The sequence below is a fragment of the Lysinibacillus boronitolerans JCM 21713 = 10a = NBRC 103108 genome (assembly GCF_000772935.1).
In the GTDB taxonomy this organism is placed as follows: Bacteria; Bacillota; Bacilli; order Bacillales_A; family Planococcaceae; genus Lysinibacillus; species Lysinibacillus boronitolerans.
In genome coordinates this window covers 1-115,343 of sequence record NZ_JPVR01000072.1, presented here as the reverse complement: position 1 = coordinate 115,343, position 115,343 = coordinate 1, and the positions used below count along the sequence as shown (strand labels likewise).

111 protein-coding genes and 1 riboswitch (1 of these 112 running past the window's edge) are annotated in these 115,343 nt (G+C 38.7%); of the genes, 72 read left to right on the top strand and 39 right to left on the bottom strand.

Features of this window, described 5'->3' with window-relative positions; translation table 11 throughout:
• The 5 genes from CD31_RS10265 to CD31_RS10250 all read left to right on the top strand — a co-directional run.
• Window positions 1-303, top strand: partial view of a hypothetical protein gene (locus CD31_RS10265; RefSeq protein WP_016992880.1) — the final stretch only. 885 nt of this gene lie to the left of the window's left edge; only the last 303 of its 1,188 coding nucleotides appear in the window; its start codon lies beyond the left edge, outside the window; the stop codon is at window positions 301-303.
• Window positions 304-320: 17 nt separating this feature from the next.
• Window positions 321-1,496 (top strand): amidohydrolase, encoded by a 1,176-nt coding sequence (locus CD31_RS10260; protein ID WP_036077381.1) that lies wholly within the window; start codon window positions 321-323, stop codon window positions 1,494-1,496.
• Window positions 1,497-1,601: 105 nt separating this feature from the next.
• Complete coding sequence (locus CD31_RS22975) at window positions 1,602-1,754, top strand: YpzG family protein (protein WP_004231380.1); 153 nt, start codon at window positions 1,602-1,604, stop codon at window positions 1,752-1,754.
• Between the two features lie 117 nt (window positions 1,755-1,871).
• Entirely contained in the window at window positions 1,872-2,408 is a 537-nt protein-coding gene (locus CD31_RS10255) for a hypothetical protein (protein ID WP_036077379.1), read from the top strand.
• Between the two features lie 20 nt (window positions 2,409-2,428).
• Window positions 2,429-2,767, top strand: coding sequence for a cupin domain-containing protein (locus CD31_RS10250; protein ID WP_036077377.1), 339 nt, complete (start codon window positions 2,429-2,431; stop codon window positions 2,765-2,767).
• A gap of 30 nt (window positions 2,768-2,797) precedes the next feature.
• Here the strand turns inward: CD31_RS10250 and CD31_RS10245 are convergent, their stop codons facing one another.
• Window positions 2,798-3,289 carry a GNAT family N-acetyltransferase gene (locus tag CD31_RS10245; RefSeq protein WP_036077375.1) on the bottom strand — a complete coding sequence of 164 codons (492 nt, stop codon included), beginning with the start codon at window positions 3,287-3,289 and terminating at the stop codon, window positions 2,798-2,800.
• 69 nt (window positions 3,290-3,358) lie between these two features.
• Here CD31_RS10245 and CD31_RS10240 point away from each other — a divergent pair, with 69 nt between their 5' ends.
• A complete protein-coding gene (locus CD31_RS10240; protein ID WP_036077373.1) occupies window positions 3,359-3,787 on the top strand; it encodes an NUDIX hydrolase in 429 nt (142 codons plus the stop codon).
• 52 nt (window positions 3,788-3,839) lie between these two features.
• On the opposite strand, the gene CD31_RS10235 is transcribed toward CD31_RS10240, so the two are convergent.
• From CD31_RS10235 to mscL, 3 genes are all read right to left on the bottom strand, one after another.
• A complete protein-coding gene (locus tag CD31_RS10235) occupies window positions 3,840-5,000 on the bottom strand; it encodes an aminotransferase class I/II-fold pyridoxal phosphate-dependent enzyme (protein WP_036077371.1) in 1,161 nt (386 codons plus the stop codon).
• A 3-nt stretch (window positions 5,001-5,003) separates the two neighbouring features.
• On the bottom strand, window positions 5,004-6,119 hold the full coding sequence (locus tag CD31_RS10230; RefSeq protein WP_036077465.1) for a methionine biosynthesis PLP-dependent protein: 1,116 nt from the start codon (window positions 6,117-6,119) through the stop codon (window positions 5,004-5,006).
• Window positions 6,120-7,413: 1,294 nt separating this feature from the next.
• Window positions 7,414-7,803, bottom strand: a complete 390-nt coding sequence (gene mscL / locus CD31_RS10225; protein WP_036077369.1) for a large conductance mechanosensitive channel protein MscL — start codon at window positions 7,801-7,803, stop codon at window positions 7,414-7,416.
• A gap of 205 nt (window positions 7,804-8,008) precedes the next feature.
• Here mscL and CD31_RS10220 point away from each other — a divergent pair, with 205 nt between their 5' ends.
• Window positions 8,009-8,707 (top strand): lytic transglycosylase domain-containing protein, encoded by a 699-nt coding sequence (locus tag CD31_RS10220; RefSeq protein ID WP_036077367.1) that lies wholly within the window; start codon window positions 8,009-8,011, stop codon window positions 8,705-8,707.
• A 35-nt stretch (window positions 8,708-8,742) separates the two neighbouring features.
• Here CD31_RS10220 and CD31_RS10215 read toward each other — a convergent pair whose 3' ends face one another.
• A complete protein-coding gene (locus CD31_RS10215) occupies window positions 8,743-9,000 on the bottom strand; it encodes a GlsB/YeaQ/YmgE family stress response membrane protein (RefSeq protein ID WP_004231402.1) in 258 nt (85 codons plus the stop codon).
• Window positions 9,001-9,803: 803 nt separating this feature from the next.
• Here CD31_RS10215 and CD31_RS10205 point away from each other — a divergent pair.
• The 13 genes from CD31_RS10205 to CD31_RS10145 all read left to right on the top strand — a co-directional run bounded on the left by CD31_RS10205 (window position 9,804) and on the right by CD31_RS10145 (window position 27,778).
• On the top strand, window positions 9,804-10,979 hold the full coding sequence (locus CD31_RS10205) for an amino acid deaminase/aldolase (RefSeq protein WP_036077362.1): 1,176 nt from the start codon (window positions 9,804-9,806) through the stop codon (window positions 10,977-10,979).
• Entirely contained in the window at window positions 10,967-12,289 is a 1,323-nt protein-coding gene (locus CD31_RS10200) for a D-arabinono-1,4-lactone oxidase (protein ID WP_036077360.1), read from the top strand. The genes CD31_RS10205 and CD31_RS10200 overlap by 13 nt, the downstream gene beginning before the upstream one ends.
• A gap of 370 nt (window positions 12,290-12,659) precedes the next feature.
• Window positions 12,660-14,330: a dihydroxy-acid dehydratase gene (gene ilvD / locus CD31_RS10195; protein ID WP_036077358.1), complete on the top strand. Its 1,671-nt coding sequence runs from the start codon at window positions 12,660-12,662 to the stop codon at window positions 14,328-14,330.
• Window positions 14,331-14,815: 485 nt separating this feature from the next.
• Complete coding sequence (ilvB, locus tag CD31_RS10190) at window positions 14,816-16,582, top strand: biosynthetic-type acetolactate synthase large subunit (protein ID WP_036077356.1); 1,767 nt, start codon at window positions 14,816-14,818, stop codon at window positions 16,580-16,582.
• On the top strand, window positions 16,579-17,094 hold the full coding sequence (ilvN, locus tag CD31_RS10185) for an acetolactate synthase small subunit (RefSeq protein WP_016991907.1): 516 nt from the start codon (window positions 16,579-16,581) through the stop codon (window positions 17,092-17,094). Before ilvB ends, ilvN begins: the two co-directional genes overlap by 4 nt.
• 85 nt (window positions 17,095-17,179) lie before the next feature.
• On the top strand, window positions 17,180-18,214 hold the full coding sequence (ilvC, locus tag CD31_RS10180) for a ketol-acid reductoisomerase (protein ID WP_016991908.1): 1,035 nt from the start codon (window positions 17,180-17,182) through the stop codon (window positions 18,212-18,214).
• Complete coding sequence (locus tag CD31_RS10175) at window positions 18,201-19,736, top strand: 2-isopropylmalate synthase (RefSeq protein ID WP_036077354.1); 1,536 nt, start codon at window positions 18,201-18,203, stop codon at window positions 19,734-19,736. Before ilvC ends, CD31_RS10175 begins: the two co-directional genes overlap by 14 nt.
• 184 nt (window positions 19,737-19,920) lie before the next feature.
• On the top strand, window positions 19,921-21,021 hold the full coding sequence (leuB, locus tag CD31_RS10170; RefSeq protein ID WP_004231422.1) for a 3-isopropylmalate dehydrogenase: 1,101 nt from the start codon (window positions 19,921-19,923) through the stop codon (window positions 21,019-21,021).
• A gap of 17 nt (window positions 21,022-21,038) precedes the next feature.
• Window positions 21,039-22,448, top strand: coding sequence for a 3-isopropylmalate dehydratase large subunit (leuC, locus tag CD31_RS10165; RefSeq protein WP_036077352.1), 1,410 nt, complete (start codon window positions 21,039-21,041; stop codon window positions 22,446-22,448).
• A gap of 32 nt (window positions 22,449-22,480) precedes the next feature.
• Complete coding sequence (leuD, locus tag CD31_RS10160; protein WP_016994681.1) at window positions 22,481-23,071, top strand: 3-isopropylmalate dehydratase small subunit; 591 nt, start codon at window positions 22,481-22,483, stop codon at window positions 23,069-23,071.
• Between the two features lie 389 nt (window positions 23,072-23,460).
• Window positions 23,461-24,345 (top strand): ribokinase, encoded by an 885-nt coding sequence (gene rbsK, locus CD31_RS10155; protein WP_036077350.1) that lies wholly within the window; start codon window positions 23,461-23,463, stop codon window positions 24,343-24,345.
• A 256-nt stretch (window positions 24,346-24,601) separates the two neighbouring features.
• On the top strand, window positions 24,602-26,452 hold the full coding sequence (locus CD31_RS10150) for a dynamin family protein (protein WP_036077348.1): 1,851 nt from the start codon (window positions 24,602-24,604) through the stop codon (window positions 26,450-26,452).
• 105 nt (window positions 26,453-26,557) lie between these two features.
• Window positions 26,558-27,778, top strand: a complete 1,221-nt coding sequence (locus CD31_RS10145) for an RtcB family protein (RefSeq protein WP_036077345.1) — start codon at window positions 26,558-26,560, stop codon at window positions 27,776-27,778.
• Window positions 27,779-27,967: 189 nt separating this feature from the next.
• Here CD31_RS10145 and CD31_RS10140 read toward each other — a convergent pair whose 3' ends face one another.
• The 4 genes from CD31_RS10140 to CD31_RS10125 all read right to left on the bottom strand — a co-directional run bounded on the left by CD31_RS10140 (window position 27,968) and on the right by CD31_RS10125 (window position 31,747).
• Window positions 27,968-28,978, bottom strand: a complete 1,011-nt coding sequence (locus CD31_RS10140; RefSeq protein ID WP_036077343.1) for an LCP family protein — start codon at window positions 28,976-28,978, stop codon at window positions 27,968-27,970.
• A complete protein-coding gene (locus CD31_RS10135) occupies window positions 28,968-29,495 on the bottom strand; it encodes a sigma-70 family RNA polymerase sigma factor (protein WP_016994675.1) in 528 nt (175 codons plus the stop codon). The genes CD31_RS10140 and CD31_RS10135 overlap by 11 nt, the downstream gene beginning before the upstream one ends.
• Before the next feature lie 777 nt (window positions 29,496-30,272).
• Window positions 30,273-30,782 (bottom strand): ferritin, encoded by a 510-nt coding sequence (locus CD31_RS10130; protein WP_009370301.1) that lies wholly within the window; start codon window positions 30,780-30,782, stop codon window positions 30,273-30,275.
• A gap of 203 nt (window positions 30,783-30,985) precedes the next feature.
• Window positions 30,986-31,747 carry a TerC family protein gene (locus tag CD31_RS10125; RefSeq protein WP_016994674.1) on the bottom strand — a complete coding sequence of 254 codons (762 nt, stop codon included), beginning with the start codon at window positions 31,745-31,747 and terminating at the stop codon, window positions 30,986-30,988.
• 417 nt (window positions 31,748-32,164) lie between these two features.
• Here CD31_RS10125 and CD31_RS10120 point away from each other — a divergent pair, with 417 nt between their 5' ends.
• A complete protein-coding gene (locus CD31_RS10120; protein ID WP_036077339.1) occupies window positions 32,165-33,925 on the top strand; it encodes an ABC transporter ATP-binding protein in 1,761 nt (586 codons plus the stop codon).
• A gap of 296 nt (window positions 33,926-34,221) precedes the next feature.
• Window positions 34,222-34,641 (top strand): SRPBCC family protein, encoded by a 420-nt coding sequence (locus CD31_RS10115; protein WP_081977490.1) that lies wholly within the window; start codon window positions 34,222-34,224, stop codon window positions 34,639-34,641.
• Window positions 34,642-34,680: 39 nt separating this feature from the next.
• On the opposite strand, the gene CD31_RS10110 is transcribed toward CD31_RS10115, so the two are convergent.
• From CD31_RS10110 to CD31_RS10090, 5 genes are all read right to left on the bottom strand, one after another.
• Complete coding sequence (locus CD31_RS10110) at window positions 34,681-36,156, bottom strand: spore germination protein (RefSeq protein WP_036077335.1); 1,476 nt, start codon at window positions 36,154-36,156, stop codon at window positions 34,681-34,683.
• A complete protein-coding gene (locus CD31_RS10105) occupies window positions 36,156-37,280 on the bottom strand; it encodes a GerAB/ArcD/ProY family transporter (protein WP_036077333.1) in 1,125 nt (374 codons plus the stop codon). The genes CD31_RS10110 and CD31_RS10105 overlap by 1 nt, the downstream gene beginning before the upstream one ends.
• Window positions 37,281-37,428: 148 nt before the next feature.
• Window positions 37,429-38,319: an anti-sigma-V factor RsiV gene (gene rsiV / locus CD31_RS10100; RefSeq protein WP_036077330.1), complete on the bottom strand. Its 891-nt coding sequence runs from the start codon at window positions 38,317-38,319 to the stop codon at window positions 37,429-37,431.
• Window positions 38,312-38,830 carry an RNA polymerase sigma factor SigV gene (locus tag CD31_RS10095; protein WP_004230723.1) on the bottom strand — a complete coding sequence of 173 codons (519 nt, stop codon included), beginning with the start codon at window positions 38,828-38,830 and terminating at the stop codon, window positions 38,312-38,314. The genes rsiV and CD31_RS10095 overlap by 8 nt, the downstream gene beginning before the upstream one ends.
• Before the next feature lie 154 nt (window positions 38,831-38,984).
• Window positions 38,985-39,752 carry a sulfite exporter TauE/SafE family protein gene (locus tag CD31_RS10090; RefSeq protein ID WP_016994669.1) on the bottom strand — a complete coding sequence of 256 codons (768 nt, stop codon included), beginning with the start codon at window positions 39,750-39,752 and terminating at the stop codon, window positions 38,985-38,987.
• A gap of 215 nt (window positions 39,753-39,967) precedes the next feature.
• On the opposite strand from CD31_RS10090, the gene CD31_RS10085 reads away from it, so the two are divergent.
• The 3 genes from CD31_RS10085 to CD31_RS24020 all read left to right on the top strand — a co-directional run bounded on the left by CD31_RS10085 (window position 39,968) and on the right by CD31_RS24020 (window position 41,954).
• Window positions 39,968-40,393 carry a hypothetical protein gene (locus CD31_RS10085; protein WP_036077327.1) on the top strand — a complete coding sequence of 142 codons (426 nt, stop codon included), beginning with the start codon at window positions 39,968-39,970 and terminating at the stop codon, window positions 40,391-40,393.
• Between the two features lie 74 nt (window positions 40,394-40,467).
• Entirely contained in the window at window positions 40,468-41,463 is a 996-nt protein-coding gene (locus tag CD31_RS10080) for an LLM class flavin-dependent oxidoreductase (protein WP_036077325.1), read from the top strand.
• 368 nt (window positions 41,464-41,831) lie between these two features.
• The gene (locus CD31_RS24020) at window positions 41,832-41,954 is read left to right on the top strand and encodes a hypothetical protein (RefSeq protein WP_280522769.1); all 123 of its coding nucleotides are present in this window, start codon (window positions 41,832-41,834) and stop codon (window positions 41,952-41,954) included.
• Window positions 41,955-42,042: 88 nt separating this feature from the next.
• Here CD31_RS24020 and yfkAB read toward each other — a convergent pair whose 3' ends face one another.
• The gene (yfkAB, locus tag CD31_RS10075) at window positions 42,043-43,155 is read right to left on the bottom strand and encodes a radical SAM/CxCxxxxC motif protein YfkAB (protein ID WP_036077323.1); all 1,113 of its coding nucleotides are present in this window, start codon (window positions 43,153-43,155) and stop codon (window positions 42,043-42,045) included.
• Window positions 43,156-43,429: 274 nt separating this feature from the next.
• Here yfkAB and CD31_RS10070 point away from each other — a divergent pair, with 274 nt between their 5' ends.
• The 4 genes from CD31_RS10070 (at window position 43,430) to CD31_RS10055 (ending at window position 51,795) form a co-directional block, all read left to right on the top strand.
• Window positions 43,430-44,128, top strand: coding sequence for a YjjG family noncanonical pyrimidine nucleotidase (locus CD31_RS10070; protein ID WP_036077321.1), 699 nt, complete (start codon window positions 43,430-43,432; stop codon window positions 44,126-44,128).
• A 1,103-nt stretch (window positions 44,129-45,231) separates the two neighbouring features.
• A complete protein-coding gene (locus tag CD31_RS10065) occupies window positions 45,232-50,067 on the top strand; it encodes a DNRLRE domain-containing protein (protein ID WP_036077319.1) in 4,836 nt (1,611 codons plus the stop codon).
• A gap of 93 nt (window positions 50,068-50,160) precedes the next feature.
• Window positions 50,161-50,499 carry a tetratricopeptide repeat protein gene (locus CD31_RS10060; RefSeq protein WP_052125365.1) on the top strand — a complete coding sequence of 113 codons (339 nt, stop codon included), beginning with the start codon at window positions 50,161-50,163 and terminating at the stop codon, window positions 50,497-50,499.
• A gap of 660 nt (window positions 50,500-51,159) precedes the next feature.
• Window positions 51,160-51,795, top strand: a complete 636-nt coding sequence (locus tag CD31_RS10055; protein WP_016991678.1) for a 50S ribosomal protein L25/general stress protein Ctc — start codon at window positions 51,160-51,162, stop codon at window positions 51,793-51,795.
• A 45-nt stretch (window positions 51,796-51,840) separates the two neighbouring features.
• On the opposite strand, the gene CD31_RS10050 is transcribed toward CD31_RS10055, so the two are convergent.
• From CD31_RS10050 to CD31_RS10040, 3 genes are all read right to left on the bottom strand, one after another.
• Entirely contained in the window at window positions 51,841-52,449 is a 609-nt protein-coding gene (locus tag CD31_RS10050) for a DUF2812 domain-containing protein (RefSeq protein ID WP_036077318.1), read from the bottom strand.
• Window positions 52,436-52,723, bottom strand: coding sequence for a PadR family transcriptional regulator (locus tag CD31_RS10045; RefSeq protein ID WP_036077461.1), 288 nt, complete (start codon window positions 52,721-52,723; stop codon window positions 52,436-52,438). Before CD31_RS10045 ends, CD31_RS10050 begins: the two co-directional genes overlap by 14 nt.
• 144 nt (window positions 52,724-52,867) lie before the next feature.
• The gene (locus CD31_RS10040) at window positions 52,868-53,494 is read right to left on the bottom strand and encodes a YczE/YyaS/YitT family protein (protein WP_016991675.1); all 627 of its coding nucleotides are present in this window, start codon (window positions 53,492-53,494) and stop codon (window positions 52,868-52,870) included.
• 162 nt (window positions 53,495-53,656) lie between these two features.
• On the opposite strand from CD31_RS10040, the gene CD31_RS10035 reads away from it, so the two are divergent.
• Complete coding sequence (locus CD31_RS10035; RefSeq protein ID WP_016991674.1) at window positions 53,657-54,079, top strand: pyridoxamine 5'-phosphate oxidase family protein; 423 nt, start codon at window positions 53,657-53,659, stop codon at window positions 54,077-54,079.
• A 95-nt stretch (window positions 54,080-54,174) separates the two neighbouring features.
• Window positions 54,175-55,920 carry an adenine deaminase gene (gene ade / locus CD31_RS10030; protein WP_036077315.1) on the top strand — a complete coding sequence of 582 codons (1,746 nt, stop codon included), beginning with the start codon at window positions 54,175-54,177 and terminating at the stop codon, window positions 55,918-55,920.
• 173 nt (window positions 55,921-56,093) lie between these two features.
• Here ade and CD31_RS10025 read toward each other — a convergent pair whose 3' ends face one another.
• Both CD31_RS10025 and CD31_RS10020 read right to left on the bottom strand, forming a co-directional pair.
• Window positions 56,094-56,888, bottom strand: coding sequence for an SDR family NAD(P)-dependent oxidoreductase (locus tag CD31_RS10025; protein ID WP_036077312.1), 795 nt, complete (start codon window positions 56,886-56,888; stop codon window positions 56,094-56,096).
• 107 nt (window positions 56,889-56,995) lie between these two features.
• On the bottom strand, window positions 56,996-57,973 hold the full coding sequence (locus tag CD31_RS10020) for an AraC family transcriptional regulator (RefSeq protein ID WP_036077310.1): 978 nt from the start codon (window positions 57,971-57,973) through the stop codon (window positions 56,996-56,998).
• Window positions 57,974-58,502: 529 nt separating this feature from the next.
• Here CD31_RS10020 and CD31_RS10015 point away from each other — a divergent pair.
• Window positions 58,503-59,042 (top strand): flavodoxin family protein, encoded by a 540-nt coding sequence (locus CD31_RS10015; protein ID WP_036077308.1) that lies wholly within the window; start codon window positions 58,503-58,505, stop codon window positions 59,040-59,042.
• A gap of 274 nt (window positions 59,043-59,316) precedes the next feature.
• Window positions 59,317-60,204, top strand: coding sequence for a LysR family transcriptional regulator (locus CD31_RS10010; protein ID WP_036077458.1), 888 nt, complete (start codon window positions 59,317-59,319; stop codon window positions 60,202-60,204).
• A 36-nt stretch (window positions 60,205-60,240) separates the two neighbouring features.
• On the opposite strand, the gene CD31_RS10005 is transcribed toward CD31_RS10010, so the two are convergent.
• Window positions 60,241-61,269 (bottom strand): S-layer homology domain-containing protein, encoded by a 1,029-nt coding sequence (locus tag CD31_RS10005; RefSeq protein ID WP_036077306.1) that lies wholly within the window; start codon window positions 61,267-61,269, stop codon window positions 60,241-60,243.
• Window positions 61,270-61,394: 125 nt separating this feature from the next.
• Window positions 61,395-62,132, bottom strand: coding sequence for an SDR family NAD(P)-dependent oxidoreductase (locus tag CD31_RS10000; protein ID WP_036077304.1), 738 nt, complete (start codon window positions 62,130-62,132; stop codon window positions 61,395-61,397).
• A gap of 160 nt (window positions 62,133-62,292) precedes the next feature.
• Here CD31_RS10000 and CD31_RS09995 point away from each other — a divergent pair, with 160 nt between their 5' ends.
• From CD31_RS09995 to CD31_RS09955, 10 genes are all read left to right on the top strand, one after another.
• Window positions 62,293-62,901: a TetR/AcrR family transcriptional regulator gene (locus CD31_RS09995; RefSeq protein ID WP_036077302.1), complete on the top strand. Its 609-nt coding sequence runs from the start codon at window positions 62,293-62,295 to the stop codon at window positions 62,899-62,901.
• Between the two features lie 199 nt (window positions 62,902-63,100).
• Complete coding sequence (locus CD31_RS23525) at window positions 63,101-63,262, top strand: hypothetical protein (protein WP_167334366.1); 162 nt, start codon at window positions 63,101-63,103, stop codon at window positions 63,260-63,262.
• 154 nt (window positions 63,263-63,416) lie between these two features.
• Window positions 63,417-64,331, top strand: coding sequence for a metal ABC transporter solute-binding protein, Zn/Mn family (locus CD31_RS09990; protein ID WP_036077299.1), 915 nt, complete (start codon window positions 63,417-63,419; stop codon window positions 64,329-64,331).
• A 9-nt stretch (window positions 64,332-64,340) separates the two neighbouring features.
• On the top strand, window positions 64,341-65,069 hold the full coding sequence (locus CD31_RS09985) for a metal ABC transporter ATP-binding protein (RefSeq protein ID WP_036077297.1): 729 nt from the start codon (window positions 64,341-64,343) through the stop codon (window positions 65,067-65,069).
• 11 nt (window positions 65,070-65,080) lie between these two features.
• Window positions 65,081-65,953 carry a metal ABC transporter permease gene (locus CD31_RS09980; RefSeq protein ID WP_036077295.1) on the top strand — a complete coding sequence of 291 codons (873 nt, stop codon included), beginning with the start codon at window positions 65,081-65,083 and terminating at the stop codon, window positions 65,951-65,953.
• Window positions 65,950-66,819, top strand: a complete 870-nt coding sequence (locus CD31_RS09975; protein WP_036077293.1) for a metal ABC transporter permease — start codon at window positions 65,950-65,952, stop codon at window positions 66,817-66,819. The genes CD31_RS09980 and CD31_RS09975 overlap by 4 nt, the downstream gene beginning before the upstream one ends.
• Window positions 66,820-67,041: 222 nt before the next feature.
• Entirely contained in the window at window positions 67,042-68,229 is a 1,188-nt protein-coding gene (locus tag CD31_RS09970) for an MFS transporter (protein ID WP_036077291.1), read from the top strand.
• Between the two features lie 153 nt (window positions 68,230-68,382).
• On the top strand, window positions 68,383-69,651 hold the full coding sequence (locus CD31_RS09965; RefSeq protein ID WP_036077288.1) for an MFS transporter: 1,269 nt from the start codon (window positions 68,383-68,385) through the stop codon (window positions 69,649-69,651).
• Between the two features lie 576 nt (window positions 69,652-70,227).
• A complete protein-coding gene (locus tag CD31_RS09960) occupies window positions 70,228-71,016 on the top strand; it encodes a lipid II flippase Amj family protein (protein WP_036077453.1) in 789 nt (262 codons plus the stop codon).
• 311 nt (window positions 71,017-71,327) lie between these two features.
• Window positions 71,328-72,200 carry a DMT family transporter gene (locus CD31_RS09955; protein ID WP_036077286.1) on the top strand — a complete coding sequence of 291 codons (873 nt, stop codon included), beginning with the start codon at window positions 71,328-71,330 and terminating at the stop codon, window positions 72,198-72,200.
• A 19-nt stretch (window positions 72,201-72,219) separates the two neighbouring features.
• Here the strand turns inward: CD31_RS09955 and CD31_RS09950 are convergent, their stop codons facing one another.
• Window positions 72,220-72,906, bottom strand: a complete 687-nt coding sequence (locus CD31_RS09950) for an ArsR/SmtB family transcription factor (RefSeq protein ID WP_016991658.1) — start codon at window positions 72,904-72,906, stop codon at window positions 72,220-72,222.
• 88 nt (window positions 72,907-72,994) lie between these two features.
• On the opposite strand from CD31_RS09950, the gene CD31_RS09945 reads away from it, so the two are divergent.
• The 4 genes from CD31_RS09945 to CD31_RS09930 all read left to right on the top strand — a co-directional run bounded on the left by CD31_RS09945 (window position 72,995) and on the right by CD31_RS09930 (window position 75,676).
• Window positions 72,995-73,303: an antibiotic biosynthesis monooxygenase family protein gene (locus tag CD31_RS09945; protein ID WP_016991657.1), complete on the top strand. Its 309-nt coding sequence runs from the start codon at window positions 72,995-72,997 to the stop codon at window positions 73,301-73,303.
• Between the two features lie 25 nt (window positions 73,304-73,328).
• The gene (locus CD31_RS09940) at window positions 73,329-74,159 is read left to right on the top strand and encodes a CbrC family protein (protein WP_036077283.1); all 831 of its coding nucleotides are present in this window, start codon (window positions 73,329-73,331) and stop codon (window positions 74,157-74,159) included.
• A gap of 23 nt (window positions 74,160-74,182) precedes the next feature.
• A complete protein-coding gene (locus tag CD31_RS09935; protein ID WP_036077281.1) occupies window positions 74,183-75,292 on the top strand; it encodes a PA2928 family protein in 1,110 nt (369 codons plus the stop codon).
• A 93-nt stretch (window positions 75,293-75,385) separates the two neighbouring features.
• The gene (locus CD31_RS09930) at window positions 75,386-75,676 is read left to right on the top strand and encodes a hypothetical protein (protein ID WP_036077279.1); all 291 of its coding nucleotides are present in this window, start codon (window positions 75,386-75,388) and stop codon (window positions 75,674-75,676) included.
• 46 nt (window positions 75,677-75,722) lie between these two features.
• Here the strand turns inward: CD31_RS09930 and CD31_RS09925 are convergent, their stop codons facing one another.
• From CD31_RS09925 to fdhF, 3 genes are read right to left on the bottom strand one after another with little or no spacing between them, the layout of a single operon-like run.
• Entirely contained in the window at window positions 75,723-76,766 is a 1,044-nt protein-coding gene (locus tag CD31_RS09925) for an Mrp/NBP35 family ATP-binding protein (RefSeq protein WP_036077277.1), read from the bottom strand.
• 12 nt (window positions 76,767-76,778) lie between these two features.
• Window positions 76,779-77,258 (bottom strand): helical membrane plugin domain-containing protein, encoded by a 480-nt coding sequence (locus CD31_RS09920; protein ID WP_016991653.1) that lies wholly within the window; start codon window positions 77,256-77,258, stop codon window positions 76,779-76,781.
• Between the two features lie 4 nt (window positions 77,259-77,262).
• Entirely contained in the window at window positions 77,263-80,199 is a 2,937-nt protein-coding gene (fdhF, locus tag CD31_RS09915; protein ID WP_081977487.1) for a formate dehydrogenase subunit alpha, read from the bottom strand.
• Window positions 80,200-80,771: 572 nt separating this feature from the next.
• On the opposite strand from fdhF, the gene CD31_RS09910 reads away from it, so the two are divergent.
• From CD31_RS09910 to moaA, 3 genes are read left to right on the top strand one after another with little or no spacing between them, the layout of a single operon-like run.
• Window positions 80,772-81,119 (top strand): Na-translocating system protein MpsC family protein, encoded by a 348-nt coding sequence (locus CD31_RS09910; RefSeq protein ID WP_004230595.1) that lies wholly within the window; start codon window positions 80,772-80,774, stop codon window positions 81,117-81,119.
• A 12-nt stretch (window positions 81,120-81,131) separates the two neighbouring features.
• Window positions 81,132-81,947, top strand: a complete 816-nt coding sequence (fdhD, locus tag CD31_RS09905; protein WP_036077271.1) for a formate dehydrogenase accessory sulfurtransferase FdhD — start codon at window positions 81,132-81,134, stop codon at window positions 81,945-81,947.
• Window positions 81,948-82,964, top strand: coding sequence for a GTP 3',8-cyclase MoaA (gene moaA, locus CD31_RS09900; protein ID WP_036077269.1), 1,017 nt, complete (start codon window positions 81,948-81,950; stop codon window positions 82,962-82,964).
• Between the two features lie 51 nt (window positions 82,965-83,015).
• Here moaA and moaC read toward each other — a convergent pair whose 3' ends face one another.
• From moaC to CD31_RS09885, 3 genes are read right to left on the bottom strand one after another with little or no spacing between them, the layout of a single operon-like run.
• Window positions 83,016-83,498, bottom strand: coding sequence for a cyclic pyranopterin monophosphate synthase MoaC (gene moaC / locus CD31_RS09895; RefSeq protein ID WP_016991651.1), 483 nt, complete (start codon window positions 83,496-83,498; stop codon window positions 83,016-83,018).
• Window positions 83,491-84,081, bottom strand: a complete 591-nt coding sequence (mobA, locus tag CD31_RS09890) for a molybdenum cofactor guanylyltransferase (RefSeq protein WP_036077266.1) — start codon at window positions 84,079-84,081, stop codon at window positions 83,491-83,493. The genes moaC and mobA overlap by 8 nt, the downstream gene beginning before the upstream one ends.
• A complete protein-coding gene (locus tag CD31_RS09885; protein ID WP_036077264.1) occupies window positions 84,078-84,572 on the bottom strand; it encodes a MogA/MoaB family molybdenum cofactor biosynthesis protein in 495 nt (164 codons plus the stop codon). The genes mobA and CD31_RS09885 overlap by 4 nt, the downstream gene beginning before the upstream one ends.
• Before the next feature lie 107 nt (window positions 84,573-84,679).
• Between CD31_RS09885 and CD31_RS09880 the strand changes: the two genes are divergently transcribed.
• Genes CD31_RS09880 through moaD form a run of 5 tightly spaced genes read left to right on the top strand, consistent with a single transcriptional unit; the run spans window position 84,680 to window position 88,190 of the window.
• Window positions 84,680-85,696, top strand: a complete 1,017-nt coding sequence (locus CD31_RS09880) for a thiazole biosynthesis adenylyltransferase ThiF (RefSeq protein WP_036077262.1) — start codon at window positions 84,680-84,682, stop codon at window positions 85,694-85,696.
• Window positions 85,697-85,709: 13 nt separating this feature from the next.
• Complete coding sequence (locus tag CD31_RS09875; protein ID WP_036077261.1) at window positions 85,710-86,999, top strand: molybdopterin molybdotransferase MoeA; 1,290 nt, start codon at window positions 85,710-85,712, stop codon at window positions 86,997-86,999.
• Entirely contained in the window at window positions 86,969-87,487 is a 519-nt protein-coding gene (gene mobB / locus CD31_RS09870) for a molybdopterin-guanine dinucleotide biosynthesis protein B (RefSeq protein ID WP_036077259.1), read from the top strand. The genes CD31_RS09875 and mobB overlap by 31 nt, the downstream gene beginning before the upstream one ends.
• Window positions 87,484-87,960: a molybdenum cofactor biosynthesis protein MoaE gene (locus tag CD31_RS09865; RefSeq protein WP_036077257.1), complete on the top strand. Its 477-nt coding sequence runs from the start codon at window positions 87,484-87,486 to the stop codon at window positions 87,958-87,960. The genes mobB and CD31_RS09865 overlap by 4 nt, the downstream gene beginning before the upstream one ends.
• Window positions 87,957-88,190 (top strand): molybdopterin converting factor subunit 1, encoded by a 234-nt coding sequence (gene moaD / locus CD31_RS09860; protein ID WP_016991645.1) that lies wholly within the window; start codon window positions 87,957-87,959, stop codon window positions 88,188-88,190. The genes CD31_RS09865 and moaD overlap by 4 nt, the downstream gene beginning before the upstream one ends.
• Window positions 88,191-88,227: 37 nt before the next feature.
• Here the strand turns inward: moaD and modB are convergent, their stop codons facing one another.
• Both modB and modA read right to left on the bottom strand, forming a co-directional pair.
• Window positions 88,228-88,884 (bottom strand): molybdate ABC transporter permease subunit, encoded by a 657-nt coding sequence (modB, locus tag CD31_RS09855; RefSeq protein WP_036077255.1) that lies wholly within the window; start codon window positions 88,882-88,884, stop codon window positions 88,228-88,230.
• Between the two features lie 3 nt (window positions 88,885-88,887).
• Window positions 88,888-89,673 carry a molybdate ABC transporter substrate-binding protein gene (gene modA, locus CD31_RS09850; RefSeq protein ID WP_036077252.1) on the bottom strand — a complete coding sequence of 262 codons (786 nt, stop codon included), beginning with the start codon at window positions 89,671-89,673 and terminating at the stop codon, window positions 88,888-88,890.
• Between the two features lie 162 nt (window positions 89,674-89,835).
• Between modA and CD31_RS09845 the strand changes: the two genes are divergently transcribed.
• The 3 genes from CD31_RS09845 (at window position 89,836) to CD31_RS09835 (ending at window position 92,375) form a co-directional block, all read left to right on the top strand.
• Window positions 89,836-90,762 (top strand): helix-turn-helix transcriptional regulator, encoded by a 927-nt coding sequence (locus tag CD31_RS09845; RefSeq protein ID WP_036077250.1) that lies wholly within the window; start codon window positions 89,836-89,838, stop codon window positions 90,760-90,762.
• A gap of 210 nt (window positions 90,763-90,972) precedes the next feature.
• The gene (locus tag CD31_RS09840) at window positions 90,973-91,617 is read left to right on the top strand and encodes a trimeric intracellular cation channel family protein (RefSeq protein WP_016994592.1); all 645 of its coding nucleotides are present in this window, start codon (window positions 90,973-90,975) and stop codon (window positions 91,615-91,617) included.
• 56 nt (window positions 91,618-91,673) lie between these two features.
• Window positions 91,674-92,375 carry an SIR2 family NAD-dependent protein deacylase gene (locus CD31_RS09835; protein WP_036077248.1) on the top strand — a complete coding sequence of 234 codons (702 nt, stop codon included), beginning with the start codon at window positions 91,674-91,676 and terminating at the stop codon, window positions 92,373-92,375.
• Between the two features lie 30 nt (window positions 92,376-92,405).
• On the opposite strand, the gene CD31_RS09830 is transcribed toward CD31_RS09835, so the two are convergent.
• From CD31_RS09830 to crcB (CD31_RS09820), 3 genes are read right to left on the bottom strand one after another with little or no spacing between them, the layout of a single operon-like run.
• A complete protein-coding gene (locus tag CD31_RS09830; RefSeq protein ID WP_016994590.1) occupies window positions 92,406-92,753 on the bottom strand; it encodes a hypothetical protein in 348 nt (115 codons plus the stop codon).
• A gap of 14 nt (window positions 92,754-92,767) precedes the next feature.
• Window positions 92,768-93,097, bottom strand: a complete 330-nt coding sequence (gene crcB, locus CD31_RS09825) for a fluoride efflux transporter CrcB (protein WP_036077247.1) — start codon at window positions 93,095-93,097, stop codon at window positions 92,768-92,770.
• Window positions 93,094-93,459: a fluoride efflux transporter CrcB gene (gene crcB / locus CD31_RS09820; RefSeq protein ID WP_036077245.1), complete on the bottom strand. Its 366-nt coding sequence runs from the start codon at window positions 93,457-93,459 to the stop codon at window positions 93,094-93,096. Before crcB (CD31_RS09820) ends, crcB (CD31_RS09825) begins: the two co-directional genes overlap by 4 nt.
• A gap of 903 nt (window positions 93,460-94,362) precedes the next feature.
• Here crcB (CD31_RS09820) and CD31_RS09815 point away from each other — a divergent pair.
• The gene (locus CD31_RS09815; RefSeq protein ID WP_036077244.1) at window positions 94,363-96,105 is read left to right on the top strand and encodes an ABC transporter ATP-binding protein; all 1,743 of its coding nucleotides are present in this window, start codon (window positions 94,363-94,365) and stop codon (window positions 96,103-96,105) included.
• Complete coding sequence (locus CD31_RS09810) at window positions 96,102-97,838, top strand: ABC transporter ATP-binding protein (RefSeq protein WP_036077243.1); 1,737 nt, start codon at window positions 96,102-96,104, stop codon at window positions 97,836-97,838. Before CD31_RS09815 ends, CD31_RS09810 begins: the two co-directional genes overlap by 4 nt.
• A 46-nt stretch (window positions 97,839-97,884) precedes the next feature.
• On the opposite strand, the gene CD31_RS09805 is transcribed toward CD31_RS09810, so the two are convergent.
• Window positions 97,885-98,253, bottom strand: a complete 369-nt coding sequence (locus CD31_RS09805) for a hypothetical protein (protein ID WP_016994585.1) — start codon at window positions 98,251-98,253, stop codon at window positions 97,885-97,887.
• A gap of 195 nt (window positions 98,254-98,448) precedes the next feature.
• On the opposite strand from CD31_RS09805, the gene CD31_RS09800 reads away from it, so the two are divergent.
• The 5 genes from CD31_RS09800 (at window position 98,449) to CD31_RS09780 (ending at window position 102,911) form a co-directional block, all read left to right on the top strand.
• Window positions 98,449-98,952 (top strand): RNA polymerase sigma factor, encoded by a 504-nt coding sequence (locus CD31_RS09800; RefSeq protein ID WP_016994584.1) that lies wholly within the window; start codon window positions 98,449-98,451, stop codon window positions 98,950-98,952.
• Window positions 98,942-99,946 carry an anti sigma factor C-terminal domain-containing protein gene (locus tag CD31_RS09795; protein WP_244905051.1) on the top strand — a complete coding sequence of 335 codons (1,005 nt, stop codon included), beginning with the start codon at window positions 98,942-98,944 and terminating at the stop codon, window positions 99,944-99,946. Before CD31_RS09800 ends, CD31_RS09795 begins: the two co-directional genes overlap by 11 nt.
• Before the next feature lie 175 nt (window positions 99,947-100,121).
• Window positions 100,122-100,877 carry an SDR family NAD(P)-dependent oxidoreductase gene (locus CD31_RS09790; RefSeq protein WP_036077242.1) on the top strand — a complete coding sequence of 252 codons (756 nt, stop codon included), beginning with the start codon at window positions 100,122-100,124 and terminating at the stop codon, window positions 100,875-100,877.
• Window positions 100,878-100,902: 25 nt separating this feature from the next.
• Window positions 100,903-101,331: a MarR family winged helix-turn-helix transcriptional regulator gene (locus CD31_RS09785; protein WP_036077238.1), complete on the top strand. Its 429-nt coding sequence runs from the start codon at window positions 100,903-100,905 to the stop codon at window positions 101,329-101,331.
• Between the two features lie 806 nt (window positions 101,332-102,137).
• A complete protein-coding gene (locus tag CD31_RS09780; RefSeq protein WP_036077236.1) occupies window positions 102,138-102,911 on the top strand; it encodes an IclR family transcriptional regulator in 774 nt (257 codons plus the stop codon).
• Between the two features lie 24 nt (window positions 102,912-102,935).
• Here CD31_RS09780 and CD31_RS09775 read toward each other — a convergent pair whose 3' ends face one another.
• Window positions 102,936-104,138 (bottom strand): aminotransferase class V-fold PLP-dependent enzyme, encoded by a 1,203-nt coding sequence (locus CD31_RS09775; protein WP_036077233.1) that lies wholly within the window; start codon window positions 104,136-104,138, stop codon window positions 102,936-102,938.
• A 14-nt stretch (window positions 104,139-104,152) separates the two neighbouring features.
• Window positions 104,153-105,241, bottom strand: a complete 1,089-nt coding sequence (locus CD31_RS09770) for a M24 family metallopeptidase (RefSeq protein WP_036077231.1) — start codon at window positions 105,239-105,241, stop codon at window positions 104,153-104,155.
• 292 nt (window positions 105,242-105,533) lie between these two features.
• On the opposite strand from CD31_RS09770, the gene CD31_RS09765 reads away from it, so the two are divergent.
• The 5 genes from CD31_RS09765 (at window position 105,534) to CD31_RS09745 (ending at window position 112,264) form a co-directional block, all read left to right on the top strand.
• A complete protein-coding gene (locus CD31_RS09765) occupies window positions 105,534-106,469 on the top strand; it encodes an LCP family glycopolymer transferase (protein WP_036077229.1) in 936 nt (311 codons plus the stop codon).
• Between the two features lie 351 nt (window positions 106,470-106,820).
• Window positions 106,821-106,931, top strand: a complete 111-nt coding sequence (locus CD31_RS09760; protein ID WP_016995537.1) for a hypothetical protein — start codon at window positions 106,821-106,823, stop codon at window positions 106,929-106,931.
• 149 nt (window positions 106,932-107,080) lie between these two features.
• A complete protein-coding gene (gene lepB, locus CD31_RS09755) occupies window positions 107,081-107,641 on the top strand; it encodes a signal peptidase I (RefSeq protein ID WP_016995536.1) in 561 nt (186 codons plus the stop codon).
• 400 nt (window positions 107,642-108,041) lie between these two features.
• Window positions 108,042-108,141: riboswitch (purine riboswitch) on the top strand.
• A 73-nt stretch (window positions 108,142-108,214) separates the two neighbouring features.
• Window positions 108,215-109,405 (top strand): MFS transporter, encoded by a 1,191-nt coding sequence (locus CD31_RS09750; RefSeq protein ID WP_036077226.1) that lies wholly within the window; start codon window positions 108,215-108,217, stop codon window positions 109,403-109,405.
• A gap of 252 nt (window positions 109,406-109,657) precedes the next feature.
• Entirely contained in the window at window positions 109,658-112,264 is a 2,607-nt protein-coding gene (locus tag CD31_RS09745) for a cation-translocating P-type ATPase (protein ID WP_036077223.1), read from the top strand.
• Between the two features lie 46 nt (window positions 112,265-112,310).
• Here CD31_RS09745 and CD31_RS09740 read toward each other — a convergent pair whose 3' ends face one another.
• Together CD31_RS09740 and CD31_RS09735 are read right to left on the bottom strand one after the other, a co-directional pair.
• Window positions 112,311-112,793 (bottom strand): DUF3231 family protein, encoded by a 483-nt coding sequence (locus CD31_RS09740; protein ID WP_036077220.1) that lies wholly within the window; start codon window positions 112,791-112,793, stop codon window positions 112,311-112,313.
• 97 nt (window positions 112,794-112,890) lie between these two features.
• The gene (locus CD31_RS09735) at window positions 112,891-113,547 is read right to left on the bottom strand and encodes a cupin domain-containing protein (RefSeq protein ID WP_088364078.1); all 657 of its coding nucleotides are present in this window, start codon (window positions 113,545-113,547) and stop codon (window positions 112,891-112,893) included.
• A gap of 237 nt (window positions 113,548-113,784) precedes the next feature.
• Between CD31_RS09735 and CD31_RS09730 the strand changes: the two genes are divergently transcribed.
• Both CD31_RS09730 and CD31_RS09725 read left to right on the top strand, forming a co-directional pair.
• On the top strand, window positions 113,785-114,006 hold the full coding sequence (locus tag CD31_RS09730) for a transcriptional regulator (protein WP_036077216.1): 222 nt from the start codon (window positions 113,785-113,787) through the stop codon (window positions 114,004-114,006).
• Complete coding sequence (locus CD31_RS09725; RefSeq protein WP_036077214.1) at window positions 114,003-115,262, top strand: Y-family DNA polymerase; 1,260 nt, start codon at window positions 114,003-114,005, stop codon at window positions 115,260-115,262. Before CD31_RS09730 ends, CD31_RS09725 begins: the two co-directional genes overlap by 4 nt.
• Window positions 115,263-115,343 lie beyond the last annotated feature (81 nt).

Below are 115,343 nucleotides of genomic sequence, written 5' to 3'. Positions count from 1 at the left end.
ATTATCGTGCCATTAGTTGTGTCAATTGTCTTAGCGGTCATTGGTATGTATATTTTCTCTTTCATCGCAGGGAAAGTTTTAAAGGTCAGCCCAAATTTAGCATTTGCTGTATCCTTAACAGCGCTCTATGGGTTCCCGGCAGATTATATATTAACGAATGAAGTAGTAAAATCGTCCACAATCGATCAAAAAGAACGAGATATGCTGTTAAGTCATATGTTGCCACCGATGCTTGTGGGAGGTTTCATTAGTGTAACGATAACATCTGTTATACTAGCAGGTATTTTTGTCAATTGGCTATAAAGAAGGAGAGAGTCAGCATGAATAAAATGAAAGAAATTATTGCAGAATTAAATAGTGAGCTTGTGACGATTCGTCAAAAATTGCACAGCGAGCCAGAGCTTTCTTGGGAAGAGTATGAAACAACGAATTATGTAGCAGCGTATTTAGAGAACCTTGGTATTCCGTATAGACGAACAGAGCCAACAGGCATTATTGCGGAGTTAAAAGGGGGCAAGGAAGGAAAAACCGTTGCCTTACGTGCGGATATGGATGCATTGTCAGTTTATGAAATACGAGAAGATATCCCGTATCGCTCTAAAACGGATGGTAAGATGCATGCCTGTGGTCATGATGCACATACGGCCATGTTGCTGATTGCAGCTAAGACTTTACATACGGTACAAGAAGAAATTGAGGGAACAGTTCGATTTATTTTCCAGCCAGCTGAAGAAGTAGCTACAGGCGCAAAAGCGATGGTAGAGCAAGGAGCAATGAAAGGTGTAGATAACGTCTTTGGTATTCATATTTGGTCACAAATTGACACAGGGAAAATTCAGTGCAATAAAGGTCCTGCCTTTGCCTCTGCCGATATTTTCAAAGTGCGCTTTAAAGGGCAGGGCGGGCATGCCGCAGTACCACATGATGCCATTGATGCCGTGATGATTGCTTCAACGTTTGCTTTGAATGTTCAAACAGTTGTGGCACGTACAGTCAATCCACTTCGACCCGCCGTTCTTACAATTGGAAAAATGGAGGTTGGTACACGCTTTAATGTAATTGCGGAAGATGCCATTTTAGAAGGGACAGTGCGTTGCTTCGATAAAGAGGTTCGTTCACATATCGAAGCGCAAATCCGTCATTATGCTGAGCAGATTGCGTCACTTTATGGTGGCACAGCAGAGGTTGTTTATGAATATGGTACACAAGCCGTCAACAATGATGTGACGAGTGCCAGCTTAGTCGAGCGCCTTGCAGCTGAACATTTTGGCGCAGAAGCTTATCATGTTGATGATCCGACAATGGGTGGAGAAGACTTTAGCTTTTACTTAGATGAAGTCCCTGGCTGCTTTGCCCTAGTAGGCTCAGGCAATACAGAAAAGGATACACGCTGGGCACATCATAACGGCCATTTTAATATCGATGAAGATGGTTTGCGCGTTGGAGCCGAATTATATGTACAATATGCGTTAACTTGGTTAAGCGAAAACAAATAAAGAGAAGTGGACAAGCTTCTTAGGAAATTAGTATAAATTCACCTTAGCTGGTCATAATAAAGAAGATTTCACTTATGAAATCTATAATGATGAGGAGGATGAAAAATGAGTAGGTTCGAACAACTAGACCCCAAATCTCAAAAAATCCACCGCAACTGGTCAAGGATTAAGCGATCAAAATCGCAAGTAAATGGTGAAACGGAGATTACCCTCCATAACCGTCTCTTGCGAAGTGAAGCAAAGGCCCGTCAGTTTTAATCATGCTAGAAAAGTAAGTGTCATCAAGCCCAGAAAAAATTCTGGGTTTTTCTTTATGAGTAAAATGAGAAAGATGTATAATATAAGTAATTTCTAACAGAAAAGGAGAGGAATGCTATGATTACGCCTATTCCAATTTATCTACAGCCATTTGCAGAAAACGTGCAGTTTATAGATGGCGTTGAATCACAGTTTCAGCTCCAATCTAGCGCAGGCAATAAACAATTTGAAATTTGGTATCACGGTGATTTGCTAATGATTGAAGGAGAGGAAATGCCTTTTATTACAGGCTCAACCGCTAAAATCGTTGCCAAAGATCCTTTAACAGCGGAGGAAATTTTGCTCTTTGATGCCACGCTACATGGTTATAATGCGCTATTTTGTGAGGCGTATACCGAGGCACATCATGACAACCGTACACTGGAGAAATATATTCTGCCTGTAACAGAAGTGGTATTATCATTTTTCTATAATATCGACTATGACGAAGAAATAGACGACTATGAGGTAGATGAACAAGAAAATGTACGGCTCATAAATGGAGAAACCGCTAACTGGGAAACGATTAAAAGAAATGGCTATGATGCATTTGCTTTTTATTTCAAAAAAGAAGATGGAACACTTTTAGCATTTGCTGAAGAAGAGCTAGCCTAATAGGAAAGGATTTTCGCGAAATGCAAATCATACAATTTACACAAGATTTAGCAAATCCAATACATCAATACAAATCCGTCGATACATTTTATAGAAAAATCACGAAAACGGAAATGCCTACGACGATCGGTTTCATCTATATTGAGCCAGGTGGAGTGGTTGGTATGCATGAAGCCCCCGTTCCACAGCTCTTTATCGTTATTAATGGAGAAGGATGGATTAGTGGTGTAGATGCTGAAAAAATCACGCTAAAAACAGGGCAAGGCGTGCTATGGCAACAAGGACAGGCACATGAATCTGGTAGTATAACTGGCCTAACAGCACTTGTTATCCAAGCGGAGCAGATAAATCTTACATAAATAAAAGTGTAACGGTAGTTGCAAGAACCGTTACACTTTTTCGTATTGCTTCACCCATTTAACTGTCTTAAGTAGATGACCATCAAATTGTTCATCAAATTCTTCTATCGATACAAATCCCTTTGCTTGATAAAAATGCATACCAAGTTTATTTTCTTTCTCTACACAAACAAATAAAGACGATAGATTTGGGAGCATACGTAAGCCTTCCTGTAAGAGTGCAGTACCAATGCCCTTACCATGCATATCAGGATGTAAATAAATCGCATATAGCTCCGCCTCACCTTGTGTTACATTTGAAAAATTAGCAAAGCCTACTAGCTTTTCATCAAAAATTGCAACAAGAAAGGGACTATTGATAAGACGTTCGATTAAACGTTCTCGACTATAGGCTTGTTGTATAAAACGATCTTGAATGTCATGAGGAATGATTCCCTCATATGTATAGTGCCAGCTTATTCTAGCAATTTCTTGTACAAAAGTAATGTCATTTTCTTGCATCTGTCGTATAATAAGTGTCAACACTTTTCACCTGCTATTCCAATTTTTTTCTTTATTGTAACATTTAATCATTCAAAGGGGGTCACTTTCATGCAAGTAGTTGAAAAAGCATTTGGCTATATCACGAGAACGCATGAGGATCAATTACAGGTACTCGTATTTGAACAGAATTCAGTTGGGGCAGGTATCCAGGTGCCCAAAGGTACGGTAGAGGAAGGGGAGACACCTTTAGATGCTGTGAAACGTGAAATGCTAGAAGAAACAGGTCTAACCACACTTGTCGTTCAAGCGTTAATAGCACAGGACTATTTTAATCATCCATCAGGTGTTTTACAGAAACGGTATTTTTATCATTTAACATCCGATGAAACACGAAATACATGGCAGCATCATCCAACTGGCTTAAACGAAGGGGATTTACTCTTTTCGTTCTATTGGATTTCAGCTGAGCAAGATGCCTTGCTAGCAAAGGGGCATGGGGATTATTTATACCGATTGTTAGCAAAGGTGAAAAATTGAACCTATCACAATTAAACCGCGTCTAGTTGACGCGGTTTTTATGTTGATTCAACTAAGCCTTGGCAGCAATCTCTAGGGCTTGTGCAAAATCAGCAATTAAATCATCCACATGTTCAAGTCCTACAGAAAAACGTAGAAGGCCATCAGTGATGCCACGTTTAGCACGCTCCTCAGGCTCCATAGCAGCGTGACTCATTTTTGCAGGGTAAGACAGAATAGATTCTACTCCTCCAAGAGAGACCGCAAATACTGGAATTGTCATCGCCTCAACCAATGCTTTTGCAGCAGCATAGCTTGGTAGTCGGAAGGATAAAACAGCCCCAGGACTCGTGCTTTGACGCTGATGAATAGCGTAGCCAGGGTGTGAAGCAAGTCCTGGATAGTAGACCTGCTCAACTAGTGGATTGCTAGCTAAATAGGCAGCAATTTTTTGTGCAGATTCAGCAGAACGACTAAAACGTACATCTGTTGTTTTAATGTTTTGGAGAAGTGTAAATGAATCCTGCACACCTAAAATATTACCGAATGAATTTTGGATAAAGTAGAGATCCTGTCCAAGCTTCTCATCTGCAGTAACCGTTAAGCCAGCAATAATATCAGAGTGTCCAGATAAAAATTTCGTTGCACTATGAATAACGACATCCACACCAAGTTCTAGTGGGCGTTGATGTAACGGTGTCATAAAGGTATTATCCAAGAATGTAAGGCAGTGGTGTTGCTTGGCAAGCGCCACTACACCACGAATATCTGTAATACCTAATGTTGGATTTGATGGTGTTTCCATATAAAGTAGTTTTGTAGCAGGCGTAATTGCCGCTTCTACAGCTTGTAGATCCGTAAAATCTACAAATGTATGGGAAATCCCAAAGCGAGGCAACACCTTTGTGACAAAACGATAGGTTCCACCATAAACATCCTCAGTCATGACGATATGATCTCCCTGCGATAACAGCATTAACGCTGCTGACACGGCAGCGATACCAGATGAAAATGCATGGGCACGAACGCCACCCTCAAGCTCTGCTACAGCTTTTTCTAACGCATCTCTTGTAGGGTTGCCTGAACGAGCATAATCATATTCTCCAAATTCATCTATACTTTCTTGATGGAAGGTAGAGGACAGATACATCGGGACGTTAACAGCCCCTTTTTTATTACCATAGCCATCACGAACACCTGCGTGAATGAGGCTTGTTTCAATACGTTGCTTCATCAATTACGCCTCTTTTCTTAGGATATCAAACACTTGTCGTAAGTCTGCAATTAAATCTTCAGCTTCCTCAATGCCAACAGAGAAGCGTAATAAACGATCACAAACGCCACGCTCCACACGCTCTTCATACGGCATATCTGCATGTGTTTGTGTAGCAGGATACGTAATAAAGCTTTCGACACCGCCAAGACTTTCTGCAAAAGTAATTAACTTTAAGTTACGAAGGAATGGGTCAATCCACTCAGGTTTTTGCAAGCGGAATGACAGCATGCCACCTTTTCCAGTATAAAGGACATCTGTCACTAACTCTTCTTCCTCTAAGTAAGCAGCAATCGCCTTCGCATTGGCATCATGTTGTTTTAGACGAAGATGCATTGTTTTTAAACCGCGAATAAGTAACCATGAATCCATAGCTCCTAGCACCATACCACTGCCATTATGAATAAAGCCAATGCGTTCGGCTAATTCTGTGCCTTTAGCAACCACTAGCCCAGCTAAAACATCATTATGACCACCAATATACTTCGTTGCAGAATGAAGCACAATATCTGCGCCTAATTCAATAGGGCGTTGGAAGTATGGCGTATAAAATGTATTATCCACAATTAGCCATGCCCCATGCTTATGTGCTAACTCCGCATACACTTGTAAATCAAATTCCTGCATAAGTGGATTTGTTGGTGTTTCAATAAATATTGCACGTGTATTTTCATTCATTAATGTCTCTACCTGTTCAACCGATTCAAATTTAGAATAAACAGGTTTGATATTATAAGTATCTTGGAAGAAATTAAATAGTCTATATGTACCGCCGTATAAATCATCTGGCACGACTAATTCATCGCCTGGTTTAAATAGGGATAACACCAATTGAATGGCAGCCATCCCGGAACTACAGGCAAAGCCCATATCGCCACCCTCTAAATCAGCAATTCCTGCTTCTAAAAGAGCACGTGTTGGATTTTTTGTACGTGTATAGTCAAAACCTGTAGATTCACCAATCCCAGTATGTTTATAAGCAGTCGATAAATGAATGGGCGGGCTCACAGCTCCTGTTGCTGGGTCACTTAAATTACCAAGTTGTACAAGCTTTGTTTCAATACTTCTGTTTAATGTCATGACGTCACTCTTTTCTTCAATATTATTAAAAGCAACTAATTTTGCTTTCAATTTAATAGTATTCTCAATAATTGTTACCAATTTAACATGGATACTAAAGAAGAACAAGTTGATTTCTGAAAATTAGCTAGATTATTTAAAGTTAATCACCTAGGAATAGTAGGAGATTAATTTACTTCCTGTTATTTTCTAATGGAGTGATCTTAGCAAGAATGAGCAGTTTCAAATAGAGCTAGAAGAAGTGGAGGATAGTTTCTAGTTAGCGGATACAAGATAGAAAGTAGAGGTTAAAACATGAAAAGTAGCGGATAGAACGTGAAAAGTGATGGATAGAGCAGGCAAAGTGAGGGATAGATTCTAAAGTAGCGGTTAAAACGTGAAAAGTAGCGGATACAACGTGAAAAGTGATGGATAGGTTCTGAACTAGCGGATAGAACATGAAAAGTAGCGGATACAACGTGAAAAGTGATGGATAGAGCAGGCAAAGTGAGGGATAGGTTCTAAAGTAGCGGTTAAAACGTAAAAAGTAGCGGATACAACGTGAAAAGTGATGGATAGAGCAGGCAAAGTGAGGGATAGGTTCTAAAGTAGCGGTTATAACGTGAAAAGCAGCGGATAGAACGTGAAAAGTGATGGATAGAGCAGGCAAAGTGAGGGATAGGTTCTGAAGTAGCGGTTAAAACGCGAAAAGTAGCGGATACAACGTGAAGGGTGATGGATAGAGCAGGCAAAGTGAGGGATAGGTTCTGAAGTAGCGGTTAAAACGTGAAAAGCAGCGGATAGAACGTAAAAAGTGATGGATAGAGCAGGCAAAGTGAGGGATAGGTTCTGAAGTAGCGGTTAAAACGTGAAAAGCAGCGGATAGAACGTGAAAAGTGATGGATAGAGCAGGCAAAGTGAGGGATAGGTTCTGAAGTAGCGGTTAAAACGCGAAAAGTAGCGGATACAACGTGAAGGGTGATGGATAGAGCAGGCAAAGTGAGGGATAGGTTCTGAAGTAGCGGTTAAAACGTGAAAAGCAGCGGATAGAACGTAAAAAGTGATGGATAGAGCAGGCAAAGTGAGGGATAGGTTCTGAAGTAGCGGTTAAAACGTGAAAAGCAGCGGATACAACATGAAAAGTGATGGATAGAGCAGGCAAAGTGAGGGATAGGTTCTGAACTAGCGGATAGAACATGAAAAGTAGCGGATAGAGCAGCCAAAGTGAGGGATAGGTTCTGAAGCAGCGCATAGAACGAAACAAAATAAAAACATCTGTCTCCTTCAGATGAGAGACAGATGCTTTAACAATAGGTTAGGCTTGTTCTTTTTTAAGCAAGTCGCGAATTTCTTTGAGAAGCTCTTCTTTGGCATCGAGTTCAGGTGTTGGTTCTTCCACGACTGCCTCTTCTTTTTTACGTGTGAGCTTCGTCATAATTCGTAAGGCCATAAAAATGGCAAATGCTATAATTAAAAAATCAATGATGGATTGTAGAAATACACCAAAATTGATTTGGGCTTCACCTGAGCCAAAAACAAAACTCTTTGTTAAATCAATACCACCCGTTAAAACACCGACCAATGGCATGATGATATTTTCTACTAAGGAGGTAACAATTTTACCGAAAGCACCACCAATAACTACTGCTACTGCTAGATCGACAATATTGCCTTTCATCGCAAATTCTTTAAAGTCTTTCCACAAAATAAATTCCTCCCTATTATTATCCAAATAAATGAATCAATCTGTATTTTACTATATTTTTACCAAACCTTTCAACTGCTTTCATGGTGGAAATGATGTGTTTCTTCTAAGAGGATGACTTCAATCTTTCAAAATTGAAAAGATCTACTGTATATTACGGAAAATTTGGTAATATAGAAAAAGAATACTAGATTAGGTGTGACGTATGGCTAAGAAAAAGAATAAGAAACCCATGTTATCACCCGCGACAAAATTGGGTATGATAGCATTATTGATTCCCATTGCAATTACCGTGTATGTTCTCACATTTTTTGCGTGGAAGGAGCTTCAAACATTACCGATTTTTGAAAAGCTTGTACAGCAAAAGGCAATCGAGGAGATTCAACAGCACTTCGATATGAATATTCCTGAGCAATACATTCCCGTTTATGTAGCTGCAGAAGAAAAATATGGTGTACCATGGACATTACTTGCTGCGCATCATCGTATTGAAACGCGGTTTTCTACGGTAAAATCAATGGTATCATCTGCGGGGGCAGAGGGGCATATGCAATTCATGCCCTGTACATTCGTTGGCTGGCAGCATCCCACATGCTCAGGTTTAGGAAAAGGAAGCATAACGAAAACTGAATTGATGAGTCCTGAGACAATTGCTAAATACGGAGGATATGGCGTTGACGCAAATGGCGATGGCATAGCCGACCCCTATGATATTGAGGATGCAGTATTTAGTGCTGCGAATTACTTATCTAAATACGGTGCTGCGACAGGGGATATTAAGAAAGCTGTTTATCAATACAACCATAGCAAGAAATATGTAGATGATGTGTTATATTACTACCAATTATATAATGATTTTCACGATGAACTCCAAGCAGCAGTTCTTTTAAATGAAAAAAAATAAAGAGCCATCACAATGGATGGCTCTTCATTACATATTTAAGTTGCTTTACGCATACCTTTTAAAATAAGGCTGACGATAAAGATCAACACGATGGCACCGATTAGTGCTGGGAACACATAGAAATCACTTACTCTCCAGCCCCAGTTCCCTAAAACCATACTACCAATCCAAGAACCGACAATCCCTGCAATAATATTCCCGATGATGCCACCAGGTACATCTTTACCTAAAATGACGCCAGCTAACCATCCAAGAATTCCTCCGATAATTAAATACCAAATGAAACTAATCATTACTTTCATCTCCTTAAATTTAAGATATAATGGCGATTACTTAGTTATACCCTGAATGGAGTAGATTAAACACTGTGATGTTGTTTAGTAATTATTACATGTTGTAAATGAGACTGTAGACAAGTGAATGCAGGCTCTTTTGCTGTCCTCACTTTATAGCTAATCCAACTGCATAAATTACTGTGAAAATGTCCACATTAACTACAATTACTTCTATTTTGTACATAGACCAATTATCGCTTACTTCTATAGTATGTTCATGCATTTAATTCGTACCAGAAATGCTTGCAATGCCCAATCTCCATCAGCAATAAAATAATTAGCCATTTAACTAAATTATTTACTACAATCATCTTTTCATTCATAAAAAAGTCCACTATTTGTTGAAGCAGAATTTCAATCCCCCGTGCAGTCACATATTTCTGAGGGTGAAATTTTTTTTTGCGAAAAAGAAAAATGGGTAAATTTCCACTTTTTAATAGTTTGAAAATTCTGTATAAAGGGATTATAATGTAGAAAAGGAGCGTGGTCATATGAATATGGCTGTTATGAAACGTTTAAATCGTCAAGGCTTTTTAATTGCGGGTTTGCATTTATTAGTGATGCTAAATCTTGCAGCTGATTTTTTATACGCATCGTAACCAATTAAATAGAAAGGTGAATGAAATGTTTATCCCATATTAAAACAACCGTGTAGTCTTATTGAATAACAGGCTCACGGTTGTTTTATTTTGCTCAAGTGATTAAAAAAGGAATTATTCTGTTAAATGTCAAATACATAGTACAGACAAGGGAGTGATTAAATGACGACAAGATTGGATCAAGCATTTTGTGATTTGGAAAGGCCATTTGCATGGTTGGACCTAGATGCACTAGATAAAAATATACAAATGGTTCAAGAGGCCTGTGGTGGAAAACAAATTCGTATTGCAACAAAATCGATTCGTTCTGTTGAAGTCCTTCGTTATATCCAGAAAAAGCTTGAGAATGTTGTTGGGTTTATGACATTCACTGCAGCAGAAACCCTTTTTTTATTAGAGCAGCAGTTTGATGATTTATTGCTTGGCTATCCAGTAATGGAGGAAGCACCAATTCGTCAATTGTTGCATTTTGTGAAAGAAGGAAAAATCGTCACCTTTATGGTAGATCGGCCAGAGCATATCGAACTATTGGCAAAATTAGGACAAGAGATTGGTGTACGTGTACAGGTTTGTATTGATATTAATGTTTCGAATGATTTTAAAGTATTGTATTTTGGAACAAAACGTTCTTCATTGTCTTCTCTTGAAACGTTGACACCTTTTTTAAAAACCATTCAAAACACTCCTTCGATTGAAGTGGTAGGAGCGATGGGCTATGAGGCTCAAATAGCAGGTGTTGGCAATCGTCCAGCGAATGCTTTAAAAGGTAGAGTCATAGAAGCCATGCAGGTACAAGCCAAAAAGCAAGTAACACAATTTCGTCGATTAGCAATCGCCCATATCAAGGCTTATTTTCCAAATCTGCGCTTTGTTAATGGCGGTGGGTCAGGAAGTATGACATACACCAATCAACAAAAGGAAGTAACGGAAATGACAGTTGGCTCGGCTTTTTATGCGCCAGCATTGTTCGATCAATTTACACATTTACAGCTAGAAAAGGCTGCTGGATTTGCCTTACGTGTAACAAGAATGCCTGAAAAAAATATCGTTGTTTGTCATGGGGGAGGCTATACGGCTTCTGGAGCCATTGGGATGGATCGTTTGCCTGTATTCTATGACCCTACCACTTTTGCATATCTTAGCCTAGAAGGCGCAGGAGAGGTGCAAACACCAATTAAGGTCAAAGGGAAAAGTATCCATATTGGCGATACCATTTATTTTCGACATGCAAAGGCTGGAGAGCTTTGTGAGCGTTTTCAGGTACTGCATGCTATTCGTGGGGACAAGTATGCTGGCCCTTACACAACATATAGGGGGGATGGACAATGTTTTCTATAGAAAATTGGCGGAATGGTGAAAAGTGGACAAATTGGGCTGGTAATGTCATTTCCTATCCGAGTGAAATGTATTTACCACACTCTATTGATGAAGTTTCAGCAATTGTGATGCATGCATGCCAATCAGGAAAGACAATCCGTGTCACAGGTGCTGCACATTCTTTTAGCGCTGTAGCTATGCCTGAGCATATAGCTATTTCCTTACATAATCTGCGTGGATTAATCGCTGTGAATGAGGAAAGACAGGAGGCAACATTATGGGCGGGGACCTACCTATATGAAATTGGACCAATGCTAGCGAAACACGGCTTTGCGTTAATCAATATGGGCGATATTCAGGAACAAACCATTGCAGGTGCAGTGTCAACTGGCACACATGGCACAGGGGTTACACTTGGTTCTCTTTCGTCAGCTGTCGAGGCATGGGGGTTTGTAGACGGCACTGGGACTTATCAGGAATATAGGAGAGGGATGGATGATTTATCTGAAGCGCTGCACGTATCTCTAGGAATGCTTGGTGTTCTTGTCAAAGTAACGATTAAGGTCATGCCACTATATGGTTTGCATTATATTGGGGCAAGAGAAACGTTGACAAATGGTCTCTCGCTATTTGCCGAGGATATTCGTCAGCATCGTCATGTGGAGTGGTTTTATTTCCCTGGTAGTGAAACAATTCAAGTAAAACGGATGAATGCAGTCGCGCCTGTCTTTCAAAGTGAATGGAATAAAAGAATAGAAACGTTAAAGCTACAAATAGTAGAAAATGGGGCCTTCTTTGCGATGTCAGAGCTTTGTAAATGGAAACCACGTTTAAGTGGTGCTATGAGCAAGATAGCGGCTGCCAATGTGGTAGAAAGTGAAAAAGTAGGGATAAGCTATGAAATTTATCCTTCACCTCGAAGCGTGAAGTTCCAAGAGAGTGAATATGCCATCCCTTTACCCCATTTTGAAGCTTGTTTAGAGGAAATCCATGCAACCTTTAAAAAAGGCACTTTTAATGTTCATTTTCCTTTAGAGTGTCGAACAACTGCAGGTGAAGCAGGTTTTTTAAGTCCAACACAAGGGCGTGAGTCGGCTTTTATCGCCTTTCATATGTATAAGGGAATGGCAGAAGAGCCTTATTTTAAATGGGTGCATACATTGATGCAAAAATATGAAGGTCGTCCTCACTGGGGAAAACAACATCATTTAACAGCGCAAATGGTTCATGCGTTGTATCCAGAGGTTGAGAAGTTTTTAAGCATTCGACACCAATATGATCCTGAACAAGTATTTTTTACAGGATACTTAAAAAAATTGTTTCTATTGTAAGCGTTATCTCTCTTATTCTGTGATTTAGCTTATTCAAATATATGGCAGATATTTATTCACTCATTTTTGTTTATTATTAAAAAATTAAAATTTGAACGAAATGTCAAAATTTTTATCAAAGCGAGATAAAACTGATGCTTAATCAGCATGTAAACGATTTCAATTTTGACAGATTTTTTGAATTGTTTAAACAATTCAAAAAATACTGTTGACGAGACCTTTTTTTCGTACTATGATAACAACAATTTAACACGTTCGTTACAGCAGTTATCATCTAAGAGACTGTTACTCTATAAACAAAAATTAAAAAGACAGAACATTTTGTCTATAGCGACGAACATAGTATGGATAGCAATGAGGGGCGTTTAAAATGAGAAGTGACATGATTAAAGTAGGCGTAGATCGAGCGCCACATCGAAGTCTTTTATATGCAACAGGCAAAGTAAAAGCAAAAGATCTAGGCAAACCATTTATTGGGGTTTGTAACTCTTATATCGACATAATACCAGGTCACGTTCATTTACGTACGTTCGCTGATGTAGTGAAAGAAGCTATTATTGAAGCGGGTGGTATTCCATTCGAATTTAATACAATTGGCGTCGATGATGGTATTGCAATGGGGCATATAGGTATGCGTTATTCCTTACCAAGTCGTGAAATTATAGCAGACTCAGCTGAGACAGTTATTAATGCACATTGGTTTGATGGCGTATTTTATATTCCAAACTGTGACAAAATTACACCCGGAATGCTTATGGCAGCAGTTCGTACGAATGTACCATCTATCTTTGTTTCAGGTGGTCCAATGGAGGCGGGAACTTCTGCAGCAGGGAAACAGCTTTCCTTAACATCTGTGTTTGAAGGTGTAGGAGCACACAAATCAGGAAAAATGTCTGCGGAAGAGCTGCTGGATATTGAGAATAATGCTTGTCCAACATGTGGCTCATGTTCAGGGATGTTTACAGCAAACTCAATGAACTGCTTAATGGAAATGCTCGGTGTTGCTTTACCAGGAAATGGTACAATCGTTGCCACTTCTGAAGAGCGTCACAAGCTGATTAAAGAAGCAGCTAAACAATTAATCCGCATGGTCAAGGAAGATATTAAACCTCGCGATATTATTACAAAAGAGGCAATTGATGATGCTTTTGCTCTTGATATGGCAATGGGGGGCTCCACAAATACAGTTCTCCATACATTAGCAATTGCCAATGAAGCCGAGATAGATTACAACATTGAAGATATTAATAAAGTAGCAGAAAGAGTGCCTTATTTAGCCAAAATCATGCCTGCTTCAGATATTTCAATGGATGATATTAATAAAGCGGGTGGAGTTAGTGCCATTATCAATGAATTAACATCTATTCCAGGTGCTATTCATCCAGACCGTCCAACCGTAGCAGGCGTTACAATGGGTGAGCTTGTCAAAGATTATCACATCACGAATGATCAAGTCATTCGAACAAAAGACAATCCATATAGTGCTGTAGGTGGATTATCGGTTTTATTCGGTAACATCGCACCTGATGGCTCTGTTATTAAAGTAGGGGCAGTTGATCCTTCTATTAAAGTATTCAAGGGCGAGGCAATCGTCTTTGATTCACAAGAAGCAGCGCAGGAAAACATTGATAATGGAACGGTGAAAGAGGGCCATGTAGTCGTCATTCGCTATGAAGGACCTAAGGGTGGCCCAGGGATGCCAGAAATGCTTGCACCAACATCTGCCATTCAAGGTCGAGGCCTTGGTACAAAGGTTGCATTAATTACAGATGGTCGTTTCTCAGGGGCATCTCGTGGTATTTCAATTGGCCATATTTCACCAGAAGCTGCTGAAGGCGGTCCAATCGCTTTAGTAGAAAACGGAGATATTATCGAAATTGATCTACCAAATCGTACGATTAATTTACAAGTTTCAGATGAAGTTTTAGCTGAACGTCGTGCAAAATTACCAGTCTTTGAGCCAAAAATCAAACGTGGTTGGTTAGCAAGATATTCAAAATTAGTGACGAGCGCTTCCACTGGCGGCGTAATGAAAATTTAACAACTAGATAAATAAAAACGTTGATGAGGTTAAAGGTTCTAGAGCCTTGTATCTACCAGAGAGCCGGTCGTGCTGGAAGCCGGCGATACAACTAGATCCGACATCCCCTCGGAGTGGGCTATTAAACGTGTTTACACCATTAGATAGCTCCGGGCATAATCGAAAGTGCTCGTTATTAATGAATAAATGTTTTATGACACTATATTGGATGCGATGTCTTTCGCATTGGTGCATAAATGCAGTCATTTATTCGCGAGGTAGCAATTATTTGCTATAAAAAAGGGTGGTACCATGGAAAGTCTTTTTCATCCCTACGTAAGGTAGTTCTTTGCGTGTGGAGAAAAAGGCTTTTTATTATTTTCACAATGCAATTGAACAGCCTCTCAACGAAAAGGATGAGAGGAATAGTCAATCCAGCTATTGACACTTCACTAATCTACAACACTGATGTGTGAGTTTGAAAGAAATGAAGGAGGCAAAATTTGATGAGTGCGAAAGTTTCAATCAATGAACAAGAACAATTAGCTCCAACAGCAACAGCTGACCAAACCTATCAAGCGAAGGACGGTGCAGATGTATTAGTGCAGGCATTGCACGATCAAGGTGTTGAAATCGTCTTTGGCTATCCAGGAGGAGCGGTATTACAAATTTACGATGCGATGTATAAAAACCCAATTCGTCATATTTTAACAAGACATGAACAGGGTGCGATTCATGCGGCGGAAGGCTATGCTCGTGTTTCAGGTAAAACAGGCGTTGTTATTGCCACAAGTGGACCTGGTGCAACAAACCTTGTAACAGGTATTGCGGATGCCATGATCGACTCTATTCCATTGGTTGTTTTTACAGGACAGGTTGCGACATCTGTGATCGGAACAGATGCTTTCCAAGAAGCCGATATTATGGGGATTACAACACCAATTACAAAGCACAACTATCAGGTGCAGGATGTCAATGATATTCCTCGTATTGTGAAGGAAGCTTTCCATATCGCTAGCACAGGTCGTAAGGGACCAGTTGTCGTGGATTTCCCAAAAAACGTTTCTCAAATGTTGTTTGATGTAGAGAATCCACCGCAAGCACCTGATGAAATTTATTTACCAGGCTATCAGCCAACATATAAACCAAATTATCTACAAGTCCAAAAGGCGATTCAAGCCATTTCATTGGCAAAAAACCCAATCATCTTAGCAGGTGCAGGTGTTCTTTTTGCGGATGCACGTGAGGAATTAACGACTTTCGCAGAGAAATATCGTATTCCAGTAACGAACACATTGCTAGGATTGGGCTCCATCCATGGTGAACATGACTTATTCCTTGGAATGGCTGGGATGCATGGTACAGCTACAGCAAATACAGCGATCACAAAATCGGATTTATTACTCAATATTGGAGCACGATTTGATGATCGTCTAACAGGTAATTTAGCTACATTTGCACCAAATGCAACGATTATCCATATCGATATTGATCCTGCTGAAATTGGCAAAAATGTACCGACAGATATTCCAATTGTTGCTGATGCCAAGGAGGCTTTAAAAGCACTGTTGAAAAAGGATTTCCAAGGTCCTGATACAGCTGATTGGTTAGCTTATTTAAGGAATCATGCGATGGAATATCCATTATGGTATTGCAAGGATACAAATACGCAAGAAATCCTACCACAAGAGGCATTGCAATTAGTGCACAAGATTACTGAAGGGAATGCCATTGTGACGACAGATGTTGGGCAGCATCAAATGTGGGCAGCGCAATATTATCATTTAAATAATGATCATGCATGGGTAACGTCTGGTGGACTTGGTACGATGGGCTTCGGCTTCCCGGCCGCAATTGGCGCCCAATTTGCGAAGCCAGACAAAAAAGTTATTTCGATTGTAGGAGATGCAGGATTCCAAATGACGGCACAGGAGCTATCCATCCTACAGGAATTTAACTTACCAGTAAAAATAGTGATTTTGAATAATAGCTGTCTAGGTATGGTGCGTCAATGGCAACAAACATTCTATGAAGAGCGCTATTCATCATCACTTATGCCGATCCAACCAGATTTTGTTAAGTTAGCGGATGCTTATAACATTAAAGGCTATCGTATTAACACAATCGATGAAGCAGAGGCTATTTTCCGTGAGGCACTGCTGTCTGATGAGCCAGTATTAATTGACTGTCGAGTGAAACAGCTTGAATGTGTTTACCCAATGGTAGCACCTGGCACAGGCTTACATGAAATGATTGGGGTGAAAAAGAATTGAAGCGAGTAATTACCGTAACCGTGATTAACCAAAGTGGTGTATTAAACCGTTTGACAGGTTTATTGATGAAGCGTCAGTTCAATATTGAATCGATTACAGTAGGTCATACGGAGCAACCGAATTTTTCAAAGATGACCTTCGTTGTCAACATAGAGGACGAACGCAAAATTGAGCAGCTAGTGAAACAGTTATCCAAGCAAATTGATGTGTTAAAGGTCAATGACATTACCGATAAATCGATTGTTCTGCGAGAGCTAGCACTAGTAAAGGTGATTTCCCCACCAAATTTACGCTTGGAAATGAATTCAATTGTTGAACCGTTCCGCGCCCAAATTATTGATACAGCCAAAAATGTTGTGACGTATCAAGTAGTAGGACATCCAGAGAAGATTGATGCCTTTATCGAACTCATTCGACCATATGGCATTAAAGAACTTACACGTACAGGGGCAACTGCCTCCGTTCGTGAAACACAAAAAGTCTCAAACCCGCAGCTCTCTATTTTAAAATAGTTTGCATATAAAAATGAATAGCTTTATAGACAGAGCAAGTATCTAAAGCTATAAAAACAAAACATATTCTAGGAGGAAATTAACTATGGCTACAATGTACTATGAGCAAAATATCAACGAGGACGTATTAAAAGGAAAGAAAATCGCAATTATCGGTTACGGTTCACAAGGTCATGCACATGCTTTAAACCTTAAAGAATCAGGTTTTGACGTAGTAGTAGGGGTTCGTCCAGGTGGATCCTTCGATGCGGCAAAAGCAGATGGTATTGACGTGAAAACAGTGGCTGAAGCAGCACAAGAAGCAGATGTTATCCAAATTCTACTACCAGATGAGCGCCAAAAAGCAGTTTATGAAGCGGAAATTGCGCCACATTTACAAGCTGGTAAAGCATTGATGTTTGCGCACGGCTTCAATATTCATTTCGGTCAAATTACACCACCAGCAGACGTTGACGTATTTTTAGTAGCACCAAAAGGACCAGGACATCTAGTTCGTCGTCAATTCCAGGAAGGTGCTGGGGTACCAGGACTATTCGCTATTCACCAAGATGCTACAGGCCAAGCAAAAGATTTAGCGCTTGCGTATGGTAAAGGAATCGGTGCTGCACGTGGTGGGCTTCTTGAAACAACATTCAAAGAAGAAACAGAGACAGATTTATTCGGTGAACAAGCGGTACTTTGTGGTGGCGCAACACAGCTAGTAAGAGCAGGATTCGAAACATTAGTAGAAGCTGGTTATCAACCAGAATTAGCCTACTTTGAAACACTACATGAGCTTAAATTAATTGTTGACCTAATGTTTGAGGGCGGTATGGCAACAATGCGCTACTCAGTTTCAGATACAGCAGAGTGGGGAGATTATGTTGCAGGACCACGCATCATCGATGAGTCTGTAAAAGCTCGTATGAAAGACGTATTAACAGATATCCAAGATGGTACATTTGCTCGTCGTTGGATTCAAGAAAATGAAAATGGTCGTCCAGAATATACAAAATTCAAAGAAGCTGGTGCGAACCATCAAATCGAAGAAGTAGGCGCAAAACTACGTGCTATGATGCCATTCATCAACGAAGGTAAAGAAAAAGTTGTGAGAGAAGTGGCGACAAGTGCGAAAAATTGATATTTTCGATACTACGCTTCGCGATGGTGAACAATCTGCTGGGATCAACTTAAACACAGCCGAGAAGATTGAAATTGCCAAACAGTTAGAGCGCCTTGGTGTGACAATTATAGAAGCAGGATTTCCTGCTTCGTCACCCGGTGACTTTGATGCGGTCCATCGCATTGCAGGTACAGTAAAAAATTCCATTGTGACGGGGCTAGCTCGCTGTATCCAAAAGGATATTGATGCTACATGGGAAGCGATTAAAGTAGCACAACAGCCGCATATTCATATTTTTCTAGCCACATCACCTATTCACATGGAATACAAGTTAAAAAAATCCCCTGAGCAAGTGGTGGAGCAAGCGGTAGAGGCTGTTAAATACGCTAAAAAGTTCTTCCCACTTGTACAATGGTCTGCTGAGGATGCATTCCGCTCTGATCGTGAATTTTTAGTGCGAATTATGAACGAAGTGGTTGCTGCTGGTGCAACAACGATTAATGTTCCAGACACTGTAGGGTATGCATCCCCGCAAGAATATGGTGCATTATTTAAGTTCCTACTGGAAAATGTCAAAGGTGCTGACAACGTAAAATTCTCTGCCCATTGTCATGATGATTTAGGGATGGCAACAGCTAACACGATTGCCGCAATTGAAAATGGTGCTGCACAAGTCGAAGGAACAATCAATGGTATCGGCGAACGCGCAGGTAATGTGGCACTCGAGGAAATTGCTGTAGCACTTCATATTCGCAAGGACATTTATCAGGTGCAAACGGGCATTCAGTTGCAAGAAATTAAACGTACGTCTCAATTAGTCAGTAAATTGACAAATGTTGTGATTCAGCCAAATAAAGCGATTGTAGGAAGAAATGCATTTGCACACGAATCGGGCATCCATCAAGACGGTGTCTTAAAAAATCCAGAAACCTATGAAATTATTTCACCTGCTCTAATCGGCGAAGGTGAAATACCATTAGTTCTCGGGAAACATTCTGGTCGTGCAGCCTTCCGTGATCGTGCGGAAACAATGGGCTTCCATCTTTCTGATGAAAAGCTAAACAAAGCATTTGTGGAATTTAAAAAATTGGCTGATCGTAAAAAGGAGATTACAGAGGAAGATTTACTCACTCTTCTTACTGAGCAACAAATTCAAGTAGAAGATGTACCACTCTTTGATTTGAAAATGGTGCAGGTGCAATATGGGACTGAAAATATTCCTACAGCGACAGCCATTGTGCTTACACCTGAGGGACTAGAGAAAACCGTTGTGGCTACTGGCTCTGGTTCAGTAGAAGCAATTTTTAATACACTGGAGCAACTTGTACCTGGAGCTGTACATGTCATTGATTACCGTGTGACATCGGTTGGCAAAGGACGAGATGCACTAGGTGAAGCAGTGATTAATATTCGCTATGATGAGGTTTCGACTACAGGCCGTAATTCCTCTCAAGATGTTTTAGAAGCATCGGCAAAAGCTTATTTAAATGCTATTAATCGTCATTTAATACAAGCAAGCCTTCGCGCACATCCTGTATAGGTTGCTGAGGTAGTGAATTGTATGAAGTACCATTCACAAGTCGGATGCAATGATGTCATGGCGTATTGTATCAATTAACCCAAAATTACGCTTAGACGTAATGACTACGCTCATCTCGATAAAAGGTAGGTGAGCGTCTTTACTAAATTAGCGAATACGCTATACAAAGAAAGGTGTTTTGACGATGGAGAGAAAAATTACAGTACTTCCCGGTGATGGAATTGGGCCAGAGGTTGTTGCTTCTGCTGTACGTGTATTACAGGTGATTGGTAAACGATTTAATCATACATTTCATTTAGGATATGCAACAATTGGGGGTGCTGCAATCGACCAGCACAACAATCCTTTACCGGATGAAACAATCGAGATGTGTGAAAATAGTGATGCGATTTTATTAGGAGCTGTAGGTGGTCCAAAGTGGGATCAAAACCCTCCTGAATTACGCCCAGAAAAAGGGTTACTGCGAATTCGGAAACACTTCGATTTATTTGCTAATCTACGTCCAGTAAAGGCGTTCCCGAGTTTACTAGATGCTTCACCATTAAAGCGTGAAGTGGCTGAGAACGTTGATTTAATGATTGTACGTGAACTAACAGGTGGCGTATACTTCGGGGAACCACGTATGCGTACTGAAAATGGCGCAATTGATACAACCGTTTACTCTAAAGCTGAGGTGGAGCGTATCGTTGAAAATGCCTTTGAGCTAGCACGTTTACGTGGGGGCAAGTTATGCTCTGTTGACAAGGCGAATGTGCTTGAAACAAGTCGCTTATGGCGTGAAGTTGTAGAAGCAAAGAAAAAAGAGTATCCAGATGTAATTGTAGAACATAACCTAGTAGACTCTGTCGCAATGAAACTTATTACAAATCCCGGACACTATGATGTAGTCGTTACTGAAAATATGTTTGGTGATATTTTAAGTGATGAAGCATCTGTTATTACTGGTTCTCTTGGTGTTTTACCATCCGCATCTATTCGTGGTGATAATTTTGGCTTATATGAACCAGTACATGGCTCAGCACCAGAAATTGCAGGGCAAGGTGTAGCAAATCCTGCTGCAACCATTTTATCCGTAGCGATGATGCTGCAATATTCATTCGGCTTAAAAGAAGAAGCGGCAGAAATAGAACGCGCTGTAAGTGCAGTATTTGATGATGGCTACTTTACAGCCGATCTTGCTCGTGACGGCAGTCGCATTTTATCGACGAATGAATGGACAGATAAGGTAATTAACGAAATTGATACTAGCTTTGTATCACAAAGTATTATGACAACATATATTTAAAGAAACAGGTGAAGACAATGGGTAAAAATATAATTGAAAAGATTTGGGATAAACATGTTGTTTATCAGGAAGAGGGCAAACCGGACCTGTTATATATTGATCTTCATTTAATTCATGAAGTAACATCTCCGCAAGCTTTTGAAGGGTTACGCATGAACGGACGTAAAGTGCGTCGTCCTGATTTAAGCTTTGCGACAATGGATCATAACGTACCGACAAAAAATTTACCAACTATCCATGATCCCATTGCACGCAATCAAATCGAAACATTAGCTAAAAATGCTGAGGAATTTGGCGTTGAGTTAGCAGGCATGGGTCACCCTGACCAAGGGATTGTCCATGTTATTGGACCAGAGCTTGGATTAACACAGCCTGGTAAAACCATTGTTTGTGGTGATTCTCATACATCGACTCACGGTGCCTTTGGTGCCATTGCATTTGGTATTGGTACATCAGAGGTGGAGCATGTATTATCAACGCAAACGTTATGGCAAAATAAGCCAAAAACAATGGAGATTCGTGTTGAAGGGGAGCTACCAGTTGGGGTAGCAGCAAAGGATATTATTTTAGCCATCATTGCCAAGTTCGGTATTGGTGTTGGTACAGGACATATTGTGGAATTTACTGGAGAGGCTATCCACAAACTATCTATGGAAGAACGGATGACGATTTGTAATATGTCAATTGAGGCAGGCGCAAAAGCAGGGCTTATCTCACCTGACCAAACAACAGTCGATTATATTCGTGGGCGCAAATATGCACCGCAGGGAGAAAAATTTGAAGAAGCAGCCGCTTACTGGTTAAGTCTTGCTTCAGACGAGGATGCAACGTACGATACGGTTCGTATTATAAAAGCTGAAGAAATTGAACCAATCATTACGTGGGGAACAAACCCATCGATGGGTACAGGTGTTTCTGGGCATGTTCCAACACAAGCAGATTATGAGGATGAATCTGACAAGGCGGCACTTCAAAAAGCACTTGCCTATATGGGCCTAGAGGAAGGACAGCCATTAACATCCATTGACATCCAGCATGTCTTCATTGGCTCCTGCACAAACTCACGCATTAGTGATTTGCGTGCAGCTGCTGATGTCATCAAAGGGCGTAAGGTGCATGACAAGGTCACAGCCATCGTTGTCCCAGGCTCACATACTACGAAAAAACAAGCAGAGGCAGAAGGTTTAGATAAAATATTTATGGATGCAGGCTTTGAATGGCGAGAGTCTGGTTGCTCGATGTGTCTTGCGATGAATGATGACGTCGTACCAGCTGGAGAACGCTGTGCCTCTACCTCAAACCGCAACTTTGAAGGACGTCAGGGCGCTGGAGCTCGTACTCATTTAGTGTCACCACCAATGGCAGCAGCCGCTGCGATTGCAGGTCACTTCGTCGATGTACGTGAATTTGTGAAGGAAACAGTGTAAGTCTTGCTTTACTGGGAAGGGATGATTGAAAAATGGAACCAATTAATATCGTAAAGAGTGTCATCACACCACTTGATCGAAAAAATGTTGATACCGATCAAATTATTTCAAAAGAATTTCTAAAACGTATTGAGCGTACAGGTTTTGGACAGTTTCTATTTTACCATTGGCGTTTCGATGCACAAGGTAACGAAATAGCTGACTTTGTATTAAATAAACCTGAATTTAAAGAATCTAAAATTCTCGTGGCACAAGATAATTTCGGCTGTGGCTCTTCACGCGAACATGCACCATGGGCTATTTTAGATTACGGCTTTAACGTTGTGATTGCACCTTCTTTTGCAGATATTTTCCATAATAACTGCTATAAAAACGGTATCTTACCGATTAAGCTAACAGAATCGGAATGTGATGAAATTTTAGCAAAAGGCTTAGCACAGCCCTATAAGATGGAAGTAAATCTTGCAGAGCAAACCGTAACAGGGGAAGATGGTACAATCTATCATTTTACAATTGATCCATACTATAAAGAAACGTTACTGAATGGTTGGGATGAAATCGCCTTAACCTTTAAATATGAGGACCATATCGCCGCATATGAGGCGAAGCGAGTAGCCTATTAATTGAAATGACTGAAGACAAACTTGATGTTGTCTTCAGTTTTTTTGTGTTTGTAGTGCATTTCCCATATAAAATTCTTTATAATAAAAGGAAACATCAAATGCAAAGGTGGCACTATGGGACCATCGTAAAAATTTTTGTATAGTACAGGAGCAAGCCCAGCCAGCTTTTGGTAGCGTCATCTCAAGCATTGCTTCGCATGAAGTACAGGAGGATAACCTGAGTGGCTAGATCGTTTTCATTTAACGACTAAAAGAAGCAGTAAGTGAAAGAATTTAGGCATTTAGGAATTTTTAAGTTTATACGAATTTTTAAATTGTTAAGCTACTGAAATGATGCTGCTCATTTCAGTTGTTTTTTGTTTGATCAAAAGCTGAAAGGTAGGAATTCAATGATTACAGTTATAGGAAGTTTAAATATGGATTTAGTTGTACAAATGAATGCTTTTCCAAAGCAGGGGGAAACCATTCTAGGTAACTCGTTTCAAACAGTTCCAGGAGGAAAAGGGGCTAATCAAGCCGTTGCCGCAGCTCGTCTTGGCAGTGAGGTGGCGATGGTTGGCTGTTTAGGGAATGATCATTTTGGTGAGACATTACATGCTGCTTTACAGCAAGAGCAGATTCAGACAGATGCCCTTGTAAAAAGCACTACTGCTCCTACAGGCATTGCTAATATACTTATTTACAATAACGATAATCGAATTGTTGTCGTACCGGGAGCTAATTATGACTTAAGCATCTCACATCTTGAAGCTTCAAAAGACTTGATACAAAAAAGCCATTTGGTAATGATACAGCTTGAAATCCCTAAAGAGACGACTGCCCATGCCATTCAATTATGTAAAGAAGCAGGTGTCCCTGTACTATTAAATCCTGCTCCAGCAGCCAATTTTGATGTGCAGTGGATGGAGGATATTACCTATTTAACACCGAACGAGACAGAATGTGCTGAAATTTTTAACGAGCCAGTGGAACAAGTTTTAGAAAAATATCCTAATAAATTAATCGTGACGCTAGGAAGTGACGGTTCACGTTATTTCGATGGCTCCTACCCAATTCATGTGCCTGGTTATATGACAACAGCCGTGGATACAACGGGGGCGGGTGATACCTTTAATGGGGCTTTAGCCTATGCTTTAGTAGAAGGGCAATCGTTGGATGAGGCTGTATATTTTGCAAATATCGCTGCCTCCTTATCTGTAGAGAAATTAGGTGCTCAAGGTGGAATGCCATTACTTGGAGCTGTTTATGCTCGTATGGCTGGTTTGGAGGAATAGGACAAAGGTCGGCTACTAGACAACCTTGAATAGAAATAACCAAACCTAATACTTCTAAATTCATAGCTTGGACCATTCCCTTTAGTCTGTGTAACAATCCCATATCTGGCAGTTAGGAAAAAGGAGTAAGGATGAATTCCTATTTAGTGTATAAACGAATAAGTATATTGTCCTTTTTTCATCAATCCATGTATTAGAAAAGCCATAGTTTCATTTATAATGGTCTTATAGATACATACGAAAAGAGGTTTTGAGGATGACGAACATTGACAATACGCCAATCGAAAATACAACCTCAGCGAATAATATTTTGCCACAATTTGTTGACCAATTACGACACTTGCATGGCATCATTGTCCAAAATACATATGTGAAAGATACAGCAAAACATTTAAATCGAATCATTCAAGATGCCAATAACCAGACGATGATTTTAATCGTTGGAAAAGAGCGGGTGGGCAAAACAACACTTGTGAATGGACTTCTAGGACGCGAAATATTATCGGTAGATGATCAGCATCCAACAAGTGTCAATACGTTTATACGATACGGCGTGCAAGAAGAGATTAAAGCTTATTTTTTAGATGGTGTTGTCGCTGTATTTGATCTCAGTAAATTAGAGCTACTAACAACTGGCGATACGTTTGCTTCCCAGATTTTACGTGAACATTTAGATTATCTAGAAGTCTATTTGAAAAATGATTTATTAAAATCAGTGACTATTATTGATTCTGTGTCATTAGAGGCAGGCGGCGGAGAAATGGCTTATTTTTCAGAGGCACTTATGAATCGTGTTGATGAAATTTTCTGGGTGTTACGCGCTGGTTCGATGGCAATGGATGCTGAACTTCTATTGATCGAGACATTAAAAAATAAAGGGGTAGAACCTTTATGTGTCATCAATGGCATCGATGATGAGGAGCATGCCGCAGTATTTATGGACTCTGAACAACAACGTATTGGTCATTTGATGAGTGATTTTATAGGAATTTCAGCAAGGAGTGCACTAGCAGCCAAACAAACAGACAATCATGAGCTTTGGGAAAAAAGCCAGTATGATCAATTAATTGCTCACATTCATCGTGTAGCTGAAAATAGTGATAAAAAAACATATGCCATCCTAATCCGCTTCTTACAATGGCTTGAACGATTCCGCTTCGAATTAACTGTAATTCCACAACGAGATCCTTTTCAATCTGCTGTCGAGAATATTGAAAAATACGCAGGCGATACCCAATATGAATATTCTCGCTATCAACGTGACTTAGCGATTGTCCAAGAATATGAGCAAGAATATGAACAGGTTGCGAATACGTTTAAACAGGTTCAAACACTCTATCAGTTATTACAAACGATCGCGCAACATGATTATTTACACGATACCAAAGTGGAAAAATTTACTGAAATTGCTGTGCACTATCAACAAATGTTGCGTGAATACCGCAATATGCATAGTGAGTATTTACGCGAATATGAGCGTTTAGATGCACAGCATAAAAAAATTCATGGGAAAGGTCTTATGAAAGCTATTTTTGGCCAACATACGCAAAATGAATTTTTCAAAGAGCGTGTTCAAAAATTAAATGAGCAGCAAGAGGTTTGTATCGCACAATTTGCCAAGGTACAACATGCAGAGGCTTCGATGCTACAAGCGATTCAAGACACACAGCCTTATTTAATTGATTTAGTGAGGGAACGCATGAGCCGTATTGAACAAAAAGTACAGAAATTAAATCAACAACGTGCAAAAGATAAGCGTCAATTAAAGCGCTATGCTGAAAAACTAAATGAATTTTCTTGCTTAATCGAAGCACAGGGCTATATAAAAGAGCATCTTCAACCATTTTTGATGAATGAGCAAATACCGTTGAAACCGAAGGATATTGCCATGCTTGAGGAAACTGTGCAGGCTATTTTAGCCATTGATTTATCGAATAATGGCTTACTCGCACGGAGTCAAATGAATAATAAAATGGAAAGTATTGCAATACCTTTTGATGTACAAGAAAAATATCCACTGGAAATGCTTGACTTAAGAGAAGAAGATGTAAAATCAAATGATATACCCGAAATACCAAAAAAATTAGTTGTACAATATGAAGAGTAGGTTTTCACCAAACGTTCTAAAAGTAGCACTACTTTTAGAACGTTTTCTTTATGGTATGAAACAAATCATTCCAGTTTTACGTATTACTAGTAGGGAGGGATACACTTGATTGAAATAAATGGACGCTTCACGAATGCTAGAATCTTTGCACAAACAGCATTACAAACAGCTATTGATCAGATTCAAGAATTAACAGACCAGGCTTTCATGGCAGGCACTAAAGTACGTATTATGCCAGATTATCATGCGGGTAAAGGATGTGTCATTGGCACGACCATCCAATTGCAAGACCGTGTTGTACCAAATCTTGTCGGCATTGATGTGGGGTGTGGTGTATTTGTAGCACAACTAGACGTAACGACAGTTGATTTTGCTCAACTTGATGCCATCATTCGCACATATGTACCAAGTGGGCAGGATATTCATAAAGAAGTATCGCCAAGCCGACATTTCGTAGAGTTTGAAGGGAAACAATTTCGAGCAAGCGGCTTGAAGGACGACTATACGAACTTGTCATTAGGTACACTTGGGGGAGGCAATCATTTTATTGAACTTGCCAAAGATGAAGAAAATCAGCACTATTTGCTCATCCATACGGGGTCACGCTATGTAGGGGCAAAGGTGGCTAATTGGCATCAAAAAAGAGCTTATGAAAATTTACGTCGAGAAGATTTGACGGAAAAAATAGAAGCATTGAAACAGCAAGGACGACAACAAGAGATTCAATCCATGATACAAGCCTATAAAGAACAAACACCGTTCGTTCCGAAAGACTTGTCATATTTAGAGGGGGAAGCATTCCATGATTATATCCATGATATGAAGATTGCACAGCAATTTGCACGGATGAATCGTTGGACCATTGCAGAAACCATTGCTAAACAGATGGATTGGCATTTTACAGATACGTTTGATACGATTCATAACTATATCGATACAGAAACGATGACGCTTCGCAAAGGGGCTGTTCGTGCAAATAAAGATGAAAAGCTAGTTATTCCAATGAATATGCGGGATGGATCTCTGATTTGTATAGGAAAAGGCAATGCGGAATGGAATTATTCAGCACCTCATGGAGCGGGACGCATGTTTTCACGACGCGCAGCGAAAAAAGCTTTGAATATGGCTGATTTTAAAGAGACGATGCAGGGAATTTGGACAACATCCGTCAATGAAGAAACCTTGGATGAGGCGCCAATGGCCTATAAGCCGATGACAGAAATAACTTCTGCGATTGGGGAAACTGTAGATATTGTCAAAGTGATTAAACCCGTCTATAACTTTAAAGCGAGTGAAGCTGTAAAGCCATATGAGCGGAAGGGTTAAGCTAATTTAGAGTGCTAAATTTTTCCGTTTGCAACGATGCGAAAGTTTGAGTTTCATAAATAAGATGAGGTACGCTGTTTATTAATAGAATAACTTATTAAGAGGATATTGTGTTCACTAGATGAGCTAATATCCTCTTAAAATCAATTATTATTTCAATCAGACTACTCCTAAATAATTCACGCCTGTTTAGTTAAATGTTGTTAACTTTTCTGAAATAGAGGTTAAAAAATCTTTCTCAAACATTAAATAGTATTTACCATCTTTCATATCATCTCTCATCCCATCTTTTAAAGATAACAATTTAATAGAATCAATTTCTACTTCGTTCTCTAGCAAATGATCAATGGCGATGTTGCCTTCTATGCTAGAAGTAAGCTCTTTAAATTGCGTTGGAGGAATTTCGTTTTTTGCTTTATTCAAAACCGCATGAATGAGGTTTAATAGGTTTTCTTCATCAAATTCGTACCTTTTTCCCTCTGAAGCCGCCATCATTAATGCCACAATCTCCTCTCCATTCAAATGATTTATCCCTTTTTTGAATTCAAATGCCACTGTCGAAATAGCTCTTACTCGAATAGCTTCTGGCAAGTCATAATCGATTCCATTCACTGATTCAATCAGCGTTGAAAAGGTTTCTAAATCCACAACTGCATAATAATCAATGGATAAATCAAATAGTTTAGAAACCGTATTTCTTACATTTTCGGCCCCTCCCGAACCGTTAACATAAGCCAATGTCAATTTATCATATGAAGTAGACCCAGTATTTTTATCCATTATCGGCGCATAAGTATCGCGGGGGATAGATAAAAGGTTTATCTTCTTTTTATCTTTATTATAAGTAAATAAAAGGTTAACATGAATTCTATTACTCACATCTTTCACCGTAAAGAGTGTGGTTAAAATCTCATCTTCTTGAAGTAGTGTACCACCTGCATCACTACTATTATTTTCTGTATTCAAGTTTCCAGAGAAGAATGATGGCATAAACAAAAATATACACAAGCCGACCACTAATAATGAAACGGTAAGGGGAGCGAATTTTGTTGAAGACGAAAAAAGAGATTTCTTTTGTATATTATTCTGCTCCTCTAATGTATGGATTTTAGCAAATACTTCATTACGGTCTTCTTTCGTAAATCTTAGTTCTTGTTCAGAGGTATTATAAAAATTATCTCTAAATCGTTTATCGCCCATTAAGTTCTGCCTCCTTTATCATTGACTCTAATCTTTGTTTGGCTCTTCTTAATCTTGTTTTCACAGTATTAACTGGAATACCTAAAACTTCGGCAATTTCATCTGTCTTTAATGAATCATAGTAGTATAGATAAACCACTTCACGATACACTTTTGGCAGAGAAAGGATAATATCTTTTATTTTCTCATTATTATACTTTTCCATCACAGCATTTTCTGTTGATGGTAATATTGATTTTGCAGTTTCACTTATAAAGCTCTTTACTTGTACCATTTTGTTATTCCAACTTTTTAAATAGTCTTTACATTCATTAATGGTTATACGATAGAGCCATGTTTTTATTTGTGCGTCAAATCGAAATGAATCAAGATTTTTATAGCATTTGATAAAAGTATTTTGAACTATATCTTTAGCTATCTCCGTATCTCTCACATAAGTAAATGCTAATCTAACTAACTCAGTACCATACTCAATCATCACTTTTTCTAATAAGTAATCTTTTTCTTCTCTGTCCAATCTACAACCCTCCCATTCAACCAATTTCAAATTCTGCTATTAGACGATTATCAAATCATTATTGGTTCAATTTGTATAAAAATATTTATTTTGACAAAGATTTTCTATTAAAAGCGGCTCATCTTGTATTGATTTTTATAACTATTTCGCAGAAAACATCTATACAAGTATAACTGAAATAAAAAACCTGTATTTTAGAATACCAAGAATTCAAAGTTAATGATGTTTAGCACAATAAAAACAAGATGTTGCTGCAGCAACACCTTGTTTAAATTTTATACTCGATAGTTTAATAAGAACGCTTGAATTAAAAGCAAGTGTATCAAGATGGTCTAACAGCAACAGGGAATTTAATAGATGGAGAAGAGACATACTATCTACAAAGTATTGATTTTAGAGAGACCGACATTGGGAGAGTATGATTAGCTTTACCATTGAGGTAGCTTTTAATAAAAACAAGTAAGGTGATAGCAAAACCACCGCTAACAGGATTAGCTATTAAATGATCAGATGCTAACAATTCATGCACCAAAGCACTCTCAAGAAAAATGGAGTGCTATTCTAGGTAGCGATTGATGCTCAAGGCAGCGAATTTTATAGAGCAGCTCTAGTCATTATGGACCGAAAGAAAATCAAATTGTACAGAATGAAAGTTATGATTTAAAGGGCCTTGTTAATCCAGTTCGTATTTACTTTAGAAGGAACGCAAACGATTACGCTACCAATTTAATAACTAAAAAAAACCTGCCTTAATGGCAGATTTTCTTATAAGATCTATTATGCTTCTGCATCTGGTGTAAATGTACGTGTAGCCAATTCTGCATCTAGCATAAAGATAGCGTTTGAGTCCGTTTCGATACGCTCGATTTTACGAATTAATGTATCAAATGTAGACTCTTCTTCTACTTGCTCGTCGATAAACCATTTTAAGAAGGCCATTGTCGCATGCTCACGTTCATCTAAAGCAATGTCCGATAAATTGTAAATACGGCGTGTTACTTCTTTTTCATGTGATAGAGCCGTTTTAAAGGCATCTAAAATAGATTCGAAGTGATTACCTGGGCTTTCAAAACCTTGAATTGTTGCACGGTAGCCCATATCACTTAAGAAATTATAAAATTTCATGGCATGGAAGCGTTCTTCTTCTGCTTGTACTAAAAAGAAGTTAGCGAAGCCATCATAATCTTGATCAGTGCAATAGGCTGCCATTGCCATATAGGCATGCGCAGAGTAGAATTCAAAATTCATTTGTTCATTAAGAGCTGTGTGTAGTTTTTCAGATAACATAAAAGTTTTCCTCCTTTTGCAGTAAATGACTTCGTTATTAGTATACAGTGTAAAGGCAGTATCATACAAAAAAATTATTTTTCAAGGCAATATATGCAAAAGTTAATTGATATTGGTTATCAATTAGAGAATTCCTTCTGTTATATTTTTAAGGAAATAAGAAAAAATCGCCCCGATCGTAATCGAAGCGAAATTTTTCGTGCTTATTGTTCTTGTTTCTTTTGATTTTTGACACCGATTAGGTAGCCACCTAATGCGATAGCAATTAAGACAATCCAGAAAATAGCTTTCCAAAGAGTGGAGTGGGGGAATTCGTGTGGAATCACACCTAATTTTTCATGTGCTAATGTTAAGACAGCTAATTTTACACCAACCCAGCCGACAATTAGGAAAGCAGCTGTTTCAAGTGATGGGAATTTGTCGAGAACCTTTACAAACCAACGAGCTGCGAAACGCATCATGATAACACCAATAATACCACCTAGGAACATTACTGCGAACTGACCTGCGTTAATACCACCAATATCAAAATCACCGATATGTGGAAGTGTGACAGCAATGGCAACCGCCGCTAGAATAGAATCAACAGCAAATGCGATATCAGCAAGTTCTACTTTTACAACCGTCATCCAGAAGCCAGATTGTTTTTTCGGCTCTTGGATTTCTTCGGAGTTTTGGGATGCTTTCCGCGAATCATAAATATGCTTAATAGACATAAACAAAAGATAAGCTGCACCTATCGCTTGAATCTGCCAGAAATTAACAAGCGTTGTAATAAGGAATAATGCGGCAAAGCGGAAAACAAACGCCCCCACCAATCCATACAATAAAGCCTTTTGTTGTTGTGCCTTTGGTAAATGCTTAACCATAACAGCCATTACGACGGCGTTATCTGCTGCTAACAAACCTTCTAGTACAATTAATACGACAAGTACCCATGCGTATTCTAAAAATATTGCCTCCAAATTTATTGCCTCCTTTAATTGTTGAACAGAAATGAATGGCTTGCTAACTTATTCTTTCCCTAATTTTAAGCAAAAGAAAAAGACCCCTGCCTAAAAAATAGGCAAAGGTCTTGCTAAGCAATTAACTGTTCGTTGCACAGAAAGGTTTCTGTGTGACAAGAAATGCCATCACACCCGATGGTAATATACCATGTAATGACGAATGTGAAATCAGATGCATCGATCGCATCTGCTAGCTACTCCCCTTTGACAATAAAGTCAAAAGCTATTCAATTCTTACTAACATAGTAACATGCAACAATATAAAAGTAAATAAAAATATACTGCTATGGAGAAAAAATACTTTTCCGTTACGTTTGCACAAATGGTACTATTAAAAGATAGGCGAAATTTTTACAACTTAGAGAGGAGACAAACATGTATAGAAAATTTTTTTCCTACTACAAGCCACATAAACGATTGTTTGTCATCGATTTTTCGAGTGCCATTATTGTAGCAATCTTAGAGCTTGCGTTTCCATTGGCTGTTCAATGGTTTATCGATGAGCTATTGCCAACAGGAGATTGGGGCATGATTGTGAAAATAAGTGTCCTACTACTGCTTGTTTATGCTATTAGTACATTATTGAACTTTATCGTTAACTATTTAGGACATAAACTAGGCATAAATATCGAAACGGATATGCGTCAAGAATTATTTACGCATGTACAAAGGCAATCATTCCGATTCTTTGATAATACGAAAACAGGTCATATTATGAGTCGCATTACTAATGATTTGTTTGATATAGGTGAGTTTGCCCATCATGGACCAGAGGATCTCTTTATTGCGATCATGACCTTTGTTGGGGCCTTTGCCATTATGTTTAATGTCAATCCAACACTCGCCTTGATTGCAGCGATTATGGTGCCATTTTTAACATGGCTTGTGACATTTAGTAATATAAAAATGAACAATGCTTGGAAAACGATGTATGGCAAAATTGCTGATGTCAATGGGCGTGTGGAGGATAGTGTATCTGGTGTACGAGTTGTAAAATCCTTTACTAATGAAGCTTTTGAAATTAGCCGATTTAAAGAACAAAATGGATTTTTCCGTGCGGCAAAATTATATGCCTATAAAATTATGGCAGGGACACACTCCAGTATCTACATGATGACGCGTCTTTTAACACTAGTTGTGCTTGTTGTCGGTGCTTGGTTAAGCTTTAATGGAAAGCTATCTTATGGGGAACTTGTAAGCTTTGTGCTCTATACGAATGTTCTGATTAAACCAATTGATAAAATTAGTGCTTTATTAGAGCTTTATCCGAAAGGAATGGCTGGCTTTAAGCGCTTCCGTGAATTAATTGAACAGGAGCCAGAAATTCAAGATCGTGAGGATGCCAAGGCTATTAAACATTTAGATGGAAATATTTCCTTCAATCATGTTCATTTTAATTATGATGCATCCAAACTGGTTTTAAATGATATATCCTTTGATGTAAAAGCTGGCCAAACTATTGCCTTTGTAGGGCCTTCGGGTGCTGGTAAAACTACAATCTGCTCATTGATTCCTCGATTTTATGAGGTGACAAAAGGCACTATTACGATTGATGGTATCGATATACGGAATATGACACAAGCGTCATTACGTGCTCAAATCGGTATCGTACAGCAGGACGTCTTTTTATTTACAGGTACGATTCGTGAAAACATTGCCTATGGAAAATTAGATGCAAGTGAAGCGGAAATTCGAGAGGCAGCGAAAAAAGCCCATCTAGAGGCATTTATTGCAGAGCTGCCCGAGGGCTATGATACACAAATAGGTGAACGTGGCTTAAAATTATCAGGAGGCCAAAAGCAACGACTAGCGATTGCGCGTATGTTCCTAAAGAACCCGCCGATCTTGATTTTAGACGAGGCAACCTCTGCCTTAGATACAGAAACAGAAATGATTATTCAGCAATCATTAACAGAGCTTGCTGAAAATCGTACAACCCTAGTTATTGCCCATCGACTGGCAACTATCCGCAATGCTGATCGTGTATTAGTTGTGACACCAAAGGGCATTGAAGAGGATGGCACCTATGATGAGCTAGTGGCTCAAAATGGGATTTTTGCAAAGCTTCATCATATTCAATTTCGCAAGGGACAATCAGAACAAAGCGTTCAGAAAGATTTTGTGGAATTGACGTAAATAAAGAAAAGGGAGATTGTTTTTAAACAATTTCCCTTTTTTTAGTTGTTTCCCTTAGTTACTGTACTCATATTGTAGCCAAAGCACACTAACATGCATATTAAAGGTTACGTAGAAAGAGGGGACGATTGAATGCTCATGCCAACGAATATTCAAAGGGTACCAGATCAAATCATTCATTATGGCATGGATAGGGAAAATTGAACATTCATTTATGAATACATAGAAGGAATGTTTAGCAAGTTTATCGAATAGAACTACAGTTCACTATAAAGGTCATAAATAGAGGTGAAGCAATGGATAACGAAAAAATCATCGGTCAAACGAAAAGTGTGGGCTTTCAAGTAGGGGTTAGAAGGACGTTACCCATTTCGCAGGAGCAAGCATGGGCATTGATTACGACAACAGAAGGGGTACGTACATGGCTGGGGGAAGGCACTTCAGTTATATTTGAACCTGGGCACAAATACCATTCAAAGACAGGGACAGGCGAAATCAGGATTGTTAAACCGTTAGAGCAGCTTCGATTGACTTGGCAAAAGGAAGAGTGGTCAAAACCATCTACCGTACAAATCCGTATTTTACCAAAAGAACGTAATAAAACGACCATTAGCTTTCATCAAGAACAACTTTCTGATCAGACAGTACGAGAAGAAATGAAAGGTCATTGGGAAAGGGTACTGGATGCTATTAAAGAAAGGGCACAAAATATTTGAACGGACAAAAATAGCACCCCTTTCAGTTTTGAAGGGATGCTATTTATTTTGGGAATCCTTATTTTCATGCCCCTTTGATGTTCGTGTATAATCCTGTGGAGCAAGTGCTTTATTACGTTCTGTATAGCCCTTAGGTGATAATCGAAAGATCGATTTTTTAATGGTTGCCCAATTTAGATCTGTTGCCAGGTTCATGTAAGAGTAGCCATAAATTCGAATATTACTTAAGTAAAGCAGCGTCAAATATAAAGAAACAAAGAAACCGAACAAACCGAAAAAGGCACTAGCAAAGATAAAGGCAACACGTAATATGCTGACGGAAGTAACAAGTGACTGATTTACCAATGTAAAGGAGGCAATCGTAGAAATAGCGATGACAACGATCATTTCAGGGCTCGTTACACCTGCTCGAATGGCTGCATCTCCGATAATTAAGCCACCTACAACACTGATGGTCCCACCAATAACGGAGGGTAGACGCAAACCGGCTTCACGAAACAATTCAAACATCAGTAACATGAGCAACATTTCAAGCGAAGAAGGGAGCGGTAAGCCCACCTTCGCTTGCACCACGGTTGCGAGTAGTTGAAGGGGTAATTGATTTTGATGATAGGTTGTTAGGGCAAGCCAGAATGCAGGGAGTAGTAATCCAATTAAAATACCGAATATCCTCAATAAACGTTCGAGTGAACTGAAAATAATAGGATATTCATTATCCTCAGCTGATTTCAGTAAGAGAAACAAATTAACAGGGGTAACGATGGCATAGGCGACGCCATCTACAAAAATAATAAAACGTCCTCTTGCTAAGGCCTGAACCGCATAATCAGGTCGTCCTGTATAATCAAACTTCGGAAAAAGCTTGGAATTTTTATTCACCCGTTCTATCAATAAATCGCCACTAAAAACAATATCTGTATCAACGGCAGCAAGCTGCTTTTTGATTCCATGTAAAATATCCATATCCACAATATCCTCAAAATAAAGAATGGCTACGGTGGTTTTTGATCGTTTCCCAAGCTCTACTTTTTCCACACAAAATGAATTGGTCGGCAAGCGTTTTCTTAATAGTGCGATATTGATGCGAATATCTTCAATGAAATTATCTCTGGGCCCTTTAACAAGAACCTCCATGCGCGTTTCTTCAGGCTTGCGATTCGGCTTTTGGGCAATATTGCTTGCATATAAAAGATTGTCTTCATCAAAATACAACAACAAGAAGCCACTATAGACAAAAGTTATCAGCTGTTCCTTGTCTTGTACTTTTTGCATACTTGGAACATGAAGATGCCTTGCGATATTCTCTTCAAAGGGGACCTCATCCAAATGATCATATAAATACTGAATACGTTGAATAATCACTTCATTAAGCATTTGTTGATCAATCATAGCATCACACGTAATAAAGTGTACTTTCTGCTGATTAAACATATATTCCTGAAATTGAATATCTGCCGATTTTTGAAATAATTTTCTGAGCGTACTAAGATCTAGCGCCTGTTCTTGCTGAGGCATTATGATTCACCACTTTTCCTATCTTGTTTTTCAGTTTTCCCCTTTTTAGAAGATTTATCCGACAAGAAAGCTACGACTACGAAAAATATTGAGAGTAAAAAGAAAAAAATAAAAGTGGCTGCAAGAATATAATGTCCTTTTACTTTTAAAAATAGGCTTTCATTTAGCATGATTAATGGTAAACAAAGAATAAAGAAGGGCGGAGCAAGCATTTGCCATATACGCTTCGGATTTCCTGTCATCTTCAATAAATCGGCCACAATGTACAAAAGGAAACTAACACGAATAAAGGTTCCTGTCAGCCATTGATAAATGGAGAAAAAGTCAAGATGCTCGATATAGCGACCGATTGTCACTAATCCCCATTCTTCGTAGGCAGGATAGCGTTGCTTAGCCGCTTCATTCGGTCCAAATTCTGTAATGGCCCCAATTAATGGGCCTAATGTCAGTCCTATTAAAATGGCCAGCATAATAGCAAAGTGGTACCAGCGAATACGTTCCTTAAATTGATGCTGTAAAAATAGTAACATTAAAAGCTCAATAAAACCGGACGCAGGGAAAATCATGCCTCGCAATATAGGCTGAAATCCGTGTTCAAAAAATGGACGTAATAATTCATAACCTTTCACCTGCATGTTCGTAAAGGCAACGAAAAAGCCAAAGATAACTACTCCGAATAATACAAAAACGTTTAAAATGACGAGCGTCTGTAAGCTAGTCGTCACAAGAAGAATACACAGAATAGTGTAGATAAATAGTAAGATGATCACAGGGGTTTGCGGTAAAAATGTAGTATTAACCCATTGCAATGTTTCAACCATTGTAAAAGCAGCGATAATCATTAAAAAAATAGCAATTGTATAAATAACAATAGTAGAGCCAATTTTCCCGATTTTTGATTCAAGCCAATCTCGGATGGGCTCCTGATTCGATTTTGATTGAATATATACTATTAAAAATAGCCAAAAGAAAACAATTCCCCCAGCAAACAATACCGATAGCCAGCCATCTCTTTTGGCCACATCTAGTAGTGGAGGAATAATGGTTACATGATTTTTCAAGCCAATAACAGTCATTGATAGGAAGATGACATGTAAAATACTGATTGATCCTACACTTTTCATGTTGAAAACCCTCTAACATTGATTGATACATATTAGCTTTGACAAAAAAAGTCGGCTTTATAAGCAGAAAATGGTATGGTTTCATGAAAAAACGAGGTATTAGATGACACCATCATCCAATACCTCATCATAGGAAAAGTAAGCTAAATTAATGAATATATTTTGTGCTAACAAGGTCTTCTTTTAAGACATCTGTTGGGATTTCAAACTCTACAACGCCCATATAGCCAGGTGCTACTTCATATTTATCAAAGGAAATCACAAGCTTGCCTTTATCAGAAATGTAGAATTGCTGATCGGGTTTAATGGCTGTAAATTCCTCCATTAACTCTTCATCGGCAAGGCCAGCACCCTTCACCCAGTAAACCTTATCCTGATTCGATTCAGCTATTTGTGTACGCATTTGTTCTTTAATATTTTCACTAATTGTTTCAACATAGTGCTGATCTTTAAAGAGCATTGGTAAAGTAATTAAAATTTCGTTTTCTTTATCGATCGTATCGTATTCCATTACCGTTGAAGAAGATGCAACGGTATTCACTACATAACGACCAATCGATAAAATTTGTTCATTATCGGTTTTAATTTCGTAGCCACTATCAATACCTAAATGACCACCGCCATTTAATTTTAAATCGCCCACTTCTGCCATAAATTCATCGTAAAGTGTTTTACCTTCTGCACGATACTTTTCATTTAATGTATTCGCCAAATCTTGATTTTCTAAGTTTTCAATAGAAGGTACTTTAATATTGGCATCATAATTATCTTCTGCCACTTCATATTCTGTCCAAGTCAATACTTTTATCACACTACCAACCACGGGAATTTCGGAAAGTGTGCGTGCCATTGCAGGGCTTACATTTAAACCAGCAGTAAATAGCATGGCTGCAGCGGCAGATCCAAGGACCCATTGAGGTGTACGATTTTTTTTCTTTTTTCGACCTTGCTTAAGTGCTCTTTCAACCACGAAGTCTAGCTCTTTTGGAATCGGGACTTTCATATATTGTTTTTCTAACTCCTGTAATTTTTTATCCATGTGCAGTTTCTCCCTTCACATCTTCCAATTGTATTTTCAATAGTTTTAATGCTTTATAAAGACGCGATTTGGCTGTACTCAACTTAATGTCGAGGATGTTCGCCACGTCAGCGAGTTTTAAATCCTCGAAATAATGGAGAATGACAACCTCTCGATACATTTGCGGGAGTTCATCCAACGCATGCTCCAAGTCAACGTTCTCATAAACATCCTCTTGAGCAGGCGTCAAATATTGTAATGTATCATCATCTGTCACTTGTAAGCGTTTATGCTTACGTAAAAAATCTATGGCTGTACGGACAACTATTTTATAAAACCAGCTTTTCATATAGGTCACATTTTCAAGTCGATCTAATGAAAGCATGGCTTTTTGGATACTGTCTTGTACAACATCTAGTGCGTCCTGTTCATTTTTTGTATAGCTATACGCGAGCAAATAAAAACGCTCTTTTTGTTCTCGAATGAATTGGACAAACACCTCTTCATGTTGAAATGCATTTCTTGTTCTCATGTCCAAAGAAGCTCCTTTATTAACATTATCAAATTGTATACATTTACTAGACGTTCGAGGAGAGGGAAAAAGTTGATGCCATGAAAAAAACTTACCCCATTTGAGATAAGTTTGATCCTTCTATAGTATTGGCATACGTTAGTATAACGACTGATCATGAAAAATAGTCATATGTATTTTTCAAGAGTAATAGAATGGTCACAACGATAAATAATTTACGTACATAGCCACTGCCGCGTTTAATGGCAAATTTTGAACCAACAATAGCTCCTGCAATTTGCGCAAGACCCATTGGTAGTCCATAGGCATAATTGATTTGTCCTAAGTATATAAACATAAGGAGGGCAGCTACATTACTGCCGAAATTTAAAAATTTGGCGTTTCCTGCTGCTTGTAAAAAATCAAAGCCAACTATGAGAAAAGCAAAGAGTAGAAACGAGCCTGTCCCAGGACCTAAAAAGCCATCATAGAAGCCAATAAGTGTAATCACGAAAACAAAAATAATAGAACGCTTTGGCGTTAATTGTTTATAGGTGGTCATACTGCCCCAGTCTTTTTTGAAGATGGTATAGATGGCAACGGCTGCAAGCATAATCAGCATTAATGGCTTTAGTACACTTGGATCCATTAGGTGGACAATCCAAGCACCCAGCATAGAGCCCAAAAAGACGAAGGGGAAAAGCTTATAGACGGCTTTAATATCTAGTTTACCAGAGCGATAAAATGTCACTGTGCTAGTAAGGGAACCCATTGTACCTGCCAATTTATTGGTTGCTACTGCAGCAGAGGGTGGAAGACCAACGAACATAAGAGCTGGTAATGAGATAAGCCCGCCTCCTCCAACCACTGAATCAATAAAGGCTGCTAAAAAACCGAAGAGTATTAAAATTAATAAAATATTTATATCTAAATCAAAAGGCACAAAAGGTCATCTCTTTTCTATCATAATAATCTGATAGTAGCGAACTGAGAATAGGCTGTAAATACTCTAGCTGCTATTTTTTAATAGAAATAAATGAAGTGATCCAATGCTAAATGACGATAATTTCTGCATAATTCAAAATAATTCTACTTGGAGTCATTATTTTGATGTATTATGTAGGTGATGATGTTTTTACGTAAAGGGGACGTGATGACATGAGTTTAGGAAATCATATACGTGTATTTCTCTGTGTTGTGTTTATGGGAGTACTTGTAGGGTATGTCTTTAATGCAAAAAAAGATATAACAGATCATGAGTATATTGATACCGTAAAGGAAGGCTATTTGGAGAATTTTTCAGATGTCACAGTTCGAAATGCGTTTAATTACGCTTTTTTTGAACCTTACTGGCGCTATTATGAAGCAAAAACTGGGGAGCAAGTTGTAGAATTATCAGGTGATATTACGTTTCAAGACGAAAAAGGACATGCTATTCTCCAATTTGTCGTGAACGAACAAACGCAGCAATTTTCCCTAGAGGCAATGAAATTTAAAGATGTAGTCTTAAACCAGCAGCAACAACAAAAGCTTGTTGGTATGGTCTATCACACATGGGAAAAGAAACAACTAGCTTATGAGTAAGGTTTTTTATTTTGTAAATCATCCAAACTGTATTACAGTAAAAGGGGGAGCTAGAGACAGAGAGGATGTTTTACATGAGATTAAGTATTTTAGATCAAATGCCGATTCCAAAAGGTCATTCTGCAGAAGAGGCTTTTCAACGTACAGAACAGCTGGCATTGCTAGGTGAAGAGCTTGGCTATCACCGTATGTGGCTTGCTGAACACCATAATAGCCAGTCATTGGCGAGTTCAGCTCCAGAAGTAACTGCTGCTTTTTTAGCTGCTAAAACACAGCGGCTTCGCATTGGTACGGGTGGCGTCATGATGATGCATTATTCACCCTATAAGCTAGCAGAGGTCTTTAAAACATTATCGGGGCTGGCACCCAATCGTATTGATTTTGGTGTGGGGAGAGCTCCTGGTGGTGATCATGCCGCTATCTATGCCTTGGCAGAGGGAAGACGACAACGCTTCACAGAACAGTATGATAAGCTAGAAATCATATTAAAACTAATGAATAATCAAAAAACAGGTGAACATGTCTATGATCAAGTCGTTGCAGCGCCTGCTCATATTTCATTACCAGAGGCTTGGTTACTAGGTTCTAGTGGTCAGAGTGCAATGCAGGCTGGTCAGCTGGGAGTAGGCTATTCATATGCACAATTTTTCACGGGCAATATGTCAAAGGATATCTTTGATGCCTATAAAGCCTATTTTACGCCTTCCTATTATATGGATAAACCACAGATCATTGTGACATATGCAGCAACAGTTGCCCCAACCTTAGAAGAAGCGGAATATTTAGCTAAACCGATTGATATTTCTCGTCTTCAATTAATGAAGGGGCAAATCATTCAAACAATGTCACCCGAAGAAGCGAAGGATTATCCATTAACTGAAATGGATAAATTGACGATTGACAATAATCGCAAGGCGAATCTTGTCGGAACACCACAAGACATTGCTTCTTTTTTAAGCGCTGAGCAAGAACGCTATGGCTTTGATGAAGTGATGCTAAATTGCAATCAATATGAATTAGAAAGTCGTTTAAATACCTATAGATTCCTGGCAAAGGAATTAATTCGATAAGAGGAAAAGCCATATTCATCATTTGAATATGGCTTTTGTGTATTTATTCGAATAGTGGCTTTACAATGAGAAAAACCCGGAAATTAATTTCCGGGTCTGATTACCACTTACATTTTTTGCTCCATGACACACTGCCTCGCTTCCGCATAGGATCTTAAGGATATTCCTAAGAAATCTGTACTTTAGCTTATTCAGTTTTGATGGTCCTTCTGAGTTATCGATCAATCGCACTCATCGGGTTAACCCTCCTAGTCATTGGATTTGAAGTGAAATCTTTAATAGTATAGCTCGACTATTATTTTTTATACATCTTGTGAACAAAAAAATTTTTTTTATCATAATGATATGGTGTTTGCGATGGACAGTGGTTGTCTATCGTTGATTTACGTACAGGTGGATTGATTTATGAAGGGAAAATCATTTCCGCAGACAAGAAAAATCAAGAGGCGGATTCCTCACTTACGATCGAACAATTATATACGATGCATTAAAGACCAGGTATACGGATAACCTACATTTTATAGCTCCATATGTAAAAAGAAACACCATGTTGTTCAACATGGTGTTTCTCTCATTAACCTATACGCGAGCAGAGCCACTCACAAAAGCGGTGTCTTGATAATACATATTTTTTACAAGGACATTTGGGCCTAAGCATTTGACTGCGGGACAATGGCAGTTAAGCGATTTTGCCAAATCGGTTGCCATCCATTTATCAAAGATCGATGGTAGTTTGTCATGTACAATATTGCCGAGGGCTGGTGTATCACCAAAGTCGGTAACGATCACATCACCTGTAAAGATATTGATATTCAATCGTGAACGACCGTCTGGGTCATTACGCATTGTGACATTCTTCGCTGTGCGGAGACGTTGTAACAGCTTTTGATCTTCTTCATTCAGGCTACATGGGTAGAATGGGAGTGTACCAAACAACATCCATGTATTGTCATCACGAATATCTAACAGGTGATGAATGGCCTCACGTGTTTCCTCTAGTGATAAAGAAGTGAGTGCACTTGCAAAGTCGGATGGGTACATTGGGTGCACCTCATGGCGTGCACATTTCATCTCATGGATGATTTGGTTATGGATATGTTCTAAGTATGGTAAAGTTTTTTTGTTTAACATAGTTTCCGCAGATACCATAACGCCGTGTTCAGCTAGCATTTTAGAGTTATCAATCATGCGTTGGAATAAAGCTGCACGCTGTTCATAAGTCGGTTTTCGCTCCATCATAGCAAAGCCCGTTTCAACGAATTCATCGATCGTACCCCAGTTATGTGAGATATGTAGGACATCTAAATACGGTGCAATCAGTAAATAACGTTCAGGCTCTAATGTTAAGTTGGAATTGATTTGTGTGCGCACGCCTCGTTCATGTGCATATTTCAATAAAGGCAATACATAGTTTTGAACGGACTTCTTAGACATCATCGGTTCTCCACCAGTAATCGAAATCGTTTTAAGATGTGGAATTTCTTCTAGGCGCTTTAAAATTAATTCGATTGGTAATGACTCTGGGTCTTTATTTTGTAATGTATACCCTACCGCACAGTGGGCACAGCGCATATTACAAAGTGTTGTTGTTGTAAATTCAATATTTGATAGTGTCATTTGTCCATGCTGTTCCACATCTAAATAAGCTTCCCAAGGATCAAAGACAGGTGTTATTTTTTGTAAGGTCGTCATCTTTCGTACATCTTCCTTTCTAGCAATCTATTGTCTCATATTCACCGATAATTTCAAATATGAAATTACAGAATGGGCTATTTTAGGGCTAGACGAACATTTTTTGCCAATATAGAAAAAGTTCCCTAGTTTCAATGGACGGATAAGCATGTGTATAAAGCGCCTATATGTTCTAATATTCTGTCATAGGACATTTTACTGTTATTTTTCATAAAAAACGTTATCATGATATAGAGTAAATAGTCACAATGCATCGAAGAAAGTGGGAATGAACATGACGAAATATGAGATATTATTGTTTGACGTAGATGATACATTACTAGATTTTGATTTAGCTGAAAACGCAGCACTTGACCGCATGTTTAAAGAGGAAAATATAGCAGTTACTTCAGAGATGATTGCGCGATATAAAGAAATTAATGAGTCCATGTGGCGTGCTTTTGAGCGTGGGGAATTAACAAAAAATACATTACATAATACGCGATTTGCTGTTGCCTTTAAGGAATTTGGCATAGAAGTCGATGGAGCTTACTTTGAAGCACTGTTCCAAAAATATTTGTGTGAGGCCCACCATTATGTAGAAGGTGCCTATGAGGTAATTGCACAGCTTGCAGACCATTATCATTTATATGTGGTGTCAAATGGTGTCACGGCTACACAAAATAAACGTCTTGTGGATGCTAAGCTAGCGCCACATTTTAAAGACATTTTTATTTCGGAGCAAACAGGCTATCAAAAGCCTATGCCAGCATTTTTCGATTATGTTTTTGAACGGATCGATGATTTTGATAAAGATAAAACGCTGATTATTGGGGACTCGTTGACATCCGATATTAAAGGCGGTTTACTATCAGGTATCGACACATGCTGGTTTAATATCCGTAATATCGAAAACACAAGTGAAATTAAGCCACATTATGAAATTAACAAATTACACGACTTATTTGAAGTATTGAATAAACAGCTAGTTTAGTACTACCTAAGGTGGAACTATTGGACCAAAGCAAAAATCATTGAGCACAGAGAAGATAATTATTTCCATGTACGGAATGAAATAGCTGGGAAGATATGTCCACCTTATATTAATACAAAGATTTAAGTACAAGCATGAAATTGTAAAAAAACAATTTCATGCTTGTACTTTTACCCAAACTTCATAAATTCGAACTGTTTCTTTAATCATTTCTCTATCATTGTCACTGGTTTAAAGATAGCCATTTCTAATAAATCCTTTTACATAATTTTGTCTGCTTTGATCAAGGCATCAATTATGACACCACTTCATAAAAAATAATATCCAAGTCTTAATGATTATGTCATATTTTATTATAAGAATTGTAGAGGGGAGTTCACTTGCTAGCAGTCTCTATAGTCGACAAGCCTCAAATTTTTATGCTTGCTACTACTTATTTTTAATGGGGTTCTTTGCTATTTTATGCCTTTACCTAAGAAACATCATGATACTATTTTAATATGCCTAAAAACACATATGTGATAAGGTGCTCAAAACTTTTAAAGATTCAATTTCAAAGTTAATTATCAAAAATTGAAGCCCAGGTGTTCAGAGACGAATTGAAATATTGTTTAACGAATAATGATATGTCTTACATGTAATTAGCTATGACAAACGTGTTGTACTTGTGTTAGAAAAAGAATATCATCAACAACTATCCGAGTTAGCGAAAACCCAGAACATAACCGATAGTAGGCTCGCACAAAGGATGATAGAGGAATATTTAGACAAGCATCAGAATTAAGGTATTTATTTTGAACAAAAACCTGGTTAATTTAAAAAACCGAACTCCCCATTCATCTACACGATAGTGCAATTTATTTGCAGTCTATTTCGTGTGAATGAAGGGGTTTTTAGTTAGAAGCAAACTATACATAATATCAAAATTTAGGCGGTATAGGATTTATGGTTTAATCATTTATATGTATTTACAAATAGTTCTTTTTATATATTAATTCCCATAATGTACTACCTAAAACGGTTAGTTTAGCACCATCCTAATAGTGATTGTCTGTCTATAATAGATAATGTTTCAAAAATCACAAGTATTAGGAGGAAACAATTTGCTAAGGAAGATTTTTATTCAATTGATTGTTTTGGCAATGTTTATTGCTTTTATTCCTTTTTGGAATTTTGCAAGTGTTGCTGCCAAAGAACAATCTCCCCAAAAAATTACGAAAGGAAAAGAAAAAATTGAAGTAGTAGGGGAACGTACTCAAACCTCTAAAACGTTTAACAATTCTAATGGTACTTATACAACTGAAATATATGAGGCACCTATTCATTTTAAAGATAATAAAGGTAACTGGAAAGATATTGATAACGGCCTTCAAAAAAAGAAAAATAATGGAAAAGGGCAATATAAAAATAAGGCAAATAACTTTACTGTAACATTTGATGAAAGAATTGATAAGGAAACCAACAACGTACAAGTTGCGGATAATCAATACAACCTTAATATTGGATTAAAAGAAATTAAACAAAAAGGTGAAGTAATTCCTGCTAAAGAGGTTATCGGGGTTGCTACAGATAACCAAATTGAGTACCAAAATGTTTTTGATAATATTTCCACTACATATTCTGTTGGAGAAAACTTTGTAAAAGAAGATATTATAATTAACAAAAAGCCCGAAAAAGGGTTACCCCAAACCTTCTCATATCAGCTATCCCTTGAAAATTTGACATATGAACAAATTAATAATCAAATCAATTTAAAGGACGCCAAAACAGGTGAGTTGGTTTATGTTATAGAAACACCGTTTATGTATGATGCTTATAAACCTGCAGGCTTTCAATCTATTGACGGTACAAATTCTATACCTGAAGAAGCAAAATCTTATAATATCACGTTAAAAACACGAAAAGAAAACAATACTTTATGGATTGATTTAACCCCAGATACAGCTTGGCTACAGGATACTAAAAGACAATACCCTATTGTCATTGATCCAACAATTGTACGTATCCAAGGTAACTCAAAAATGTTTGATACAACATTACGAAAAAAGTTTCCAACTCAAACTGGGGGAAATGATACAGAGTTAGGTACAGGTACAGCCACAGACGGGAATATTGTTAGAAGTTTATTGAAGTTTGATGTAACACCTATTCCAGAAAAAAGCATTATTATGTCTGCGGATGTAAGTCTTTATCTATCTTCAACTAATGATCCAACTCCTATTAATTTAAGTATGCATGCCATGAAACGTTCATGGGATGAAAATACGGCTACATGGAATAACTATGCAACAGCAGGAGGCTGGACAACAGGGGGAGGAGATTTTAATACCACGGCTCTTTCAACTGTCACAGGAGTCTCTTCAGTACCTAGTAATGTAGAAGAAGGTATTAAACGATGGTCTATTCCAACGAGTATGGTGAGCGGATGGCTATATAATCCAGAATCAAATCTTGGTTTATTATTAAAAAGCACTTCAGAAAGTACATTAATTTACAAAAAGTTCATCAGTAGTGAAAGCACAACCAACCCACTCGCTTATAAACCAAAACTTGTCGTTACTTATAAAACACCCAACCGTTTAGGGTTGGAAGACTATTGGGATTATGCCACACATGATATTTCAAATGGATCTAACTATGTAAATTTAGGCACAAATAATAATGTTATTCAATACACAGATTTTAGCTTATTCAACTATGGTGGATTTGGTTTAGATTTTACTAGAACTTATAATAGTAAGGATTTTGAAAAATCTCCATTTGGCTATGGTTGGAGTTTTACAGGTTCAGAGAAATTATTTTATAATGATAAATATTTTAATGTCGAATATAAAGATGCAGATGGTACGGTCCATGCTTACTCATGGGATGGAGATAAGTATATTGCACCAGCAGGTAATTATGATAGTTTAGATATGGTGGATAAGTACACTTTTAAACTGACTAGCAAAACTGGTATCACAACAACATTTAAAGTTAGAGAAAGCAATAGTGATACAGATGTGGAAGTAGCATATATTACCGAGCAAAAAGATTTAAATAGCAATACAATCACTTATAATTATGATACATCAAATCAGCTTACTTCTATCAGTACTAATCTAGGCACAAAATTACTGTTAACTTATACTGATGGGCTTATTACAAATGCAAAATACAATAAACAGGATATAACGTATACGTATACTGATGGTTATTTAACACGAGTACTGGTTAAGAAAGATGACACTACATCAACACCTACTTCGTTCTACTACACAACTAATGGACAGTTAACGAAAATCATCGATAGTAAGCAGAAAATAATGCTTTATGGATATAATAGTGAATTGGATTTAGTATCGGTAACAGAACCTTCATTAGATGGGCAAGTAGATTCTATCACTAATTACTCTTTAGATCGAACAAATAATATTGTGACAGTTACAAGCCCAGAAGGTACTGTTACACGCTATGGTTTAAATAACAATTTTAATGTAACGAAAATGTTTGATCCTTCAGGAGATACAACAACCTATACATTAGATGAAAATAGCTATAATGTTCTTTCACAAAATGTTATGTATTCAGATGGATCTACTTATACTAAGAAATTTAAGTATGATACAAAGGGAAATTTATTAAGCACTAATGATTCAAAAGGTGTGACAGAATCCTATACGTATAATGAGTACAGTAATCTTTTAACTCAGACAGATGCCAATCAGCAAACAACTACCAACACTTATCAGAATGGTAATCTAAAAACCTCCACAACACCTAAAGGAGAAACAACAACCTATACGTATAATGACCATGGGGATTTGACACAAGTAAAATATCCAGATGGGAAAATCGAAACGTATAGCACTAGCTATGAGAATAATCAAAAACTAACAACCTATCAAGATATTGAATTAGGTATTACAACTGAAACTGTAACTGATTTTAATGGAAATATCCTCTCATATGAAGACGGAAAAAAGGGGAAAACTAGGTTTCAATACAATCTGAAAAATGAACTAGTAGAGGTAGAAGATGCTGCAAATAAAATAACGACTTATACGTATGATGCCAACAGCAATTTAACATCTGTGACAAATGCTAATGGTAAAAAGCAAATGTCTCTTAGCTATAATGCACAAAATGCCATAGAAAAAGAAACAAATGCAGGGGGACAAGTTACATCTTACAATTATAATGCTGATGGTGATTTAAGTGAAATTATCAAGGCAGCAGGTGAAAAAATCGCCTATACTACTTCAGCTGATACCAATACACAGATAGTGAAAGTGAATGGGGTTAATCAGTTTTCAACACAAGTAGATGGTTTATCTACGACAGTGACAAATCATACACTTGGCAATCAAAAAGTTACGTATACCCTTTCAGAAAATGAACTATTACAAAGGGTAGACATTAGTGCACCAGTGAATCGTTCAATAATGTACACTTATAAAAATGAGAAAGATTTAGAGAGCATTCAATATGGTACAAATACCATAGAGTATGTAACAGATGAGAATGGTCAAACAACTCAAACCACACTTAATGGGGCAAACACTGCTAACTTCATATGGAATAAAAACAACTTATTGGAGAGCACAATTTTCAGAAATGGTGCAGCTATATTAAATGAGTATAGTTTTAATCAATTACAATCAGAAACATTGAAAACCAATAGTGAAACGACTTGGCAAACAAATAAGTATGAGTATGATAAAAATCAGCAAATTACCAAAGTATCAAACGATGATGGTACAGTCACTTACACGTACGATGTTTTAAACCAGCTAGTCAAAGAACAATACAGTAATGGTCTATCCATTTCATATACGTACGATTCAGTTGGAAACCGTATTTCTAAAACCACTTTGCAAAACGGTAGTATAACTACAACCAACTATAGTTATAATAATTCAAACCAGATGATGGCTGCTGGTGATAAAACTTATTATGTTAGCGACAATGGAAATGTTACAAATGATGGTGTTTTCCAATATGCTTGGAACGCATTTGATCAATTGACAGAAATTAAGTCTCTAACGGGTACGACAGTTGCCTCATATCGTTATGATGAAAATGGACGTCGTATATATAGTAAAGACAGTAACGGCGAAACGTATTATCGTTATAACGGTATAACAAATCAAGTATTGTTTGAAGAAAACTCAGAAGGGGTCATTTCAAAAGCATATACTTATGACGATAATGGTCATCCTCTAACAATGACTTATCAAGGTTCAACATATTACTACTTAACGAACTATCGTGGAGATGTACTAGCCTTAACAAATACAAATGGTGAAATTGTTGCAGAATACACATATGATGCATGGGGCAATATTATTAACCAAAGAGGTGCACTGGCAATTATCAATCCGTACCGTTATGCTGGTTATCGATACGATGAAGATTCAAAACTTTACTATCTAATGGCACGTTATTATAACCCAGATACAGGAGTGTTCTTATCGTTAGATTCTGTACGTGGAGATACAATGAATCCTTTAACACTGAATGGTTATAGTTATGCGAACAATAATCCTGTAATGTTCGTTGATCCAGATGGGGAATTCTCAATTTCAAAAAATTTAAAATCAATACTAAAATCATTTATTAAAATGATTTTCGCTGATTTACGTGAAAATACATTAACAAATTTTGTATTGTTTGTTGGTGGTGGTGGTGTATCCGCTTATGTTGCAAGAAAAATGGCCTTAAAGGGGTTTACTATGTTGAATAGAGCACCAAATAAAAAGGCAATTAAAGCTTTTATTACAGGTGGATTTAGCGCATATATTTCTGGATCCTTTCTTAAGGGAGCTGCAAGTACAGCAGTGAATTTAAGTGGAAAACTATGGAAATGGGATCCGTGGTTTGATACTACTAGGCTTGGAAAAACAATTGATAAAGGATTACTTAGTGCAGAGCGATATTTACTAAGTAAAATTAAGTAATAGGTGGTAATTAAAATTAATATATCTAAAAATCAGCCATCCAGAAAATATAATAGCATAGTAAGAAAAGCGAATCTTTATGATTTATTTTTTATGAAAAATAAAGCTATTAATACATTGGTTTCAGGGTTAAACTATTCTTTAACAGACACTGAAAAATCGAGTGCATTTATTTATATAGGACTTTTATATTCTGATTTAAAAAAATACAATAAGGCATCTGAATATTTTCATAAAGGTTTGAAAATCCTTGAAAATGAAGAATTCTATTACAGTCCTAATTTCAATAAAATCATTAAGGTTCTTGTAAAAAATAGAGATTTCGAAAAAGCCACTTACTGGTTAGAGAACTTTAATGGTAGAATATCCTATGATAAAAAATTTAGTAAACTAGGTAATCTTAATTCATATATAAAAAACATTAATAAGTAACCTGAGATAATATCAATTTTTTGAAAAACGTTCTAACAAGCAAGGGTTTAATACCTTGCTTGTTGTTTTTTATAGCGCTACTAGTAATAAAGCCCAAACACTATTGGTCAGTAGTTTGGGCTTTACTCTTTTATCTACGTTTATCCATCTCATTGAGTACCTTTTCACCATCTTTAGAAGACATGTTCTTATACAATGAAGTTGTTTTAATAGCTGAGTGACCTAATTGATCCCTTTATAAAATTATGTCTCCACCGCTCCGGGTAAAATCTACTGCAAATGAATATCTAAGTTTATGTGGACTTTTACCGTTTCTAAAGAAAGCTGCTGTATATTTATTTACGATATTTTGAATGGCTCTTCTATATAAAGGTCTTACAACACCACCATAAACGCTAACAAAAGGAAAGGGGGATTTTTTAGCGCCTGGGTATCTAGATTCTCTAACATCCATGAACCGTTCTAAATCTACAATAGCACTTTCTAAAACGGACACAGAGTCAGGTTTGTTACCTTTTCGTACAACATCTATGTATCTGCTGTGCAAATGTATATTGTTCATTTCGAGGAGGTATTTTTAATTATAGACAAAGGTATAAAAAATAGGGGAAAAGGCAAAACCTTTTATGAGACTAGTTTCCATGAAAGGGGAAATCTTCGATGAATATGGTTTTAACTGCTAATAAACGTCAAAAAGGGCGTCATTCGTCACTAACACAGCTTCGACAAAATGGGGCTATTCCTGGTGTTGTTTACGGTTTTCAAATGGAGCCGACAGCCATTACGTTAGATGCTAGAGCTTTTGCGAAAATATTGGCTGCACATGGTACGAAAAGTGTCTTTCAACTCGATGTGGAAGGAAAGCGCATCAATGCTGTTTTAACAGAAGTGCAGCGCTGTGCATTGAAGGGTAATGTAAAGCATGTTGATTTCAAGTCCATTAATATGTCTGAGGAGCTAGAAGTCGATATTCCGGTAACCGTGATTGGTGATGCTGTAGGAGTGGCAGAAGGAGGCTTCCTGCTTCAGCCTAATCGTGAGGTTCGCATTAAAGTGAAGCCAACTGAAATTCCAGAAACCATTGAAATAGATGCCACGAATGTTGCGATTGGCACTTCTCTTTATGTAGGGGATATTCGCCAACAGTTTCCGTTTGAAATTTTACATGAGGATGACTATACACTGGTGACCATCACACCACCAGCTGCTGAAAATGTACAGGAAGATGATACAGTCGACGATACACCTGAAGTGCTTGAAGCGACAGGGCAAAATACGGATGAAACAAGAGGATAGAGAAAGAGGGAGCCATCTTACATTTCGTAAGTGGCTCCTTACCGTTTATTGGTTAAACTGCTGTATCGATTTTCGGTAACGATAATATAAAGTGATGTAAATACTACAAGTTACTAAAAATAGCCATGGTGGGATAAAGCGCCCGATGGCAAAGGGTGTTTCAAATAAAAAGGCAAAAAGGAAAGAAAACCCTTCTTTCTCCCATAAACCAGGTGTAAAATACGCATTTTTTATACTGAAAAGGGAGTAGTAACTATCGTTGGCATAAAAAATCATTAAGAAGATAAATGACAGTATGGCCCAGTTGCTTGCTTGTTTCATTAAACGTTTATATTTCGCAATGTGGGAATCATGATCTGAAAATAATTCATCATTGCCATCTTTTCTTTTTAACCAATAGTAGGTGCCGTCATAGGCTTTTTCTTTTACTATACGCCAGCCAAAATCCTCATGTAATTGCTTATAGGTCGCTTTCTTTTCTTTGCGAAGATCCTGCTGACAATCAATCCGAATAACTTGTTCAAGATCTTCAGTAGGCTGAAATGTATAAATACCTGCTGAGTTTATGTTGGAGCATATCCAACCCTTGGCTAACATTTCGTTTAACCAACGCTCTTCCTTTTCGATATCAAAAAAGATTTTAAACTTTATCATGTTCGCCAGCTCCCTCGTATAAAGATAAAATGCGCTGCAATCTTTGTTGCTCTGCGGCTAATATTTCTAGACCCTCTTCTGTCGTTTGATAAACCTTGCGTCTTGTATCCTGGGTTTCAACAGGTGTAATCCAATGATATTTCAATAAATTGTCAATGGCTCCATACATCGTACCTGCAGCAATTCGGACTGTACCAGCACTCATTTCCTCAATTTTTTGCATCATAGCATAGCCATGTAGCGGTTCACGTAAGGCGAGTAGAATATAATGCATGGTTTCGGATAAAGGTAATAATTTATGTTTTTTCACATCTTCACCTCAAATATACAGTTGGACTATATAGTTTGATTATATATAGTTGCACTGTATATTTCAACTGTAAAAAAAGACAATGCAAAAATGCATTGTCATTAAAGTTTAGACAACAGCGCTTTTCACGCCTGTCCATCGCATAAATAATTTTTCGTTATAGGATAAGGCAAATTGTACGATTGGTCCAAGTCCAAATGCCATAAACACCGTACCGATGCCTATAGGACCGCCAAGTAGGAAGCCAATAATTGCAACTGTTACTTCCATTGTTGTACGAGAGCGGGTCACACTCCAGCCAAGCTTATGGACCATCATCAGCATAAGTGTATCACGAGGTCCAATACCTAAATTCGCCACCATATACATCCCACAGCCCCAGCCTAGTAACACTAACCCTGTAAGGTAAGAAATAAGTTGCATCCAAAAACCATCAATATCAGGTAACCAATAGTTGAAAATATCGATAAAAATGCCTGCCAAAAACATATCGATAAACGTTCCAGGTAAAGGAAACTTTTTCGTAATCAGCATATCAAACGCTAAAATAGCAAGTCCCAAAATAATGGACCATGAACCGATTGATAAGCCCAATGTTTTTGTTAAGCCAATATGTAGTACATCCCATGAGCCCACACCAAAAAGTTGGCCTTTAATTGTTAATGTGATCCCAAAAGAAAGCACGATAATGCCTGTTATGAAAAACAAACAGCGCGTGAAAAAAGCTTGTTTCATTTTTAACCCTCATTCATTCGAAAATTCCTGTTGTCCATCCAGTTATTATAACAATAGATTTTCAATATGCCCGAAGATTGTCATTTCACATTTTTCAAAAAAAGACGGTTAGCTTTCTTAGGAGAGGGCAAAATAGATATGTAGATGAAAGGATGGGATACTATGACTTCTGTACGTGATGAAATTTTAGAAGTGTTAAATCGAGAAAAGATTGGAACAATGGCAACTGTAGAAAATGGCAAACCGTACTCACGTTACATGACGTTCCAGCATGAAGATTTTGTGTTGTATACAGTGACGAATAAACATTCAGAAAAAATGGAAGAGCTACGCAAAAATCCATATACCCATATTTTATATGGCTACGAAAATGGTGGCTTTGGTGATACGTATGTGGAAATAGAAGGCAAGCTTACGGAAGTACATGAAGAAGGGATAAAAAATAAACTAGCCGAATTTTTTACAAGTATCTTTGTTGGCAATCAGGATGAAATGGTGACATTAAAAATTGAGCCTATTCGTATGCGCTTGATGAATAAAAAAGGGCAACCACCCAAAGAGCTAGAATTTTCGAACGACCATTGATCAATGGTCGTTTTTTACTGACGTAACGATAAATAGTTGCAATGATTAGTAGCTTTTTGGCATGATAGTTCTTAAAAGAAAAAGGAGTATAGGTTATGTCGATAAAATTACAGCAGCTAACACAAAATGTATTATCATCTCAAGGAAAATTAGAGGCAGATTTTATACTGAGAAATGCGCAAATTGCGGATGTTTTTTCGTTAACATGGCAAAAAGCAGATATCGTTGTGAAGAATGGTATGATTGTTGCTCTAGATCGCACTAATCAGTTTCAGGCTAAACAGGAAGAGGATGCGGCAGGAGGCTATGTCATTCCCGGATTAATTGATGGTCATATACATATTGAATCTTCTATGTTGACACCTGGAGAATTTAGTCGCGTTTTACTTCCTCATGGTATCACAACCGTGGTGACAGATCCACATGAGATCGCCAATGTCGCAGGAGCGGAAGGCATTCAATTTATGCTCGATGATGCACAAAAGGCAGATATGGATATTTTTGTGATGCTGCCATCAAGTGTGCCAGGTACACAGTTTGAAAATGCAGGCGCTACACTAACAGCTAAGGATTTGGCACCATTTCTACAACATGAGCAGGTTCGAGGATTAGCTGAGGTGATGGATTTCCCAGCGGTGTTAAATGGGCAAGAGGACATGCTTCAGAAAATTTTATTATCGCAGGAAGCAAATTTAGTCATTGATGGGCATTGTGCAGGCTTACAAAGCGAACAAATTACAGGCTATCGAGCTGCGGGTATTCACACAGATCATGAATGTGTAACGGCTCAAGAAGCGATTGACCGTGTAGAGCAGGGGATGTATGTACTAATCCGAGAGGGCTCAGCCGCGAAAAACTTACGTGACTTATTGCCAGCTGTCCAGTCACACAATGCTCGTCGCTTTGGATTTTGTACAGATGATAAATATGTGGATGAGTTAATCGATGAGGGCAGCATCAATTATGATATCGCCATGGCAATAGCTGAAGGGATGCAACCATTGCAAGCAATCCAGTTAGCAACGGTAAACACAGCAGAATGCTATCGTTTATTGGACCGAGGTGTACTTGCACCAGGCTATAAGGCAGATTTTGTGTTAATAGACGATTTATCGACGATGCAGGCAAAAGCTGTATGGAAAAATGGGCAGAAAGTGGCTGAAAATGGTGAGATGCTGACAAATCGACAAGCGCCAGTTGTGCCTGCTCATATCTATCAATCTGTCCATTTACCGACCATTACAAAGGATAGGCTACAACTAGCATTCACAAAGGGTACAAAGGCGAATGTAATGGAGATTGTGCCGAATCAGCTAATTACCAATCATGTAATAATGGATGTCCCTGTAAAGGAAGGGGTCTTTGTCCCGTCTGTAGAACAAGATCTATTAAAATTAGCCGTAATCGAACGTCATCATCAGTTACACACGACAGGTTTAGGAATTGTCAAAGGCTTTGGCTTACAAAAAGGAGCAGTAGCCACAACAGTAGCTCATGATTCCCATAATGCCCTTGTTGTAGGAACAAATGATGAGGATATGGTCATGGCGCTTACTCGCATTCAGGAAATCCAAGGGGGCTTTGTGATTGTTGCGGATGGCCAAATTCTAGCGGAGATGCCATTAACCATTGGTGGCTTGATGACGGATGTACCAGCTCAAGAGGCAAAGGAGCAGCTAGCAGGCTTGCACAGTGCATTAAAGACGCTTAATCCAACATTAGATTTCCATTTTCTCCTGACGTTTTCTTTTGTGGCATTACCAGTTATTCCTGCTTTAAAGCTAACAGATACAGGATTATTTGATGTGACAACCTTCCAGCATATCTCAGTAGAAGCATAGACGGTAGAACGACCTAATTGCGGTAAGCGATTAGGTCGTTTATTATCATTCTGTATACCGTAATTAGGTAAATCTTTTTATGTCGTGGAAATATATTTTCCAAGAGGCTACTTCTGCTCCTTCATCGAGCAATATGCAGCCAGCGATTTATCATGATGGGGACGAGGATAATGTTAGAAAATTGTCGGTACCATACCACCATCCATACGAATCGGTGATCCTTTAAATGCAGATGCAAATGGACTACATACAAATGTAGTTATTCTTCCTATTTCGATTGGTTTGATAAATCTTTGTATTTCTGATTGAGGTAGGTTTGTCATCATAAATTCTTTCTCTTTCTCAGAAAAACTCATGTCTTGATTAGGAAACATACCATCAATTATTTGATACACATTCTCAGAGAGTGTTGGTCCTGGCAAGATTGTATTAATTGTAACCTCTTTTCCTATTGTTAATTTAGAGAGGCTTTTTGACAAAGATAATAGCATCGTTTTTGTCATGCAATATTGAGGCATTTGTCCCGAGGGCATAATTGCTTCTTCACTGGCAATAAAAATAATGCGACCAAAATCATTTTCCAACATTTTTGGTAAGTAAAATTTAGATAATCCATTTGCCGCAAGAACATTAGTACGGAAGTATTTTTCCCAAGTATCATCATCAACATCTTCATATGGCATAATTTCATAGATACCCATATTGTTAATTAAAATGTCAATACACGGATATTTTTCAAATAAAGCTTCTCTTTGATGTATATCAGCAATATTGGCTGTAGCATTTTGTGGAAAAGTAGATGGATAAGCTAATTTAATTTCATTTACAGTGCGTTGTACCTCTTCATCATTTCGCCCATTTATTAGTACGTTCACACCTTCTTTGGCTAGTTCGATAGCGATTGCTTTACCTATACCTCTTGTAGATCCGGTCACTAAAGCTGTTTTATTGTTCAATCCTATATCCATATTACATTGCTCCTCTATCTATTTTGATTTTCTGGATGTAAAAATAAAAACGCCAACTTTTTTGAAAGTCTGACTATTGGTCTTGTGTTTCAAAATTTTATATTTATCTAATTTGTTCCTACATGTTTAGAACGCCAATTTGAAGGCGTATCACCTTCCCATAGGTGGAAGGCACGGTAAAATGAGTTTTGATCTTCGTATCCAATCAAGAAGGCGACATCTTTAATATCAAGCGAGGGGTCTGCTAGATACTCGCGGGCCTGATCCTGTCGAACTTGTGTTAACAAAAACTTAAAGCTCGTGCATTCGTTAGTAAGCCTGCGCTGCAAGGTACGGTCGCTCATTCCTAGCTCGCTCGCGACTGTCTGTATGTCAGGCCGTCCTCCTGCTAAGCTACGTTTTATTATCCATTTAACCATCTCAGTGATGGAGCTGCTATGTTGGTGCACATTCAACGATTGATCCAGAAGAGGGGTCAACATTTCCAGCAACTCCAAGTTATATGAGGCAAAGTGACGATCCAGATCCTCGCGGTGTATCGTCAACCGGTTACACTTTGCACCAATTTGGATACTGCAACCGAAATAATCTTCAAGCGACTGTACATCGCCCATTTCATGTGAAAATTCAACGAACTTTGCTGCGATCGGTTGACCTGTCCCCCGACGTCCAAGCTCAAGAAGAAATGCAAGTGTGATACCAACCAGCATAGGAGGACCAGGTTGCTCAGTATACGACCATTCTAGTTCGATTGTACATTCCTCACCCTCCTCAGTGATACGCAAGCTTTCAGGCGGACACAGTTGTTTGTACCGTGCCATTCTCTTTAAGGCATCACGATAATCACGTGCATGGTAGGCTACTAGGACAGTAGGGGGGTAATGATTTGGTTCAAAGCTAGTCGCTAGTTTGATGATTCCTTTAGCAGTGTCGTCAATGATATCGGAATAAGCCTGCCAAATCGAAAAATATTGAGTTATAGAGACGACAGGTTCATTAATGATTGTAATAGGTAGTCGTGCTTTTCGAACCACGTCTTGCGGGGCTATCCCTACTTGACGTAACCCTTCCCAAAATCCCAATATTGGTCATATCGTGAATTTTGTCCTGCTTTGTTTGAACTGGACAGTTTATATAGTATCTTTTCAATCACGCCTTGTAACTAGCAAACAGTGACTACTAACTTGCAATGTACGACAAATTCTTAGAAAACAAGAATAGTAGGCATCATTTTACGTCAAATAATTAAACAATTTTAATGCTTGGATCAATAAAGCAACTATTGCTTCCCTTAACTTTAGCACATCTTTATCACGCGCATTGGCAGTATTCTTTTTTCTCTCTTACAAGAGATATTTTGATTTTCCTCAAGATAATTAATACAGAATAGGGGATAGAGGCCACATTTTTAGCCACGCCCAGCCTATCTCAATACAGCCAAAAAAATGGCTTTATACATTTTGCCAAAGGAAGGCAAAACAGCAATCTCCTTTAAAATCACTTTTTTCGATTGATTTTATCGAAATAATCATCTTTATCGAATTGTAAATACATAATAAGATATAGGTATACGGGAACAATAGTAAAAACTTCAAGGAAGCGGGGATATTCTAAATGTCAATAGCAGTTATTTACGGTGGCAATCGGTCGAATGGGAATGTAGAGACTTTAACAAAATTAGCCACTCAAGGCCTAATGATTGAAGAAATTTATCTAAAGGATTGTGTCATTCAGCCAATAATCGATAAGCGTCATGCTGAGGAGGGATTCTCAGATGTCAGCGATGATTATAATGCCGTCATTGACCGTATTCTTCCGCATGATATTCTTATTTTTTCTACGCCTATTTATTGGTATAGTATGACAGGAGCGATGAAGAACTTTATAGATCGATGGTCACAAACCTTAAGAGACCCGAATTATCCTGATTTTAAAGCATTAATGTCTTCTAAAAAAGCATATGTTATTGCAGTTGGTGGAGATGAGCCTTATATAAAGGGGTTACCAATGATTCAGCAATTTCAACATATTTTTGATTTTGTTGGGATAACCTTTGAGGGGTATATTCTAGGAGAAGGAAACAAGCCAGGCGATATTATTCAAGATCTCAAAGCGTTGTCTGCAGCTGACCATCTTAGAAAAGAATTGCAATAGGTGTTGGTTTAGAAAAGAACGAGCCAACTATCAATCGACCTTATTAGCTGTTAGATTATATTTACTATTTTTATAGCAGAAACACAGAAACGTATTTGGATGAAAGAAGTCTCCAAATTCGTTTCTTTTTATATGATAAAAGGATTAAATGCCAGTCACTACATTTGGCAGCCCTTTCTTTCAGTTACAAACTAGTGTATATTGGATTTTATTATCGAAAAGGATGAATGTTTTTAAAAAAACTATCGAAGAAATAGATAAAGGGGTTCAAGTGATGGATATTAAGCAGCTTCAAACGTTTTTTACAGCAGCTGAAACATTAAGCTTTACACAGACAGCCCAGCTTCTTGACTACGCTCAATCGAGTATTACAGCTCAAATCAAAACTTTAGAACAAGAGTTGGGTGTTCAACTTTTTGAGCGGCTTGGCAAGCGCATTATTCTCACGGAAGAGGGCAAGCGTCTACAGCATTATGCAAAAAAAATGCTTGAGCTAGACCGTGAAATGAAAAAAGCTATATCCAACGAGCAGGAGCAAGTCCTATTGAAGATGGGGGCACAGGAAAGTCAGTGTGTCTATCGATTGCCCAGCATTTTACAGCAATTTCAACAGGTTCACCCCCATGTGAAAATCATTTTTAAGCCAGTGCATACAACGGACATTGCTAAAAAGCTATTACAGGCAGGGGATCTAGATGTTGCCTTTATTACAGATACCTACCAGGAAACATCGATGTTACAGCGACAGCGATTGATTGAAGAGCAGCTTATTTTTGTCAGTGCACCTATCGAAAGAAGGGAGCCGCTATCCGCTCAACAGCTAGCACATGAAACGATGCTGTTAACTGAAACAGGGTGCTCTTATCGTAATCATTTAGAAGCATTGCTTCAGCTAGAAGGGGTTCGGCCTTTACAAATGATTGAATTTGCCAGTATTGAAGCGATCAAACAATGTGTAATTGCAGGTCTAGGTATGACGTTTTTACCTAAAATGGTCGTAGAAAAAGAACTGACATTGGGACATGTAACAGAGATACCGTCCACATTAAAGCTAGCTCCTATTTATACAGATATTGCTTGGCATAAAGATAAGCATTTGCAACCGTGCCTCCTCGATTTTATTGCTATTGCCAAGCAGAAGTATCAAACGCTGGGGAATTAAAAAAAAGGAGCCTGAATGAATCAGACTCTGTTAAAATTATTGCTGCTTGAGGGTACCCGAAAAATTGGTGCCTTCATTACGTTCAGCACGACAATCAATCTCGGACACCTTTAGGGCATTATTGGATAAACGTTCAAATTCAACGACACAGCGATTGCCGTTTGAGGACTTATTCATTAAGGCTTTTGAGCTGCTTGTTATCGTGGCTGTTCCATTGACGTTACCTGAAGCTGTCCCATCATTTGCTGTTAAAGCAATAGAGAAGCTGTTACTTGTAGCGTTCGAAATGACGGCATCGCGGCGGTTAAAATCGTTTGCACCTTTACCCCATTTGTAATAATACGTATAGACACCTTCCCAAGCACTTTTACCAGGTGTTGCTTGTTGCAAAGATTTATCGAGCTGACTTTGGGCATTTTTAGCTCTTGTCATTAATGAAACATTGTTGGCATTCTCGTGTATGGCTTGTGCATCCGCTGAAATTTCATAATAATTTCGCTCGTCCATACGATAAAGCATCGTGACAACTTGCGCACGGGTCATGTTATTTGTCACGCCATAAAACTTTTGTAAATTACGATCTTCATACTGTGGATTTAGCCCGGAAGAAATATAGGTATCAAGTAAAAACTGAATAGATTGATCTAATCCCTTCTTACCGCTAGCTAAATGAGCAATAGCCTGTGCCACTACACCGCGCTTTACAGTAGCCGCTCGAATTCGGTTGTCGAAATAGCCATTTAAAGGCACCCCGTAGCTTGCGAGCTGGTTATAGAATTCATCCGACCAGTTTGCCGAAGGCGTTTGCTTTTTTAATTCGTCGATGGGCGTTTCGAGCTCATAAAAATTGGCTAATAGTTTTGCTAATTGCTGTTCAGTAATAGTAGCATTCGGTTTAAATGTACCGTCTGTAAAGCCATTAACAATATCATATTCTTCTGCCCATAAAATAGCTTCATAGGCATAATGATCCTCTGATACATCCCGAAAGCCAGCAGCTTGTACATTGCCTGCACTAGCGATAATCAGAATAGAAAATAATAATGTACCAATTAATTTTTTCATTCGTCGTCTTCATCCTTTCTTGCTCGCTTTAGTAATAGTTTGCAGGAAATGGATAAAAACTGCAAATTTTTCTAGTGAAAAAATAATCGCTGCCCTTTGTCGGGAAGCGATTATTTTAAACGTCATTATTGGGCTGTGTAGCCACCATCTACTGTTAATGTGTTCCCTGTCATAAACGTTGAATCGTCACAAGCCATAAATAAAACAGCTTTTGCCATTTCCTCTGGTTGTCCTAGTCGTTGCATAGGTGTGATCTGACGTAATGGTTCCTTACTTTCTTCTGGAATAATCGGTGTATCAATAAAGCCTGGACATAGGGCATTAACACGAATACCTCGCGTAGCAAATTCCAATGCTAATGAACGTGTTAAATTAATCACACCCCCTTTTGCTGCATTATAAGCAGCTGATCCTGGCGAGCCAACCCAACCATACATCGAAGCTGTATTAACGATTGTACCACCATTCGCTTTTAGCATTTCTTTGATGGCAGCCTGCGCCATTAAAAATACACCATCTAAGTCTACATTTACAGTTTGACGCCATTCCGCATAAGGAAGCTCCTCAGTTGGCGTAACACGACCAATTCCTGCATTATTAAAAAGGACATCGACTTTGCCAAATGCCTCAATCGTTGTTTGATAAATAGCAGCTACTTCCTGTTCATCCGTTACGTTTGCTTTGATGAACATGGCTTCTGCGCCTGTTGCCTGTAGTTCGACTGCAAATGCTTGGCCTTTTTCCTCGTTTAGGTCCACAAGCACCACTTTTGCTCCCTCTGCTACAAATAATTGAGCGGTTGCAGCACCGATACCAGAAGCACCACCTGTAATAATTGCGACTTTATCTTGTAATTTCCCCATACATGACACTCCCTTAAACAATCATTTTTCTTGCACACTGTGTAAATCACGGTGTACTTTTATTGTAAAACGCCTGAAAACGGAAACAATCATTAATGTCGTAGTAAATATCTAACTAGTAGACATATGTCCCTGAAATGTCTAAAAGGGGGAAGTAAAATTGCCAAAATGGACACAAAGACAAGAAAGAACCCGCCGTCATTTTTTTGAGGCGTTTGTCGATTTAATGAAACAACATGGTTTTCAAGCCATTACAGTGAAGGATATTGTAGAACGAGCCGGCTATAACCGAAGTACCTTTTATGTGCATTTTCGAGATAAATTTGAGCTGGCAGAGAATTTACTAGAACAGATGCTGAATGGTCTGGAAGTAGCAGTAGGTGAACCCTACCTATATGGGGAAAAGGTATATACAACAAAATTGAAGGCACCATCCTTTAATATTATTCATTACATTTATAAGCATCGTTTGTTTTTCGAGCTGCTGAATGTGGAAGATACGATTCCTGGGTTACATACTCGTATGCCCTTAACGATTACAAAAATTTATCAAGAGCAATTTAAATTTGAGACGATCAATCAGCAGCCTGTCAATATGAACATGTTCAAGCATTATACTTCCTACGGCTTTTATGGATTGATGATGCAATGGATTGCAAGCGGTTATGGAAAATCAGAAGAAGCTTTAATTAAGGATATTATTGAATTAACGAAAACACATATTTATGCCTTTGAATTTATAGGAAAACCGTTAGAAAAAGAAGAATGAACGTTTATTCACATAAATCTATGTATTAAAAAATCTCTAATGTTAGCATTGGGGATTTTTTGTTTGGGCCAAACTAATTTTTACATAAGAAAAAAATTTTTTAAAAGAAATTTTCATAAAGTAGTTGAATTTTCTTTGCATTAAGCATATATTTTTCCTAAGGGAAACAAAATATCTGTGGAGAAAGAAGAGTGCATGAATGAAAGATTTAGGTGATTTCAAGCTGACGATTCTTCCAATGGTCATTTTAATTATTTTAGCAATCGTATGGAAACTGACCGATTCAGTAGGCGCAGGGATGATGTTAATACTTTTCTGGATGAGCTGGCGCCAGCTTATCAGGAAAATGAATATAAATTAAGGCATTGTATGAAAAAAAGCTGTGAGATTAGCGTTCAATACCATTAGAGGGCGGGCATGACAAACAATATACGGCTTGTCCGCCGATTGGTTACGTTGTTGTTTAGCACTTTTTTCAAACAATTGCTTAAAAATGAGAAAGTCGAGGTAGGAAAATGAAACAATGGTTAGGCGTGATGGTATTATCACTCTCATTTCTATTATTTGGCTGTTCAGCAGAAACAGAGGGTGAAAAAGAAGGCATTGTGGTCGCAACCACAGGACAAATTGCAGATGCGATTAAAGTAATCAGTGGCGATCATTTACAGGTATCGGCATTGATGGGTCCAGGTGTAGATCCGCATCTCTACAAGGCGACTCAAAGTGATTTATCGAAATTGGATAAAGCAGAAGTCATTTTTTATAATGGCTTACATTTAGAAGGACAAATGCTCGATATTTTTGAACAAATGGCGAAGGATAAAACGGTCCTGGCAGTGGGCGAGACATTAGATGAAAAGCAACTGCTTGCCAGTGATACGGATGCCATGCTCCATGATCCGCATATTTGGTTTGATATTGAGCTTTGGCAAGGTGTTGTCAAGGCAATCAGTACGCAGCTTCAGGAAGAATACCCTGAATTTAAAGCAGATTTTCAAACAAATGAAGCAGCTTACTTGAAAAAGCTAGATGATTTACAAAGCTACGCAGAAAAGCGTGTGAATGAAATACCACAGCAACAAAGAATATTAGTAACGGCTCATGATGCATTCAATTACTTTGGCAGAAGTCAGGGATTTGAAGTACGTGGCTTACAAGGACTGAGTACGGATTCAGAGTATGGTGTGAAAGATGTTCAAGAGATGGTTGATTTCTTAGTAGAAAATAAGATTAAGGCTCTTTTTATAGAATCCAGTGTGTCCGATAAGGCGATGAAAGCTGTCATTGAAGGGGCTAAGGAAAAAGGCCACGACATTGTCATCGGTGGGGAATTATTCTCCGATGCTATGGGAACTGAAGGAACAACAGAAGGTACGTATATAGGTATGTATCAACATAACATCGACACGATCGTCGATGCATTAAAGTAGGTGAAGAAAATGTATGCATTAACAGTGGAAAATCTATCAGTGGCGTATGATAAAAAAACAGTATTGGAAAATGCCTGTGTAACAGTGCCTACAGGTCATCTAGCTGCCATTATTGGCCCAAATGGTGCAGGGAAATCCACATTCTTAAAGGCCATTTTAAATCAGCTTCCCAATAAAGTAGGAAAGGTAGAAATTTTAGGGAAGATGTTTGAGCCAAAGAGTTTGGTCGTAGGCTATGTGCCACAGCGTAATGCGGTGGATTGGGATTTCCCAACAAATGCGTTGGATGTGGTGCTCATGGGGCGTTATGGCCATTCAGGTTTATTTAAAAGACCGTCTAAGCAGGATAAAATTGTTGCTCGACAAGCTTTAGCAAGTGTTGGGATGCAGGATTTTGCAGAGCGTTCCATCGGGCAGCTTTCAGGAGGCCAGCAACAGCGTGTATTCCTGGCTAGAGCACTTGCACAAAATGCAGATATATATTTTTTAGATGAACCATTTGCAGGAGTAGATGCTGCGACAGAAAAAACGATTATTGATATCTTAAAGGATTTAAAGGCACAGGGAAAAAGTATTTTTGTTGTGCATCACGACCTTCAAACCGTCAAAGAATACTTTGACTATACGATTCTATTAAACAAAACGATTTTAGCATCAGGCGCAACGGAAGATGTTTTTACACCAGAGCAATTACAAAAAACATATGGTGGTAAACTTTTCATGATGCAGCATGTGTAAGGAGGGACATAATGTTAAGCGGTAACTTATTGTGGGTACTGAGCGGAACGATGTTACTTGGCATTGCAGCAGGCATCACAGGCACGTTCTCCTTCTTACAAAAACAGAGTCTAGTAGGGGATGCTGCTGCGCATGCAGCATTACCAGGCATTGCCCTTGCGTTCCTGCTAACAGGTCAAAAGGAATTGCCAATTTTAATGCTAGGAGCGGGCATTACATCTGCATTATCTGTGTATTGTATTCAATGGATTGTGTCATTTTCAAAAATGAAGGCTGACGCTGCCATTGGATTAGTCCTCACCGTATTTTTTGGTGTTGGTGTTGTATTTTTAACAGTGGTCAACCGTAGTCCACTGGGGAATCAGAGTGGTCTGAATAATTTTATTTTCGGTAAAGCTGCGACGATGACCAAGGCAGATTTAATGTGGCTCTTTATTAGTGCAACCATCATTATTATGGTCAGTCTCTTGCTTTATAAGGAATGGAAGCTACTGATCTTTGATCCTGTTTATGCAAAAGGGATTGGCTTACCAATAGAGGCTTTAAAGGCAACATTAACGGTTTTAATTGTCATGACAATTGTTACAGGTATACAAGCTGTTGGCGTCATTTTAATGTCAGCGCTATTAATTATTCCTGCTGCCAGTGCCAAGCTATGGACAAAAAAATTGAGCACAATGCTCATTTTAAGTGCCGCGATTGGAGGTATCGCTGGCATAACAGGAACCTTTATTAGTGCGATTCGAACAGGGTTATCGACGGGTCCTATAATTGTCTTAGTGGCAGCAGGTATATTCTTTCTATCGTATTTTATAAGTCCAACTGGTCAAATTAGTAAATATCGTAGGAAAATGCAATTTCGAAAGCAGGGTGATGTAGGATGATCGAATTTTGGGTTGTATTCACGGGACTGTTAGTTGGGGTAACTTGTGGAATTGCAGGTGTCTTCCTCATCTTGCGTAGAATGTCCATGATTGCAGATGCGATCAGTCATACAGTGCTCTTTGGTATCGTGATGGCATACCTTATTACCCAAACATTGAATGGCTTTTGGATGTTGGTAGGTGCCGCCTTTGCAGGGATTTTAACAGCCTATCTTGTGCAATTATTACATTCTTCTGGTATTCAAGAAGACGCAGCGATAGGCGTAGTGTTTACATCTCTGTTTGCAGCAGGTGTTCTCCTCATCACCTTATTTGCAGGCAATGTGCACTTAGATGTTGAGCATGTTTTAATGGGAGAAATTGCTTTTGTTCCTTGGGATAAATGGACATTGCTTGGGCTGGCAATGCCTAAGGCTGTATGGATGCTCTTGCTCGTCCTCGTCATTAATATGGCGTTCCTACTCCTATTCTTTAAAGAAATGAAGCTTACGACGTTTGATCCTGTGTATGCAGCAACCATTGGGATTCCCGTTGTCTTTCTTCATTATGGCTTTATGACATCGATTTCGTTTACAACAGTGGCAGCTTTCGATAGTGTAGGGGCCATTTTAGTGGTTGCCATGTTGATTGGGCCAGCTGCAACCTCCTACTTAATCAGCAAGACGATTAAGCAAATGTTCGTCTATAGTATGCTCTTTGGAGCTGCTGCTTCCGTCATTGGCTATTATTTAGCGAAATTCTGGGATACCTCTATAGCAGGTATGATGGCAACAACAGTCGGCTTTATTTTTATCGTGACGTTTATCTGTCAAAAAATCGTTGAACGTAGAAAAAAAGCACTTGTTCATAAACTAGAAACTTCTTAACGAAAAACGTCGTTTGATACGCCCATCAAACGATGTTTTTTCTTTTGGAGACAAGTTCAAACTTTTGAATGAGTACTCCTTCTAGGAAAAATAGTATACTCGTTAAGATAAACTAGAAAGAGAAAGAATAGCACAGCATCTAGCAAATTTTTCTATATTTTCATGTACGAAAATTTAAAATTTTGTTACGATAAATTTTAGGATAGCAACAAGGAGAACAGCATGTGGAGAAATCGAAACGTATGGATTATTTTATTAGGTGAATTTGTCGTAGGTCTTGGCTTGTGGGCTGGCATTATTGGCAATTTAGCCTTTATGCAAGAGGTAGTACCTTCTGACTTTCACAAATCATTAATTATTTCTTGTGGTATTTTAGCAGGCTTAGTTGTTGGTCCAATGGCAGGACGTATCATTGACCAATCGAAGAAAAAAACGGTTGTCCAGATGGCGAGTATCGGACGCATCATCAGTGTTTTATTTATGTTTATCGCACTTTATACTAATTCGGTCATTTGGATGATTCTATTTTTAATCACGCTGCAAATAGCGGCAGCATTTTATATGCCTGCCTTGCAATCTATTATTCCCATGATTGCGAAGGAACAGGATTTAATTACATTAAATGCTTGGCAGATGAATGCGAGAACCATTTCAAGGATCATCGGTACAGCCGCTGCTGGATTTATGCTCAGTTTTTTTGAGTTAAAATGGTTATATATTATTTCATTTATTGTCTATTTAGGCATGTTTGTCATTACTAGTTTATTGCAATTGGATGAAGCATCTACTGAAACGATGACAAACAAAGAAAAAGGGAATTTTAAAGAAGTGTTACCGATGGTGAAAGAGCATCCAGTCGTCTTGATGACGCTTGTCTTAATGTTAATTCCTACATTATTTTTAGGCTCTTTTAATTTAGTGATTATGAAAATATCTGAAATTCATCAATCTACCACAATTTCAGGATTATTGTATACGGTGGAAGGTATCGGATTTATGCTTGGTGCAGCTGGTTTGAAAATGATTGCTGACCGTGTACAAATGGGTACACTGCTTTTTTCATTGGCCTTTATTATCGGCTCAATGGAGCTCCTATTATTACTGGCAGATATTCCATTTTTCGCTTTAGTGGCATTTGGCGTTTTTGGCTTTTCAGTTGGCTGTTTTTTCCCAACGACAATGGTAATTTTCCAAAAACAAGTACCCAAACAGTTTCATGGACGCTTTTTCTCATTCCGCAACATGATTGATTCCGTCGTCTTTCAAATCGTGCTTTTATCGACAGGTATGATGCTAGATTTAATTGGTTTAAGTGGTATGGGACTTGTTTTCGGAATCATAAGCTTAAGTTTAACCACTACTTTCTTATTTTACGCTAAGAAAAAGAATGTCGTTATGCATGCACATTAATATCATGTCCTTTATGCATGACACCAATTGGGGCATACGATAGAGGTATAAAAAGATGGTAGCATAGGAAAGGAACTGTCTAGATGGAGACGGTTCCTTCTTCATTAATTCAAGTAATCTTGTTTGATATACATAGAGAAAGAAGGTTGAAAAATGGTTGAAAAATCTCAAGAGTCAATTGCGTCCTATATTGAGTCACCAGAAAAACTAAAAAACTTATATAGGCGTGTACTGATAGTTGTTAGCTTATCCCAAATTTTTGGGGGAGCTGGACTTGCGGCGGGTATTACGGTAGGCGCTCTACTGGCACAACAAATGCTTGGAACGGATGCCTATGCGGGTGTACCCTCTGCATTATTTACGTTAGGCTCTGCGGGTGCGGCTTTCATTGTAGGAAAACTATCTCAGCGTTATGGTCGCCGCATAGGCTTATCAACAGGTTTTATAGTGGGTGGACTTGGTGCAATAGGTGTAGTCCTTGCTACTTTAATGAATAGTATTGTGTTATTGTTTGCCTCTCTATTAATCTATGGAGCTGGTACGGCAACTAATTTACAGGCACGTTACGCTGGGACAGATTTAGCCAATAATAAGCAACGTGCTACTGCGATTAGTACAACCATGCTTATGACCACGTTTGGTGCTGTTTTAGGTCCGAATTTAGTAGAATGGATGGGAAAAGTGGCGCTGTCTATCGGTATTCCAGCTCTAGCGGGTCCATTTCTATTATCTGCTTTGGCCTTTATTATGGCGGGGCTTGTATTGTTTACTATGTTGCGTCCTGACCCGCTAGAAATAGCGAAAGCCATAGAGGCACATAAGCAAAAAATGAACAAAGAAAATCAAGTACCATCCATGCCTATATCAAGCAATAAAAGAGGTCTAGCGGTAGGAGCAACAGTTATGGTCCTGACACAAATTGTCATGGTGGCCATCATGACAATGACACCTGTACATATGAAACATCATGGCCATGGATTAGCCGAGGTTGGTATTGTGATAGGGTTTCATGTAGGTGCTATGTATCTGCCATCACTCGTCACAGGTATTCTTGTTGATAAAATCGGCCGTACCGCAATGAGTATAGCTTCAGGTATTACATTGCTTCTTGCTGGCGTAGTGGCTGCATTTGCACCAAGTGATTCCATGGTGTTACTCATTGTGGCACTTTCTTTACTGGGATTAGGTTGGAACTTCGGCTTAATTAGTGGAACTGCTCAAATTGTTGATGCGACGGAGCCTTCTACCCGTGCAAAAACACAGGGCAAAATGGATGTCTTTGTGGCATTGGCAGGTGCATCAGGTGGTGCGCTATCAGGTATGGTAGTGGCGAATTCAAGCTATGCAGCGTTGTCCTTAACAGGAGGGCTATTGTCGTTAGTATTGATTCCTGTTGTCATTTGGTCTAGAAGAGCTGCTTAAAAAGGCGAAGGGGAAATTGGAAGCTAAGCTAATTATTATCCGAGGAAGGATGATCTATTAAAATTAATGGTAAAGCAACTGTAGTAACAAAAAACTTACCCTTTCTTAGGGTAAGTTTTTTCATAGTGTTGAAAAATTTCCGTGCAGGTTACAGCTTTCCTCTGGGCGAACACAGCTCCGTTTAGAGGTTTACCTGTATCGCTATCACAGAAGATTCAAGTAGGCTTCCACTCCAATCCATTAAAATGTTTCTTTTTTAGAAAATCAAATAAAACAAAGGTGTTCACTACTCTTTATGGCTAGAGTAGTCACTCATCACTACTGCCAGTATGAAAGAGGAAAAGCTACTTTTGTAGAATGGTTGGACAGGAGCCAGCGTCACTCCTAGGGGATTTAGCGACTCATCGGACGCTGTTGGAACGGAAATCAACCCCTTACCTTTTAAAATTGTATTTTCTGCCGTTGACATCACATTTTTTCAATTGGAACTATTTTATTGAATAAGCGTTACAATATTAAATCGTTAGAAAGTGAAGAGTAGGTACATATGTGGATTTAATAACAGAAAAATTAATCATGATTGCTTTATTTATTTTAATCATTCATGCGATTGAAACGCTTGCATATGCAGTACGTTTATCAGGAGCACGTGTCAAATTACTAGCTTCCGCTTTATCTCTTTTTAATGTAATGGTCATGGTGTCGAGGTTAGCAAATATGATGCAACAACCATTCACTGGGAGCCTTGTTGATACAGCACCTACGGATAATGCGATGACATTTGTAGAACATCAATTTCGACTAATTATTGGAGCGGCTTCGCTTGGAACAATAGTAGGAATCTTACTTATCCCTACCTTTGTAGCCATTTTTTCAAGAGCTATCGTTCATTTGGCTGAGGAAAGAGGTTCAATCCCGGCTTTATTGAAAAAGGGCTTTACATTTGACTATGTAAGACGAGGGATTAAGCATATTCATACACCAAATTTTAGTTATTTAAAAGGCATTCGTCTACAGGATATACCGATTAAATTATTTGTCATCAATATTGTTATTACAGCTATTTATACGATAGGTGTTTTATCAGCCTTGTATGCCACATTATTAGTACCAGAATTAAAGACTACTGCTGTTATGGCATCTGGATTAATTAATGGCATTGCAACAATACTATTAATCTTATTTATTGACCCGAAAATATCCATTCTAGCAGATGATGTGATCAATAAGAGAGGAAGCTATCTAGACCTGAAAAGAATGTCTGTTATGATGATGTTTTCCAGGTTTTTAGGAACGATTATGGCACAATTATTATTGATTCCAGGTGCTCATTATGTTGCGTGGTTTGCCAAACTGATTGCTTAATCAAAACGGCCTTCAAGCATTCAGTTCATGGAACAGTAATCGCTTTGGATAGTGGACAATATTTACACCATACAAAATCACCAAAAATTGTTGAAACCTTAAGGGCGTTTATGAAAAATAAAATCTTATCTCTCCATTTTTAAAGAGGTAAGATTTTTTTTAGTTCGATCCCGACACTAAAAAAAGGTTAGTAATAAGCTGCTACAAGGTTGCTTGGCTTTGCTATACATTGTAATCCATATTTCGATAAGCATTGAAATACTCTCCGTTTATAATTAGCATATAACATGAATTATATGAGGAGCCAGAATATGAAAAACTATCAATTTATTGCTTTATTAGTAGTAACGACCTTTTTAATGGGTTCATCATTTGCCATTGTTAAATTAGGCTTACCGTATGCCTCGCCTCTATTATTAGCTGCACTTCGTTTTATATTGGCTGGTATCATCATGGCTATCGTTGTTATCATCTTGAAGAGACCTCATCCTATCACGAGGAAGGAGTGGTTCAAGTTATGCATGATCGGGCTCTTTCAAACGGCAGGTGTGATGGGGTGTATTTTTTTAAGTCTACGCACTATCACGGCAAGTGAGTCTTCTATTTTAACATTTACAAACCCATTATTAGTTGTAATTTTTGCCACCATTTTTATGAAAGTACGCTATCGTTTCTATCAATGGATAGGGGTTTTATTTGGCTTAATCGGCGTGATCATCACAATGGGGGCACAAGTTGAATTGAAAGTAGGTATCCTTTTTGGCTTGCTATCAGCTGTTTTTTGGGCTACTGCCACACTATTGGTGAAAAAATGGGGCGTGTTATTCGATACGTGGGTTTTATCTGCTTATCAGATGCTATTTGGCGGCTTACTCTTATTACTTGGAAGCGCTTTGTTAGAACAACCTTTTTTTAGTGTGAATCCACAATCGTTATTGATTCTGTTGTGGCTTAGTATTTTTTCTTCGATCATTCAATTTGCAGGGTGGTATTATCTTCTGCAAAATAGTGATCCAGGAAAAACAAGTGCCTATTTATTTTTAGCTCCTTTTTTTGGCGTATTAACAGGCTGGGTGTTATTGGATGAACCGTTAAAACCATCACTAATGGTTGGCGGCTTACTCATCATCATGGGCATTTATTTAGTAAACCGTACTTTTAGTGAAGAAAGGGCTAGGAGATAACTCCGTGCCCTTTCCTCTTTTATAAATCCAAATGAAAGACCTCTTTAAAGCCTAATTTTCCTTTCTCCGTCACTTTAATGGCGCGAATAGAGGGAACTCGTAATAGCCAACCAAGGTTGAAGAATTGATTTAATAGCTCGCAGCCTAGTGCACCAGCTAAATGATAACGCCGTTCACTCCAATCTAAACAGGCATGGGAAAAGGAGCGCCGTTTTCTCTTTAAAGCAGTTAAATCGATTCCGAATGTCGTAAAAAATAATGTCCCCTCATCTGTCAGGACAAATTGTTTACCCTCCAATGTAAGATAGCCTGCCTTCAGCATCGATTCCGTTAATTGGACACCCAATTTACCAGCAAGGTGATCATAGCAAGTTCTAGCATCCTGTAATAATTTGATTTGGCTCGATTGCTTTAATGAACGTACTTCAGGTGGTGGAGAGATGGCTAGGAATGATTCTAAAAATTGAGCAATGTCCTCACCAGCCAATTGAAAATAACGATGACGGCCCTGTTTTTCAACTTTTATCAGCTTTCCTTCTACTAATTTAGCAAGATGAAAGCTAGCAGTTTGCGGTTTAATGGCAGCCATATAAGCTAGTTCACTAGCCGTATGAAAACGACCGTCCATCATACTAGCAAGTATGGTTGCCCTTGACGTTTCACCAAGAAGTGCTGCTATTTCTGCCATGTTTGGATTAATTCCCATTCTGTCACAATCCTTTCAGTTTCCTATATTTAGATTTTAGTCAAAGTCATTATGGTTTACAATAAAAGTAATAGAGGAGGAGAAATAAATGGAAACATATTATGCAGTGATTTTTACATCGCAAAGAACTGAGCAAGATGGGGATGGCTATGGCAAGATGGCTGACCTAATCGATGCCTTAGCACAGCAACAGCCTGGTTTCATTCGTGTTGAAAGTGTTAGAAACGAGGAAGGAAAGGGCATAACGGTGTCTTATTGGGAATCGCTAGAGGCTATCCAAGCATGGAAAGACAATGCCAAGCATTTAACAGCACAACAATTGGGTAAAGACAAATGGTACACAAACTATAAAGTGGAAATCTGCCAAATGATAAAAGATTATTCATTTGCCAAATAGCAATTGAGAAGGAGGCCTATTTTTTATGACGATTGTGGAAGAATGGCACGAACTAAGACAAAAATTTAATCCTTCCAATCCGATAACCATTAATCAAATGCATATTTTTAAAGATCAATTAAAGCAGGTTCAACAAACTGAAGAAACAGTAAGAATTTTAGTAGAAGTTTACTGTTTACTTAGAATGTATCCTGAGGCATATCAGTTATTTACTGTCATTATGAATAAAGACGATAAAAAGGATCGGAAAAAATATGGCGTTCTCCAGACCTACATAGATCAACCGAATTCGGTGAATCCTCTGCTGCCAAGAAAAATTAGAGACCATCAGCAGCTTAAAACGAAAATTCCAACGTTTAAATATCTACCAAACCCTCTAGAGGCTGAAATTTTTGAAACAGATGAAATCGTTGTATGTGATTGTTGCGAGCAAGAAGTGGATGTCTATTATACTGGTGGTATTTATGCAATTGAGGAAGTAGATTATCTTTGTCCTTCCTGCATCCATAGTGGGGAAGCGGCTCAAAAATATGATGGTTCTTTCCAGCAAGACTTAATGGATGATGAACAGGTTACGAACCCCACATTTGCCGAGGAAGTGCTCTTTCGGACGCCTGGCTATGTAAGCTGGCAGGGCAATAATTGGGTGGCACATTGCTCCGACTATTGTGCGTTTATCGGCTATGTTGGTTGGCCTGATTTAGTAGAGCGAGGAATTGAGGATCAATTTGATAATTATACCGGCTTTTCAAAAGAAGAACTTTCTGCATCCTTAATGAACAAAGGTCATCATCAAGGCTATTTATTTCAATGCTTGGAATGTGACCGTTATGTGCTTTATTCAGATTTTAGTTAATCGTTGTTTAAGGGGGTAGGGAAGTGGAACAATTTCTACAACGATATATCGATTCATGGCGTTTAAATGGTTGGTTTATCCACGATATTTTTTTCTGCATCGTGCTAGGTATAGGACTTCTACTAGTTTTGTTTATCGTCATGAAACGTAAACGACTCGTTACTTCTAGCATTTTGCTCATTGCTTTTTTATTGGTCAGTAATCTATTAATGATTGTTTTTGGCTTAGCGGGGAGAGGCTTTCCCATCAAATCCGATTCGCCGATTTATACTGATGATTCACAAAGCATTGCTGTTCAAATGGTGCAAGGTTCAGAAAATAATGGGACATCGAATGGAATTACGCATTTAATTGCACACCATCTCCTAGTAGCTGTGAATTTACAAACAGGTGAAAAGCAATGGACAAAATCAGCTTCCTATAAAGAAACACTGCTTGGGGAATTTATGGGCGGTGTTCTTGTCCATCATCGGGATGATGAGTTTGGTCAATTATCACTGTTAGATTTGGAAACAGGCAAAGAAATACTTTCTGAAAAAGAGTTTCGAACGCTACATCCGTCATTAATAGCAATATTGAGCAATAATGCATATCAAATGGCTGTCCTAAAGAACAATTTATATTTGGAAGGGGTCGATGGCAAATTCTATCGCTTTGATGGTAAAACATTAAGTGAGGATGTGAAGGCTCAAGATTACCTATCAGCCCGTTTTTTCATCGAGACTGAGTTGCCGGGTTATTTTGCTACACATCCACAGCCTGTAGAGGATTATCAGGCCATTCGAGATTTTAGTCAAGCTGTCCTAACCGAGCCAGCCATTCAAGCCTATGCAAATTTACAACCAAAAGTGGTGGATGTAGATATCATAGAAAAAACGGCTCTTGTTTCATATAGGCAAACACAGCGAGAAAGTGCTGAACACATGTTATTGCACTATGATATGAACAAACATCAAATATTGTGGGAAAGCAATATTGGCATCATTAATTCCCAGCAACAACAGCCCGCTGTACGGACTTTAGAGAATAGCTATGTCATTCAAGCCGGTGATAGATTACTGGTATTGGACAAAAAAATGAAAAAGAGGGCTGTTCACTATCATCTACGTTGGAATCGTCCTATTGATGAGTGAACTCTATTGGAAAAATCATTCTTTTTTTGATTCGCCAAAAAAGGAGTATAATTTAATAGGAAGAAACTCTGATTAAAAGGACGGCGTGCAAATATGGATGAGCAATTAATGGATTGGATTATACGCTTTCAAAGGGATAAGGATATTGAAGCACTGGCCCATTTAAAAGACTATTGTTATGAGATGATCGAACCTTTGATGGAAGAATTTACGATGAAGTATGGCGAAGAAGCAGGCGAGTTATTACGCCTAAAGTGGGATAAACGATTTTATTTTATATTTACAAAATATCAAGTGAATGTAGGGCTACCCCTCGAGACATTTGTAAAAAATACGTATCGTTTTTATTTCATGCAGGTATTACAAAAGGCTGGTTATAAGTGATCGAAAAAACCCTTGATTTGCGTAAAAACAAATCAAGGGTTTTCTATTATTTATAGAGTAGATCTTCTGCTAAATGAGTAAACACTTCACCGATTATCGACTCTTCATCATAGACTGAGGAACCTGTATTTTCTTCAGGTTGAGCAAAAGGAATTTGAGCGATCACATCTGTCTGCAATAAATCTGCTAATTGTTCGGCTCCACCTTGCCCAAATAGATAGTTTTTTTGACCATCAGCACCTTCAAAATAGGCCATGTTTTCAACAACACCAAGAATCGTGTGTTTCGTATGTTGCGCCATCAAGCCTGCACGAGATGCAACATGAGAAGCGGCAAGATGCGGTGTTGTCACAATGATTTCTTGAGCTTGTGGAATCATCGCAGCCATATCAATCGCAACATCTCCTGTACCAGGTGGCAAATCGATGAGGAGATAATCTAAATCTCCCCATAGCGTGTTGACAAGGAAATTACGAATCCACTTATTGAGCATAGGACCACGCCACATAACAGGCTGATTGTCATTTGTAAAAAAGCCCATCGACATCATTTTTACGCCGTGACGTTCTACTGGAATCGCCGTTTGATCAAGCATAGTAGGCTTTTGGTCAATCTTCATCATGGCAGGGATACTGAAACCATAGATATCAGCATCTAAAATACCTACACGTTTGCCAAGACGAGCAAGCGCAACCGCTAAATTAATGGTCACCGTAGACTTTCCAACACCGCCTTTACCACTTGTAATGGCAATGAATTGCACACCAGAATTAGGCAGTAGCATGTTTGGCATTCCTTGTTCAGTAACATTTTTTGCTTGTAGTGAGGCTGTTAATGTGCGTCGCTCCTGTTCTGTCATAGCTCCAAAGCTAATGGTAGTGGAGGCACCAAGCGCTTGTAATGCCTCCTCCACATCTTGCTGTATTTTTGCCTTTAACGGACATCCTGGAATGGTCAAAATAATATCCAGTGCTATATGATTGTCATGTATTTGGATGTTTCGCACCATATTCAAATCTACAATACTCTGATGAAGTTCAGGATCATTCACCTGTTTCAATGCGTTTACAACATTTTCTTTTGTTAACATTTAGGAACCACCTTATTCTTTTAAGCCTTTGCCGAGTCCCTTTAAGAAATGAACCCCAAAATTGAGCGCACGATTGACATCTGGATCGTTTAACATTTTCATGAGCTTAAAGGCACTAACTTTTTCATTCGATTCAAGTGCTTTGCTTGCTTCATCTACGCCTGTATTTAAGCCTTCAATGAGCTTAGTCGTTGTTTCAGGATTGAGCTCCGTCAATGCTCCCGCAACACCCATTATATTGTTAATGATATTGGTTACAGGCTTACGCGTTAATTGTCCTAGTGCAATATGGGCTACTTCCTCTTTGGCTTCAAGTAGCTTCATTGCTGCTTCTAGTGCACCGATTTCATTTAATTCAGCCATAATACTAAACACCTGATTGACAGCTTCTTCATTTTCAGAAAGCAATTCTTTTAGATTGTCTAATTTTTGTTCCTTTAGTTGTTCTTCCGTTAATTGTTGTTTTTTAATGCCTGTAATGGGTACAGCCATGCTCTCACTCTCTTTCGTTTATGGTTGTTAAGTGAACGTAGCCAGGACGATTCCATTTTCGTTGTACCTCAACACCATTTTGAGGATGACGCTTTTTATAGCGTGGGTTTGTGCGAGGAAGTGGTGATTTACCTTTTGCTTTTAGCACTTCTACTCGTACTTTTGTTTGTTTATAAGCTGGTGTTGACGTATTCACATCTGCTGCAGGGCCAGTTAGGAAGTTAATGGCTGAATCTTTGCTAACAGAGTTCATTGGTAAGAATAATTCGTTTCCTTGTACGCGATCTGTAACAAGAGCATTTAGTTTCAAGGCACCATATGGAGACACTAAACGAAGTAGGGCTCCATCTGCAATGCCTCGTTCTTTCGCCAATTCTGGTGATACTTCAACGAAAATTTCAGGTACTTTCGATTGAATACCTTTCGATTTATTTGTTAGATTTCCTTCATGGAAGTGTTCAAGCATACGGCCATTATTAATATGACAATCGTATTGTGCTTCAAACTCAACAGGCTGCACCCAATCATTTAAAGCAAAGCGAGCTTTTTTATCAGGGAAGTTAAAGCCATCTTCATATAATAATGGTGTATCCTTACCATCATGGCTACCCCAACAGAAGCTTCCCCAGCCTTCTAGAACATCATAGTTGGCTTGTGAGAAGAGGGGAGATAGGCTCGCCATTTCATCAAAAATGTCACTTGGGTGATCATAATGCCAATCTGCTCCTAAACGACGAGCAACCGCTTGCAATATTTCCCAATCTGCTTTCGACTCACCAAGTGTTGGTAATACTTGATACAGGCGTTGAACACGACGTTCTGTATTCGTGAATGTACCTTCTTTTTCAAGCGAAGGCGCAGCAGGTAAAATCACGTCTGCATATTGTGCTGTGCGTGATAGGAAACAATCTTGGACAACGAAAAAGTCAAGCTGTGAAAGCACCTCATCTACATGGTTGGCATTACAGTCAACTAGTGCCATATCTTCGCCCACTAAATACATCGCTTTCATTTTCCCTTCCATAATCGCATCTAACATTTGCATATTAGTTCGACCAGGCTGTGGTTGAATAGGGACACCATAGGCTTTTTCAAATTTTGCACGTGCCTCGTCATCTGTGACTCTTTGATAGCCTGGCAATAGATTTGGAAGTGTCCCCATATCGCAGGCACCTTGCACATTGTTATGGCCGCGAAGTGGGTAGGCACCAGCACCTGGACGACGATAGTTCCCAGTTGCTAAAAGTAAATTTGAAATCGCTGCGGATGTATAGGAGCCACCAGTATTTTGTGTTACACCCATGCCCCAAAGAACACATGTACCATCTGCATCACGAATCATTTCAGCCACTTCGATCAAAGTTTCTTTACTAATACCAGTCATTTCTTGTGCATAATCAAGTGTATAGGTTGCAAGTACTTGTTTAAAATCTTCATAATGAAGGACGTTTTCTTGAATAAACGCTTCATCATGCCATCCTTGATCAATGATATATTTGGTAACAGCCATTAACCAAACTTGGTCAGTACCTTGCTTTGGACGCATAAAAATGTCGGAACGCTCGGCCATTTCATGCTTACGAATATCCGCAACAATTAATTTCTGACCATGTAATTTATGTGCGCGTTTCACACGTGTTGCTAAAACAGGATGTCCCTCAGCTGGATTAGCCCCAACAATAATGACAAGTCCAGCCTTAGCAATATCTTTGATCGTACCAGCATCTCCTCCCATGCCAACTGTACGTAATAAACCATCAGTTGCAGGAGATTGGCAATAACGAGAACAATTATCGACATCGTTTGTTCCAAATAATTGACGGGCCATTTTTTGAATTAAGTAATTCTCTTCATTTGTAATTTTAGAAGAGGAGATAAAGCCGACAGAGCCCGGACCATATTGTTGTTGAATACCACCTAGTTTTGTTGCAATTAAATCCAGGGCTTCATCCCACGAGGATTCAACAAACTCATTATTTTTACGAATGAGTGGTTTTGTAATACGTTCCTCAGAATTGACAAAATCCCAGCCGAATTTTCCTTTAACACATGTAGAAATCGCATTTACTGGACCATCGGAAGGCTGTACTTTTAAAATTTTACGACCTTTTGTCCAAACTTCGAACGAGCAGCCTACACCACAGAAAGTACAAACTGTTTTTGTTTTTTTTGTGCGTTTACTACGCATGGCTGCTTCCACTTCAGAAACGGCAAATATACCGCTATAGCCTGGTTCAACTTCCTTAATCAAGCTGATCATCGGATCTAACATATCCTGTTTGAGGCCAGTCATAAATCCAGCCTCTCCAAGCATCGATTTTTCCATTAAGGCATTACATGGACACACGGTTACGCATTGACCACAGCTTACACAGGAAGAATCATTAATAGCAACGCCTGTATCCCAAATGACACGTGGTCTTTCTGCTTCCCAATCAAGGGATAATGTTTCATTTACCTGTAGATTTTGACAAACCTCTACACACTGACCACAAGCGATACATTGGTTAGGATCGTATCGATAAAACGGATGTGACATGTCCACTTCATGAGGTTCCACTTTTGGTTGATAGGGATATTTTTGATGCTCGATTTCCATCATTTCGGCTGTGTTGTGTAATGCACAATTGCCATTGTTGTTATCACAAACTGTACAATACAGTAAATGATTTTCGAGTAGACGGTCCATCGCTTCTGTTTGTGCCGCTTTTGCTTTGTCAGACGTTAGGAATACATTCATGCCGTCTACTGCCTTTGTAGAGCAGGAACGAACTAATTGGCCATTCACTTCCACGATACATGTATCACATGTTTCAATTGGGTCAACAGCGGGCACATGACAAATCTGTGGATGCGGAATGTCATGTTGATTAATGGTATCAAGGATTGTAGCTCCTTCTTTTACTTCATACGGTACGCCATTAATATTAATTTGAGTCAAGGTAACTTCCTCCTTTTGCACTTTGAGACGAATCGGCTAACATGGTACAGCTTAAGACAAAAGGGAATAACAAATCGAGTTGGTGATTGTTGAAAAGATTGTCTTGTTATCATTGTAATTCCCAATGGTTCTTGAAGCTACCTCAAAATAGGTAAATTGCTAGATCATAACATGTTATCCATGTCTCGGTTTTGAAAAAATAAAAAAATCCACCATGAAATCACATGTCCTAGACATGCTAATAATTCATGGTGGATAAAATTCTTAGCAGGTCTTGCTAAAAACTCAATCTACTTTTATTTTTTAATAACAATAGAATTCAACTATTAAAAACAGTATGCAACATCGTAACATAGAGTTCATAATAAATTAATTCCATTTGATATGCATATTATAGCCCTTTCCTTCAAAATGAACAATATTTATCATAAAATTTATTAAATGAGAATTATTATCAAAAAGTATTTTCTCTTTTATTTTTTTTAAAGTTGCTATATCATTAACAAACTGTAAGGGTGGCCTACATAACCATTTGCCTAAAAAAGTTTAATTATGATGGGAGAATCGTTGCTATGTCTAAAAAAATCCATGAATTTAATGACATGATTCGAAAGTTAAGAAAGGAAGTATTCGGTAAAGGTCCAGAACGTATTCATACCGTTTTTGTCGAGAATATGGCTGTATCTACCTTATACGGAAATATCACTCCGACAGAAAAATTTATTGCCAGTACACCAGAAGGGCTGAAAATGGTGCATGCTGCAAGGACGAGTATGATTCAAGATTTATATAGACAATCGCCACCAGAGGGTATGGAAGAACTGATGGGCAGCAAATTACTTCACTTATTTTCAGATATTAAAATTGAAGAGGATTTTGCGATTTCCGTCTTTGTTTTTGAAAAGCATATCAGTGAATAAAGGGGGTGCCTTATGGATCGAGCAATGACAAGAAAAATTGTGCGTGTTGAAGGACAACAAGTGACAGAAATGGATGATTTAATTGTTTCAGAATACGCTGTGACCGTAAAAATTAATCAGCAAGAATTTGTCACGATGGTATGTACACCAGAGTATGTGGAAGATATGGTGATTGGCTACTTAGCTTCTGAACGAGTGATTCGTAGTTTTGAGGATATTGAGGAAATTTGGCACCAAGAGAAAGAGGGTTTTGTGCATATTAAAACAAAGCATATTAATCCTTATTACCAACAGACGCAAAACAAGCGCTATATTACGTCTTGCTGTGGGATGAGTCGACAAGGGTTTGTGTTTACGAATGATGCATTAGTAGCGAAAAAAATGGATCAAGTCGATGTGCAAATAACGACTGGGGATTGCTTCCGTTTAATGCATGCGATGCAGGAGAGTGCCGATATTTTTAAGAAAACAGGTGGCGTGCATAATGCTGCACTATGTGATGTAAATGGCATCGTCCTAAGTCGCATGGATATTGGGCGTCATAATGCTTTGGATAAAATTTACGGCTTTTGCCTACGCAACAACATCCGTATGGAAGATAAAATTATCGTCTTTAGCGGACGAATATCATCGGAGATTTTACTAAAGGTTTCCAAAATAGGCTGTGCCATCGTGCTATCTAAATCAGCACCAACCGAATTAGCATTGCAATTAGCAGAGCAGCTTGGTATTACGACGGTTGGTTTTATTCGGCAACAGACATTGAATATTTATACACACCCACAACGCATCCTATTACCAGCTAATGAATTGAAAGAAGGAGATTAAATGACGAATCTACAAGACCAATTACACAGACCGTTAAGAGATTTAAGAATATCCGTGACAGATCGTTGTAATTTTCGCTGTCGCTATTGTATGCCAGCAGAAGTATTTGGTCCAGATTACGCATTTTTACCGTCTGATAAAATATTAAGTTTTGATGAAATTGAACGATTAGTAAAAATCTTTGTTTCATTGGGCGTGAAAAAAATACGGATTACAGGTGGGGAACCCTTGCTACGTCGTGATTTACCCGAATTAATTGCCCGTATTCACCGCATAAAAGGGGTAGAAGATATTGCTTTAACAACCAATGGCTCGTTATTAAAAAAATACGCACAGCCATTGGCACAGGCAGGCTTAGCCCGAGTTTCTGTTAGTTTAGATTCACTTGATGATGAGCGTTTTTTCGAGATGAATGGTCATAGAGGCAAGGTATTGCCAGTGTTAGAGGGAATTGAAAAGGCTGCAGAAGCGGGCTTACAAGTAAAAATTAATATGGTTGTTCAAAAAGGGAAAAACGAACAAGATATTATTACCATGGCACAGTTTTTTAAAGAAAAACAACATATTCTACGCTTTATTGAATATATGGATGTAGGGAATTCGAACGGCTGGCGCTTGGACGATGTAGTGTCCAAAAAAGAGATCATTGAGCAAATCCATCAGTTTACGCCGTTACAACCAATAGCTCCCAATTATAAAGGAGAAGTGGCAACGCGTTATCAGTATCAAGATGCTCAAGGTGAGATTGGTGTAATTTCATCTGTAACGGATTCATTCTGCTCCAATTGCTCACGTGCTCGCCTCTCTGCAGAAGGGTCATTATACACTTGTTTATTTGCAACAGAAGGCACAGATTTAAGGGAATTGTTACGTTCAGGGCAAGATGATGCTGCCATCATCAAGTGCATTACGAACGTTTGGGAAACAAGAAATGATCGTTATTCAGATGAACGCAATGAACAAACGATGGCAAAAAGAAAAACGTCAAAAATTGAAATGTCTCATATTGGGGGGTAGCGAGTAAAAAAACAGAAAAAAATCGGCACAATAATGCCGAATTTTTTCTGTTTATTTATGCACAAAAGTGCCGCTTTTCCCACCCGTTTTTTCAACAAGATAAGTTTCTTTGATGACCATCGTCTTATCAACGGCTTTGCACATATCATAAAAAGTTAGTGCAGCGACAGACACAGCAGTGAGCGCTTCCATTTCAACACCCGTTTTTCCACTGCATTTAACAGTGGCTTGAATATGGAGCTCATAGCCATTCTCTGCTTTTTCATAGTCAAACTGGAAATCCGTGCCCTGTAGCATGATGGGATGGCACATGGGAATGATATCAGCTGTTTTTTTAGCGCCCATAATCCCTGCAATTTGCGCAACTTGCGTCGGATCACCTTTTTTAATGCCACCTTGTTGGATGGCTTCATAGACCGCATCAGATAAAAGAATCGTACTGCGCGCAATGGCTGTACGTGTCGTGCTTTCTTTTGCGGAGATATCGACCATTTTAGGGCGACCTTCTTCGTTCCAGTGTGTAAAATTATTCATCATTAAACTCCTTTTTACTTGTTTGTGACCAGTCTTGTTGTGCGTTGATATTGATAAATGTTGAGCTATCGTCATCAAAAGGGACATAACAGACACGAAGTTGCTCTAACAGCACTTTCATACTCCGTTTGTTTTGTGCCGTTAGCTGTGTCGCCTTTGGTAAAGCAGTACGTCGATATAATGCAGCTAATGGCTGATCGCGTAGCGCTTGCGTCGGAACAATGGCATCATAAGTGTCATTAATCAGCCCTAACATTTTTTGGATAAATTCTGCATTCATATAAGGCATATCGCTTGCTACGACAAAAAACCATTCCACATCAGGATAGACTGTCATGATATGATGCAAAGCAAAAAGAGGGCCTTGATGTGGCTGCTTTTCAATGACCCATTGGACATTTTCCTGTCCAAACTGATATTGTAAGTGCGCATTTGTAGCGATAATGAGAGGATCTAGCTGATTTTTTTGCAGGGCTATGAGACTATGTTTATATAATGGCTGTCCAGCAAACATCTCAAACATTTTTGGCTGACCATAGCGAGAGGATTGACCACCAGCTAACACAATACCAGCAATTTTCATAAGCGCTTCAGCTCTCCGACAAAATGTTGGACAGTAGGTACTATGAGCTTCGACATAGCCAAAGTCACCGCATTTGTGGAGCCTGGTAAAACATAAATGGCTGTTTGCTGAAGACTTCCAGCGGTGGCACGACTAAACATCGCCTTTGGACCAATTTCTTCATAGCTGAGCATTCGAAATAATTCACCAAACCCCATCATTTCTTTTTCAAACAGAGGCAGAATGGTGTCATAGGTTTGGTCTCTTGGTGTAAATCCTGTTCCACCCGTAACGATAATGGTATTAATTGTTGGATCGCTGCACCAATTTTTAACATGACGAGCGATATCGAGCGGTTCATCCTTTGTTAGTTGGTAGTCTACAACTTCAAATGCAGCTTCCTGTAGAAAGGACTGAATACGCTGACCAGCATGATCATCTGTCTTTGTGCGTGTATCACTGACCGTTAAAATGGCAACTTGAATTGGTTGCTGCTGATGTGTTGGATGCACAGTAAGACCTCCTTCAAATGCGTTTTTGCTAAAAAACATTGCTTTTATTATAATGCTATAAATGAAAAGGTCAAACGAAAATTCATAGAAAGAAAGGCCTCATACGTATGCAAAATAGATATTCTAGACAACAATTATTTCACCCTATCGGACAAACAGGGCAACAATCCCTCCAACAAAAACACGTCCTAATCATAGGTGCGGGGGCATTGGGGAGTGCTAGTGCAGAAGCGCTTGTGCGAGCGGGTATTGGCAGGCTGACCCTCATTGATCGTGATTATGTAGAGTGGAGTAATTTACAAAGACAGCAATTATATACAGAGCTAGACGCACAAGAAAAAATGCCCAAAGTTATCGCAGCTAAAAAGCGTCTCCAACAAATAAACACAGAGGTAGAAATTCATGTCGGCATTATGGATGCTTGCACAGAGACCTTGCTACCATTACTAGAAGATGTAGATGTGATGGTCGATGCGACCGATAATTTTGATGTTCGCTTTGTCATGAATGACCTTGCGCAAAAGTATCGAATTCCTTGGGTGTACGGCTCTTGTGTTGGTAGTTATGGTGCGACCTACACGGTTGTGCCAGGCAAAACGCCCTGTTTACATTGCTTATTAAAAGTGATGCCCCATACAGGGATGACTTGTGATACCGTTGGCATTATTAGTCCAGCAGTTCAAATTGTTGCCGCTTATCAAGTGGCAGAGGTCCTTAAACTGCTTGTTGGAGATGACAAAGCCTTACGAAAAAGCTACTTAACGTTTGATGTTTGGCAAAATCAACACTATGAAATCAATGTGGAGAAAATAAGGCAGTTTGATTGTCCATCTTGTGGTGATCAGCCGACCTATCCTTATCTCTCCTATGAAAATCAAACGAAATTACAGATCCTTTGTGGCCGAGACGCGGTACAAATTCGACCACCTAAGCCTATTCACTATTCGCTCGACCAGCTAGCAAACCAACTCCGTTCCAATGGGGAAGTTCAGGTCAATCCTTATTTGCTATCTTGCCAAGCGGACGATTACCGAATCGTTATTTTCCAAGATGGGCGAGTTGTAATACATGGTATACAAGATATACAGAAAGCCAAAAACATTTATTATCGTTTATTAGGTTAAGGGAGTGTGCCAAATGGTAGAAAAAAGACAACCAATTCCTGTGGCAGAAGCCGTTCATCGTGTAATGGACTATGCCTTTCAAGCAAAAAAGGAGCATGTGCCATTAACGCAAGCACATGGACGTTTTCTAGCACAAGCTATTAGAGCCGATCATGATGTACCTGCTTTTGATCGTTCACCGTATGATGGCTATGCCATTCGTTCCGTCGATAGTAAGGAAGCCTCCTCACAGCATCCAGTCCGTTTTCAAGTCGTTGGAGAAATTGGGGCAGGCTATGTTTTTGAAGACGTAGTTGGCGATCATCAAGCAGTCCGCATTATGACCGGGGCGCCAATACCTCAAGGCTGTGATGCAGTGGTTATGCTAGAATTAACCCATACATTCGAAGAAAATCATCAAAAGTATATGTCGATTAAACGACCTTTTGAAGCAGGAAGCAACATTTCCTATAGAGGAGAAGATATACAAAAAGGGACTGTCCTCATTGAGCAAGGGCAAACGATTAATCCAGGGGTGATGGCACTGCTTGCTACTTTTGGCTATGAGCAAGTACCTGTTTATCGTAAAGCAGTTATTGGTGTGATTGCCACTGGTAGCGAATTACTAGAGCCAGGTGAATCTTTACAGCCAGGTAAGATTCGCAATAGTAATGCCTATATGATAATGGCGCAAATTGAGCGTGCTGGCGCAGAAGTAAAATATTTTGGCAAATTTAGTGACGATCTTGCGTTATGTATTGATCATGTTGAAAAGGCCCTACAGGAAGTTGATATTTTAATTACAACGGGTGGCGTTTCTGTAGGTGATTATGATTATTTACCAGCTATTTACGAGGCGATTGATGCAAAGGTATTGTTTAATAAAATAGCGATGCGTCCAGGTAGTGTGACAACGGTTGCTGCTCGCAACGGCAAATTATTGTTTGGCCTTTCTGGTAATCCTTCAGCATGCTATGTTGGCTTTGAGCTATTTGTACGTCCGATTATACGTTCTGCATATGGGCATTCTCAACCACATTTACGCAGAGAGCAAGCGATTTTAGGGGCTGATTTTACAAAGCCAAATCCCTTTACACGCTTTGTACGAGCTCGTATCGATTATGAAAAAGGGAAGCTTGTAACTGTCCCATCTGGGTTTGATAAATCGAGTGCAGTTTCATCTTTAGCGACAGCCAATGCGTTCATTGTGTTACCAGGCGGCTCTAGAGGCTATGAAAAGGGTATGCAAGTGGATGTCCTTTTGCTAGAAGATTTGCAAGGAAGTGAGTGGCCTTGGGACAATATCGAAAAATCTTACAGATAGTTGGCTATCAAAATAGTGGAAAAACGACATTGATGGAGCGATTGATCAAGCAGGCTACAATGGAAGAGCTAAGAGTAGGAACCATAAAGCATCACGGACATGGTGGTGTACCGATGATCGAAACCTCGAAGGATAGCAGTCGTCATGAGCAAGCAGGCGCAGTTGTCACAGCAGTGGAGGGGGCGGGTACTTTACGTATGAGCATTCACCAAAATAGCTGGCAATTGGCTGAAATACTAGCGATCTATGATTCTCTTCCTATGGACATCATGCTGATTGAAGGGTATAAAAATGAACATTATCCTAAGGTTGTATTGCTGCGCACGCCTGAGGACCAAATACTGCTACAGCAAGTAACCAATATCCTCTGTGTGATTTATTGGCCAAGCTATCCACTCGATCCATTCCTAACAATCCCTGCTTTTTCGATTCATGACGAAACACAATATATGGAATTTTTATTGGCAGAAATGAGGGAAAAACGATGACGACAGCGTTATTTGAAATTATCGATCAACCAATAGATGTGGAGGAAGTAAGACAAAAAGTCCTTAGTCGAAATGCTGGAGCCATTACATTATTCATCGGCACAGTGCGCGAAATGACGAATGGTAAAAAAACATTGCATTTGGAATATCAAGCCTATCCAGCGATGGCAATTAAAATGTTTGAACAGATTGCGAAGGAAATACAAGAAGAGTGGCCAGAAGCAAAAGTGGCCATCACCCATCGTGTTGGCCATTTAGCTATTTCTGATATTGCTGTCGTGATTGCAGTGTCATCACCGCATCGTAAAATAGCGTATATGGCGAATGAATATGCAATTGATCGCATAAAACAAATTGTGCCCATATGGAAAAAAGAACATTGGGAGGACGGGACAGAGTGGATTGGTGACCAATTAGAAAATGTTCCTTATCCGCAAGGGAAACCAACTATTCAGGAGGAAGAAAACCTGTGATTAACATTTTATTATTTGCCCACCTACAGGAAGCACTTGGTGAGTCAAAGCTATCAATAGAGCTGTCAGATGTGACAGTTGCGCAGTTAAAAGAATGGATGGAAAAGCATTATCCTCAGCTATCATTACAACAGATCATGACAGCTGTTAATGAGGAATTTGCTACGGATACAACGATTGTCAAATCTGGTGACACAATCGCCTTTATTCCACCGATCAGTGGGGGATGAGCAAGAAGAGGTAGTTGGCTTAAGCCAACTACCTCTTTTATACTTTCAGGATATGGATACTAAGAAGCAAAAGGAAGGAAATAGCAATCATACACAGAACCCATGCCCAGGCAAGGGTCATGTTTCCAGAATCGATGGCCATATATATTGCTAGTGGTGTTGTTTGTGTTTTCCCTGGAATATTCCCTGCAAACATGAGAGTCGCTCCAAATTCACCCAAAGCTCGTGTGAAGCTTAGAATCCCACCAGAAACAAGTGCCTTTGATGCAAGGGGAATGGATACATAAAGAAAAACCTGCCATTCATTCGCTCCATCCACACGTGCCGCATTTTCAATATCTCGATCGACAGAGGCAAAGCCAGTTTTAGCTGATTGATACATTAATGGAAAGGCAACGATTGTAGAAGCAATGACGGCCGCCCACCATGTGAACATGATAGGTTGATCGAATAGCCAGATAATGAAATTTCCTAACATACTATTTTTCCCGAACATGACGATAAGCAGGAAACCGACTACTGTAGGAGGTAATACTAATGGTAATAGCAACACCGTTTCTAGCACTAGCTTGCCTTTAAAATCATGAGTTGCCATCCATTTTCCCATTAAAATCCCTGCTATAATAGCGATGATTCCTGCAACAAAGGCAATTTCGATCGAAAGCCTAAGTGGAGACCAAAAATCGGTACTCATCTTTTATTGAGCCCCTTTAAATCCATACTTTTCAAAGACATCTATCGCTTCATCACTTTGTAAGAAGTGATAAAAATCCTCCGCCTCTTGCGCATGCTTACTTGCCTTTAGAACACCTACAGGATAAATAATCGGTGCGTGCATCGCCTCATCGGCAGTTGCCACGACATTGACTTTATCAGAGACAAGGGCATCTGTTTTATAGACCATCCCAGCATCCACATTTTCTGTTTCTGTATAAGTAAGTACTTGGCGTACATCTTTTGTATACACTACTTTTGATTCGAGTGCATCCCAAAGTTGCAATGTTTTTAATGTGTCCACACCATATTGCCCAGCAGGAACCGTTTCGGGCGTACCAAGTGCAATTTTTCCTGCTTGTTGTAAATCTTCAAAGGATTGAATTTGCTTTTCATTGTTTTTAGGCACGATTAATACTAAGTCATTGGCTAAAAGATCCGTTCCTAGCTTTAGATCGATCATTTCTTTCTCTACAAGCGCATCGAATTTATCCTCCGCCGCTGAAAAGAAAAGGTCTGCAGGAGCCCCTTGTAAAATTTGTTGCTGTAATGCACCTGAACCACCAAAGTTATAGAGGATTTTGATTGTATCGTGTTGTTTTTCATAAATTGTTTTCAGTTCTTCTAAGGCATCCTGTAGACTAGCTGCCGCAGAAATCGTTAGTTCCACAGGTTCGTTTGTTGCCGCCTCTTTTTCTTGGTTACCACAGGCTGCTACTAGACCAACTAGTACGAACAGTGTCGCAAATAAACGATAAAATTTTTTCACTATAAATATACTCCTTTTATAACTCGTTATAACAAGACATAACTAATTATAATCAGATATAAATAAAAAAGAAAGTTAGTAAGGGTACAAAATGTCAAGATGTTCATAAGGCTATAAATACGTTACCATGAAAATAGAGGCTTATAGGAGGAGAACTTTTACATGTCACAAGAACAATCCTATACGATTGAAGAGGTTGCACAATTTTTAAAGGTTTCAAAATTAACAATTTATGATTTAGTGAAGAAGGGTGATTTGCCAGTTTTTCGCGTAGGCCGGCAAATGAGGGTAGATCGTGCTGACTTGCAAGCCTATATACAAAAACGGAAAACAGGTAGTACGCCAGCTGCTGCACAGGCTTCCATAGCCACTCCGACTAAAAATCATGCGAAAATTATAGTGAGTGGGCAAGATTTAGTGCTAGATATTTTAGCAAAATATATCGAGAAACGGCGTTCTTCAAAAGTATTACGCTCACATGAAGGTAGTTTTAATGGTGTGATGGCACTGTATCATGGAGACTGTGATATTGCGAGCTTGCATATGTTTGATGGGGATACAGGAGATTATAATACCCCTTATGTAAAAAAAATCTTTGTCAGTCATGCCTTTGTTCTCATCAATGTTGTATCACGTAAAGCGGGTTTCTATGTTCAAAAGGGGAATCCGTTGGAAATTCGTTCATTTGAAGATTTTCAAACAAAGACATTCACATTCATCAACCGTGAGAAAGGCTCAGGTGCTCGTACTCTGTTAGATGAGCAATTGCGCATTCACGGTATCGCACCATCCACGATTGCAGGCTATGCCCATGAAGAAATGAGCCACCTCGATGTCGCCTCTGCTGTCGCCAATGGACGCGCAGATGTCGGGATAGGCATTGAAAAAATTGCCAAGCTTATTCAGGTCGATTTTATACCACTGGTCACTGAACGTTACGATATTGTGTTATTAAAAACACCAGAAAATCAACCACTCATCGATATGGTGAAGGAGATTTTAAAGACACCTGATTTCCAAGCTGAAGTAGCTGCATTAGGAGATTATGACGTCTCTTTAATGGGCCAAGTCATGTATGAAACGCTATAATCAAAAATTCATATTGAGTTTAATAAAAAAATCAATTACAATTCTAACTAGGAAATTTTATGGTCGTTGTGTCATTTAGTATGGCTCAGCCGCTATATTTTTTATGATACATGGTGAGATGGATAAATTAGTAGGTACTACTGCTAGGATATTAGCCCACCATAAAATAGCTTGCGTACTCAATGCGCAACTATTTTATGGTGGGCTTTTTTGTATAGTAAAAAGGAGATGGATGATGTGACATGGTCGGTATTACATATCATTGGTATTATTGCCTACGCCATTAGTGGAGCATTTGTAGCGTTACAGGCCAACTATTCTTTTATTGGCATATTTGTGCTTGGTCTGACAACGTCTTATGGTGGTTCCATTATACGCAACGTTGTACTGGATATCCCTGTGTCAGATATATGGGAACGGCAATCCTTATTAGTCGTTTTAGTCACGCTGACGACCATTTTATTTGTCAAAAGGAACTGGATTCATCACTGGAACCGCTGGGGCTATTTCTTTGATTCGATTGGCCTAGCTTCTTTCGCAATACAAGGCGGATTGTTAGCAAAAAGCTTGCATCACGACCTCGGCATTATTATTATAGCGTCGATGTTTACTGGTGTTGGCGGAGGCATGGTGCGAGATTTGTTAGCTGGTAGAGCGCCGCTTGCATTACGAGAAGAAATTCATGCCGTCCTAACATTTGTATGTGCCCTTTGTATATGGTTAGGGTGGGACAGTCCGCTTGAATTGTCAGTCATAGTTATTTTTATAGTAGTGATTCGCATGTTATCGGTGAATAATAAATTAAAATGGAAGCTTCCTTTTAAACATTTCTATAACGATGCAAAGGAAAAATAGGTTGATTGTCGAAATAGGTGAAGGAAGCTTTTGTAATTCGAAAAAGGAGGGGTAAAATGGCAATAGAACGTTTACGTGAGTGGTTACTATCCTCAAATAATACAGTGATTCTAACAGGAGCGGGCATGTCAACGGAAAGTGGGGTTCCTGATTTCCGTTCAGCATCTGGTTGGTGGAAACAAATGGATCCAAGAACTGTCGCGACAACGGAAGCATTAACAGATCATTACTCATTATTTCATGAATTTTATAAAACACGTATCGAAAACCTAGAAAAGGTGGCTCCCCATGAGGGACATCATATATTAGCTGATTGGGAACAAAGAGGTCTAGTGTCTCTAATCGCTACTCAAAATGTGGATGGTTTTCACCAATTGGCAGGAAGTCAATCTGTCGAGGAGTTACATGGTTCGATCCGGTCTATTCGTTGTCATCGTTGCCAGCAGGCGGCTGTCATGGCAAGCTTCTTGAATAAGGCTAGTTGCGCCCATTGCGGTGGGAAACTTCGTCCAAATGTTGTGCTCTTCGGAGAAAGCCTACCACAAGCAAGTTGGCACCGTTCAATGGAGGCAATCAAAACAGCTGAACTTGTCCTTGTCATTGGAACGAGCCTTGAGGTATATCCCGTCAACCAACTACCTATGATGACAACAGGAAAAACCGTTTATATTAATTTAGATATTTCACAGCAGACAACCCCATTTGATCTGACAGTGAAGGGAAAAATAAAAGAAGTGTTGCAACAACTACAAATATAAAAAAGGCGCCCTTGCAAATTCAAGTGGCGCCTAAAACATTTGAGGTAGAAACTCCCTCATGAATCGTTGATTTTTTCGTAACCATATTTTCAAAATCATGCGATGTGTTAACAGCTTATGTCTTTTATTGGGCCTCGCCTTTGCTTCTATGAGGCTCTGTAAAAGAATACAAGTTTCAGTTGCAAAAGCTTGAGGTTCAACGAGAACATCCAGCTTGTAATCAATTAACTGGGCAGCCTGAACCTTGGCAAGTAATTGGGCAAATTGTGTATTCATGGTAGCGTAATTTTCTTCTAATTCTAGGTCAATCAATGAATAGAGCGTTTGCTCTATTTCAACTTCTAATTCCTGTAGTAACTCCTTTGATGGCTGTGTCACTAGTTCACCCTCTTTTATACGACTAGATAACCAATAGCTGCACAAAGTATGCCAATTAGCAAGGTACTGGCAATATAGCTAATGGCTTGTCTCCATTTTTGTTGTTCTATAAGCTGTAGACATTCAAATCCAAAAGTAGAAAAAGTTGTGTAGGCTCCTAAAAAACCTATGCCAATTAATTGCCATAACCAATCACTAAGATGTAGGGCAAATAAGAAACCAAGCGCAAAGGAGCCTGTACTATTAATAATAAAAGTGGCCCATGGATAGGGATGTACAAGTAATTTTCCTAAATAAAATCTAGAAAGAGCGCCAAAAAAACCACCAATTCCGACTAACATCATGCAATACGCCCCCTAGCAAGTCGTATTCCCAGCCATGTGCAGGCTAATCCACCTAAAACACTTACTGTAACATAGAGTACAGCCTGTAGCCACTGGCTATTTTCTAGGAGTAATAGTGTCTCTAAGGAAAATGTCGAAAAGGTAGTAAAAGCTCCACAAAACCCTGTACCTATTCCTAGTATAATAGGTGTGCGTTTTATAAAAGAAGTAAAAAGCCATGCTAGGCAAAAGCAGCCTAGTAAATTTATAAACAGTGTTGTGAATGGAAATACTTCTGTATTTGGAACGGCGAGACTAAGGCTATATCGACAGATGGCACCAAGAATTCCACCAATTCCCACCGCTAGAAATGACCTCAACATAAAAACCCCTTACTGAAAATGACTATAAAGAAAGTGTATCATGAGACAAAAATTTTAGAAATATTTCAATTCAAGTTATGTCCCAAAATCGACTTTTAAAATGTATATAGTGTATAGAAAGGTATAAATGCTCACGAAATAATATTTCGAAATATTATATTTGGAAAATGAAATAGATTTTATTACATGGACATTTCTTTATCCATCTTATGTGAACCCGCTGACGGCTAAACCATAAACGGAAAACCCGACACTACTAAATAATAATTAACTAAATAATAATTAACTAAATAAATAAAGATGATGAGATAAGCATATTGAAGGAGTGCAACAGACGCAAAGAGAATTTTCTATTGTCTGCTATTTGGTATCAAAATCACTAGTCTTGTATTTCAGTCTTTAGGTTAATGTCTGTGCCGTAGATTTATTGTAAGGTTATAGACAACACAGTAATTTTAAGCATGTTCTCCCTTTGATTCCTTAGAGCATTTTAATGCTTTAAAGCGCTAACTATTTCCTGAAAATGATAAAAAATAACAGGGTGATAGTTGACAAATATTTCTATAGTGTGATAATCTTCAAGAACACTATAACAAATAAACTAAAGGAGGGCATGACAATGTTAATTTTATCAGTATCAAATTCAATCACAGTTACATACATTGTCCGTGCCTAACGCTTTATTTACTATTGCAGAACTAGGTATGGAATTATCCTGCCTTTTATAAGAGACACTTACTCTTTTAGGGTATGTGTCTTTTTTTGTGCAAAAAAGGTTGTAGTGCAAACAAAAAAGGAGTGTATGTATATGACAAAAACAGTTAGACGAATGATTTTCAAAAAGGAATTTCTAGAAAGTGGGTAGTTATCCACAACAGCACGGAGGAAAGAAGGTTATGATGTATGTTTGATGTGTTAAGTAAATTAGGCTGGTTCTTTAAAAAATACTGGAAGCAATATACGGTGGCCATTGTTTTACTAATGATTGCCAGTGGATTAGAGGTTGTCCCTCCCTATTTACTCGGTTCTATTATAGATCTATTGACTGCAGGAGAAATGACACCAGCTATTTTAACAAAGTATGTCTTGATTTTTATTGGAATTATTATTGGGGGCTATTTATTAAATTTTGTGTGGCAATTCCGACTATTTGAAGGAGCTATCAACCTTGAGAAAATTTTACGTCGTAATTTAATGCAGCATTTTTTACGCATGACCCCAACATTTTATGAGAAAAACCGTACCGGTGACCTGATGGCACGTGCAACAAATGACTTAAATGCCGTATCCATGACAGCTGGTTTTGGTATTATGACGTTGATTGATTCAACGATTTATATGGGCTTTATCATTTTTGCGATGGGCTATATGATTTCGTGGAAGCTCACATTTTTCGCTATGTTACCGGTCCCTATTATGGCGATCCTCATTCAATATTTAGGAAAAATTGTTCATGAGCGATATATGAAGGCACAAGATGCTTTTGGGGAGCTAAACGATAGTGTGCTGGAATCTGTAGCAGGAGTGCGAGTGGTGCGTGCCTATGTGCAGGAAAAAAAGGATGAGGCTAATTTTGCAGAGATGAGTGAAGTCGTGTATGCAAAAAATATTCATACAGCAAAAATCAATGCTTTATTTGGCCCAATTACAAAAGTTGGAACAGGCATTAGCTATGTTGTAGCACTTGGTTACGGGGCTCATTTAGTGGCAACAGAGACGATGACGGTTGGGCAACTGGTCACGTTTAATGTTTATTTAGGTTTGGCTGTTTGGCCAATATTTGCGATTGGTGAGCTCATCAATGTTATGCAGCAGGGGAATGCCTCACTAGATCGTGTGCAGGAAACCTTGAACTACGAGGCGGATGTTCGAAATATTCCGAATCCACAAATGATTGCGACACCAAATGCGATTGGCTTTGATGCCTTAACATTCCAATATCCGATGAGTCAGGTGAAAAACCTACAGCAGATTTCACTTTCCTTGAAAAAAGGTCAAACCCTTGGCATTGTTGGTAAAACGGGGGCAGGTAAAACAACCTTCCTACGCCAATTATTGCGAGAATACCCAATCGGACAGGGACAGCTTTCCATTGACGGTATCGATATTACGGCTCAAACGAAGGAGCAGATCCTCGACTGGATTGGTTATGTACCACAAGATCATGTGCTATTCTCACGCACTATTCGTGAAAATATATTATTTGGGAAAGAAGATGCAACACAAGCAGAGTTGCAGCAGGCGATACGTGCCGCGTATTTTGAAAAGGATTTAGACAATCTACCAATGGGTCTTGAAACACTTGTTGGAGAAAAGGGTGTCTCTCTTTCAGGCGGTCAAAAACAACGTGTGTCTATTGCTCGTGCTTTAATTAAAGATCCTGAAATTTTAATGCTGGATGATTCGCTTTCCGCTGTCGACGCGAAGACAGAGGCAAGAATTATTGAAAATATTCAGCGTGAACGTCAAGGTAAAACGACGATTATTACGACACATCGCTTGTCTGGTATTCAGCATGCCGATGTCATCATCGTACTGGATGATGGGCAAATTGTAGAGCAGGGAACACATGAGGAACTTCTTGCGCAACAAGGATGGTATAAAGAGCAATTTGACCGTCAGCAGCTAGAAGGAGGTGCCTCATGAGTACGAGTCAACGTTTAACACGCTATGCGATGTATTTTAAAAAGCCGATACTATTAGGCTTATTCTTCCTAACAATTGCCGTATTCACGGAGCTTGTTGGACCGTTTATTGCGAAACATATTATTGATAATTACATGACAATCGGTCATATAGAAATCAAACCGATTACATGGTTGCTCATTGTGTATTTACTTTTAGCCATTGCCACAGCCATATTACGATATTTTATGTATATTTATTTGCAAATTGGGGCAAACCGTGTCATCCAAAAATTACGTAAAGATGTCTTTGAACATATTCAAACTTTACCGATCCAATACTTCGACAATTTACCAGCGGGTAAAATTGTTGCGCGTGTAACAAACGATACAGAGGCAGTTCGGAATTTATATGTACAGGTTCTATCCAATTTTGTGACGAGCTTCATTTCTATTTTTGGGGTGTATATAGCGCTCTTTATTTTAAATTGGAAAATGGCAATGCTTGCTTTAACAATGATTCCAATTGTTTATGTATGGATGATTTTATATCGAAAATTTGCCTCTAAATACAACGATGTCATTCGTACAAAAATTGCAGATATTAATGCCATGATTAATGAATCCATTCAGGGCATGACAATTATTCAGGCGTTCCGTCGTGAGCAGCAAATGACGAAGGAATTTGATGACATGAATAATGAGCATTATGCGTATGAGCGTAAGCTGCTGGTGCTTGATTCAGCTACATCCTTTAACCTTGTGAATACGCTAAGACTTATCATGTTTACGGTCTTTATTTTCTACTTTGGTACACGCTCCTTTACAGCAACTGAAGTGATTACAGCAGGGACATTGTATGCATTTGTTGATTACTTAACAAAGCTATTTAATCCGATTACGAATATTGTAAATCAATTTTCACAGCTTGAGCGTTCACTCATTGCAGGTAAGCGTGTCTTCGAGGTGCTAGATACGAAAGGTGAGCCTGTTTCTGAAAAGAGCATCCCACGATATAAAGGAAATGTGGTTTTCGAAGATGTGTCCTTTGCCTATAAAGATAATGAATATGTGCTGAAAAACCTGTCATTTGAAGCACATCAAGGTGAAACAATTGCCTTAGTTGGTCATACAGGTTCAGGGAAAAGTTCCATTATGAACTTGCTGTTCCGCTTCTACGACCCGTCAAAAGGCAAAATTACCATTGATGGCATTGATATTACCTCTGTTCCACGTCAAACGATGCGTGAACATATGGGTATTGTGCTACAGGACCCTTACTTATTTACAGGTACGATTGCATCCAATGTTAGCTTAAACAACCCGCGCATCTCTCACGAGAAAATAGAAGCTTCCTTAAATGCTGTCGGGGGAGAACGTGTTTTAGCTAATTTACCAAATGGCTATGAGGAGCCAGTTATTGAGAAGGGCAGTACCTTATCTTCAGGACAACGTCAGTTGATTTCGTTTGCACGTGCCCTGGCGTTTGATCCAGCCATTTTAATATTGGATGAAGCGACATCGAATATTGATACGGAAACGGAAGAAATTATTCAGCATGCGATGGATGTCCTGAAAAAAGGACGGACAACGTTTATTATTGCCCATCGACTTTCAACGATTAAAAATGCAGATCGTATCCTTGTGCTTGATCGAGGAAAAATTGTAGAAAACGGCACGCATGATGAACTGTTAGCGCTTGGCGGAATTTATGACAAGATGTATCAAATGCAGGCGAACTCCTTACAACAATAGTAATAGCTAGAAAAGCCCCACTTCAACTGAAGCGGGGCTTTTCTATTTATCTTACATATTTGAAGACATTGACAAAGAATAACAGAACAGACAGCGCTACAGCAATACCACCACCGGACACGAAAAGCTCAAATAACCAGCGTGGTACATCCCAATACACCATCATCATGCCAACAAAAAGGAAGGGTAAACCAAGATTGTAAAGCCAGAATTGTGCTTTAGCGAGACCTGTCTCCGCAGCATTTTTATAAATCGAATAAATTAAACCAATGAATCCAGTAGTCAGCCAACCTACCACACCAATATGAGCATGTGTCGCTTTCCATTGAAGTTGAACCGTATAATGCATAAACAGGCCAAAAGCAAAAACAATCAATAAATAAAAGACTGAAACCTTTATCCATTTAGCACCCATTATCCACAACTCCTTTCTTGAAAGTGATTTTAGCTAGCTGCTACAGTATATTCTTGTCAAATTAAAAAGATGCTTGTATGTATTTGAAAATAAATGTAGTTGGTTTTCACTAAACTAAAAAATTTAATGGTGAATTTTAGTAATATGTAAACTTTTCATGGAGTTCTGCGTTGTATAGGCAGAAGGGAGGTAGACATGGTACAACAATCAATGAATGCGTTTCTACAGCAAGCAGGAACGCTGCTATATCGTTATTTGAGAAAACGTGGATTAGCCCATGAGGATGCAGAAGATATCGTCCAAGATACATGTTATAAATTTTTATTACATAAAAATGGAATTCATTCAGATAAAGTAATGAGCTGGTTATATCGTGTAGCAACCAATCAATTTTATGATCTCAAGAGACAAGAAAAACGTCATCCAACAACAGAATTAGAGGAAGTTCAATTGACTTCATTGATTCACATTCCTGAGATCCAAATGCTAAAAAAAGAAAAATTAAAGGACATACAAAACACGCTCGAAACGCTATCCATTTTACATCAGGAATTATTAATCCTGAAATATGAGCTGGGATTATCGTATAAGGAAATTTCAGCCTTGATGAATAAGAATGAAAACACACTCAAAACGCATGTCAGACGTGCTAGGGAAGAATTTACTGAACGATTTAAGGAGGATATTCATGATGAATAAAGAAGAAAATGAATTTGTATTTGATGATAGACAGACGAAAAAAATAATGAGAAAGGCCAGGTTTTGGTCAACAGTCAAAATGATTGGGATTACATTAATCGTTACCCCCATTGTGCTAATAGCATTATGGTATGGGTTGAGAACTTTATCGTTAAATAGTGCGCAAAAAGTAATGGATGATATTCATTTGTTTAACGAAATAAGTGGGCCCAATGTCCAAATTAGTAATCAGGTTTATGACGATCATTTGCTGGGAGGGAAAATAACAACAACAACCTATAAGGTGCTTGGAGAGCAGCATCGGCCCTATATTTGGAAGCCTATCAAAAGCGATTATAATTTATTTGGAACCCTTACACGTACTGCCATTTCTAGCCCCATTCAAATAGAAGGTTCAGAATCACTGGCAGAAACATATCAATTCGAACGGTTTAATGACTACACAGGTGACCGAGAAATGTTTTTTTATCATCCAAAGATTTCCTACGACCATTATCAAGATAAGATTAGTGAACTGCGCCAATTGGAGAAAAATACTTTAGTAGAAATAGCTATTTCCTTTGATGATGCTTATAGTTTGGATGAAATTAAAAGCAAGCTACCTTCTGAAGTACAAGTAGTTTGGTGGTGGGTGGGTGCCTATACAGATGATACACTAGATTTTTTTAAGCGAGGACAGAGTACGATTGCAGCCAATGGTCCTTACATTTACGGCTTCCAATCAGAGTCATCCAAACCAAAACCCCGACGCTCTTTAAACGACGAGGTTGAGACCTTTATTCGAAACATAGAGCTTCTTCGTAAAAGCAAGAATTTTGAGTGGGAAACAAACCAGGTTTATCAAGCTTTAGTAGGGGAAAATGGAAACTTGGAGAAAAGCGATGTGAAAATAACTGGGGCTGTAGTAACTGGTACTCCAGAGCAATTGCAGTCATTGCAAGGACAAACCTACATTAAAGGGTCTATATTTGGTGTAATATCAAATCAGAAATAGAGCGCTGGAAAAGAGTAATCGGCACAATCATGTAGGAAAGATCAATTTTAGAAAAAGCTTATTTTGGATGAACCCTTCTCCAGAATAGGCTTTTTTATCTGAAGCAATTTAGTTTAAAATTAAATAGTTTAATGTTAAACTATTAACAGAGAAACAAGAAGGAGATGTTGTTGCAGTGGGTAAACTACAAAACAAAGTGGTCATCATTACTGGCGGTGCAGGTGGTATTGGTAGTGGAATGGCAAAAGCTATGGTAAAGGAAGGGGCGATTGTTACAATTGTTGACTTAAATGCAGAAGCAGGCGAGGCAATGGCAAAAGAATTACAAGAAATGTCGCCAAAATCTATGTTTTTACAGGCTAATCTAATGGAACGCGACCAATTACCAAAAATTATTGATACAGTCGTAGAAAAATACGGTAAACTAGATGTGCTAGTTAATAACGCTCATGCTGCTAAACAAGTTACAATAGAAGAAACTACACAAGCAGATCTTGACTTGTCATTTGGGACAGGTTTTTATCCAACCTTCTATTTAATGCAAGCAGCACTACCGCATTTAAAAGAAACTAAGGGTAATATTATTAACTTTGCATCTGGAGCAGGCATTCAAGGTCATGAAACACAGGCTGCTTATGCCGCTGCCAAGGAAGCCATTCGTGGTATTTCTCGTGTGGCCGCAAATGAATGGGGACGTTTTGGTATTAATGTCAATATCATTAGTCCGCTTGCTGATTCACCAGGTGTACAAGCATGGGCAAAAGCACAGCCAGAGTATTATGAAGCGGTGAGAAGTAAAATTCCGTTAGGTCGTTTTGGTGATATTGAGCAAGATATCGGTCGAGTAGCTGTTTTCTTAGCTTCTGACGATTCTCAATACATTACGGGTCAAACGATTATGGTGGATGGAGGCTCACTAATGCTTCATTAATTCTCAGCGTTTGAGGAGGATTTTTTTGAAACAGACAAATATTTTTAAACTGATTCATATGATTGAACAGGTGAACAATGCGAATATTATACTTTTTACAAAAGCGTTCCCATATCCTTTAGGAATTTCACCAATTTTAGTTTTAAATGAGCTACATGTCAAAGGCCCTCAAAAACAGGCAGAATTAGCTGAAACAATCGGCTATACAAAAGGTGCGATGACGAGCATTGCTGAAAAGCTGGTCAAGCTTGGATTAGCAGAAAGACTATATGATCCATCCGACCGTCGCACCATTCGCTTACAAATTACAGATGAGGGTCAAAGTGCTTTAGCAAAGGCTCAATCTATCGGGAAAGAGGTCTTTGTACAGCTTTTTGAAGTATTAGATGATGAGGAAATTGCCCAATACTTGCGGATTCAAGAAAAATTAGTACAGGGTATCCAGCAGAAATAGCCATGTAAAAAATCAACCTACCTTTTAAGAGGTGGGTTGATTTTTCATTGTTTAGGCGGATAACTGGTGGATAAAACTCAAAATGTGACGGATAGAAAGAGGAATCTAGCGGATAGCCTTCTTTTTTTGCATGATAGAATGGCTCATAGTGGATAGAATGTCCAAACCGGTGGATAAAACTCAAAATGTCACGGATAGAAAGAGGATTCTGACGGATAGCCTTCCTTTTTTGCGTGATAGAATGGCTTTAAATGGATAGAATGTCCAAACTAGTGGATAAAACTCAAAATGTGACCGATAGAATGAGGACTCTAGCGGATAGCCTTCTTTTTTTGCGTGATAGAATGGCTCTAAGTGGATAGAATGTCCAAACTGGTGGATAAAACTCAAAATGTGACGGATAGAAAGAGGAATCTAGCGGATAGCCTTCTTTTTTTGCGTGATAGAATGGCTCTAAATGGATAGAATGTCCAAACTGGTGGATACAACTCAAAATGTGACGGATAGAAAGAGGACTCTAGCGGATAGCCTTCCTTTTTTGCGTGATAGAATGGCTCATATTGGATAGAATGTCCAAACTGGTGGATAAAACTCAAAATGTGACGGATAGAAAGAGGAATCTAGCGGATAGCCTTCTTTTTTTGCTTGATAGCCATGCTCAGCACAATCCGAATGTTCATATGAACTGCTTGAATTAAATAGTTTATTTAAAATCTAATTGTAAAATAGTTGAATTTATTGAAAATTGTCCGTGTTCATTTTATAATCAAAATACGGTTCTATTATAGAGACATTTGAGGTGTGAAATGACATTAAAAACATTAGATAACTCATTGGAGGTACTGAAATATTTTAATAAAGAAAATCCTACATGGGGTGTTCGTGAGCTAGCGAAAGAGATGGATATTAGTCACTCCATTATTTATCGGATTTTAGCAACCTTCGAAAAACAAGGCTTTCTTATTCAAAATCCTGAGACAAAAAAATATGAATTAGGGCTTCGCTTTTTAGAATATGGTCAGATGGTTAAAGATAAATTAAATCTTTCTGACTTTGTTTTACCAATTATGATCAACCTTGCAGATACCATCAAAGAATCCGTATTTTTAACATGGCTGGATGGAACAGATGGTGTCACAGTAGAAATAGCTGAGAGCTCTCAAACCATTAAGTTTTCGGTGTCGATTGGCACGCGGACACCACTACATATCGGGGCATCTTGTAAAGTCATCATGGCTTATCTACCTGAAGAGAGAAAAAAAGAAATCATGGAGCATGGGATGAAAAGGTTAACGCCTGAAACCATTACTGACCCTGATGAAATGTTAGCCGATTTAGAAAAAATACAACAGCAAGGCTGGTGCTTTTCGACGGGAGAGTACTCTCATTCCGTATTTGGGCTCGGTGTACCTCTTTTTAACAGTAAAAAAGAAGTCATTGCCTCTTTAACAATTGCTGGTCCTATTTATCGTAAGCCAACAGAGGAGAAGTTACCTGATATGGTGAATGTTCTTCAATATGGAGCGATGAATATTCAACGGTATTTCGATCAATACAGCTTTAAATTATATCATGAATAAGCATGAAAAAGAGGCTCAAGATAGTTAATGTCTATCTTGAGCCTTTGCTTGGATTTCTCTCATGATGGATACAGCTGTGTCGATTTCTTCAAACGTATTAAAATAGTGTGGTGAAAAACGTGCCATTTTAGTAATCTGATTGCGTTCCATAATGGTATTCGCCATAAATGTGCCAGCTTCAATGATGACCCCTTGGTCTGCTAAAGCATTGGTTAGCTCATCTGGTGACAGCCCTTCAATGTTAAACGGCGTAATCGATAATCGATGAGCACTATTTTGAGGACCATATAAGACAATGCCTGGAATGGTGGCAAGCTGTTCAATTAAATAGTTTGTTAGCTGCTTTACACGATCATATATGTGGTGGATACCAATATTGTTCGCATAATCAATAGCTGCCCCTAATCCGAAAATACTTGGAATGATCGGACAACCTGGCTCAAAACGTTTAGCTGTTTCTAAAAATGAATAGGCATTGTTCTGATAATCCCACTGGGTGCTGCCCCAGCCAATCATAATAGGCGTCAATGTTGGAATGAGTGCTTCTCGTACATATAAAATACCTGATCCTTCAGGACCGCGTAGCCATTTTCGTCCACATGCAACTAGAAAGTCACAGCCAAGCTCGGCAACATTCATCGGTGTTAAACCAAGTGTTTGATTGGCATTCATCAATGTTAGTACATTGTGTTGCTGGGCTAGCTGACATATTTCTTTGGCAGGCTGGAGTGCCCCAGCAGCATTGGACATATGGGCAAAGGCAATCAATTTTGTTTGTGGTGTGATGAGTTGCTCAAGTGCATATAAATCTACCATATATTCATCATTGGTTTTTAACACTTTCAGCTGAACCCCTTGCTGCTGGAGGGCAAGCCAAGGCACATAGTTACTCAACATTTCTGTGTCGAGCACTATAATCTCATCCCCCTGTTTCCATTGCAAGCCTCCAGCGACATAATTAATCGCCACTGAACCGTTTGGCATAAAGGCAATTTCCTCTTTTATTGCGCCGATGAACAATGCGGCTTTTTCTCGAATACGCTCTACTTGCGCATACGTTTCTTGACGAAAAGAGGGCAGGTAGGGACCAATACTTGCTTGTTTTTGGAGATAGCTAGTCATTGCATCCACGACTGGCTGTGGCATGGCAGATGCAGCAGCTGTGTTTAGATAAATATAGTGTTCAAGTAGCGGCATATCCTGTTGTATTTTCCTCATATCGATCATTGTACACACCAACCTTATAAAATGATTAATTCTTTGGAATAGGTCATTAAATTTTCGTAACCATCTTCTGTAACAATTAAATTATCCTCGATACGAACACCACCAACATCCTGCACATAGATACCTGGCTCCACGGTAAAGGCCATGCCTGGTTTTAACACTAGTTGATTCCGCTGCATCATATAAGGCTCTTCATGTGCGCTTAAACCAATGCCGTGGCCAAGTCGGTGTGTGAAATAATCGCCATAGCCAGCATCGCGAATAATGCCTCTTGCTAGATCATCAATGGCATGAGCTGTCATGCCCGGTTTTATGGCTGCTATGGCTGTTTCATTTGCTTGCTTCACAACGCTATAAATTGTTTTGAGCGTTGGTGAAACTTCTCCTAAAGCAACCGTTCTAGTCATATCCGCCACATACCCCTTATAAATCGCGCCAAAATCTATGACGATTAATTCACCTGTCTCTATTTTCTTTGTGCTCGCTCTACCATGAGGAAGTGCACCTCGATAACCAGAAGCAACAATGGTTCCAAAAGGTGTTCCCTCTGATCCACGTCGTCTCATTTCATATTCTAATTGGGCTGCGACTTCCATTTCTGAAATACCCGCTTGAATAATCGGTAATGTGGCTGCAAGACTTTCTTCGACAATCTGTACAGCCTGACGCATGAGGGCTATTTCGTGTTCATCTTTTTCCATACGTATATCACGAATGGTTTCACCGATATCACATAAAGTGTCATATGTAAGGCTTTCGATAGCTTTCTGTTCCTTCACGCGCATGGTGTCAAACTCAACGCCAAGTGTCTGCGCTGTTGCTAGTTCTTTTTTTAGTTGCTGGATGGCCTGTGACGGTCCTTCCTCATCCGAATAGGATAAGATTGTCCCACCATAACTTACGTCTATTTTTGTTAATTCTACTTGTGGAACGAGAAAGTATAATTGATGATGAGCAGTAATAGCGGCTACTGTTAGGCGTTCACTTTGCTTTAACTGGAGACCTGTAAAATAATACATGTTTGACCCTGGCACTAGTACTGCTACATCAATTGACTGTTGCTGCATACGGGAAACAAGCTGTTCTCTTCTTTTTTGAAACATTGAGTGATTCCTCCTAAAAACGTTTCTATTATAGAGACGTTGTATCTGAAAAATAGTATATATCAACAATAATGAATTTTCAATAAATTAAGATAGCATCATTTTGATAGAGGGAAATGAATGTAAAAGGAAGATAATTGACAAATGAGGGAATAGTATGTTGTAAATTTAGTAAATACTAGTGTACGTCTTTTTTTCGTTCATTATGCATATAAGTAGACTAGATAAACTTTTTTCCAACTTAATACGTCAAAAAGAGGGGCAAAATTGTTAAGCAAGAAAGGACTTATGTATGGAAAAAAACATGAAACGCTCAAAAGAGAAAAAGAGCAAGAAAAAATTATGGCTGTGGATTGTTGGTAGCCTATTAGCAATTTTTTTGATTTTTATAGGTACTGCCTACTTTACCATCCAAAAAACTATGAATAAAATAAATACACCACTTATTCAAACAACAGATGCAGCACAACCAGAAGAAAAAACAGTGATTAAAAAAGACCCTTTTTCGGTTCTAATGCTTGGGGTCGATGAACGAAAAGATGATAGTGGTCGTTCCGATACCATGATTGTGATCACTGTGAATCCTGAAAAGCAGACGATGAAAATGCTTAGTATACCCCGTGATACTCGAACAGAAATCGTTGGACATGATACAGTAGATAAGATTAATCATGCCTATGCCTTTGGAGGCGTCCCGATGGCTGTGGATACGGTCGAAAATTTTTTAAATATACCCATTGATTATTATGTGTTTATTAATATGGAGGGCTTTTTACAAATTATTGATACGCTGGGTGGCGTAACAATCGATAATGATATGGATTTAACCTTTGACGACTACCATTATCCAAAGGGAGAAATCACATTAGATGGTAATGAGGCCCTTATTTTTTCTCGTATTCGTTATGAAGATCCTCGAGGTGATTTTGGACGCCAAATTCGACAACGTCAAATCATTGAAGCGGTGATGAAAAAAGCCTCCACACCATCAACATTATTAAAAGCAACCGATATGTTGAATGTACTAGGCGACAATGTTCGCATGAATTTTTCAGTGAAGGACCTTATTCAGCTACAAGGTATTTATAAAAAAATGGATAAGGATATTGAGCAGTTATCGTTTGAAGAGGGCGAAGGTGAAAGGATTAACCGCATTTGGTACTATATTCCGAATGAGGCAGAGCTTCAAAAAATACAAACAGATTTACAAAACCATTTAAAAAAGTAAGTAAGCAAGTTGCTTACAAATGTCGCATATTAGTTGTTAACTTTTTGGCCACGAGGGGAGGGAGATGAATGAATGGGAGGACCCAGGTGCTGAGGTATACAGCGCTGAATCATTGCATGCAAAGCTATGTACCTAAACGTAAAGTGCGAAAAAATCCAGTCCAATCAGCAATTAGAGGCCTACAAGTATTATGTTTAAAATTATTTATGTAAGGGATAAAAAATCATTCAGGTAGGGTGCATGCCTAGTTGAATGATTTTTTTGCTGTTATTCATCTTTTTTCGATATTTCTTGAAATATCAGAAAATTAAGTGTATACTGACATTAGAAATGGTTAAAGGAGTGATTGTGATGATTATAGGCACAATTTTATTAGCATTTGCATTACCAGTGGGTATCGTATTAGCAGTAGATTTATTAAACGAGCAGCATCACTCTGCTACACAAACTAACCATTCATAACGATGAAACAGCAAAATATCAATTTCTAGACAATGTTACTTTGTAGCCTTGTCTATTTTTCTATGAATAGGAAACAATTTGTGTGATTCATTCGTCAATAATAGTGAGAAAATGTTATACTATTAAAAAAACAGTATCGGGGAATGAGCATGCAAGCGGAAAAAACATCCAATCTAAAAAAAGAAATATTATCCTACATCAAAATTATTGTCATTACAGCTGTTGTTGTTTTTGGCTGTAAGCAATTTTTATTTGCGCCGATTAAAGTGCAGGGAGCATCCATGTATCCGACTTATCACGATAAGGATATTATTATTGTAAGCAAAACAAGTAAAATCGAGCGTTTCGATCAAATTGTTTTCCAATCACCTGTCGAAGATGAGCTATATATTAAACGTGTCATTGGTCTTCCAGGGGATAAAGTGGAAATGAAAGACGATGTATTGTACGTCAATGGCAAAGCATACAAAGAAGATTATGTGAACCGTCAAACGGATGATCCTAATCAATTGCGCATTACGGAAAACTTTACATTGGAGCAATTAGTGAATGAAAAAGAAGTGCCAGAGGGCATGTATTTTGTGCTTGGTGACAATCGCCTAAAAAGTAGTGACAGTCGCCATTATGGTTTAATTTCAGAGGATGCAGTGTTTGGTGAATCAAAATTAATCCTATATCCATTTAGTCATTTTCATATTGGCTCAAAATGATGAAAAAAGAGGTCACTCTATTGAGTAGCCTCTTTTTTAATGTTGGGGTAAATCGGTACAGCTTTTATAAGTGGGATAATAGACACAAATCCTTGAATTTTCAACGGTTTCCTTGATGGGCGATGACTTACTTTTCATGGGAGATTGCATTGCTGGTTCTTCATTTGTGAACGCTTCTTCTACTAATTCTACGCCATAAAATAGTATTAAAAAATAGCAGACAAATCCTACTATACGCAAACAATCACCTCGTAAAATAGTTATTGTATGTTTATATATATGGTCAAATTCGTCGAAATATAAGCAGAAAATCGAAATTTTCTCTTGCCAAAAAGATTTTTAGATGCAATGAATTCTATGAAAAAAAGCTATTGTCAATGAAATTTTGATGTGCTACTATAGCTAGAGTAAATATTTGATCTGTATAACCTCAATAATATGGATTGAGGGTCTCTACCAGGAACCATAAAATCCTGACTACAAAACTTTGCTTCATTTTTGTAGTTAGGATTTTTTATTTTGTTTTAAAACAATCTCCTACAAAAATGAGCGTGTAACGAAGGGGAGATTACGATGAATTGGAGAGTTTATATTCTTGCTGTGACTACCTTTGCAGTAGGGTTAGTTGAATTAATTGTTGGCGGAATACTGCCTAATATTGCAGAGGATTTAAATGTATCTTTAGCGACAGCGGGACAATTAATTACTATTTTTGCACTTGTTTATGCGATTTCTGCGCCTGTTCTACTTTCCTTGACAGCCAAGGTGGAGCGGAAGCGCTTATTCCTTATTTCTTTATTTATTTTCACGTTAGGGAATCTAATGACCTTCTTTAGTACAACGTTCATCATTGTGCTAATTGCGCGTATTTTCACAGCTATGAGTACAGCGTTAGTAATTGTTTTATCATTAACGATTACAACTAAAATTGTAGAGCCTCGCCATCGTGCTAAAGCATTAGGGCTTGTTTTTATGGGCGTAAGTTCTGCACTTGTGATCGGTGTGCCAATGGGTATTTTTATTACAGAAGCGTTTGGCTGGCGGGCTGTATTTTTAGGTATTAGTGTACTGTCAACGATTTCCATGATATTAATTGCCCTATTACTTGAAAAAATGCCAATTGGAGAAGTAGTGCCACTCAAGGCGCAAATCAAATCCCTGGCGAATTTGAAAATCCTGACAGCACAGTTAACTACCCTGTTTATGCTAGCTGGTCATTACATGCTGTACGCCTATTTAACACCATTTTTAGTAGAGGCATTTGATATGAGTGCTTCATGGGTTAGTATTTGTTACTTAATCTTTGGTATTGCCTCTGTTAGTGGGAATGCTGTAGGTGGCTGGGTGAGTGATAAAATTGGTACAAGTAAAGCCATTATTTTAATTGTCTCAGCCTTTGCCATTGTCTTATTCAGTATTCCTTATACAATTATTGCCCTTCCACTGTTTTTAGTGTTTACGGTTTTATGGGGTGCATTGAGCTGGGCACTGACACCGCCATTACAAAATTACTTAATACAGGCGGATCCTCAATCATCGGATATTCAGCAAAGCCTAAATACAGCTGCTCTACAAATTGGTATTTCTATCGGATCAGCAGTTGGTGGCGCAATGTTTGCATGGACAGGGTCTGTAATGCACCTCGCTAGCTTCGGTACGATTCTAGTTCTGTGTGCCTTAGGCTGCGCGATCTTTTCTATTAAAAGAGCACCTCTTAGACAGGAGCAGCACGTAGATTATCAATCAGCACACCATCATTCATAATCGAACAATCGCCATGAAAGGTATTGGGAAAGCCGTCCCAATACCTTTTTAAATTGGTTTGCATGAATCTATTTTCGTACACTTTCCAAAATTAATTTCTCTATGGTTTCTTAGCATACTCTAATTCTCTATGGAATAGATTGTTGTAGTTAATGAATTTACAGATTTGAGTAGTTTGAGATTTTAAGAGCGAATATTATTTTTTAAGAATAGTAGGAGACTTTCAAATCTTGTAAATGGAAGGAGAATCCAATGACTGAATATCATCAACAATCATCTGCTGAAGTCATGAAGATATTGAACGTCACCACGCAAGGTTTGACTGATGATGACGTCCAAAAGAGGCAACAGGTCTATGGCTGTAATGTATTAGAGGAAGGGAAAAAAACAAGTACGTTGGCTGTTTTTATGGGCCAATTCAAAGATTTATTGGTCATCATTTTACTTGTTGCTGCCTTCGTTTCCTTTCTACTAGGAGAAGTAGAAAGCACCATTGTAATCATGATTGTGGTTATTTTAAATGCCATTTTAGGTACAGTGCAGCATGTCAAGGCAGAGCAATCATTAGATAATCTGAAAGCATTGACCTCTCCCATTGCCAAGGTCATGCGCAATAATCGACTAGTAGAAATTCCTTCTGAAGAAATTGTGGTAGGGGATCTTCTGATGTTGGAGGCGGGAGATTATATTAATGCGGATGGAAGACTACTAGAAAGCCATAATTTACACATCAACGAAAGCTCTCTTACAGGTGAATCGATAGCTGTGGCAAAAAGCACAGACCCTATTCGAAAAAACAATATCACCATTGCGGATAAAAAAAATATGGTGTATTCAGGAAGCTTTGTGACCAATGGACGTGGCATCGTGATGGTTACGGCAATTGGGATGCAGACGGAAATCGGAAAAATTGCGAATTTACTCGATACAGCCAAGGAAAAGAAAACACCATTACAAATTAGTCTCGATCAATTCGGTGAAAAGTTAGCCTTAGGGATTACGCTGATTTGTTTAGCAATCTTTACGATTGACCTTATCCGAGGACGAGCCTTAGTAGAGTCCTTTATGTTTGCCGTATCTCTTGCCGTTGCGGCTATCCCCGAGGCTTTGAGTTCCATCGTGACAATCGTATTAGCTTTTGGCACCCAAAAGATGGCGAAGGAAAATGCAATTATTCGCAAGCTTTATGCTGTGGAAAGCTTGGGGAGTGTATCGGTCATTTGCTCTGATAAAACAGGTACTTTAACAGAAAATAAAATGGTGGTACAGGAAGTTTTTGTAGATCAGAAGAAGATTCCCCATGATTGGCTTAATCCAACGAACCCAGTGGAAAAAGAGTTAATGGTAAAAGCGCTTTTATGTAGTGATGCTGTCGAGCGCGAGCAGAAAGAAATTGGTGATCCTACAGAAATTGCGCTTGTGAAATTGGGGAAACAATATGGTTTAGATGAATTGAATATACGTGAGCAATATCCAAGACTGGCTGAAATTCCATTTGATTCGGCGAGGAAGCTCATGAGCACTGTCAATCAGATGGACAAGCAATCCATCATGATTACCAAAGGGGCTCTGGATGTACTCTTGCCAAAAGTAACGCGAATCAAAACATCAACAGGTATTTTTGAGATAACCCCGCAGCATCGCCAGAAAATCGAGGCGGTGAACCGTGATTTTTCTATGAATGGCTTAAGGGTGTTAGCCATTGCTTATAAGGAGGTATTGCCTCTACAAAAAGTCGATCCACGAGCGGAACGAGATTTAATCTTTGTCGGCTTAGTGGCGATGATGGACCCGCCAAGAAAAGAGTCGAAAGAGGCTGTGGAAAGCTGCATAAAGGCAGGCATTAAGCCCGTCATGATTACAGGTGACCATAAAATTACAGCAACCGCGATCGCCGAACAAATTGGTATTTTGAAAAATCCAGCTGAAGCTATAGAGGGACATGCGCTCGAAGGCTTAACTGATCAAGAGCTGCAAGAGAAAGTACAGGATTATTCTGTGTATGCCCGTGTTACACCAGCCCAAAAAATTCGAATTGTTAAAGCATGGCAGGATAAAGGACATGTTGTGGCCATGACAGGAGATGGTGTCAATGATGGACCTGCTTTGAAGCAAGCAGATATTGGGGTGGCTATGGGCGTGACAGGCACAGAGGTTGCAAAAGATGCCTCATCCATGATTTTAACGGATGATAATTTTTCAACGATTGTCAAGGCAATTGCCAATGGTCGTAGCATCTATACAAATATTAAAAATGCTATTCTGTTCTTATTATCTGGAAATGCAGGCGCTATTTTTGTCGTGTTATATGCAACGGTTCTGGGCTTACCTGTTCCTTTCGCACCTGTCCATCTACTATTCATCAACTTATTAACAGATAGTCTGCCTGCTATTGCCATCGGTTTAGAGCCAAATAATAAGAAAACAATGAAGGACAAGCCTAGAAACATTCATACCCCTTTATTAAATAAAGCCTTTACAACACAAGTTGTGCTTGAAGGGATATTAATCGCCATTTCCACCATTATTGCGTTTCAAATCGGTTTATCGACAGGTGATACGCTAACAGCAAGCACGATGGCCTTTACAACACTATGCTTGTCAAGATTAGTGCATGGCTTTAATTCTCGCTCCAAACAATCCATCTTTGCGATTGGTGTATTTTCGAATAAATATACATGGTTCGCCTTTATCATTGGTGTGCTAAGTTTACACATTGTTTTGTTTATGCCGATGCTTACAACGGTCTTTGAGGTGGCTCCATTAACACTAGCACAGCTAGGCTTTATTTATAGCCTATCGGTGTTACCATTCCTAGTCAATCAATGGTATAAGCTATTGTTCGTGAGAAATCGATAAAGATAAAAAAAGAAGCTTCCGTTAGTTATAAAACGGAGGCTTCTTTTTAGTGTGTAGAGGCTAATAACCAGCCTTTACTCTTACTTAGGTCAATCAATTTCGCTCCAAGTAGCGCATAACGCATATGGAGTTCACCATATTTGGTTAGATGTGTTTTCTTTACTGCCAGTTCTAAAGCTTGGCTTACGGCAATTAAAGAGGAGGCAATATTCATCGATAAAATAGCACTAATTTCGCCATCATTAATGAAAGATTTTCCGCGAATATCTGTTATTTTCATTTTACCGTATTCTATCGATGCTGTTGGTGCTAACACACCATTTTCCTTTAATAGCAGTGTTAGCTGTTTATTTTCCTCTTTTAAACATTGAATAAATTCCAATGTAAGGATTTTTAAGTTTTTATCACGTGTATGCTTAAAAAAAGCATGACTTGAAGCAATATAGCCTTGATTGATCCCAAGCTGTGACCAAAGCTTAAAAATCTCCTTAAATCGTAGTGATGCTAGATTTTCATTTATCATTGTCATCCTGACACTTCCTAACTCTTAGGTTGATTTAAGATTAGGATGGAGCAGTAAATGACATTCTATTCATCTTTTACAATAAAAAATGTATAAGAGGTCGCTAATAGTAGGTGCCATAAGGATACATAGAAGGGTAACGGTATGGGGAAGGGTATGGACATGGTTTCATATATTGCTGTGGCATGGTTGGTTTATAAGGGGCTTGATCGGTTGCTGATTTGACACGATTGCAGCCTTTTGCTGGTCCGATATAAGTCGTAGGAACAATCGGTGCAATCGTTTTCTTCCATTGTTCTTCATCTAAACAATACGTATGGGCCATAATATTGGCTGGTGTGAATTTTAAGATATCCGAGCCTAAAATGACCTCTGGCGTTGGCGCATCAAAAATAGCAAGGAGATGCGTGTCATCTTCTGTGGCTTCTTCATAATGCCACCAGCCCTGTGGTACATTGGCAACCTGCCCAGGCTTGATAGGATAGTTTTGAATTTTCTTGGTAAAGGGATTCAATAGAGAAACCGTTGCTGCTCCTGCAATACAATAGACAAGCTCTGCTGCATTTTGATGGTAATGTGGCTCGATGACATTGTCCTTACTTAAAAAAATATCAAGCAAAGATGTATTTTCTAATGTATTTAATTGTTCCACACCGAGAATATTAATGTAATTTCGGGAGTCTTTTTTAAAAAGCGTACTTTTATTGACATCAAAAGTGAACGCTGCAGAAGGGGAGCTATAATCGATATTTGAGCTGATACTTACATCCTTTCTCATGTAATTGAGCTATTCATCATCATAGATTATGTTTTAGGTGCTCCTAGACTTACACAAATGCCTAGCTACAGCTAGCTCTGTCAGGATGAAAATTAGCTAAAATTACCACTTCTATTTCAGAACATACGTGCGTATAATAAAAACACAAACGTTTGTTCTTGGTTATTAAAAACTCTGTTCAACATGAACGCAAACAGAGTCAGTAAAGGAGCATTCAACATGAAAGAACAGTTGATAAAAGCCATGCATCGTCACCAAATCGTTCACATGATGTATATAGCGAAATCAGGTGCCATTACGAAAAGGCGCGTGAAAATCATCCATATTAAAGGTGATTCCTTTACCGCCTTTTGCTTTACAAGGCTAGCGAAGCGTACGTTTCGTATTAACAATGTTCTAGCACTTCTGCCCATTCTCCAACGGGAGTCTGAGGTGATATGAATTACAACGACTTCCCACAGAAAGATATTTTTTGTATTGATATGAAGTGCTTTTATGCAAGCTGTATTGCCATGCTAGAAGGGCTAGATGTGCTGACAGATCCAATTGCCGTCATCGGTAATTTTGAACAACCTGGCAGTATTGTACTGGCTGCATCACCAGTGATGAAAGAAAAATTTAACATTAAAACAGGGAATCGGCGCTATGAAATTCCCAAACATCCAGACATTAAGTTGTTTGAACCAAAAATGTCCTTTTTTCTAGAGATGTCCATGGCCATTACGCGTCTGATTGCACAATATGTCCCTCCAGAGGCGATCCATGTTTATAGTGTGGATGAAAGCTTTGTAGATCTAACAGGCACAGAGCAACTTTGGGGTTCACCTGAGCAGGTAGCCAAATTGATTCAGGAAGACATCTATGAAAAGTTCCGCATTCCGTCCGCTATTGGCATGGGACCAAACATGCTGATGGCTAAATTAGCATTAGATTTAGAGGCAAAAAAAACAGGCTTTGCCAAATGGACCTATGCCGATGTGCCAACAAAGCTTTGGCCAGTACGTCCGTTGTCTGATATGTGGGGGATTGGGAAACAGATGGCAGCCAATTTAAATGCGATGGGCATTCAAACAGTCGGTGGATTAGCCCATGCCGATTTAGCCGAATTAGAAAAGCGCTTTGGTATTATGGGTAATCAATACTATTACCATGCATGGGGCATTGATCTCTCCACATTAGGTGAGCCATTAGTGAACAATGCGGCGTTAAGCTTTGGGAAGGGCCAAATGCTCATGAAGGATTATCACACACGAAAGGATATTGCGGTTGTACTCCTAGAAATGTGTGAGGATGTGATGCGACGTACACGAGAAGCAGGCTATGTCGGGCGGACTGTTAGCTTGGGGCTCTCTTACAGTCGCAATGCGATGACGAAGGGGTTCCATCGCTCAAGAACCATCGAAAGTCCAACCAATGAGACCCTTGTTATGTATCAGACTTGTCTGGCCTTACTAGATGAGCATTTTGCGGGTGAGCCAGCGCGTCAATTATCTGTTAGACTGACAAACTTAGAGCCAGAGCGTAGCATTCAGCTTGATTTATTTGATGAGCGTAAGGACCAGCGACAGGTCATTGGTCATGTCATGGATGCGATTCGTAGAAAATATGGAGTGGTGGCCTTATTACGTGCAGCCTCCTATACCAACGCTGGTACCGCTATTTCAAGGAATCGCTTAGTGGGCGGGCATTTAGCATAAGGAGTGGAAAAATGATAAGAGATAGAGGAACGATGTAATCAATAGTATAATTATAGGTAGGATGTATAGTATTTAATGATA

Excerpts from the sequence above, each read along its gene's own strand:
- CD31_RS10045 (WP_036077461.1), bottom strand. The coding sequence starts at position 52,723 with ATGCATTATATTCTACTCGCCTTACGTGAACCGCTACATGGCTATGCT.
- CD31_RS10025 (WP_036077312.1), bottom strand. The coding sequence starts at position 56,888 with ATGGATATAGGATTGAACAATAAAACAGCTTTAGTGACCGGATCTACA.
- CD31_RS22975 (WP_004231380.1), top strand. The coding sequence starts at position 1,602 with ATGAGTAGGTTCGAACAACTAGACCCCAAATCTCAAAAAATCCACCGC.
- crcB (WP_036077247.1), bottom strand. The coding sequence starts at position 93,097 with ATGATGTTAGTCGGAATTGGTGGTTTTTTTGGCGCTCTTTCTAGATTT.
- yfkAB (WP_036077323.1), bottom strand. The coding sequence starts at position 43,155 with ATGACGACCTTACAAAAAATAACACCTGTCTTTGATCCTTGGGAAGCT.
- CD31_RS10095 (WP_004230723.1), bottom strand. The coding sequence starts at position 38,830 with ATGAGAACAAGAAATGCATTTCAACATGAAGAGGTGTTTGTCCAATTC.
- CD31_RS09845 (WP_036077250.1), top strand. The coding sequence starts at position 89,836 with ATGTCACAAGAACAATCCTATACGATTGAAGAGGTTGCACAATTTTTA.
- CD31_RS09745 (WP_036077223.1), top strand. The coding sequence starts at position 109,658 with ATGACTGAATATCATCAACAATCATCTGCTGAAGTCATGAAGATATTG.
- CD31_RS23525 (WP_167334366.1), top strand. The coding sequence starts at position 63,101 with ATGAAAGATTTAGGTGATTTCAAGCTGACGATTCTTCCAATGGTCATT.
- CD31_RS10240 (WP_036077373.1), top strand. The coding sequence starts at position 3,359 with ATGCAAGTAGTTGAAAAAGCATTTGGCTATATCACGAGAACGCATGAG.
- CD31_RS09730 (WP_036077216.1), top strand. The coding sequence starts at position 113,785 with ATGAAAGAACAGTTGATAAAAGCCATGCATCGTCACCAAATCGTTCAC.
- CD31_RS09975 (WP_036077293.1), top strand. The coding sequence starts at position 65,950 with ATGATCGAATTTTGGGTTGTATTCACGGGACTGTTAGTTGGGGTAACT.
- mobA (WP_036077266.1), bottom strand. The coding sequence starts at position 84,081 with ATGAAAATTGCTGGTATTGTGTTAGCTGGTGGTCAATCCTCTCGCTAT.
- CD31_RS10215 (WP_004231402.1), bottom strand. The coding sequence starts at position 9,000 with ATGATTAGTTTCATTTGGTATTTAATTATCGGAGGAATTCTTGGATGG.
- rbsK (WP_036077350.1), top strand. The coding sequence starts at position 23,461 with ATGATTACAGTTATAGGAAGTTTAAATATGGATTTAGTTGTACAAATG.
- CD31_RS10015 (WP_036077308.1), top strand. The coding sequence starts at position 58,503 with ATGTCAATAGCAGTTATTTACGGTGGCAATCGGTCGAATGGGAATGTA.
- CD31_RS09865 (WP_036077257.1), top strand. The coding sequence starts at position 87,484 with ATGACGACAGCGTTATTTGAAATTATCGATCAACCAATAGATGTGGAG.
- CD31_RS09775 (WP_036077233.1), bottom strand. The coding sequence starts at position 104,138 with ATGATCGATATGAGGAAAATACAACAGGATATGCCGCTACTTGAACAC.
- CD31_RS09810 (WP_036077243.1), top strand. The coding sequence starts at position 96,102 with ATGAGTACGAGTCAACGTTTAACACGCTATGCGATGTATTTTAAAAAG.
- CD31_RS09805 (WP_016994585.1), bottom strand. The coding sequence starts at position 98,253 with ATGGGTGCTAAATGGATAAAGGTTTCAGTCTTTTATTTATTGATTGTT.
- CD31_RS09930 (WP_036077279.1), top strand. The coding sequence starts at position 75,386 with ATGGATGAGCAATTAATGGATTGGATTATACGCTTTCAAAGGGATAAG.
- ade (WP_036077315.1), top strand. The coding sequence starts at position 54,175 with ATGTCGATAAAATTACAGCAGCTAACACAAAATGTATTATCATCTCAA.
- lepB (WP_016995536.1), top strand. The coding sequence starts at position 107,081 with ATGCAAGCGGAAAAAACATCCAATCTAAAAAAAGAAATATTATCCTAC.
- ilvD (WP_036077358.1), top strand. The coding sequence starts at position 12,660 with ATGAGAAGTGACATGATTAAAGTAGGCGTAGATCGAGCGCCACATCGA.
- CD31_RS09920 (WP_016991653.1), bottom strand. The coding sequence starts at position 77,258 with ATGGCTGTACCCATTACAGGCATTAAAAAACAACAATTAACGGAAGAA.
- CD31_RS09980 (WP_036077295.1), top strand. The coding sequence starts at position 65,081 with ATGTTAAGCGGTAACTTATTGTGGGTACTGAGCGGAACGATGTTACTT.
- CD31_RS10035 (WP_016991674.1), top strand. The coding sequence starts at position 53,657 with ATGACTTCTGTACGTGATGAAATTTTAGAAGTGTTAAATCGAGAAAAG.
- CD31_RS10260 (WP_036077381.1), top strand. The coding sequence starts at position 321 with ATGAATAAAATGAAAGAAATTATTGCAGAATTAAATAGTGAGCTTGTG.
- CD31_RS10235 (WP_036077371.1), bottom strand. The coding sequence starts at position 5,000 with ATGAAGCAACGTATTGAAACAAGCCTCATTCACGCAGGTGTTCGTGAT.
- CD31_RS10200 (WP_036077360.1), top strand. The coding sequence starts at position 10,967 with ATGTTTTCTATAGAAAATTGGCGGAATGGTGAAAAGTGGACAAATTGG.
- CD31_RS09880 (WP_036077262.1), top strand. The coding sequence starts at position 84,680 with ATGCAAAATAGATATTCTAGACAACAATTATTTCACCCTATCGGACAA.
- CD31_RS09760 (WP_016995537.1), top strand. The coding sequence starts at position 106,821 with ATGATTATAGGCACAATTTTATTAGCATTTGCATTACCAGTGGGTATC.
- leuB (WP_004231422.1), top strand. The coding sequence starts at position 19,921 with ATGGAGAGAAAAATTACAGTACTTCCCGGTGATGGAATTGGGCCAGAG.
- CD31_RS09875 (WP_036077261.1), top strand. The coding sequence starts at position 85,710 with ATGGTAGAAAAAAGACAACCAATTCCTGTGGCAGAAGCCGTTCATCGT.
- CD31_RS09795 (WP_244905051.1), top strand. The coding sequence starts at position 98,942 with ATGATGAATAAAGAAGAAAATGAATTTGTATTTGATGATAGACAGACG.
- CD31_RS09960 (WP_036077453.1), top strand. The coding sequence starts at position 70,228 with ATGATTGCTTTATTTATTTTAATCATTCATGCGATTGAAACGCTTGCA.
- CD31_RS10010 (WP_036077458.1), top strand. The coding sequence starts at position 59,317 with ATGGATATTAAGCAGCTTCAAACGTTTTTTACAGCAGCTGAAACATTA.
- CD31_RS10230 (WP_036077465.1), bottom strand. The coding sequence starts at position 6,119 with ATGACATTAAACAGAAGTATTGAAACAAAGCTTGTACAACTTGGTAAT.
- CD31_RS09940 (WP_036077283.1), top strand. The coding sequence starts at position 73,329 with ATGACGATTGTGGAAGAATGGCACGAACTAAGACAAAAATTTAATCCT.
- CD31_RS10250 (WP_036077377.1), top strand. The coding sequence starts at position 2,429 with ATGCAAATCATACAATTTACACAAGATTTAGCAAATCCAATACATCAA.
- CD31_RS10005 (WP_036077306.1), bottom strand. The coding sequence starts at position 61,269 with ATGAAAAAATTAATTGGTACATTATTATTTTCTATTCTGATTATCGCT.
- CD31_RS10120 (WP_036077339.1), top strand. The coding sequence starts at position 32,165 with ATGTATAGAAAATTTTTTTCCTACTACAAGCCACATAAACGATTGTTT.
- CD31_RS10080 (WP_036077325.1), top strand. The coding sequence starts at position 40,468 with ATGAGATTAAGTATTTTAGATCAAATGCCGATTCCAAAAGGTCATTCT.
- modB (WP_036077255.1), bottom strand. The coding sequence starts at position 88,884 with ATGAGTACCGATTTTTGGTCTCCACTTAGGCTTTCGATCGAAATTGCC.
- CD31_RS09910 (WP_004230595.1), top strand. The coding sequence starts at position 80,772 with ATGTCTAAAAAAATCCATGAATTTAATGACATGATTCGAAAGTTAAGA.
- CD31_RS09945 (WP_016991657.1), top strand. The coding sequence starts at position 72,995 with ATGGAAACATATTATGCAGTGATTTTTACATCGCAAAGAACTGAGCAA.
- CD31_RS10000 (WP_036077304.1), bottom strand. The coding sequence starts at position 62,132 with ATGGGGAAATTACAAGATAAAGTCGCAATTATTACAGGTGGTGCTTCT.
- CD31_RS10070 (WP_036077321.1), top strand. The coding sequence starts at position 43,430 with ATGACGAAATATGAGATATTATTGTTTGACGTAGATGATACATTACTA.
- CD31_RS10050 (WP_036077318.1), bottom strand. The coding sequence starts at position 52,449 with ATGATAAAGTTTAAAATCTTTTTTGATATCGAAAAGGAAGAGCGTTGG.
- CD31_RS10085 (WP_036077327.1), top strand. The coding sequence starts at position 39,968 with ATGAGTTTAGGAAATCATATACGTGTATTTCTCTGTGTTGTGTTTATG.
- moaC (WP_016991651.1), bottom strand. The coding sequence starts at position 83,498 with ATGAATAATTTTACACACTGGAACGAAGAAGGTCGCCCTAAAATGGTC.
- CD31_RS09990 (WP_036077299.1), top strand. The coding sequence starts at position 63,417 with ATGAAACAATGGTTAGGCGTGATGGTATTATCACTCTCATTTCTATTA.
- CD31_RS09750 (WP_036077226.1), top strand. The coding sequence starts at position 108,215 with ATGAATTGGAGAGTTTATATTCTTGCTGTGACTACCTTTGCAGTAGGG.
- CD31_RS09925 (WP_036077277.1), bottom strand. The coding sequence starts at position 76,766 with ATGTTAACAAAAGAAAATGTTGTAAACGCATTGAAACAGGTGAATGAT.
- ilvC (WP_016991908.1), top strand. The coding sequence starts at position 17,180 with ATGGCTACAATGTACTATGAGCAAAATATCAACGAGGACGTATTAAAA.
- CD31_RS09800 (WP_016994584.1), top strand. The coding sequence starts at position 98,449 with ATGGTACAACAATCAATGAATGCGTTTCTACAGCAAGCAGGAACGCTG.
- leuD (WP_016994681.1), top strand. The coding sequence starts at position 22,481 with ATGGAACCAATTAATATCGTAAAGAGTGTCATCACACCACTTGATCGA.
- CD31_RS09950 (WP_016991658.1), bottom strand. The coding sequence starts at position 72,906 with ATGGGAATTAATCCAAACATGGCAGAAATAGCAGCACTTCTTGGTGAA.
- CD31_RS09965 (WP_036077288.1), top strand. The coding sequence starts at position 68,383 with ATGGTTGAAAAATCTCAAGAGTCAATTGCGTCCTATATTGAGTCACCA.
- moaA (WP_036077269.1), top strand. The coding sequence starts at position 81,948 with ATGACGAATCTACAAGACCAATTACACAGACCGTTAAGAGATTTAAGA.
- CD31_RS09770 (WP_036077231.1), bottom strand. The coding sequence starts at position 105,241 with ATGTTTCAAAAAAGAAGAGAACAGCTTGTTTCCCGTATGCAGCAACAG.
- ilvB (WP_036077356.1), top strand. The coding sequence starts at position 14,816 with ATGAGTGCGAAAGTTTCAATCAATGAACAAGAACAATTAGCTCCAACA.
- CD31_RS10150 (WP_036077348.1), top strand. The coding sequence starts at position 24,602 with ATGACGAACATTGACAATACGCCAATCGAAAATACAACCTCAGCGAAT.
- CD31_RS10220 (WP_036077367.1), top strand. The coding sequence starts at position 8,009 with ATGGCTAAGAAAAAGAATAAGAAACCCATGTTATCACCCGCGACAAAA.
- CD31_RS09740 (WP_036077220.1), bottom strand. The coding sequence starts at position 112,793 with ATGACAATGATAAATGAAAATCTAGCATCACTACGATTTAAGGAGATT.
- CD31_RS09955 (WP_036077286.1), top strand. The coding sequence starts at position 71,328 with ATGAAAAACTATCAATTTATTGCTTTATTAGTAGTAACGACCTTTTTA.
- CD31_RS10130 (WP_009370301.1), bottom strand. The coding sequence starts at position 30,782 with ATGTTATCTGAAAAACTACACACAGCTCTTAATGAACAAATGAATTTT.
- CD31_RS09765 (WP_036077229.1), top strand. The coding sequence starts at position 105,534 with ATGGAAAAAAACATGAAACGCTCAAAAGAGAAAAAGAGCAAGAAAAAA.
- rsiV (WP_036077330.1), bottom strand. The coding sequence starts at position 38,319 with ATGGATAAAAAATTACAGGAGTTAGAAAAACAATATATGAAAGTCCCG.
- CD31_RS09815 (WP_036077244.1), top strand. The coding sequence starts at position 94,363 with ATGTTTGATGTGTTAAGTAAATTAGGCTGGTTCTTTAAAAAATACTGG.
- CD31_RS09725 (WP_036077214.1), top strand. The coding sequence starts at position 114,003 with ATGAATTACAACGACTTCCCACAGAAAGATATTTTTTGTATTGATATG.
- CD31_RS10140 (WP_036077343.1), bottom strand. The coding sequence starts at position 28,978 with ATGGGCGATAAACGATTTAGAGATAATTTTTATAATACCTCTGAACAA.
- CD31_RS10110 (WP_036077335.1), bottom strand. The coding sequence starts at position 36,156 with ATGCCTCAGCAAGAACAGGCGCTAGATCTTAGTACGCTCAGAAAATTA.
- fdhD (WP_036077271.1), top strand. The coding sequence starts at position 81,132 with ATGGATCGAGCAATGACAAGAAAAATTGTGCGTGTTGAAGGACAACAA.
- CD31_RS10205 (WP_036077362.1), top strand. The coding sequence starts at position 9,804 with ATGACGACAAGATTGGATCAAGCATTTTGTGATTTGGAAAGGCCATTT.
- leuC (WP_036077352.1), top strand. The coding sequence starts at position 21,039 with ATGGGTAAAAATATAATTGAAAAGATTTGGGATAAACATGTTGTTTAT.
- CD31_RS09780 (WP_036077236.1), top strand. The coding sequence starts at position 102,138 with ATGACATTAAAAACATTAGATAACTCATTGGAGGTACTGAAATATTTT.
- CD31_RS10055 (WP_016991678.1), top strand. The coding sequence starts at position 51,160 with ATGAATATGGTTTTAACTGCTAATAAACGTCAAAAAGGGCGTCATTCG.
- CD31_RS10255 (WP_036077379.1), top strand. The coding sequence starts at position 1,872 with ATGATTACGCCTATTCCAATTTATCTACAGCCATTTGCAGAAAACGTG.
- CD31_RS10105 (WP_036077333.1), bottom strand. The coding sequence starts at position 37,280 with ATGAAAAGTGTAGGATCAATCAGTATTTTACATGTCATCTTCCTATCA.
- CD31_RS10060 (WP_052125365.1), top strand. The coding sequence starts at position 50,161 with ATGAAAAATAAAGCTATTAATACATTGGTTTCAGGGTTAAACTATTCT.
- CD31_RS10115 (WP_081977490.1), top strand. The coding sequence starts at position 34,222 with ATGGATAACGAAAAAATCATCGGTCAAACGAAAAGTGTGGGCTTTCAA.
- CD31_RS10040 (WP_016991675.1), bottom strand. The coding sequence starts at position 53,494 with ATGAAACAAGCTTTTTTCACGCGCTGTTTGTTTTTCATAACAGGCATT.
- CD31_RS09835 (WP_036077248.1), top strand. The coding sequence starts at position 91,674 with ATGGCAATAGAACGTTTACGTGAGTGGTTACTATCCTCAAATAATACA.
- crcB (WP_036077245.1), bottom strand. The coding sequence starts at position 93,459 with ATGTTGAGGTCATTTCTAGCGGTGGGAATTGGTGGAATTCTTGGTGCC.
- CD31_RS09970 (WP_036077291.1), top strand. The coding sequence starts at position 67,042 with ATGTGGAGAAATCGAAACGTATGGATTATTTTATTAGGTGAATTTGTC.
- CD31_RS09985 (WP_036077297.1), top strand. The coding sequence starts at position 64,341 with ATGTATGCATTAACAGTGGAAAATCTATCAGTGGCGTATGATAAAAAA.